Source organism: Pantoea rodasii, from assembly GCF_002095465.1.
GTDB lineage: Bacteria > Pseudomonadota > Gammaproteobacteria > Enterobacterales > Enterobacteriaceae > Pantoea > Pantoea rodasii.
Genome location: NZ_MLFP01000086.1, coordinates 690706 through 806048 on the forward strand (window position 1 = coordinate 690706; position 115343 = coordinate 806048).

96 protein-coding genes and 15 pseudogenes (2 of these 111 only partly in view) are annotated in these 115343 nt (G+C 53.9%); 62 read left to right on the forward strand and 49 right to left on the reverse strand.

The window, feature by feature from the left end; all coding sequences use genetic code 11:
• From HA45_RS26595 to ynfM, 3 genes and pseudogenes are all read right to left on the reverse strand, one after another.
• Positions 1-750 (reverse strand): annotated as a pseudogene (locus HA45_RS26595) (sugar transporter) (it extends 434 nt beyond the left edge of the window).
• 340 nt (positions 751-1090) lie between these two features.
• Positions 1091-1347, reverse strand: a pseudogene (locus tag HA45_RS26600) (hypothetical protein).
• Positions 1348-1513: 166 nt separating this feature from the next.
• Positions 1514-2770 (reverse strand): multidrug efflux MFS transporter YnfM/SxtP(Kp), encoded by a 1257-nt coding sequence (ynfM, locus tag HA45_RS26605; protein WP_100700540.1) that lies wholly within the window; start codon positions 2768-2770, stop codon positions 1514-1516.
• 94 nt (positions 2771-2864) lie between these two features.
• Here ynfM and HA45_RS26610 point away from each other — a divergent pair, with 94 nt between their 5' ends.
• The 4 genes and pseudogenes from HA45_RS26610 to HA45_RS26625 all read left to right on the forward strand — a co-directional run bounded on the left by HA45_RS26610 (position 2865) and on the right by HA45_RS26625 (position 7470).
• The gene (locus HA45_RS26610; RefSeq protein ID WP_100700539.1) at positions 2865-3761 is read left to right on the forward strand and encodes a LysR family transcriptional regulator; all 897 of its coding nucleotides are present in this window, start codon (positions 2865-2867) and stop codon (positions 3759-3761) included.
• Positions 3762-3896: 135 nt separating this feature from the next.
• Positions 3897-5113: pseudogene (mlc, locus tag HA45_RS26615) on the forward strand (sugar metabolism global transcriptional regulator Mlc).
• A gap of 105 nt (positions 5114-5218) precedes the next feature.
• Positions 5219-5920: a dethiobiotin synthase gene (gene bioD / locus HA45_RS26620; protein WP_100700537.1), complete on the forward strand. Its 702-nt coding sequence runs from the start codon at positions 5219-5221 to the stop codon at positions 5918-5920.
• 179 nt (positions 5921-6099) lie between these two features.
• Complete coding sequence (locus HA45_RS26625; protein ID WP_100700536.1) at positions 6100-7470, forward strand: nucleobase:cation symporter-2 family protein; 1371 nt, start codon at positions 6100-6102, stop codon at positions 7468-7470.
• A 523-nt stretch (positions 7471-7993) separates the two neighbouring features.
• Here HA45_RS26625 and osmV read toward each other — a convergent pair.
• The 4 genes and pseudogenes from osmV to osmY form a co-directional block, all read right to left on the reverse strand.
• Positions 7994-9129 (reverse strand): annotated as a pseudogene (gene osmV / locus HA45_RS26630) (osmoprotectant ABC transporter ATP-binding protein OsmV).
• The gene (gene osmW / locus HA45_RS26635) at positions 9129-9776 is read right to left on the reverse strand and encodes an osmoprotectant ABC transporter permease OsmW (RefSeq protein ID WP_100700534.1); all 648 of its coding nucleotides are present in this window, start codon (positions 9774-9776) and stop codon (positions 9129-9131) included. The pseudogene osmV and the gene osmW overlap by 1 nt, the downstream one beginning before the upstream one ends.
• Positions 9777-9785: 9 nt before the next feature.
• Positions 9786-10712, reverse strand: a complete 927-nt coding sequence (locus HA45_RS26640) for a glycine betaine ABC transporter substrate-binding protein (protein ID WP_100700533.1) — start codon at positions 10710-10712, stop codon at positions 9786-9788.
• 16 nt (positions 10713-10728) lie between these two features.
• Positions 10729-11403: an osmoprotectant ABC transporter permease OsmY gene (osmY, locus tag HA45_RS26645; RefSeq protein WP_420849047.1), complete on the reverse strand. Its 675-nt coding sequence runs from the start codon at positions 11401-11403 to the stop codon at positions 10729-10731.
• A 425-nt stretch (positions 11404-11828) separates the two neighbouring features.
• Between osmY and HA45_RS26650 the strand changes: the two genes are divergently transcribed.
• Positions 11829-13289 (forward strand): MDR family MFS transporter, encoded by a 1461-nt coding sequence (locus tag HA45_RS26650; RefSeq protein ID WP_100700531.1) that lies wholly within the window; start codon positions 11829-11831, stop codon positions 13287-13289.
• A 33-nt stretch (positions 13290-13322) separates the two neighbouring features.
• Here the strand turns inward: HA45_RS26650 and HA45_RS26655 are convergent, their stop codons facing one another.
• Both HA45_RS26655 and HA45_RS26660 read right to left on the reverse strand, forming a co-directional pair.
• Positions 13323-13619: a DUF1161 domain-containing protein gene (locus HA45_RS26655; protein WP_100700530.1), complete on the reverse strand. Its 297-nt coding sequence runs from the start codon at positions 13617-13619 to the stop codon at positions 13323-13325.
• A gap of 52 nt (positions 13620-13671) precedes the next feature.
• Positions 13672-14007: a DUF1283 family protein gene (locus HA45_RS26660; RefSeq protein ID WP_100700529.1), complete on the reverse strand. Its 336-nt coding sequence runs from the start codon at positions 14005-14007 to the stop codon at positions 13672-13674.
• A 130-nt stretch (positions 14008-14137) separates the two neighbouring features.
• Between HA45_RS26660 and HA45_RS26665 the strand changes: the two are divergent.
• A pseudogene (locus tag HA45_RS26665) lies at positions 14138-14466 on the forward strand (YnfA family protein).
• A 35-nt stretch (positions 14467-14501) separates the two neighbouring features.
• On the opposite strand, the gene ydfG reads toward HA45_RS26665, so the two are convergent.
• Positions 14502-15248, reverse strand: a complete 747-nt coding sequence (gene ydfG / locus HA45_RS26670; RefSeq protein WP_100700528.1) for a bifunctional NADP-dependent 3-hydroxy acid dehydrogenase/3-hydroxypropionate dehydrogenase YdfG — start codon at positions 15246-15248, stop codon at positions 14502-14504.
• 424 nt (positions 15249-15672) lie between these two features.
• Here ydfG and HA45_RS26675 point away from each other — a divergent pair, with 424 nt between their 5' ends.
• The 3 genes from HA45_RS26675 to HA45_RS26685 all read left to right on the forward strand — a co-directional run bounded on the left by HA45_RS26675 (position 15673) and on the right by HA45_RS26685 (position 16840).
• A complete protein-coding gene (locus HA45_RS26675) occupies positions 15673-15954 on the forward strand; it encodes a hypothetical protein (protein ID WP_100700527.1) in 282 nt (93 codons plus the stop codon).
• 197 nt (positions 15955-16151) lie between these two features.
• Positions 16152-16397 carry a regulatory protein YcgZ gene (gene ycgZ, locus HA45_RS26680; RefSeq protein WP_100700526.1) on the forward strand — a complete coding sequence of 82 codons (246 nt, stop codon included), beginning with the start codon at positions 16152-16154 and terminating at the stop codon, positions 16395-16397.
• Positions 16398-16546: 149 nt separating this feature from the next.
• Complete coding sequence (locus HA45_RS26685; RefSeq protein WP_100700525.1) at positions 16547-16840, forward strand: hypothetical protein; 294 nt, start codon at positions 16547-16549, stop codon at positions 16838-16840.
• Between the two features lie 880 nt (positions 16841-17720).
• On the opposite strand, the gene HA45_RS26690 is transcribed toward HA45_RS26685, so the two are convergent.
• On the reverse strand, positions 17721-19340 hold the full coding sequence (locus tag HA45_RS26690) for a methyl-accepting chemotaxis protein (RefSeq protein ID WP_100700523.1): 1620 nt from the start codon (positions 19338-19340) through the stop codon (positions 17721-17723).
• A gap of 114 nt (positions 19341-19454) precedes the next feature.
• A complete protein-coding gene (locus HA45_RS26695) occupies positions 19455-20519 on the reverse strand; it encodes an alpha/beta fold hydrolase (protein ID WP_100700522.1) in 1065 nt (354 codons plus the stop codon).
• An 817-nt stretch (positions 20520-21336) separates the two neighbouring features.
• Between HA45_RS26695 and guaD the strand changes: the two are divergent.
• The 5 genes and pseudogenes from guaD to dcp all read left to right on the forward strand — a co-directional run bounded on the left by guaD (position 21337) and on the right by dcp (position 29095).
• Positions 21337-22406, forward strand: a pseudogene (gene guaD / locus HA45_RS26700) (guanine deaminase).
• Complete coding sequence (xdhA, locus tag HA45_RS26705) at positions 22403-23845, forward strand: xanthine dehydrogenase small subunit (RefSeq protein WP_100700520.1); 1443 nt, start codon at positions 22403-22405, stop codon at positions 23843-23845. Before guaD ends, xdhA begins: the two are co-directional and overlap by 4 nt.
• On the forward strand, positions 23835-26201 hold the full coding sequence (gene xdhB, locus HA45_RS26710; RefSeq protein ID WP_100700519.1) for a xanthine dehydrogenase molybdopterin binding subunit: 2367 nt from the start codon (positions 23835-23837) through the stop codon (positions 26199-26201). The genes xdhA and xdhB overlap by 11 nt, the downstream gene beginning before the upstream one ends.
• The gene (gene xdhC, locus HA45_RS26715; protein WP_100700518.1) at positions 26188-26970 is read left to right on the forward strand and encodes a xanthine dehydrogenase accessory protein XdhC; all 783 of its coding nucleotides are present in this window, start codon (positions 26188-26190) and stop codon (positions 26968-26970) included. Before xdhB ends, xdhC begins: the two co-directional genes overlap by 14 nt.
• Before the next feature lie 73 nt (positions 26971-27043).
• A complete protein-coding gene (gene dcp / locus HA45_RS26720; protein WP_100700517.1) occupies positions 27044-29095 on the forward strand; it encodes a peptidyl-dipeptidase Dcp in 2052 nt (683 codons plus the stop codon).
• A 76-nt stretch (positions 29096-29171) separates the two neighbouring features.
• Here dcp and hpxO read toward each other — a convergent pair whose 3' ends face one another.
• A complete protein-coding gene (gene hpxO / locus HA45_RS26725) occupies positions 29172-30329 on the reverse strand; it encodes an FAD-dependent urate hydroxylase HpxO (RefSeq protein ID WP_100700516.1) in 1158 nt (385 codons plus the stop codon).
• Between the two features lie 251 nt (positions 30330-30580).
• On the opposite strand from hpxO, the gene HA45_RS26730 reads away from it, so the two are divergent.
• A complete protein-coding gene (locus tag HA45_RS26730) occupies positions 30581-30820 on the forward strand; it encodes a hypothetical protein (RefSeq protein WP_100700515.1) in 240 nt (79 codons plus the stop codon).
• A gap of 75 nt (positions 30821-30895) precedes the next feature.
• Entirely contained in the window at positions 30896-32146 is a 1251-nt protein-coding gene (locus HA45_RS26735) for an acid phosphatase (protein WP_100700514.1), read from the forward strand.
• A gap of 48 nt (positions 32147-32194) precedes the next feature.
• Here HA45_RS26735 and HA45_RS26740 read toward each other — a convergent pair whose 3' ends face one another.
• The 10 genes from HA45_RS26740 to HA45_RS26775 all read right to left on the reverse strand — a co-directional run bounded on the left by HA45_RS26740 (position 32195) and on the right by HA45_RS26775 (position 41242).
• Positions 32195-32524 carry a DHCW motif cupin fold protein gene (locus tag HA45_RS26740; protein WP_100700513.1) on the reverse strand — a complete coding sequence of 110 codons (330 nt, stop codon included), beginning with the start codon at positions 32522-32524 and terminating at the stop codon, positions 32195-32197.
• Between the two features lie 66 nt (positions 32525-32590).
• On the reverse strand, positions 32591-34078 hold the full coding sequence (locus tag HA45_RS26745) for an FGGY-family carbohydrate kinase (protein ID WP_100700512.1): 1488 nt from the start codon (positions 34076-34078) through the stop codon (positions 32591-32593).
• A gap of 59 nt (positions 34079-34137) precedes the next feature.
• Positions 34138-34977: a class I fructose-bisphosphate aldolase gene (locus HA45_RS26750; protein ID WP_100700511.1), complete on the reverse strand. Its 840-nt coding sequence runs from the start codon at positions 34975-34977 to the stop codon at positions 34138-34140.
• The gene (locus tag HA45_RS28555) at positions 34964-35431 is read right to left on the reverse strand and encodes a glycerol-3-phosphate dehydrogenase C-terminal domain-containing protein (RefSeq protein WP_244563556.1); all 468 of its coding nucleotides are present in this window, start codon (positions 35429-35431) and stop codon (positions 34964-34966) included. Before HA45_RS28555 ends, HA45_RS26750 begins: the two co-directional genes overlap by 14 nt.
• Entirely contained in the window at positions 35323-36714 is a 1392-nt protein-coding gene (locus tag HA45_RS26755) for a glycerol-3-phosphate dehydrogenase/oxidase (protein WP_244563543.1), read from the reverse strand. The genes HA45_RS28555 and HA45_RS26755 overlap by 109 nt, the downstream gene beginning before the upstream one ends.
• Positions 36704-37696 (reverse strand): sugar-binding transcriptional regulator, encoded by a 993-nt coding sequence (locus tag HA45_RS26760; protein WP_100700509.1) that lies wholly within the window; start codon positions 37694-37696, stop codon positions 36704-36706. Before HA45_RS26760 ends, HA45_RS26755 begins: the two co-directional genes overlap by 11 nt.
• A 13-nt stretch (positions 37697-37709) precedes the next feature.
• Positions 37710-38705: an ABC transporter permease gene (locus tag HA45_RS26765; RefSeq protein ID WP_100700508.1), complete on the reverse strand. Its 996-nt coding sequence runs from the start codon at positions 38703-38705 to the stop codon at positions 37710-37712.
• Positions 38702-39043, reverse strand: coding sequence for an ATP-binding cassette domain-containing protein (locus tag HA45_RS28815; RefSeq protein WP_280174534.1), 342 nt, complete (start codon positions 39041-39043; stop codon positions 38702-38704). Before HA45_RS28815 ends, HA45_RS26765 begins: the two co-directional genes overlap by 4 nt.
• Positions 39044-39114: 71 nt before the next feature.
• Entirely contained in the window at positions 39115-40221 is a 1107-nt protein-coding gene (locus tag HA45_RS26770; protein WP_211280928.1) for a sugar ABC transporter ATP-binding protein, read from the reverse strand.
• The gene (locus tag HA45_RS26775; RefSeq protein ID WP_100700506.1) at positions 40214-41242 is read right to left on the reverse strand and encodes a substrate-binding domain-containing protein; all 1029 of its coding nucleotides are present in this window, start codon (positions 41240-41242) and stop codon (positions 40214-40216) included. Before HA45_RS26775 ends, HA45_RS26770 begins: the two co-directional genes overlap by 8 nt.
• Positions 41243-41528: 286 nt before the next feature.
• Here HA45_RS26775 and ampC point away from each other — a divergent pair, with 286 nt between their 5' ends.
• Entirely contained in the window at positions 41529-42647 is a 1119-nt protein-coding gene (gene ampC / locus HA45_RS26780; protein ID WP_100700505.1) for a class C beta-lactamase, read from the forward strand.
• 43 nt (positions 42648-42690) lie between these two features.
• Here the strand turns inward: ampC and HA45_RS26785 are convergent, their stop codons facing one another.
• Positions 42691-43323, reverse strand: a complete 633-nt coding sequence (locus HA45_RS26785; RefSeq protein ID WP_100700504.1) for a LysE family translocator — start codon at positions 43321-43323, stop codon at positions 42691-42693.
• A 134-nt stretch (positions 43324-43457) separates the two neighbouring features.
• Between HA45_RS26785 and HA45_RS26790 the strand changes: the two genes are divergently transcribed.
• Together HA45_RS26790 and HA45_RS26795 are read left to right on the forward strand one after the other, a co-directional pair.
• Complete coding sequence (locus HA45_RS26790) at positions 43458-43757, forward strand: putative quinol monooxygenase (protein ID WP_100700503.1); 300 nt, start codon at positions 43458-43460, stop codon at positions 43755-43757.
• Positions 43758-43838: 81 nt separating this feature from the next.
• A complete protein-coding gene (locus HA45_RS26795) occupies positions 43839-44234 on the forward strand; it encodes a VOC family protein (RefSeq protein WP_100700502.1) in 396 nt (131 codons plus the stop codon).
• A 21-nt stretch (positions 44235-44255) separates the two neighbouring features.
• Here the strand turns inward: HA45_RS26795 and HA45_RS26800 are convergent, their stop codons facing one another.
• Both HA45_RS26800 and HA45_RS26805 read right to left on the reverse strand, forming a co-directional pair.
• Complete coding sequence (locus HA45_RS26800; RefSeq protein ID WP_100700501.1) at positions 44256-44735, reverse strand: hypothetical protein; 480 nt, start codon at positions 44733-44735, stop codon at positions 44256-44258.
• On the reverse strand, positions 44732-45469 hold the full coding sequence (locus HA45_RS26805; RefSeq protein ID WP_366557371.1) for a transcriptional regulator: 738 nt from the start codon (positions 45467-45469) through the stop codon (positions 44732-44734). The genes HA45_RS26800 and HA45_RS26805 overlap by 4 nt, the downstream gene beginning before the upstream one ends.
• Positions 45470-45812: 343 nt before the next feature.
• Here HA45_RS26805 and HA45_RS26810 point away from each other — a divergent pair, with 343 nt between their 5' ends.
• The 4 genes and pseudogenes from HA45_RS26810 to HA45_RS26825 all read left to right on the forward strand — a co-directional run bounded on the left by HA45_RS26810 (position 45813) and on the right by HA45_RS26825 (position 49340).
• Entirely contained in the window at positions 45813-46490 is a 678-nt protein-coding gene (locus tag HA45_RS26810) for a LuxR C-terminal-related transcriptional regulator (protein WP_100700499.1), read from the forward strand.
• 214 nt (positions 46491-46704) lie between these two features.
• A complete protein-coding gene (locus HA45_RS26815; protein ID WP_100700498.1) occupies positions 46705-47967 on the forward strand; it encodes a DUF1479 domain-containing protein in 1263 nt (420 codons plus the stop codon).
• A gap of 42 nt (positions 47968-48009) precedes the next feature.
• Positions 48010-48749 (forward strand): annotated as a pseudogene (locus tag HA45_RS26820) (DeoR family transcriptional regulator).
• A 51-nt stretch (positions 48750-48800) separates the two neighbouring features.
• Positions 48801-49340, forward strand: coding sequence for a GNAT family N-acetyltransferase (locus HA45_RS26825; RefSeq protein WP_100700496.1), 540 nt, complete (start codon positions 48801-48803; stop codon positions 49338-49340).
• Here HA45_RS26825 and HA45_RS26830 read toward each other — a convergent pair.
• Genes HA45_RS26830 through HA45_RS26845 form a run of 4 tightly spaced genes read right to left on the reverse strand, consistent with a single transcriptional unit; the run spans position 49337 to position 54345 of the window.
• The gene (locus tag HA45_RS26830) at positions 49337-50293 is read right to left on the reverse strand and encodes a sugar-binding transcriptional regulator (protein WP_100700495.1); all 957 of its coding nucleotides are present in this window, start codon (positions 50291-50293) and stop codon (positions 49337-49339) included. The two genes, HA45_RS26825 and HA45_RS26830, sit on opposite strands and share 4 nt — an antisense overlap.
• Positions 50294-50316: 23 nt before the next feature.
• A complete protein-coding gene (locus HA45_RS26835) occupies positions 50317-51255 on the reverse strand; it encodes a sugar phosphate isomerase/epimerase family protein (protein ID WP_100700494.1) in 939 nt (312 codons plus the stop codon).
• A 2-nt stretch (positions 51256-51257) separates the two neighbouring features.
• Positions 51258-52784 (reverse strand): glycerol-3-phosphate dehydrogenase, encoded by a 1527-nt coding sequence (locus HA45_RS26840; protein WP_100700493.1) that lies wholly within the window; start codon positions 52782-52784, stop codon positions 51258-51260.
• Positions 52785-52794: 10 nt separating this feature from the next.
• Positions 52795-54345 (reverse strand): FGGY-family carbohydrate kinase, encoded by a 1551-nt coding sequence (locus HA45_RS26845; protein WP_100700492.1) that lies wholly within the window; start codon positions 54343-54345, stop codon positions 52795-52797.
• A 412-nt stretch (positions 54346-54757) separates the two neighbouring features.
• Between HA45_RS26845 and HA45_RS26850 the strand changes: the two genes are divergently transcribed.
• The 8 genes and pseudogenes from HA45_RS26850 (at position 54758) to HA45_RS26890 (ending at position 62531) form a co-directional block, all read left to right on the forward strand.
• The gene (locus HA45_RS26850) at positions 54758-55411 is read left to right on the forward strand and encodes a DUF2291 family protein (protein WP_100700491.1); all 654 of its coding nucleotides are present in this window, start codon (positions 54758-54760) and stop codon (positions 55409-55411) included.
• Positions 55408-56945, forward strand: a pseudogene (locus HA45_RS26855) (sugar ABC transporter ATP-binding protein). The gene HA45_RS26850 and the pseudogene HA45_RS26855 overlap by 4 nt, the downstream one beginning before the upstream one ends.
• Positions 56946-56967: 22 nt before the next feature.
• Positions 56968-58023, forward strand: a complete 1056-nt coding sequence (locus HA45_RS26860; protein WP_205960925.1) for an ABC transporter permease — start codon at positions 56968-56970, stop codon at positions 58021-58023.
• A 69-nt stretch (positions 58024-58092) separates the two neighbouring features.
• Positions 58093-59039: pseudogene (locus HA45_RS28565) on the forward strand (D-ribose ABC transporter substrate-binding protein).
• A gap of 155 nt (positions 59040-59194) precedes the next feature.
• A complete protein-coding gene (locus HA45_RS26870; protein ID WP_100701343.1) occupies positions 59195-60061 on the forward strand; it encodes a DeoR/GlpR family DNA-binding transcription regulator in 867 nt (288 codons plus the stop codon).
• Positions 60062-60266: 205 nt separating this feature from the next.
• Positions 60267-61311 (forward strand): annotated as a pseudogene (locus tag HA45_RS26880) (catalase family peroxidase).
• Positions 61311-61862, forward strand: coding sequence for a cytochrome b (locus HA45_RS26885; protein ID WP_100700486.1), 552 nt, complete (start codon positions 61311-61313; stop codon positions 61860-61862). The pseudogene HA45_RS26880 and the gene HA45_RS26885 overlap by 1 nt, the downstream one beginning before the upstream one ends.
• A gap of 78 nt (positions 61863-61940) precedes the next feature.
• Positions 61941-62531: a TetR/AcrR family transcriptional regulator gene (locus tag HA45_RS26890; protein WP_100700485.1), complete on the forward strand. Its 591-nt coding sequence runs from the start codon at positions 61941-61943 to the stop codon at positions 62529-62531.
• A 15-nt stretch (positions 62532-62546) separates the two neighbouring features.
• On the opposite strand, the gene HA45_RS26895 is transcribed toward HA45_RS26890, so the two are convergent.
• Positions 62547-62747 (reverse strand): hypothetical protein, encoded by a 201-nt coding sequence (locus HA45_RS26895; RefSeq protein ID WP_100700484.1) that lies wholly within the window; start codon positions 62745-62747, stop codon positions 62547-62549.
• Between the two features lie 318 nt (positions 62748-63065).
• On the opposite strand from HA45_RS26895, the gene HA45_RS26900 reads away from it, so the two are divergent.
• Positions 63066-63275: a YMGG-like glycine zipper-containing protein gene (locus tag HA45_RS26900; RefSeq protein ID WP_100700483.1), complete on the forward strand. Its 210-nt coding sequence runs from the start codon at positions 63066-63068 to the stop codon at positions 63273-63275.
• A gap of 80 nt (positions 63276-63355) precedes the next feature.
• Here the strand turns inward: HA45_RS26900 and HA45_RS26905 are convergent, their stop codons facing one another.
• From HA45_RS26905 to HA45_RS26920, 4 genes and pseudogenes are all read right to left on the reverse strand, one after another.
• The gene (locus HA45_RS26905; RefSeq protein WP_100700482.1) at positions 63356-64726 is read right to left on the reverse strand and encodes an amidohydrolase; all 1371 of its coding nucleotides are present in this window, start codon (positions 64724-64726) and stop codon (positions 63356-63358) included.
• Between the two features lie 137 nt (positions 64727-64863).
• On the reverse strand, positions 64864-65844 hold the full coding sequence (locus HA45_RS26910) for a VOC family protein (RefSeq protein WP_100700481.1): 981 nt from the start codon (positions 65842-65844) through the stop codon (positions 64864-64866).
• 10 nt (positions 65845-65854) lie between these two features.
• Positions 65855-67230, reverse strand: a pseudogene (locus tag HA45_RS26915) (MFS transporter).
• 236 nt (positions 67231-67466) lie between these two features.
• On the reverse strand, positions 67467-68696 hold the full coding sequence (locus HA45_RS26920) for a LysR family transcriptional regulator (RefSeq protein WP_100700479.1): 1230 nt from the start codon (positions 68694-68696) through the stop codon (positions 67467-67469).
• A gap of 129 nt (positions 68697-68825) precedes the next feature.
• On the opposite strand from HA45_RS26920, the gene HA45_RS26925 reads away from it, so the two are divergent.
• The 12 genes from HA45_RS26925 (at position 68826) to HA45_RS26970 (ending at position 82099) form a co-directional block, all read left to right on the forward strand.
• Positions 68826-69563: a PIG-L deacetylase family protein gene (locus tag HA45_RS26925; protein WP_100700478.1), complete on the forward strand. Its 738-nt coding sequence runs from the start codon at positions 68826-68828 to the stop codon at positions 69561-69563.
• The gene (locus HA45_RS26930) at positions 69560-70282 is read left to right on the forward strand and encodes a 4-carboxy-4-hydroxy-2-oxoadipate aldolase/oxaloacetate decarboxylase (RefSeq protein ID WP_100700477.1); all 723 of its coding nucleotides are present in this window, start codon (positions 69560-69562) and stop codon (positions 70280-70282) included. Before HA45_RS26925 ends, HA45_RS26930 begins: the two co-directional genes overlap by 4 nt.
• Positions 70279-71349, forward strand: coding sequence for a 4-oxalomesaconate tautomerase (locus HA45_RS26935; RefSeq protein ID WP_100700476.1), 1071 nt, complete (start codon positions 70279-70281; stop codon positions 71347-71349). Before HA45_RS26930 ends, HA45_RS26935 begins: the two co-directional genes overlap by 4 nt.
• Positions 71350-72322: 973 nt before the next feature.
• A complete protein-coding gene (locus HA45_RS26940) occupies positions 72323-73666 on the forward strand; it encodes a cytochrome ubiquinol oxidase subunit I (protein WP_244563546.1) in 1344 nt (447 codons plus the stop codon).
• A gap of 113 nt (positions 73667-73779) precedes the next feature.
• Positions 73780-74829 (forward strand): cytochrome d ubiquinol oxidase subunit II, encoded by a 1050-nt coding sequence (locus HA45_RS26945; protein WP_100700474.1) that lies wholly within the window; start codon positions 73780-73782, stop codon positions 74827-74829.
• Between the two features lie 33 nt (positions 74830-74862).
• Complete coding sequence (locus tag HA45_RS28820; RefSeq protein WP_280174535.1) at positions 74863-75354, forward strand: ABC transporter transmembrane domain-containing protein; 492 nt, start codon at positions 74863-74865, stop codon at positions 75352-75354.
• A 2-nt stretch (positions 75355-75356) separates the two neighbouring features.
• Positions 75357-75749 carry an ABC transporter transmembrane domain-containing protein gene (locus HA45_RS28825; RefSeq protein WP_280174536.1) on the forward strand — a complete coding sequence of 131 codons (393 nt, stop codon included), beginning with the start codon at positions 75357-75359 and terminating at the stop codon, positions 75747-75749.
• Positions 75638-76594, forward strand: a complete 957-nt coding sequence (locus HA45_RS28575) for an ATP-binding cassette domain-containing protein (protein ID WP_244563547.1) — start codon at positions 75638-75640, stop codon at positions 76592-76594. Before HA45_RS28825 ends, HA45_RS28575 begins: the two co-directional genes overlap by 112 nt.
• Positions 76591-78237 (forward strand): thiol reductant ABC exporter subunit CydC, encoded by a 1647-nt coding sequence (cydC, locus tag HA45_RS26955; protein WP_100700472.1) that lies wholly within the window; start codon positions 76591-76593, stop codon positions 78235-78237. The genes HA45_RS28575 and cydC overlap by 4 nt, the downstream gene beginning before the upstream one ends.
• A 72-nt stretch (positions 78238-78309) precedes the next feature.
• Positions 78310-78480 carry a YlcI/YnfO family protein gene (locus HA45_RS26960; RefSeq protein ID WP_100700471.1) on the forward strand — a complete coding sequence of 57 codons (171 nt, stop codon included), beginning with the start codon at positions 78310-78312 and terminating at the stop codon, positions 78478-78480.
• Between the two features lie 635 nt (positions 78481-79115).
• Positions 79116-81323, forward strand: coding sequence for a ferric-rhodotorulic acid/ferric-coprogen receptor FhuE (gene fhuE / locus HA45_RS26965; RefSeq protein ID WP_100700470.1), 2208 nt, complete (start codon positions 79116-79118; stop codon positions 81321-81323).
• A gap of 188 nt (positions 81324-81511) precedes the next feature.
• Complete coding sequence (locus HA45_RS26970; RefSeq protein WP_100700469.1) at positions 81512-82099, forward strand: PNPOx family protein; 588 nt, start codon at positions 81512-81514, stop codon at positions 82097-82099.
• Positions 82100-82137: 38 nt separating this feature from the next.
• Here HA45_RS26970 and HA45_RS28830 read toward each other — a convergent pair whose 3' ends face one another.
• The 3 genes from HA45_RS28830 to HA45_RS26980 form a co-directional block, all read right to left on the reverse strand.
• Positions 82138-82308 carry a DUF2256 domain-containing protein gene (locus HA45_RS28830; protein ID WP_100700468.1) on the reverse strand — a complete coding sequence of 57 codons (171 nt, stop codon included), beginning with the start codon at positions 82306-82308 and terminating at the stop codon, positions 82138-82140.
• A 221-nt stretch (positions 82309-82529) separates the two neighbouring features.
• On the reverse strand, positions 82530-82913 hold the full coding sequence (locus HA45_RS28585; RefSeq protein ID WP_366557369.1) for an ATP-binding cassette domain-containing protein: 384 nt from the start codon (positions 82911-82913) through the stop codon (positions 82530-82532).
• The gene (locus HA45_RS26980; protein WP_244563549.1) at positions 82823-84151 is read right to left on the reverse strand and encodes an ATP-binding cassette domain-containing protein; all 1329 of its coding nucleotides are present in this window, start codon (positions 84149-84151) and stop codon (positions 82823-82825) included. The genes HA45_RS28585 and HA45_RS26980 overlap by 91 nt, the downstream gene beginning before the upstream one ends.
• A 218-nt stretch (positions 84152-84369) precedes the next feature.
• On the opposite strand from HA45_RS26980, the gene HA45_RS26985 reads away from it, so the two are divergent.
• From HA45_RS26985 to HA45_RS27040, 12 genes and pseudogenes are all read left to right on the forward strand, one after another.
• Positions 84370-84876 (forward strand): MarR family winged helix-turn-helix transcriptional regulator, encoded by a 507-nt coding sequence (locus HA45_RS26985; protein WP_100700466.1) that lies wholly within the window; start codon positions 84370-84372, stop codon positions 84874-84876.
• A 99-nt stretch (positions 84877-84975) separates the two neighbouring features.
• Complete coding sequence (locus HA45_RS26990) at positions 84976-86304, forward strand: NAD(P)/FAD-dependent oxidoreductase (protein ID WP_100700465.1); 1329 nt, start codon at positions 84976-84978, stop codon at positions 86302-86304.
• 31 nt (positions 86305-86335) lie between these two features.
• Entirely contained in the window at positions 86336-88012 is a 1677-nt protein-coding gene (locus HA45_RS26995) for a peptide ABC transporter substrate-binding protein (RefSeq protein WP_100700464.1), read from the forward strand.
• Positions 88013-88030: 18 nt separating this feature from the next.
• Positions 88031-88981, forward strand: coding sequence for an ABC transporter permease (locus tag HA45_RS27000; protein WP_100700463.1), 951 nt, complete (start codon positions 88031-88033; stop codon positions 88979-88981).
• 10 nt (positions 88982-88991) lie between these two features.
• Positions 88992-89876 (forward strand): ABC transporter permease, encoded by an 885-nt coding sequence (locus HA45_RS27005; protein WP_162288457.1) that lies wholly within the window; start codon positions 88992-88994, stop codon positions 89874-89876.
• 15 nt (positions 89877-89891) lie between these two features.
• Positions 89892-91084, forward strand: a pseudogene (locus HA45_RS27010) (NAD(P)/FAD-dependent oxidoreductase).
• Between the two features lie 145 nt (positions 91085-91229).
• Positions 91230-91934: an SDR family NAD(P)-dependent oxidoreductase gene (locus tag HA45_RS27015; RefSeq protein ID WP_100700460.1), complete on the forward strand. Its 705-nt coding sequence runs from the start codon at positions 91230-91232 to the stop codon at positions 91932-91934.
• 12 nt (positions 91935-91946) lie between these two features.
• On the forward strand, positions 91947-93275 hold the full coding sequence (locus HA45_RS27020; protein WP_100700459.1) for an NAD(P)/FAD-dependent oxidoreductase: 1329 nt from the start codon (positions 91947-91949) through the stop codon (positions 93273-93275).
• 149 nt (positions 93276-93424) lie between these two features.
• Positions 93425-94516, forward strand: a complete 1092-nt coding sequence (locus HA45_RS27025) for an NADH:flavin oxidoreductase/NADH oxidase (protein ID WP_100700458.1) — start codon at positions 93425-93427, stop codon at positions 94514-94516.
• Positions 94517-94755: 239 nt separating this feature from the next.
• Positions 94756-95430 (forward strand): hypothetical protein, encoded by a 675-nt coding sequence (locus HA45_RS27030; protein ID WP_240629183.1) that lies wholly within the window; start codon positions 94756-94758, stop codon positions 95428-95430.
• An 11-nt stretch (positions 95431-95441) separates the two neighbouring features.
• Complete coding sequence (locus HA45_RS27035) at positions 95442-95867, forward strand: WapI family immunity protein (protein ID WP_100700457.1); 426 nt, start codon at positions 95442-95444, stop codon at positions 95865-95867.
• A gap of 730 nt (positions 95868-96597) precedes the next feature.
• Positions 96598-97919, forward strand: a pseudogene (locus tag HA45_RS27040) (aldehyde dehydrogenase family protein).
• 129 nt (positions 97920-98048) lie between these two features.
• Here the strand turns inward: HA45_RS27040 and HA45_RS27045 are convergent.
• Complete coding sequence (locus HA45_RS27045; protein ID WP_128599123.1) at positions 98049-98543, reverse strand: hypothetical protein; 495 nt, start codon at positions 98541-98543, stop codon at positions 98049-98051.
• A gap of 163 nt (positions 98544-98706) precedes the next feature.
• On the opposite strand from HA45_RS27045, the gene HA45_RS27050 reads away from it, so the two are divergent.
• Positions 98707-99084 (forward strand): hypothetical protein, encoded by a 378-nt coding sequence (locus HA45_RS27050; protein WP_100700454.1) that lies wholly within the window; start codon positions 98707-98709, stop codon positions 99082-99084.
• A gap of 527 nt (positions 99085-99611) precedes the next feature.
• Here HA45_RS27050 and HA45_RS27410 read toward each other — a convergent pair.
• Positions 99612-99749 carry a hypothetical protein gene (locus HA45_RS27410; RefSeq protein ID WP_157811620.1) on the reverse strand — a complete coding sequence of 46 codons (138 nt, stop codon included), beginning with the start codon at positions 99747-99749 and terminating at the stop codon, positions 99612-99614.
• Positions 99750-100114: 365 nt separating this feature from the next.
• Between HA45_RS27410 and HA45_RS27055 the strand changes: the two genes are divergently transcribed.
• Entirely contained in the window at positions 100115-100774 is a 660-nt protein-coding gene (locus HA45_RS27055) for a DUF1345 domain-containing protein (RefSeq protein ID WP_100700453.1), read from the forward strand.
• A gap of 5 nt (positions 100775-100779) precedes the next feature.
• Here the strand turns inward: HA45_RS27055 and HA45_RS27060 are convergent, their stop codons facing one another.
• The gene (locus tag HA45_RS27060; RefSeq protein ID WP_100700452.1) at positions 100780-101088 is read right to left on the reverse strand and encodes a hypothetical protein; all 309 of its coding nucleotides are present in this window, start codon (positions 101086-101088) and stop codon (positions 100780-100782) included.
• Positions 101089-101197: 109 nt separating this feature from the next.
• On the opposite strand from HA45_RS27060, the gene HA45_RS27065 reads away from it, so the two are divergent.
• Entirely contained in the window at positions 101198-101476 is a 279-nt protein-coding gene (locus tag HA45_RS27065) for a VF530 family protein (RefSeq protein WP_100700451.1), read from the forward strand.
• 207 nt (positions 101477-101683) lie between these two features.
• Positions 101684-103114 carry a purine-cytosine permease family protein gene (locus tag HA45_RS27070; RefSeq protein WP_100700450.1) on the forward strand — a complete coding sequence of 477 codons (1431 nt, stop codon included), beginning with the start codon at positions 101684-101686 and terminating at the stop codon, positions 103112-103114.
• Positions 103115-103151: 37 nt separating this feature from the next.
• Here the strand turns inward: HA45_RS27070 and HA45_RS27075 are convergent, their stop codons facing one another.
• From HA45_RS27075 to HA45_RS27100, 6 genes and pseudogenes are all read right to left on the reverse strand, one after another.
• Complete coding sequence (locus tag HA45_RS27075) at positions 103152-103703, reverse strand: YbhB/YbcL family Raf kinase inhibitor-like protein (RefSeq protein ID WP_100700449.1); 552 nt, start codon at positions 103701-103703, stop codon at positions 103152-103154.
• Positions 103704-103799: 96 nt separating this feature from the next.
• Positions 103800-105898, reverse strand: a pseudogene (locus HA45_RS27080) (FUSC family protein).
• 349 nt (positions 105899-106247) lie between these two features.
• A complete protein-coding gene (locus tag HA45_RS27085; protein ID WP_100700447.1) occupies positions 106248-107363 on the reverse strand; it encodes a lactonase family protein in 1116 nt (371 codons plus the stop codon).
• Positions 107364-108716 (reverse strand): enolase C-terminal domain-like protein, encoded by a 1353-nt coding sequence (locus HA45_RS27090; protein ID WP_100700446.1) that lies wholly within the window; start codon positions 108714-108716, stop codon positions 107364-107366.
• Complete coding sequence (locus HA45_RS27095; RefSeq protein WP_100700445.1) at positions 108694-110049, reverse strand: MFS transporter; 1356 nt, start codon at positions 110047-110049, stop codon at positions 108694-108696. The genes HA45_RS27090 and HA45_RS27095 overlap by 23 nt, the downstream gene beginning before the upstream one ends.
• A gap of 207 nt (positions 110050-110256) precedes the next feature.
• Positions 110257-110508, reverse strand: coding sequence for a helix-turn-helix domain-containing protein (locus tag HA45_RS27100; protein WP_100701341.1), 252 nt, complete (start codon positions 110506-110508; stop codon positions 110257-110259).
• Positions 110509-110649: 141 nt separating this feature from the next.
• On the opposite strand from HA45_RS27100, the gene curA reads away from it, so the two are divergent.
• Positions 110650-111681: an NADPH-dependent curcumin/dihydrocurcumin reductase gene (gene curA / locus HA45_RS27105; RefSeq protein WP_100700444.1), complete on the forward strand. Its 1032-nt coding sequence runs from the start codon at positions 110650-110652 to the stop codon at positions 111679-111681.
• Positions 111682-111787: 106 nt separating this feature from the next.
• Positions 111788-113041 (forward strand): SfnB family sulfur acquisition oxidoreductase, encoded by a 1254-nt coding sequence (locus HA45_RS27110; protein WP_100700443.1) that lies wholly within the window; start codon positions 111788-111790, stop codon positions 113039-113041.
• On the opposite strand, the pseudogene HA45_RS29390 reads toward HA45_RS27110, so the two are convergent.
• Both HA45_RS29390 and HA45_RS27120 read right to left on the reverse strand, forming a co-directional pair.
• Positions 113038-114425: pseudogene (locus tag HA45_RS29390) on the reverse strand (LLM class flavin-dependent oxidoreductase). The gene HA45_RS27110 and the pseudogene HA45_RS29390 overlap by 4 nt on opposite strands.
• Positions 114418-115343, reverse strand: partial view of an ABC transporter permease gene (locus tag HA45_RS27120; RefSeq protein ID WP_100700441.1) — the 3' portion only. Its footprint extends 61 nt past the window's final position; only the last 926 of its 987 coding nucleotides appear in the window; its start codon lies off the right edge, out of view — the gene reads right to left on this strand; it ends in the stop codon at positions 114418-114420. The pseudogene HA45_RS29390 and the gene HA45_RS27120 overlap by 8 nt, the downstream one beginning before the upstream one ends.

Genomic DNA, 115343 nt, shown 5'->3' on the forward strand with positions numbered 1-115343 from the left:
CAGCAGCGTCGTGAAGTTCTCATCGGCGTTTGCCACCACCTGCATAAAGGGTTCGATGTAGCTGTAAGCGGTATAATGCGCAGTGACCACCAGCGTCACCAGAACGTACATGGCGACTAAGGCTGGACGGCGGAACAGCATCGGCACGCTACTGAGTGAACCGGTGTGCTCGCTCGGCAGACGCGGCAATATCCGCACCAGCAGAATGAGCAGTACCAGCGCGGATAAGCCGATCATGCCGAAGGTGGTACGCCAGCCCAGATATTGCCCGACGATACGACCAATCGGTACACCCAGCACCATCGCCAGCGCCGTGCCGGTTGCCAGCATGCTCAACGCCTGCGTTTTCTTGCCGGCTGGGGCCACTCGAATGGCGAGCGATGCGGTAATCGACCAGAACACCGCGTGAGCCAGGGCGATGCCGATACGTGATAACACCAGCGAGTTAAAATCCCATGCCACGGAGGAGAGCACGTGGCTGACGATAAACAGGATAAATAAGACTGACAGCAGCAGACGGCGCTCAATATTGCGCGTCAGCAGCATCAATGGCAGCGACAACAATGCGACCACCCACGCGTAGATGGTCAGCATGATGCCAACATCGGCGGTCTTCATGGCGTAACTTGCGGCGATATCCGACAGCAAGCCAACAGGGACAAATTCAGTGGTATTAAAAACAAAAGCGGCAATAGCCAACAGCACAACGCGTAGCCAGGCTGTTTTACGTGAAACGGTAGTTGATTGCATGGAGTTCAAATCGATCAGACACGAGTGAGGGGGTGAAACGCACCCGGTTAAGTGACCTGTGTCACAAATTGTGGCTATTGTGGAGCATTAGTGAGCGGATGAAAACCATGAGAGCGGTTTTTATTACTGATTATTTTTTATCGCAAAAGGCCCGGTTAATAGCCTGAGGTTATTAACAATTGTGATGGGCTGACAGGAATGAATCGGGTCGCGGGAAAAAGCGGTGCGTAGCGCATTAAGATCCAGTGATGATTAAGCCGGCTGTTTCTATATTAGAACGATGTGACAGCGGTGCTTATCATAACCCCTTAAGCGCTACTCCATGGTCAGGCCAGCATTATCAGAGTCTCACCATGTGTTTTAGCGCCACGCTATGTTGAGTGGTCAGGTTTTTTTTACCGCCACCGGGCAGCAATGCTCACAGCCCAGCGCGCTGGTGTAATATTTGCGCGCTTGCTGGATGGCGGCGGTTGCGGTGTAAAAAGTGCCGAGAAAACGCCGTGCGCCATCGGATGGAAGAAACGGGCAACCCGTTGCATGTACCACATGGTTGTCGTTATAGCCGGCTTGCTTATCGACGTAATAATAGAGTTGCATCTAACGTCCTCATTGCTGTGAAAAAAGAAAATCTAACTATTGTTGGAATAGAATGAATTATAGCGATGAATCACCGTTTTGTTTTAAGTGGAACTGATTGATCGCGCTGGGGAGGGGACGTCAGGTTGAAGCGGGGCTCAATGGCCCCGGATAAAGATGAAAGGTATTACAGTTTTCGGCACTGCAAACGCCAGCCGACGAACAAAGCCAGTAGCAACAGCACACTAATAAACAGGGTCACGCCCATCCAGCCATAGCTGTGCCAGAACACGCCGCCTAACGTCCCCGCCACGCTGGAACCCACGTAATAGCTGAACAGATAGAGCGAGGAGGCCTGCCCTTTGGCGCGGCGTGCGCGTGGACCAATCCAGCCACTGGCGACAGAGTGCGCGGCAAAAAAGCCGGCGGTAAACAACATCATGCCCGGCAGTATCAGCCAGAGCGTGTTGAAGGCTGTCAGCAGCAGCCCAGCCAGCATGATCGCGGTGGCGCCAATCATCACCGGGCCACGGCCAAAACGACTGGTCATCGCGCCTGCTTTAGGAGAACTCCACGATCCGGTCAGATAAACCACCGACAGCAGTCCCACCACCGCCTGGCTTAACGACCAGGGCGCGCTCAATAAACGGTAGCCGATGTAATTAAACAGCGTCACAAACGCGCCCATCAGCAGAAAACCTTCTGCAAACAGGAACGGCAACCCCTTGTCGCGCCAGTGCAGGCGGAAGTTGATGAGCAGACTCCGTGGGCGCAAAGAGGCGGGGCGGAAATGGCGTGACGCGGGTAAAATTTTCCAGAACATCAGGGCGCCAGCCAATGAGAAGCAGCCGATCACGCCGACGGCGACACGCCACGAGAAGAAATCGGTCAGCACACCGGTGAGCAAGCGTCCGCTCATGCCGCCAATCGAGTTCCCACTGATATACAGCCCCATCGAGAAGGCAATAACCCGGGGGTGAATCTCTTCACTTAAATAAGTCATGCCGACTGCTGCCACGCCACTGAGAGACAGGCCGATTAGCGCGCGCATCATCAGAATGCCTTGCCAGCTGGTCATGGTGGCGGAGATCAACGTGCAAATTGCCGCGAGCATCAGGGCGGTGACCATCACCGATTTACGCCCGATGGCATCGGATAGCGGGCCGGTAAACAGCAAGCCCAGTGCCATCAGTCCGGTTGAGAGTGACAATGAAATGCTGCTCTCGGCGGGTGAGACGCCAAACTGTTGTGACAGCACGGGCAGAATCGGCTGCACGCAATACAGCAACGCGAAGGTGGCCAATCCTGCGGAAAATAATGCCAGCGTGACGCGCATAAATTGCGGCGATCCACGCTCAATCCATTCTGAAGAAGCTACGGTTGATGCAGGCTTATCGGACAACGCGTCTTCATGAATTGTCACTGCCTGGGAAGAGCGACTCACGGAATATCCTTGGATGAGAAACGGTCTGATTACTGTAGGAAAGTGGGAATAGGTTGTACAATATATTAATAATCTCAAATAAGACGTTTTAAATATGAATGTCGAACTGCGTCACCTGCGCTATTTTGTCGCCGTCGCCGAAGAGCTGCATTTTGGCCGCGCAGCACAACGATTGAATATTTCCCAACCGCCGCTCAGCCAGCAGATTCAGCAGCTGGAGCAGGAGATCGGCGCGCAGCTGTTCACGCGTACCAATCGCAGTGTGCAAATCACGCCGGCGGGCCAGCTGTTTTTACAGGATGCGCGTGCGATTCTGCTGCAGGTAGAACAGGCCGCCAGTCGGGCCGCCCGTGTGCACAGCGGCCAGGAAGGGGAGTTGCGAATTGGCTTCACTTCCTCGGCACCGTTTACTGGGCTGGTTTCCGATGCGCTGTATCAGTTCCGCCAGCGTTGGCCGGAAGTGCACATTTCGATGCAGGAAAATAACACCCGTCAGCAGTTGTCACCGCTGCATGAAGGTCGGCTGGATTTGGGCGTGATGCGCAACACGCCGCTACCGAGCGATTTGCAGCATCGAGTGCTATTACGTGAGCCGTTGTGCGCGCTGGTGCATTGGGCGCATCCGCTGGCAGATGCAGAATCGATCTCCATCCAGGCACTGGCCAACGAACCCTTCGTGTTTTTTGATCCGCAGGGCGGTACCGCTTTGTATAGTGAAACGCTAGCGCTGCTGCACCGTTATCAAATCAAACCGTTTATTACTCAGGAAGTGGGTGAAGCGATGACGATTCTTGGCCTGGTGGCCACCGGATTGGGCGTTTCCATTTTGCCGGCCTCATTTCGACGGGCTCGACTGGCCGATGTGGTGTGGATCCCCTTACAGGAGCATGATGCCATTTCTGAAGTCTGGCTGGTCTGGTCAGCCACGCGTGAACCCAGTGCGCAGATGCACAATATGATGCAACTGATGTTGATGAATGCCGAGATTTGAACCAGTTGGTGAATAATGGCCCGATCTTTATGTGCGATAAATCACATTTCTAATCAAATATTTGACGCTGCCTGCCAATCTGCATCACCATAGCTGCTGTTTATTTAGAAGCGCGAAAATATCCGGGAGCAGGGCGTGAATCTGGACAGTCAGCCTGGCCACATTGACCAAATAAAACAGACCAACGCAGGTGTGGTTTACCGACTGATTGACCATTACGGCCCGATTTCGCGTATTGAGCTTTCTAAACGTGCCCAGCTGGCGCCCGCCAGCATCACCAAAATCGTGCGTGAAATGCTTGATGCACATTTGGTGCAGGAAACCGAGTTTCAGGATCCCGGCAGTCGCGGACGTCCGGCGATTGGCTTAATCCTTGATACCCTTGCCTGGCACTATCTTGCCATCCGCATCCAACCGGGACAGATCACGCTTACGCTGCGCGATCTCAGCAGCCGGGCGTACAGGAAGATCGCCTGCCACTGCCTGCCAGCGCCGGGCAACCGCTGCTGCAGACGTTGCAGGATCTGGTTAACGACTTCTTTATTCGCCATCAGAGCAAACTCGAGCGTTTGACCGCCATCGCCATCACGTTACCGGGCTTGATCAATGCGGCTTCCGGTGTGGTGCATCGTATGCCGGGCTACGACGTGCAGGAGATGCCGCTGGGTGAAACCCTCTCGACGCTCACGGGATTACCGGTGTTTGTGCAGCACGATATTTCCGCCTGGACGCTGGCCGAAGCGCTGTTTGGTGCCTCGCGTGGTGCGCAGGATGTGATTCAAATTGTGATTGATGAAACGGTGGGCGCGGGCGTGATCAGCGGCGGTCAATTACTGCATAAACGCGGGCGCGCGCTGGTTGAAATTGGCCATACGCAGATCGATCCTTACGGTCAGCAGTGTTACTGCGGCAATCATGGCTGTCTGGAGACCGTGGCCAGCACCGGCAGTTTATTGCAATTAGCGGCGCAGCGCTTAACTTCGCAGCCCGACAGTTTGCTGCATCATCAGCCCCTGACTATTGCCAGTTTATGTACTGCTGCACAGCAGGGCGATCGGCTAGCACGTGATGTGATTGCCGGTGTCGGCCACCATATTGGTCGCATGCTGGCGATGATGGTGAATATCTTTAATCCACAACAAATCCTTATCGGTTCTCCGTTGAATCAAGCGGCTGATGTGCTGTTTCCGGCCGTCAGCAGTACCATTCGTCAACAGGCTTTGCCTGCTTACAGCCATGAAATTCAGCTCACACCCACCAGCTTCAGCGATCCTGGTACTCACGGTGCTGCCGCGTTGATCAAAGACTCGCTGTACAGCGGACATTTATTGGTGAAACTGTTGCAAGGTTAATCACTGCTCGCCTTAAGTTTGCGCTAACGCAATCTGCCGTTATCAACATTTCCTTAAACTGCCTTCTTCGCAGGTTACACATCGCTTTACCGAAGGAGGAATAAGGTGAAAACAATCTTTGTCACCGGTACCGACACCGCGGTGGGTAAAACCGTCGTGTCACGTGGGCTATTACAATGTTTTGCCAAAGCGGGCCTCTGTGCAGCGGGTTTTAAACCTGTTGCCAAAAGTGCACAGCACACACCAGACGGGTTGCGTAATAAAGATGCTTTGCTGTTGCAGCAGGCATCAGGTCTCGAACTCCCTTATCACGCGGTCAATCCCATTACGCTGGAAGAGGATGAAATCAGCACCAGTGCATCCGTGCGGATGGATTATCCCTTACTGAGCCGCAGCCTCGATCAGTTACAAAATCGCGCAGAACGCGTCGTGGTGGAAGGAACGGGCGGCTGGCGCAGTCTGATGAATGACCTGCAGCCGCTTTCGAATTGGGTCCAACAGGAACAACTGCCTGTGGTGCTGGTGGTAGGCATCAAGGAAGGTTGTATTAGTCATGCTTTACTGACTGCTGATGCTATCGCCCGCGATGGTCTGCCTTTGGTGGGATGGGTCGCCAATCGTATTAATCCCGGACTGGCACATTACGCTGAAATCATTGAAGTTCTGCGTGAGAAGCTAGGCGCACCGCTGTTGGGTGAATTGCCCTATCTGCCGCGTGCCGAGCAGCGTGAGTTGAGTGGTTATCTGGATATTTCTCTGCTGGATGAGGCGTTGCTGCACATTGATAGTGCACTGCCTGCGGCATGATGAAACGAAGTGATGCAAATGATCGGTTGGTGAATCTAAGGTTTCGGATTCAGCTTCCGATGTTTGTCTGTTTAAATCAGTTTATTTTCATGCGGTTATAAATTTCTTTTTCGATGTGATTGCCTGTGGCGTGAATCATGCATCAGCCATGCTGATGAATATTCTGCCGGAGCACTCACATGTCGCACTCCCCCAAAGGTTTATTGTACGGGCTTGATACCCGCATTGGACCGGTTCCCGCCTTTTTCGCTGCGCTGCAACACGTGCTTGCCAGCGTGGTGGGGATCATTACCCCGCCGCTGATTATTGGCTCAATCCTCGGATTGCAGGCTTATATTCCCTATCTGATCAGTATGTCGTTACTGGTTTCTGGCCTGGGGACGTTTCTGCAGGCGCGCCGCTTTATGGGCATCGGAGCGGGTATGATTTGCCTGCAAGGCACCAGCTTTGCTTTTCTCGGTGTCATCCTGTCAGGTGGCTTGATGGTGAAAGCTCAGGGCGGTTCACCGGAAGCGATTATGGCGATGATCATGGGTTGCAACTTCGTGGCCGCGTTTATCCCGATGCTGATCAGCCGTTGTGTTGCGCCATTGCGTAAAGTGCTGACACCGGTGGTAACGGGCACGGTGATTACCTTGATCGGTATCAGTTTGATTAAAGTGAGCATTACCGATTGGGCTGGCGGTCATAACGCCGCTGACTTCGGCGCGCCGGGAAATCTGGCGTTGGGCGCGCTGACGTTGCTGGTGATTATCGTGCTTAACCGTTCTGCTAATCGCTGGACGCGACTTGTGGCGGTGGTGGCGGGCATTGCCGTGGGCTGTCTGGCTGCGGCACTGACTGGACATCTGCCTATCAAACCGATGGCCACCAGCTCTTGGCTGGTTTTGCCTTCATTTTTCCGTTTTGGCTTTGATTTTAGCTGGAGCATTTTCGTACCGATTGCGCTGGTGTCGGTGATTTGCGTGATTGAAGCGGTAGGGGATTTGACGGCGAATTGCCTGATTTCGCAGCAACCGATAGAGGGTGAGGGTTTCCAGCGTCGTTTGCAGGGCGGCATTTTGGCAGATGGTATTAGCTGTTTGTTCGCCGCGATGTTTTCGGCATTCCCTAACACTACTTTTGCGCAAAACAATGGCGTGATTCAGATGACCGGCGTGGCCAGCCGTTATGTTGGCATGGTGATTGGCGTGATGCTGTTGCTGTTGGGTGTGTTCCCGGTGATCGGCAATGTGTTGCAGCAGATTCCGCCACCGGTTCTTGGCGGCGCAACCTTGGTGATGTTTGGCAGTGTAGTGGCAGCAGGCATTCGTGTGATGACGCAATCACCGTTGGGCCGCCGTGAGATGTTGATCGTCGCGGTGTCATTTGGCATTGGTTTAGGCGTAGAAGCGGTGCCCGAGGTGTTGAAGCAGTTGCCGCCGCTGGTGAGTAATTTGTTTGGTCATGCGGTGACCACGGGCGGCATTCTGGCGATGCTGTTGAATATTGTGCTGCCATCGGAGCGGGGGGATGAGCGAGTGATTAATGCGGTGAAGGAAAATCACTGATTTTGCGTTGGGAGAGTTGGGGATCTAAACCAATGGCTGTGAGTTTGTGCGTACGTCGGAAGAGGCGGCAGATCGTAAAGACGCCATAAACCATCCCTGGGGCTCGGCCCGCGCCATCCCTGGCGCAGGACGCTTTACTCCTCTGCCGCCTCTTCCGACGTTTCAGCGGCTGTGCGGTTTGTTTGCATTCGGGCTGTCGTGCGAAATGCCCTGAGATTCAGTCAGTGTGAAAATTGTTTTTGAAATTGTGAGTGAGTTGGAAGAGGTGGGGGTTTAAACCGCTGGCTGTGAGTCGGTGCGTACGTCGGAAGAGGCGGCAGATCGTAAAGACGCCGTAAACCGTCCCTGGGGCTCGTCCCGCGCCATCCCTGGCGCAGGACGCTTTAATCCTCTGCCGCCTCTTCCAACGTTTCAGCTATCGTGCGGTTTGCATGAAGTCAGGCTATCGCGCGGCTTATCTGGGTTCAGGCTGTCGTGCGATTTGCTGTAAAATTCAGTCATCGCTGTATTGCCGCGCTATTGGTTAAGGATTCAGTCTGCGGCGCGTACGTCCTGAGCTGAGATAATCTGCGATATAGTCCTGCGAAATCTCACCGCTGTAACGACCTTCCTCATCGACGATCGGCATCCAGACGGTGTTGTGCTCATAGAGTTTTGATAGCACGACGCGCAGATTCTCTTCGGCCTTGCCCGTCACCTTGAAGGTATGCAACATCTCCTCGCAGCGTCCGGGGGCATTTCGTGCCTCGCGGCGTTTAACAAAGCCCAGCGGCTTGCCGTCTTCATCCACCACGGTGACGGATCGCATATCATTGTCATCCATAGTGGCGAACGCCTCCTGCAACGGCGTGCTGCGCTGCACGGTGATGGTTGGCTGCTGATCGGTGACGTCGCCTGCCTGCACCAGCAGCAAGCGTTTCAGTGTACGGTCCTGACCAACAAAGGATCCGACAAAATCATTGGCCGGTTTCGCCAGCAGCTCATCGGGACTGGCGCACTGCACGATTTTGCCTTGTCCAAAACCGCGATGCGGTCGCCCAGTTTCAATGCTTCATCGATATCATGGCTTACCAGCATCACCGTTTTCTTCAGCTGGCGCTGCATCTCAAGAAATTCATTCTGAATCACTTCACGGTTAATCGGGTCAACGGCACCGAAAGGTTCATCCATCAGCAGCACCGGAGGATCAGCCGCCAGCGCGCGAATCACGCCGATACGCTGCTGCTGGCCACCTGACATTTCTCGCGGATAGCGATGCAGGAATTTGCTGGGGTCGAGCGCCACCATGCTCATCAACTCAGTGGCTCGCTCGCGGCAGCGCTTTTTATCCCAGCCCAGCATACGCGGCACTACGGTAATGTTCTCTTCAATGGTCATGTTGGGGAACAGGCCAATTTGCTGGATCACGTAGCCGATATTACGGCGCAGCGTCACGGTGTCCTGACCGCTGGTGTCTTCGCCGTTGATCAAAATCTTACCGCTGCTGGCCGGGATCAGGCGGTTGATCATCTTCAGCGTGGTTGTTTTGCCGCAGCCGGAAGGGCCGAGCAGCACACACATCTCTCCGGCAGGGACTTCCAGGCTGACGTTATCCACGGCGTTGAAGGAGGTGCCGTTTTTTTGCGTAAAGGTTTTCGTCAGGTTTTCCAGCTTTATCATTATCGAATCCCCTTAGGAGTCAGCGCCGACTGCAAACGGTGCAGTAGCCAATCAAGCACAATCGCTAATAAACAAATCATCAGTGCACCTGCAATCAGCATGCGCACATCACTTCCGCTGATACCGTCAAGCAGCTGTAAGCCCAATCCGCCCGCGCCGATCACTGCGGCTATCGCCATCACACCGACGTTCATCACCACGGCAGTACGAATACCGCCGAAGATCACCGGCAGCGCCATCGGAATTTCCACCCAGCGCAGACGCTGCCAGAAGGTCATGCCAATACCACGGCCCGCTTCACGCAATCCTGGCGACAGGTTCTCCAGTGCGGTATGGGTGTTGCGCACAATCGGCAGCAGGGAGTAGAGGAACACCGCGCAAATGGCAGGCAATGCACCAATGCCCTGACCGATCATAGAAAACAGCGGAATCATCAAACCAAACAGCGCGATGGTCGGAATGGTCAGTACGATGGTGGCGATACCGAGCACCGGCGTCGCCAGCCATTTGAAGCGCACAATCAAAATGCCCAATGGCACGCCGACAATGATGGCGAATCCCACCGCCACCAGCACCAACCAAGTATGCTGCCAGGTTAACGCCATCAGGGTGTGCCAGTTGCTCATAATGTAACGCAAAGTCTCCATGACGCCTCCTTACAGCATGTTTTTAGATTGAAGGAAATCACGCGCCACCTGCTGATATGACTGGTGATCGATATCAACACGCTTGTTCATCTCGGTAATCGCTTCGTCAGTGATCAGCGGTGACAGTTGATTGAGTGCTGCGTCAAGTCCCGGATGGCTTTCCAGCACATCCTTGCGCACGACTGGCGTGACGTTGTAACTTGGGAAGAAGTGCTTATCATCTTCCAGCACCTTGAGTTCAAAGCCTTTTACACGGCCATCGGTGGTATAAATCAAGCCCGCATCAACGAAACCATCGCGCACTGCGTTGTACACCAACCCCGGATCCATTTGGCGAATCTGCGGGCGATCCAGCGGCATGTTGTAGGCTTTTTGTAACGGCTTCAGGCCATCGGAACGGCCGGAGAACTCTAAGTCGAGTCCTAGCTTCCAGTTGTGGTCAGGGTCGGTTTTGCGCACCTGTTCCAGTTTGGCAACCAGTTGAGACATGGTGCTGATGCCTTCTTTATCAGCACGGTCACGCTGCATGGCAAACGCATAGGTATTGTTCATTGGCGCGGGGTCGAGCCAGACCAAACCCAATTTGGCATCAAGCTGTTTAACGGTTTTATAAGCCTCTTCTGAAGACATCGGTTTGTTGATGTGATTAAAGATAATGAGCGATGTGCCGGTATACTCCCAGGTCATATCAATTTGTTTATTGATCATCGCGTTACGACCAATGGTGGTGGCGATATTGGTCTTGGGAACCACCTGGAAACCTTTCTTTTGCAGCCAGAGCACGGTCATAGCAGACAAAATATGCTGCTCGGTAAAGCTCTTGGTCGCCATCACAATTGGCGTTGCTGCGGCAGCGGTTTGGCTGATGGCGAGCGTGGCGGCCAGTGCCAGCGCGGTGTGTTTCACCCAGCTTGTTAAATTATGCGTTTTACCCATCACTTAGCTCCTTGTGTTAAGCCGCAGAGTGCGGGCTGAGGAAACGACCCAACGCTGCCAGCAGCATGTCGAGGATCAGTGCAAACAGCGCAGTGGCCACAGCACCGAGAATCAAAGTCGGGAAGTCATTGAGATAGATGCCGGGGAAAATCAGTTCACCATAGCTGCTGGCACCAATCAGGAAGGCCAGCGGTGCAGTACCGACATTGATGGCCGTGGCGATGCGCACACCTGCCAGAATCACTGGCAAGGCGTTGGGAATTTCTACCTGAAGCAGACGCTGAAACTTAGTCATGCCGATACCGTTAGCGGCTTCGATCAGCGACGGCGGCACCGCGCTTAAACCGGCAAAGGTATTACGCACAATGGGTAACAAGGAGGCGAGGAACAGCGCGATGATGGCCGGGCGGTCACCAATGCCGACGATGACCATCGCCAATGCCAGTACTGCCAGCGGTGGCAAGGTGTTGCCGACATTGAAAATCTGCATCACGTACTCTGCCCAGCGGCGGGCGAAGGGGCGGCTCAATAACACACCACTGGGAATGCCGACCAGCAGCGCGAACAACATTGACCAAAACACCAGGAACATATGCTGCTGACCCAGATAAATGAGGTCTTCCTGGCGGTCGCGCAGTGTGTTAAATCCGATGCCCCAAACCAGCAGTGCAATCACCGCGACGATAGCCATCAGTGCCAGCCCGGCCTGACGGACGAGCGATGCATTTTGCATGCGAGAGTCTCCCTGATTCGACAAATTGTTCGATCGTGTGATGTCATTTCACGGTTGAAGGCGTAGCGAACAATAACCGCATACGAAAATCCTTCGACCCATTAAATTGCAGTTAAAATGACTGTTAGATACTGCTTTTCCAGTGAATAACTGGAAAGTGGTGTTAAAAGCTATAGCAATGCTTAGTGTAGAGCGCCAGTTTTTACGGCAAAATCAGACAGATAGAAGGGTGGCAAAATCCGGCTCAAGCCGCATGAAATAGGGGATTGGCTGACAATAAAAAAAATTCATCGAAATGGGTGACGTTGTCACAACGAGGGCGCACGCAGAGGAAACTGGGGTGAAGGAAAATCAGCTAGCCTTGAAACAAAAAAGGGAGACCTATGACTGAAACTGCAGAATTGAACACGGAACATCGCCACTGGATACTCATCGCCTGCATGTTAGCGATGTTTATGGCCGCGATTGAAGTCACCATCGTGGCGACCGCGATGCCCACCATCATTGCCGAACTCGGCGGGTTCTCGCAGTTTGGCTGGGTCTTCTCTATCTATCTGCTGACGCAGGCGGTGAGTGTTCCGATCTATGGTCGGCTGGCGGATATGTGGGGCCGCAAAAGACTGTTCTTCATCGGCGTATCACTGTTCCTGATCGGATCCGTGCTATGCGGTTTTGCGCACAGCATGACGTGGCTAATCCTGTTCCGCGCGTTTCAGGGGCTCGGAGCCGGTGCCATCATGCCGCTCACCAGCACCATCGTGGCCGACATCTATTCTCCGCGCGAGCGTGCCAACGTTCAGGGCTGGCTATCCAGCGTGTGGGGCGTAGCGGCGATTATTGGGCCATTGAGCGGCGCCTGGCTGGTACAGCACTTTAACTGGTCGGTGATTTTCTGGGTCAACGTGCCAATCGGCCTGTTTTCCATGCTGCTGCTCGCGCGGTTTTTACCGGCGCGTGAGCATCACAAAGAGGCAACCCTGAATCTTACCGGCAGCTGCTGGCTGATGATTTGTGTCACCGCGCTGTTGGTTGCGTTGTTGCAGGCGGATGCCCTCGGCTATTGGCTGTTGGCTTTCCTGTTATTAGCACTGCTGGCGGGCTGGCAGTTAAAACAGCACGAACAACGTGCTGAGGCACCGCTGTTTCCTCTGGCTATCTGGCGCAGTCGTTTAATTTTGGCAGGCAACGCGGGCAATCTGATTATCGGTGCCACCATGATGGGCATCAGTGCTTTTCTGCCGACGTGGATTCAGGGCATCACCGGTGGCACGCCGCTGCAGGCGGGCAGCGCGCTGGCGATGATGTCGATTGGCTGGCCGCTCGCCAGTACGCTGAGTGGCCGATTGATGCTGGTCACGTCTTATCGTTTTACCGCGCAGCTCGGGGCATTTTTGCTAGTTGCCGGCAGTGCGCTGTTGCTGCTGTTGCGTACTGACAGTTCAATCATGCAAGCCGGACTCACCGCTTTTGTCATCGGCACCGGCATGGGCATGACCAGCACCACCTTTTTGGTGTCGGTGCAGAACCACGCGCATTACGACATTCGTGGCATCTGCACCGCCTCAATTATGTTTAGCCGCATGCTGGGTTCGGCCATCGGCACTGCGTTGATGGGGGCGGTTCTGAACGTTAACCTTGCGCAGCGTTTGCCGCAGGCCAACGATCCGATGCAGCAAATCATGTCACATGAGAGCCGTCAATCTCTGCCAGAAGCCACGTTGCATCAGTGGACCAGTCAGATCGCCGCCTCGCTGCATTGGGTCTTTGTGGTGTCGTTGGTGATTGCGATGTTGACGTTGTGGATTGCGTGGTTGATGCCGCGCCAGCGTCCAGAGGCAGAATAGAAAAGGGCGGCCATTAGCCGCCCGTTAATCAGACTACTGCGCGGGGGCATCCTGTGAACTGCCTGCGCTTGCCGGGACATCACTTTCGGTGTCGCGGCCATTTTTCTTGTAAACGATTTTCTGGCTGTCATTTTCGCAATGACCGACCACCTGGCCGCCCGCTTGATCCGCCTGATCGTTAGGCACGATATCCAGCGAGAAATCCGATTCGGCCACGCCGTTACTGACGATCTTCTTGCTGATATCCGCTTTGACGCTTTCACAAGAGGCCTGTGCCAGCACCGGTAGCGCCAGCATCGCCATCAACATTACTGCATTACGTTTTTTCATCACTCTCTCCTTGGTTCTGAATTCCCTTGAAAACTATAGCAGCAACAGCGAATTAAGGTGCGACCGGACGACCGCTACGACGATCAAGGCAGCGCAGGGTATTCGGTTCCCAATACGCATTGACGTTATAGCTTTTCTCGCAGCTGTCACGGGTGTCAAAAGCCTTATCGGTTTTATCGAACTCTTTCTCGACGCGCGTATTGACCTTATTGCGCAGATTTTTTGTGTCGTTCCACTGTTCTTTGCTTTGACGCGCGGCTTCGTTGCTGGAAGCACTGTTGCCATTTTCGATAATCAGGCGGTCAGTTTGCGCTGACGCCAGCGGTGCGGCCAGCAGCGCGCTGGCGCTTATAGCCACGGTCAGCATGAGAGAAAACAGATTTTTCATTGTGATTTCCTTTAGTTAACACCAGCACAGCCAGAAACCCGGCTGTCACAACCATGGGAGCTAGTATATCATCGCTGCAACTTTGCTCACCAGCGGTGAGCCTTTTGTTTAGGCGAGAGAGAGATTTTCTATGCTGGTGAAAACCACTTTACTGTTTTTTTAACTGCGATTGCCGAAATTGTTGGCTGTTTCCTGCCGTGGCTGTGGCTGAAGAAGGGGATGACCGCGTGGTTATTGCTGCCTGCCGCGGTGAGTCTGGTCCTGTTTGTCTGGCTGCTGACGCTACATCCGGCGGCGAGCGGTCGCGTGTATGCCGCTTACGGTGGTGTTTATGTGGTGACGGCGCTGATTTGGCTGCGCGTGATAGATGGCGTCAAGCTCAGTACGTGGGATTGGGTGGGCGCATTGGTCGCGTTTAGCGGCATGTTGATTATTGTCGCCGGTTGGGGCCGGGCGTAAGCGAAGGGCGCAGCATATGCGCCCTCTGATATCCATCAGCCTTTATGTATTTTCAAGCCGGCCAGCGTCTGCGACACCGGCATGATCTCCAGCGTATTGATATTGACGTGCTTAGGCAGCGTCGTCACCCAATACACCGCTTCAGTAACATCTTCTGCTGTCAGCGCGGTGGTGCCTTCGTAAACGGCATCTGCACGACCATCATCCCCTTTGAAGCGCACATTGGAAAACTCAGTGCCGCCCACCAGGCCCGGTTCGATATCGGTGACGCGCAGGGCGGTACCGTGCAAATCGGTACGCAGGTTCAAGCTGAACTGGCGTACGAACGCTTTGGTCGCGCCATAAACATTGCCGCCCTGATAAGGCCAGCTGCCAGCGATAGAACCGATGTTAACGATATGTCCGACATTGCGCTCTACCATGGCGGGCAGTACCGCACGCGTCATGTACACCAATCCTTTGTTGTTGGTGTCGATCATGTTTTCCCAGTCTTCAATATTAGCTTTATGAGCGGGTTCCACGCCCAGCGCCAGACCGGCGTTGTTCACCAGGACATCAATATTGCGCCATTCAGCCGGTAACGCGGCAATCACTTCATCGATGGCGGCGCGGTTACGCACATCCAGTTGAACGGTGTACAGATTGTCGCCAAGCTCATCTTTCAACTCTTTCAAACGCTCAGCGCGGCGTCCGCTGGCAATCACTTTATGGCCATTAGCAATAAAGCGACGAGTAATACTTTGACCAAAACCCGCGGTGGCGCCAGTAACAAAAATAATCATCTCACTGTTCCTTAAGCAATTGTACGTCAATGTTAACCAATTGATTTTAAATATAAAACCAACAATGAAACTCTTGTGAATGTCGCAGGGCTGCAATCGCATTCATTGTTTATCATCTGATTTCGCTAGCTTGTTCAGACAGAAATTCAGCTTCCCGTTTTACCGACCCTATCATAAACCATCAGCGCCTGCTCATGACCTATCTGCTTTGCGACAAATATGGGATTAGCACCTCTAGCAGGCGTCTAACGGGAGGCTGGATGATTAAGGAAGTTAATAGATAGCGCTCAAGTCCATCACTCAGGATGGCGGATAACATCATGATATAACGAGTGAAAAATCCATGGCGTTTCGTTTATATTCCACTATGAGCTACAATTTTGCTTGAGGTCGAAGCATAGCCAGATTCTCAGGAGATATAACGGTGGACAACTTAGATAAAATTTTAGGCGAAGCTGCTTACCAGATTCTCGTACGCCGAGAAAAAATCAATGTTGTGCAGTTGAATATTCAACTTCGCACCATGGCCGACGAAGCCGCTTCAATTCTGCAGAAACAGGCGATTTTCTCAGCAATAGATTGGCTGCATGATTACCGCCCATTGTCGTCCGGCGAGCCGAGTCATCATTCCCCTGTCGGTGAACTTATACAGGGTGAACACGGCATATCTCTTATCGGGTCAGATTGCGCGAAAAGTAGCGATTAATCCTGCCTGCGCGCAGATCCATAAGCATTTCAGTGCCCTTGTCGCATGAGGGATTTCGTCATCCTGAATTTTAAATGGGCGATGTAGCACTTTTTGCAAAAAAAGATGGCGCGTGATTTATATATTTTGTACAGCTTTGCGTGAGGCTGTACAACTTTACAGGCAAGCTTGCCTGAGTAACTTGAGAGGGTTAACACATGCGCCAAAATGGATATGCTCAGAACTCAACTGAAGCCATTGCTCTTTATTTTAGTAAAGCTTCCCTGCCATCTCAGCAGGAAACGCTTGGCCAGATTGTTGTTGAAATCCTCAGAGAGGGTAGAAATTTAAACCGAAAATCTCTTTGCACTAAGCTTCTGCGTCGAATGGAAGTCTCCTCTAGTGCCGAAGAAGAGCACCATTACCACCAACTGATTGGTCTTTTGTTTGATCGAGAAGATTAATAGACAATTTTATGGCAAAAATCGACTGCTCCTCCTCTCCGAATTTGCATGCTGTGATATTAACCCGCTGTAACATCTTCAGGCTGCCAGATGCAGTCTGAAGATGTAGTGACGGAAATAGCAAATTTTGAGCCGTGAAAGAGAAGAATATGAACAACATTGAACGTCAGCAATTAATTGATGAGATTCTGGGTGAAGCGACCTTAACGCTGTTACAGAAAGCGGGTCCAATTTCTTTCAGAGCCCTCTTAGAACAGCTTCAATCTATGAAGGATATCTCGAACAATCCTGAACGGCAGGAACTCCTCGCGCTGACAATAGCAGAAGTCAGAAAAAGTGTTATAGAAGGTGATGCTACGAGGCAGCGAACAGATAAAGAAATTAAAAGCACTCAGCGCCTTTATACTGAATCGACGCATTCAGACAGAAACAGTAAGCATTAAGTGTATTGTGCTAAATGCGGATGTCGTATGTTCGGGAAAAATAATATTGGAAAAATCATTCAGAATATGAGCGATATTACCCACGTCTTAACTAAAACTGACTTAGCCGAACGTTTGAGCCGGATTTAATCCCTGATAACTGTGCTGGATAGCCTATTGATCAATGCATCATCTTTGACAACAACCGGATCAGCGTTTCGTACCGTTCAATAACCACGCTGTCTGCTTCATTCTCTTTGAGCCTCTGGAGAGTGATGGAGATGTCGTGAGCCTCAAAGGAAAGACCACTCCGAATAAATTCCGACATTGTTGAGCCTAATAGAGCCAAAATGTCCTTGGTGATATGGGCATCATCGTTTAACACCGCGCCCCCGCACTCTGATTTAAAAAAACAGTCTGACATATCAAAGCCTACTCTCATACCTCTTTATTTCTTTCGCTGAAAAAACGCACACTCACTATTAAGAAGAATTCAATGCAACGTGACTGTTAAGTATGAGTTTTCTAACAGATGCCGCTCCGCTTAATTAATTGTCTTAAGGCGTTAATTTTAAGCTATTGATGTTTTCCCACTTCTTAAATGCTGCAAAAATGGAAAATAAACTTAAGGCGAGCGCACAAGTCAATTTAAGCGAGGCGCTACGTGCTGCGGCTTTCACGCTAGCGGCATTGAACAGGGTAAGAGCAATGATTTCATGCCGTTTTTCAGGATATAGCGTTGCTGCGCGAAAGACATTTAAATAGGGTGCGGTCTCAAGGACCTTGAACCCTGAATTTAAACTGAGTTAAACGACAACGGCGTTTTGATTAGCGGATAATAAAGAAGGGGGATTTTGACCGTCACCCAGTTAGATAGCCGGTGACGGTCAGGTACAGACGCTTAACTAAATGGTGTTAAGGCCATCTGATGTCGATCTGAAGCGTAGTCAGGGGTTAATGGCGCGGCGTCCTCTTCAACCTGGAACTGCGTCACTGACTGCTGCAAATTCACCACTTGCTGTTGCAATGAGCTGGCAGCGGTAGCCACTTCAGCCACCAGCGAGGCATTCTGCTGGGTCACACCATCCATCTGCTGGATAGCGATATTGATCTGCGAGATACCGCGGGTCTGCTCGCCGGAGGCCAGCATCACTTCATCCATGATATCGACCACTTTCTTCACATCGAGCATCACTTCATTCATGGTAATGCCAGCATCTTTGACCAATCCTGAACCCTGCTCAATATTGTTCAGCGAGTCATTGATCATCAGGCCAATCTCCTTCGCGGCGGTGGCGCTGCGCTGTGCCAGCACCCGAACTTCTGAAGCGACCACCGCAAAACCGCGTCCTGCTTCACCGGCGCGTGCGGCTTCAACGGCCGCATTAAGGGCCAGCAGGTTGGTCTGAAACGCAATGCCATCGATCACTCCGACAATGTCGCCAATTTTAGCCGAGCTTTTCTCGATTGAACTCATGGTGGTCACCACTTCCGACACCACCGTTGCGCCACGCGACGCAGAATCGGAGGCCTTCTGCGACAGGGCGTTGGCCTTGCGCGTGTTGTCCTCGTTGTTTTTCACCGTGGCCATAATCTGCTCCATGCTGGAAGCCGTCTCATCCAGAGAAGCCGCCTGCTGTTCGGTGCGGCTGGAAAGATCGATATTACCGGTGGCGATCTCTTCCACACCGGATCCAATCGCATCCGTGCCACTACGGACCATCAGCACCATGTTTACCAGGCCTTCGCGCATACGCTGTACGCCAGCAAACAACTGCGCGATTTCGTTTCTGCCCGAAATGTCGATGCGCGCGCGCAGGTCTCCTTCGGCGATGCGATCAAATACGGTAATCACGTTATTGAGCGGCTTAACGATCAGATTGGTCATCACCGACCAGGCCAGTCCGGCTAGCACTAATGCACAAGCGATGCAGATATACAGTGTTAACGCCATCCGATTGACGCGATCGCTGGAGTCGCTGTAGGCGACATCAATGCTGTTGATTTTAAACGCCACCAGCGCTTTGGAGGCTTTATCAAAAGCGCCATACAGTGAGGTGGATTTCCCCGCCCGCTGGCGATATTCATCCAGTTTTCCTGCTTCAAGTGCAGCAAAGGCCGGATCAATAAACTCCTTCATCAGCGCCTCACGCGTCGTTGCCATTTCAGCAGCAATTGGCTTCTCCGCCGGAGATTGCGGATATTTCAGGTATTCCTGCCATTTAGCACTGGCGTTATCTACCTTTCCTCTGGCGCGTTCCAGCGCGACTTTGGCTTTCTCTGTGTCACCACTGCCGACCAATGATTCATATAAACGCAAATCCAATCGTCCGCGTAATAAGAGTTCTGAACTTTCATTGAGCGCAACCAGTCCCGGCAAAACTTCTGTATCGACGGTGGCAAAAGATTTATTGCCGGACTGCACGGCAAATAACCCTAAAATACCCACGAACAGCAACAGTGCCGTTAATGAAAACACCATGATGCTGAGCGCTGTGCGGATCTTTATTCTACGAAACATAGACTATTCCCTGAGAACGTTTAATTGAAAAAGATGAAGGTAGTGGCGAATATGACTTTTTTATTAAAACAGGAAGCGTATGGCTGACTTCCTGCTGTGAAACGAAATGAGTGCTTAAGGTGTTGGGGCAGTGGCCAGGAAGCTCTTGAGTTTTTGATTATAAAACTTCGCCTGCATCATGGTGCCGTGGCCGCTGGTCTCCGCACTGGCCGGAATAAGCAGTAATTCTGCTTTCTTTATCTTAGGCAATTCACTCTGCAGAATGCCGGTTTCCACCGGGTTACGTTCATCATCTGCTGAATTAATGATCAGCATCGGCGCGCTAATGCGGCTTAATCCAGGCATCGCGTTATAATTTGCCGATGAACCCCAGATATAAATGAAATCGTTGGCATCCGCCGTGACAGGCGCAGCAAGGCGTGCATCCACCAGTTTATCCGCCAGCGCCCGCGTCGGGGCTTTGTGCTGATAAGCCAGCGTGCCGCCGGTGGTGGCAATGCTGAACATGATATTAGCGGTTTTGAGAGTAGGAGGTTGCTGCTGATAGTTGCCTTCTGCCCAGGCAGGATCGCCTTTGATCGACTCAATTAGCATGCGGCGCAGCATCCAGTTGCGACCGGATAACTCATTCGGCTGCGATGCCATAGGAACCAGTGCATCCATCATGCCGGGATATTTTTCACCCCACAGCCACGTTTGCATGCCGCCCATGGAATAGCCCATCACCAGGCGTAAATGCGAAATGCCTAAACCTTCTTTAATCAGCCGATATTGTGCCGTCACCATATCGTCATAATCATAATGCGGGAAGGTCATTTTCAAACCATCAGAAGGCTTGGATGACTTTCCGGATCCGATGCCTTCCGGAATGATAATAAAATACTTGCTGGCATCCAGCGCTTGTCCCGGACCAAATAACTCTCCGGCGAACCCCGGTGCCAGCAATGCGCTTAGAGGTTGATTGGTTCCGTGCAGTAATAATACCGCTGGTTTATTCTTATCACCTAAAGTAATGTAGTGAATGCGCACATCTTTAAGTTTTTCACCGCTATTAAAGCTAAATTCTTTAGCGGTCCAGTCGGCTTCTGTCGGCGTGGTTAATGAGCTGGCGGCGTGCGTTAAGGGTGATAAAGCTAACAGAATGGCACTGGCCACTCCTGATATCATGCGATTAAACATAAATGTCGCTCATAAGTAATGGTGTCCCCTGGAGGGCAGATATTAGTTTTAATAGAGAGAAATCCCAATTAATATCAACGGTATTAAAGGAAAAGCAGACAATAATCTTAATTTTTGAGTTTTAACAACACGAATTTAATTCGGTTGTTCTTAAGCTAATACATCTGGGCGGTAGCACGATTTTCTCTCATATCGAATAGATTCAGCCTTTTCATATTTTAAGCCCTGTGCGAAATTTTCGGCCCCGCATCGTCTTACTTTCAACATTCGCGCACGAAAAGCGTGCAGCACTGCACCTCAATAGCGCAGGCTATTGACCCTCATCTCTCTCATTCAGACCTATTTTCATCTCATCAAACGCGCTCAACGGATTAGCAACCGTTTGCTATTTTTCGCAATCGGTTGCGCATTCGATTGCGATGATAAATTGCCGAACGGAAGGTGGCTGCATAGATAAGGCATTGAAATTTAACAATATAATTCAATTCAATATTTGGCATGCCACTTGCAATAAATTCTTAAGGCCATTACCTGCAATCTTACTTCTCAAGGAATCGTTATGCCTTACGCCTCTGAAACGCTGCTGCGCGCCAGCTTTTTTGATTTCACCGCACTGGCTTCTCAGCCCGATGATATCGCTGCGCATGCGCGCTACCTCGAAGACGGCTTGCTGACGTTGCGCGAGGGTAAGGTGGTGTCGCTTGAAAGCTGGGAGATCGCGGAAGGGCGCGTTGATGCCGCCACGGTGATCGATCTGCGCGGCAAGCTAATTGTGCCGGGCTTTGTGGATACACATATTCATTACCCACAAACGGAGATGATTGGCGCATTTGGCGAACAGCTGCTGGAGTGGCTGAACCAATATACTTTCCCGGTAGAGAGCCAATATCACTGCCCGGATCACGCGGCGCAGATGTCGGCCTTCTTCCTGCAACAACTGTTGTCTAACGGCACCACCACCGCGCTGGTGTTTGGTACGGTGCACAAACAATCGGTCGATGCGTTGTTTCAGGCCGCGCAACAGCTTGATATGCGTCTGATTGCCGGAAAGGTGATGATGGACCGCAACGCACCGGAGTATCTGACTGAAACGCCGGAAGAGAGCTATCAGGACACGCGTGAGCTGATTGAACGCTGGCACCAGCGTGGGCGTCTGAGCTACGCACTGACGCCACGATTCGCGCCAACTTCCTCGCCAGAACTGCTGGAAAAGTCCGTCAACTGCGCAGCGAGTTCCCGGATATCTGGCTGCACACCCACCTGAGCGAAAATCAGCAGGAGATCGCGTGGGTCAAATCGCTGTTCCCGGAGCGGGACGGCTATCTCGATGTTTACCACCATCATCAGCTTACGGGTAAGCGCAGCGTATTTGCGCACTGCCTGCATCTGGAAGAGAACGAATGGCAATGCCTGCACGAGACTGACTCTTCCATCGCATTTTGTCCGACGTCGAACCTGTTTCTTGGCAGTGGCCTGTTCAATATCAAACGCTGCTGGCAGCAGGGCGTGCGCATGGGCATCGGCACCGATGTTGGCGCAGGCACCACCTTTAATATGCTGCAAACGCTGGGCGAAGCGTACAAAGTTGGGCAGCTGCAACAGTACAAACTCAGCGCCTGCGAAGCCTTTTACCACGCGACGCTGGGCGGTGCGCATGCGCTGGATATCGACGATAAGATTGGCAACTTCAATCCCGGCAAAGAAGCGGATTTCGTGGTGATCGACCCGGCGGTTTCGCCGCTGCAAAAGCTGCGTAGCGCCAACAGCAAAGATATCTGGGAGCGCTTATTTGTGATGATGACGCTGGGAGACGATCGCAATATTGCGCAAACCTGGGTCAGTGGCAAACCGGTGTGGCAGCGCGACCGAGAAGAGGCAATCGTATGATCCAGTTTCTGCTGAATAATCGGCTGGTCACCGAAACGGCCTTAGACCCGAATCTGACTGTGCTTAACTACCTGCGCAGCCATCAACAGCGGCGGGGGACCAAAGAGGGTTGCGCATCAGGTGACTGCGGCGCCTGTACGGTGACGCTGGGAAAAGTGGTGGCGGGGCGTATGCAGTATCAGGCCATCAACAGTTGCCTGACGCTGGTTAGCAGCCTGCAAGGCAAACAGCTGATCACCGTGGAAGATTTGAAACAGGGCCGTGAACTGCACAGCGTGCAGCAGGCGATGGTGGATTGCCACGGCTCGCAGTGCGGCTACTGCACGCCAGGCTTTGTCATGTCGCTCTTTACCCTGCAAAAAAATACTCAGGGCTGGGATAAGCAGCAGGCTGAACATGCATTAGCGGGCAATCTGTGTCGCTGTACGGGTTATCGGCCAATTATGGCTGCCGCACAGCAAGCCTGTGAGCAACCCGCAGAAGATAATTTTAGGGCGGATGAGTCGGCACTGGTTCAGCGCTTACAGGCGTTGAATAACCGGGAAGTACAAATTCTCGAAGCCAACGGTAGCCGCTGTTTCGTCCCTAAAACCCTGGCACAATTAGCGGCGTTGTATCAGCAGTATCCTGAAGCGCGACTGTTGGCCGGTGGCACCGACCTCACATTACAAATTACCCAGCAGTATCAACGTTTACCGCTGCTAATCGCGCTGGAACAGGTTGAGGCGTTAAGCGTCTGTACTGAAGATGAACAGGAGATTCATCTTGGCGCTGCTGCGCCGCTTCATCATTGCTATCACTTCCTGGCCACGACAATACCGGCCTTCAGTGCCACGCTGGAGCGTTTTGCATCCTTGCAGATCCGTAATCAAGGCACGCTCGGCGGTAATATCGGCAACGCGTCGCCCATCGGAGATTGTGCGCCGATGCTGCTGGCACTCAATGCGCGACTGGTGTTGCAGCAGGGAGAAAATATACGTGAAGTTCTGCTGGATCAGTTCTTCACCGGCTATCGGCAAACGGTGATGCAGCCAGGCGAATTCATCCGTACCATTGTGATTCCTAAAGTGACGGTGTCACCTAATTTTGTGGCATGGAAAGTCGCTAAACGGCTGGATGACGATATTTCGGCAGTGTTTATCGCCATTAACATTCAGCTCGATAAGGGTGTGGTGCAGCAGGTGCGACTGGCGTTTGGCGGGATGGCGGCAACGCCTAAACGCGCAACCGCAGCCGAGGCCGCCCTCATCGGTCAGCCTCTGAACCAATCATCCATTGAACAAGCCTGTGCGGCGCTTAGCCAGGATTTCCAGCCGCTAAGCGATTTCCGCGCCAGCGCCGACTACCGCTTGCAGGTGGCACGCAATCTGTTGCGTCGCTACTACGCGCAAACCTGTGGCGAACTGACCCTTACCGAGGTGGCGCGCTATGTCTCATAACCGACCCGAACTCAGCGAAACGTTATTAAAAAGCCAGTTTGCCAGCGCAATGAAAACCGGCGTGGGCCGCAGTCAGAAGCATGAAAGCGCCGATAAACACGTCACGGGTGAAGCGATTTATATTGATGACAGGCCGGATCTGCCTGGTTTGCTGCATTTGTGCCCGCGTCTGAGTGAACATGCGCATGCGCGGATCACACATATCGATGTGCAGCCTTGCTATGCCGTGCCTGGCGTGGTGAGCGTGCTAACCTGGCGCGATGTGCCGGGGCTGAATGATGTGGGCCCGTTAGAGCCGGGCGATCCGTTACTGGCAATGGATACCGTGGAGTATCTCGGTCAGATTGTTATTGCGGTGGCCGCGGATTCACCTGAAGCCGCACGCGCCGGTGCCGCCGCCGCCATCATTGAATACCAGCCGTTGCCGGCGATTCTGGATGTGCGTGACGCACTGGAGCAGCATCACTTTGTGCAGCAGCCGCACGTTCATCAGCGTGGTGATGCTGAAGCGGCGCTGGCGCGTGCGCCTCATCGCATTCAGGGTGAATTCCACATTGGCGGGCAGGAGCACTTCTATCTGGAAACGCAGACCGCGTTAGTGATTCCTGGCGAAGATGACAACCTGCAGGTTTTCTCCTCGACGCAAAACCCAACTGAAGTGCAGAAGCTGGTGGCCGAAGTGATGGACATCACCATGAACAAAGTCACCATCGATATGCGTCGGATGGGCGGTGGATTTGGCGGTAAAGAGACGCAGGCTGCGGGCGTGGCCTGCCTGTGTGCGATTGCCGCGCGACAAACGCGGCGTCCGGCAAAAATGCGCCTGGCGCGACGCGATGACATGCGCATCACCGGCAAGCGCCATCCGTTCTTTGTTCGTTACGATGTCGGTTTTGATGATGAGGGCCGCTTCTGCGGCGTCAAAATCGATCTGGCGGGTAACTGCGGCTATTCCCTCGATCTCAGCGGATCGATCGTCGATCGTGCGATGTTCCACGCGGATAATGCCTATTACCTGGGTGATGCGCATATCACCGGCTATCGCTGCCGCACGCACACCGCGTCAAATACCGCCTATCGCGGGTTTGGCGGCCCTCAGGGGATGGTGGCGATTGAGCAGATCATGGATCACATCGCCCGCGAGCGCGGTCTGGACCCACTCGAACTGCGTAAGCGCAACTATTACGGCAAGCAGGAGCGCAACATCACCCATTACCATCAGCAGGTGGAGGATAATTTGCTGGTGGAGATGACGGAGCAGCTGGAAGCCAGCAGCGATTACGCCACGCGCCGGGCGGATATTAGCGCGTTTAACGCCAGCAACCGTTTTATGAAACGTGGTCTGGCTTTAACTCCGGTGAAGTTTGGCATCTCCTTTACCTCCAACTTCCTCAATCAGGCCGGTGCCTTAATTTTGATTTACACCGATGGCACGGTGCAGCTTAATCACGGTGGCACTGAAATGGGTCAGGGATTGAACACCAAAGTGGCGCAGATTGTGGCAGAAGTGCTGCAAATCGATATCAGCCAGATTCAGGTCACGGCAACCGATACTGGTAAAGTGCCGAACACCTCACCGACTGCGGCCTCCAGCGGGGCCGATCTCAACGGCAAAGCGGCGCAGAACGCCGCGCAGATATTGCGCGATCGCATGACGGAGATGCTGTGTCAGCAGCACCACTGCACGGCCGACGCCGTCTCCTTTAGCAACGGCATTGTGCGCGTCGGCGAGCAGCACTTCACCTTTGCGCAGGTGGCGCAGCAGGCGTGGCTGAATCAGGTACCGTTATCCGCCACTGGATTTTACAAAGTGCCCGGCATCCATTACGACCGCAACGCCGGACGCGGCAAACCTTTCTATTACTTCGCATATGGCGCAGCGTGCTGCGAAGTGTTGGTGGATACCCTAACCGGCGAATACCGTTTGCTGCGGGCGGATATCCTGCATGACGTTGGCGCCTCGCTCAATCCGGCGCTGGATATTGGGCAGGTGGAGGGCGGTTTCGTGCAGGGCATGGGCTGGTTAACCTGCGAAGAACTGGTGTGGAACGATCGGGGCAAGCTGCTCACCGACGGCCCGGCGAGTTACAAAATTCCCGCCATCAGCGATGTCCCACATGATTTGCGCGTCACGCTGGTAGAGAACCGTAAAAATCCGCAGGACACGGTGTTCCATTCGAAAGCCGTGGGTGAGCCGCCGTTTATGCTGGGCATTGCGGTGTGGTGTGCATTGCAGGACGCGGTTGCCAGCGTGGATAACTATCGCCGGCATCCGCAATTGGATGCCCCCGCCACGCCGGAGCGCGTTTTCTGGGGCGTGCAGCGCCTCTCAGGAGCGGATGATGATTTATCATGACTGGATCGCTGTGTTGCACAGTCTGCGCGAAAAACGTGAGAGCTGCGTTTTAGTCACCGTACTGAGCCAGCGCGGATCGGTCCCGCGCGATCGTGGCAGTAAAATGGTGGTCAGCGCCAGCGACACCTATCTCACCATTGGCGGCGGCCATCTGGAATATCAGTGTATTGCGCTGGCGCGCGACATGCTGGCACAGCGTTGTGTGGAGCCGCGCAGCGAAGAGTTTGCGCTGGCCGCACGCCTTGGCCAGTGTTGCGGCGGGCATGCCACGCTGCTGTTTGAACCGCTGATGCAGCAGCAACCCGAAATCCAGCTGTACGGCGCAGGCCACGTCGGCCAGGCGCTGGTGAACCTGCTGGCTACGTTACCCTGTCACATCACCTGGATTGATAGCCGCGCCGCCCAGTTTCGCCACGTGCCGCCGGGCGTCACCGTGCGTCAGGTGGAGGACCCGATTGATTGCGTTAAAGAAGCCGCGCCGGACAGCTATTTCATTGTGATGACCCACGACCATCCGCTGGATTTGGCCTTGAGTGAAGCCATTTTACGGCGCGGCGATTTTCGCTACGCCGGTGTTATCGGCTCGGCCACCAAAGCCCAGCGCTTTCGCTATCGGCTGGAAGGCAAAGGCATTGCTGCGGATGCGCTGGCCCGGCTGCGCTGCCCACTTGGACTGCCGGATGTGAAAGGCAAACTGCCGGCGGAAATTGCCGTGGCAGTGGCGGGCGAGATCATCAGTGTGTATCAGCGTCAGCAGAGCGGTTGTTGAGTGGCGTTGAAACTGCCAGGATAGAAGCATCCCGCCGCACCGGTTGCGGCGTTGCTGATTATCAGGAGCGATAATGACTTCACGAGCCAATCCGTTTTTCACCGTCAGTTCATTGCCATATCACACTCCGCCTTTTGACCTGATCGAGGAAGCCGATTTTCTCCCGGCGCTTGAAGCGGGTATCGAAGAGAAGCGTCAGGAAATTGCCGCCATCGCTAACAATCCTGAACCTGCTACTTTTGCCAACACCTATGAAGCCCTGGAACGCAGCGGGCAGTTGCTGAGCCGCGTTAATCTGGTGTTCGGTGCGATGACCTCAGCCAACACCAGTGATGTGTTGCAGGAAGTTGATGAGCTGATCACGCCTAAACTCACGGCGCTAAATGATGAGATCCATCTCAACAGCCAACTGTTTGCCCGCCTCGACAGCGTTTATCAGCATCGCGGTTCAGCCTGTCCGGATGCGGAGGCGATGCGCCTGGTGGAAGTGACCTGGCAGCATTTCCAGTTAGCCGGGGCCAGCCTGAACGATGCGGATAAAGAGCAATTGCGCACCTGCAACCAGGAACTCGCCACGCTGAGCACCCGTTTTGGCAACAAGCTGCTGGCGGCGACCAAAGCGGGCGCGTATACGGTGAGCAGTGTGGCGGCGCTGGCGGGATTGAGTGACGAAGAGCTGGCGCATGCCAAAGCTGCGGCGGAAGCACGTGGATTGCACGGCGAATGGTTGCTGGCGTTGCAAAACACCACGCAGCAGCCCGCGTTGCAGTCGCTGGAAGTGCGCGCCACGCGTGAAGCACTGTTCAATCAGGCACTCACGCGCAGCGAACAGGGCGATGACAATGACACGCGTGCGATTGTATTACGCATGGCACAGCTGCGCGCAGAGCAGGCAAAGCTGCTCGGTTTCAATACTTACGCCGAGTGGAGCATGCAGGATCAGATGGCGAAAACGCCGGATGCTGCCTTTGCATTTATGCGCAACATCGTTCCGGCTGCGCGTGCCCGCGCCGAGCGAGAAGCGGCAGATATCCAGCAACGCATCGAGCAGCAGCACCACACTTTCCCGCTACGCGCCTGGGACTGGAATTTCTACGCTGAACACGTGAGAAAAGCCAAATACGCCCTGGATGAGAGCCAAATCCGCCCGTACTTTGAGCTGAATAATGTGCTGGAAAAGGGCGTGTTCTGGTCCGCCAGCCAGCTGTTTGGCATCCGCTTCCAGCAGCGACACGATCTGCCGGTGTATCATCCTGACGTCAACGTTTATGAAATCTTTGATGCTGACGATACGCCGCTGGCGCTTTTCTATACCGACTTCTACAAGCGTGATAACAAAAGCGGCGGCGCCTGGATGAGCAACTTCGTTGATCAGACCACGCTGCTTGGCACCAAACCGGTGATCTACAACGTCTGCAACTACACCAAACCGCAGGCCGGGCAACCCGCGTTACTCAGCTGGGATGAGGTGATTACGCTGTTCCACGAATTCGGCCATGCGCTGCACGGCCTGTTTGCCACCCAGCGATATCCGAGCCTGTCCGGCACCGCAACGCCGCGCGATTTCGTTGAGTTTCCTTCGCAGATTAATGAGCACTGGGCCAGCGATGAAGCGGTGTTTGCCAACTACGCCCGTCATTACCAAAGTGGTGATGCGATGCCAGTAGAGCTGCGTGAGAAGATGGTGCGCGCGTCTAAGTTCAACAAGGGCTACGACATGACCGAACTGCTGGCGGCGGCATTGCTGGATCTGCAATGGCATTCGCTGACCACGCATGACAACCCGCAGGACGTCAGCCACTTTGAACTGCAGGCGCTGGCGGTGGAAAACATCGCGTTAACCACCGTACCGCCGCGTTATCGCTCCACCTATTTCCGTCATATCTGGGGCGGAGGCTATGCGGCCGGTTATTACGCCTATATCTGGACGCAGATGTTGGCCGATGATGGTTATCAGGCCTTTGTTGAACGTGGTGGGTTGAGCCGTGAGAATGGCCAGCATTTCCGCGATCATATTCTTTCACGCGGTAACAGCAGCGATCTGCAGCATCTGTGGCTGGCGTGGCGCGGCAAAGCACCGGAGATTGGTCCGATGCTGAAGAATCGCGGTTTAGAAGAGGCGTGATAAGCAGGGCGCACGGCGTGTAGTGAACCCCGACGTTCCAACGAGTATGGGGTCATTCCAGCGGTGCGCCATGGCGTTAACCCAGCGGACCACCTTCAATGGTGTCGCACATGCCGGCCAGAACGCGCTCGCCGGTTTCATTTTTCAAATCGGCATACCACGCAGCGGTGATTTCGGCATCTTTGGCATGCGTCACGTCGCAGCGTTTACGCGCTTTCAACACCAAATCCTTAGTGCGTTCCACGCGGCGCGCCTCGTAGCGCAGCAACCCATCTTCGATTCCCAACGAGTGCGAGGCCAGCGTCTGCGCCAGCACCACCGCATCTTCCATTGCCGCGCAACCGCCCTGGCCAATATCCGGCGTGGTGCTGTGTGCCGCATCGCCGAGCAATGCCACGCGACCTTTGACGAAACGGCTAAACGGCTCGATGTCATGAATTTCAACCCGATTGGTGGTGTCAGGATTGATACTGTCGATCAGGCGCTGGACCGGATCGGCCCAGCCGGTGAAGTAATTTTTCAAATCCTGGCGCAGGGTTGAACGATCTTCCGCTAACCCTTTGGGCAAAGGCACGTCAAAGAAGAAGTAAAAGCGGTTGCCGCTGACCGGCATTAAAGACACGCGCTTGCCTTCACCAACAAAGGTCGTCCATTGATCGGCTGGGGCAATGCTTTCATCGATGGTGACTAAGCCGTTCCAGTTAACATAGCCGGCGTAACGTCGTTGAACATTTTCACCCAGCACATAGTGGCGGATCACGGAATGCGTGCCGTCGGCGGCGATCAGAAAATCCCCTTCAGCCTGGCTGCCATCATCAAACCAGGCGGTAACGCCTGTGGCGCTTTGCTCGACTTGGGTCACGCGTTTACCAAACTGGATGCGTGAGCGACCATAGGTATCGATTAGCATCGCCTGCAACTCGGCACGTGCCACCGGATAAGGGTATTCGCCCACCTGCTGCACCAGCGGTGACAGGCTGAAGCGGGTCAGGGTGCTACCACTGTGCGCATCGTTGTAGGCCATAAACGCCATATTGCCGCCCAGTGCCTGCAGTTGCTGTTTCATGCCGAGCGCGTTCAGGCATTTTACGCCGTTGGGCCAGATCGAGATCGCCGCACCGACCGGCTTCATCTCTTTTACCGCTTCAAATACCGCGGTATCGAATCCCGCTTTCTCCAGCGCAATCGCCGTGCTCATGCCGCCAATGCCCGCTCCAATCACAATCGCTTTCATCACTCTCTCCTTTGTCTACCTGTACTTCCTTGCAACTTTCGTACCATCAGGGTTGTTATGACTGATTTTTACGTAAGGTGTTGATTTGTATTTAATATTCTTAATGACCTAAAGCGTATGTTGCACCGTTATTGCGCAATACTTTGCACAACAAGAGGGCAGTGAAAGCAGAGAGTGAATCGAATGTTCCAATATGGCGTTTAGCAGAGGAGAGGCCATACTGTTTAGAACCTTTTCGCGAGGAATTTCCCATGAAGTGGATAATGGTGTTGATGATGCTGTTCAGTGCAGGTGCGATGGCGCAAACCCAGTGGCAACCGGAAAGAAAAGCGCCGGTGGTGCAACTGACGCCGGTGGCGGCCAAATGTGACCTCTCTTCCTGCCAGCAAAACTGTTATGTGCAGCAATCACAGTGCAAAAATGACAGTGGCAGCGCCTGCGGATCGCTCGCACAAATTTGTGTACAAAACTGTTCGAGCCAGTGTCGCTAGATGAAATAAATCTGTCATAACAGGGTGCTAGCGTGTTTCCCCGGCAAGGTAATATTCTGATAACAGGGGAAAATAATGAAAACCCGCTACACACTGATTGCAACGGTTTTACTGCTGGCTCAACAGGCCCATGCGACAACGCTGCCGCAGGCGGCCGCACTGGCTGCGCAAACCTCAACCGGTTCAACGCCGGGCTATACGCAGCTGGAACAGCAGTCGCTGCAGGCTCAGCGCGACTGGCTGCAAGGCGACAGCGCGACACTGAAACGCGAGCAGCTGGAAAAAGCCAAACAGACCAGTACTCAGGCAGACAAAGCCTGGCTGAAGAGCAGCGGTTACGATTTCAACGTTAAACAGAATCAGCAGGCGGGTATCGCGCTGCTGTCTGCCTTTAGCACATTGCCAGACAGCGTGCTGAATGCCAGCCGCGCTACCGTGACTGATATCAACCTCAACGCCACGCAGAATGTTCGCCATCAGGCATTACAGGATGCGGAAGCGATCAGCTCGCTGTATTTCCTGTCTGATGCCATGGGACCGCGCCTCGGCAAAGCGTTCCTGACTGCTTATGACAAAGGCGAACTCAGCAAAGCCGCTGCACTGATCAAAGCCAGTGAAGTGAGCACCAGCGCCGCTAAAAAACATTTCAACTATCCGCGTCCGTTCCTGCATGAAGGCAACACCATTCACCTGGTGCCGGATGATGTGGTGGTGAAAGACAATGTGGGTTACACCGCTGACGGCGGTTCATTTCCGAGCGGTCACACCAACACCGGTTATACCGATGCGCTGCTGATGGCCGAAATGGTGCCGGAACGTTTTGAAGCGTTAGTGACACGCGGCGCGCGTTACGGTTATTCGCGTCTGGTATTAGGCGTGCACTATCCGCTGGACGTGATGGGTTCACGCATGGTGGCAGAGCGCAACGTGGCGACTTACCTCAACGACGCCCGCTATCAGGTGCTGTTTAAAGAGGCGCGTGATCAACTGCGCACCGCGCTGGAGAAAGAGTGCGGCACTTCGCTGGCTGAATGCGCACGCTCAACCGGCAAGGACGATCCTTACCGCGCGCCGGATATGAAGCAGTTCTATCGTTTCACCCTGAGCTACAATCTGCCGAAAGCTGACGTGAAAAACACGCCGGTTCAGGTGCCGCAAGGCGCAGAGATCCTGCTGAAAACCGCGCTGCCTAAACTGTCTGACGCGCAGATTCGTCGTTTGATGGTGAAAACCGCCTTGCCAAACGGTTATCCGCTGTCGGGTAACGCTGAGCAGTCCTTCTGGCAACGCGTCGATCTGACCGCCGCGTACAGCATGGCGAAGTGATAGTGATGCGGGCGCTGCATGACAGCGCCCGCATTTTAAACACTGGCATCAATCGACGATAAACAACTTCGCACCCTGCGTCGTGGAAGAGCGGTGCGCTTCGGCATTATCAGCCACCTGATAGCTCACCCCCGGCGTCAAAGTGAAGGTGCGGCCATCTTCCAGTTCGGTGATCATTTCCCCTTCCAGACACAGCAGGATGTGGCCTTTGCTGCACCAGTGATCGGCGAGATAGCCCGGAGAATACTCCACCATGCGCACGCGGATATCGCCAAAACGCTGAGTACGCCACAGCGCAAAACCGCTGTCACCCGGATGTTTTTCGGTTTCGAGGGTGCTCCAGTCGGTAATGCCAAACGGTAGTTGATTGATCTGCACGACGCTATCCTTATTGAATTCGACGAGATCACAACATACCGACTGACACAAAAATAACCAGCAAATTCAACCCACTTCGCGCCACATTTCGCTCATTGCCCGTTCAAGTCTTTTGAATACCCGATAGCGCGCATCATGAAATGCAAAGCGTTCCGGGCGTGGCTGCAACGCGCCGGGATTAATTTGTACCGCTTGCTCTACCGCCGCGGCCAGATCGGGCCAGACTCCCACACCAACGCCCGCGCAGAGTGCCGCACCTAACGCACCGGTTTCCTTGCACTCCGCTATACGAATCGGCATGCCTAACACATCAGCAAACATTTGCGGCCAGATACAGCTACGCGCCGCGCCGCCGGAGAGAATTGCATGGGTAAAAGGAATCCCTGCCGCCCGCAGGCGATCGATGTGCGCACGGTGGGCAAAGGTCACGCCTTCAAACAACGCAAACAGCATGTCCGCGCGCGTATGCCAGCCGCCCAATCCATAAAATCCCGCTTTGGCGGGTTCAGATTTACGACCGGAATAGAGGTACGGATGATACAGCGGCAGTTGCGCGTTGGGCTCGACATGCGCCACGGTATCGCTGCTGCGCGCGGCGCCATTTCCCGCGCGGCCATCATCGAATTCACGCAGGAACCAGTCGAGATTGGCCGCCGAAGTGGCACTGGCTTCAATCGCCATATAACGGTCATTTTCGATGATCGAGTTCATGAACACCGGGCGCTGATAGTCCGGTTTATCCACCACCACCTGATTGATACTCCAGGTGCCGGCCACAATCGACGCGTCTCCGGTTTTCACCACGCCGGAACCAATGGCGCTGGCCACCACATCAAAAATACCGGCCACCACCGGAATGCCTGCAGGTAATCCGGTGAGCTGCGCGGCGCGCGAGGTGACATGTCCGACAACCGCGCAGGATTCACGCAGCGACGGCAGCAGGGCAAGCGCCTCTTCGATCCCATACAGCGCCATCAACTCGCGGCTGTAATTGCGCTGGCGATAATCAATAAGCCCGGCACCGGCAGCATCAGAAAAGTCGGCGCTGACCGCACCACAGAGGAAATGGGCGATAACGTCTTTGGCACACAGCAAATGGCCAATCTGCGCCCAGCGCTCCGGCTGATGCTGTTTGATCCAGCTGATCAACACTGGCGTGGCCGCGGGCCAGGGTTTTTGCAGCGATAGCTGATAGATCGCTTTATCAACGCCGCTGGCTTCTAGCTGATGCACGGTGTCCATGGCACGATGATCGATAGATTGAATACCGAACAGCGGCTGCTGCTGTTTATCGAGCGCATACAAGCCGTTACCGTGACCCGCCGCGCCAACGGCGATCACTTCGTTTGCCGCGCTACCCGCCTGTTGCAGGCACCGACTCACCGCTTCGCTGACGCCGTGCCAGATATCTTCCACTGGACGCTCGGCATAACCTTCCTGCGGCTGGTGGGTTTCACCCGCGCATTCGGCCACCGACAGCACGCGACCACTCAGATCAAACAGTACTGCCTTGATCATGGTGTTACCGGCATCAATGCCGAGAAGTTGACTCATATCCGACTCCGTTGACTGGCGAAGACGGCGCACCGCTTAAGCGCCGGTGCAGGTAATACTCAACCCTGCTGATAAATGTCTAATGCGTCCGCGCCGCTGGCGCCCTGGTGAATAATCGCCATCAGCGCTTTCACCACGCGTGACGGATTATCGTGTTGATACACGTTCCGGCCGTAGACCATGCCGCTGGCACCTTGCGCCATCAGTGCGGCACTTTTGGCCAGCACCGGTGCCAGTTCGCCTTTGCCACCCCCGCGCACCAGTGTTGGACAGCGCGCCGCTTCCACCACGCGGTGAAAATCTTCCACGTTCTCCGTGGGGTCGGCTTTGATGATGTCTGCGCCGAGTTCACGCGCCAGACGCACCAGCGGCACGATTTTTTCTACATCACCGAGCGAACCGTAAGCCGCACCTTGTCCGGCCGGTGCCATCACCAATGGTTCAATCATCAGCGGCATCGCATAGCGATCGCAGGCTTGGCGCAGACGACCAATATTCTCCACGCACATGCGAAAAATGCCGGGTTCATCGGGGATCAGATAGAGATTGACCACCACCGCAGCCGCATCCATCTGCAACGCCGCGAGGATCGGTTCATCCGGGTTGTGCAACACCGCCCACATTTCGCGATGGCGCGCGGCGTTATAGGCGTTACCGACATCCGTGCGCATCACCAGCGCGGGTTTGCGTCCCGCAACCTGCTGCAACAGATCGGCCTGGCCGTAATTCACCTGAATGGCATCCGGCTGAGCGGCGATCAGGTTCTCCATCACACCTTCGATATTCTCTAATCCAATCAAAAAGTCAGGCTCGTTGGCGATACCGTGATCGATGGCCACATCAAGGCACTTGCCGTGTTGAAACAGACGATTCATGCGGACTTTATTACTGACTAACATGGCGTGTTTCCTCCTGGAAAAGAGTGGGATTGAGACGGGTCAGACCGTGTTGACGTGCCAGACTTGCGCAGCAGCTGTGCAGATGGTGTTGCCGTTGCGTGCTGTTCCAGCCGCGCAGGTCGGCCATCAGTTCAGCAATTTCTGCCACCAGCGAGGGAGTTAATTCGCCGCAAATCGCCAGTGACGTGCGGCGCACCAGCAGGTCCTCAAGTTGCTGGACCTGCTCATGCTCAATTACATAGCGCAGCTCTAAGTCGCTATAACCCGCATGATGTTGCAGCGGCTGTTCGCCCTGTTGCTGGATAATTTGCAGGATTGGCAGGGCGCGGCTGCCATAACGCCGGACTAACTGCGACACGCGGGATAGCGGCAATGAATACTGCTGGGCGAGTTGGGCAAGCCACGCAGTTTGCCCGGACGGTGCAGGGAAGTCGCGTCCGCCGCCGATGGGCAGTTCGCCGCTCGACACACGGCGTTTTCGCCAATCAAACGCAATACCCGATCCGCGGCTTCTTCACCAAACTGACGGAAGGTGGTCCATTTTCCGCCGACCAGGCATAGCAGGCTGTAAGCATGTGCAGCATCGGGTGGCAGCAACACCAGAGAGTGATTGCGCGAGATCTGCCCGTTAACTTTGGCGTCGCTGGCCGGAAGCGGGCGCACACCGCAGAAGGTGTAAACGATCGACGACTCCGGCACCACAATGTTCGGGAAAACAAAGCGCAACGATTCAAGAATGTAGGCTTTTTCCGCCTCTTCACACACCACGCTATCTGGATCGTCCACGCGGATGTCCGTGGAGCCGAGCAGCACCTTGCCAAACCACGGAAACATAATGCAGACGCGGCCTTCCTGATTCTCGAAATAGACCATCTCGCCGTCGAGCAGGTGTAACAGGTCAGGGTGATCGATGATCAAATGCGAACCCTTGGTCCCGCCAATCAGTTTGGAGAATTGGTCAGTGGGCGCCAGACGCTGATTGAGCTGATCTATCCACGCGCCGCCGGCATTCACCAACACATGCGGCTGAAGGGTAAAGCGCTCGCCGCTGAGCGCATCCTGCAAAGTGACGGATTCGCCATCGGCGCTGACCAGTTGCAGATAATTCAGCGCCAGCGCATCCGGGCAGGCACGCTCGGCATCTTCAATCAATTCATAGCCCAGTCGTTCCGGCGCACAGATCCACGCATCGTAGTAGCTGGCGCTGTATTTCACCCAGGGAGCAAAGGCGGGCCAGCGATCGCGCGTGGCCGCCTCGCCGCGCACCTGATGTTTGGGCATTGAGCCGAACTGTCTGGTGTAGACATCGTAAATACTCAGGCCGGTTTTGATCAGTAGTGCGCCGCGCCGCGTGGGTTTGTCGCTCAGACGCAGAAAACGCCGCGTGGCATTGATCAAGCCGCCGCCGAGGTTGTCGATGGGAACGGTGGTGCGTAGCGGGAAAACATAGTGCGCCGCATTTTTTAGCAGCCGGTCGCGTTCAATCACAGACTCTTTTACCAGCGTAAACTCGCCGGTTTCCAGATAGCGCAATCCACCGTGGATCATACGTGACAGCGCACCGCTGGCCGCCTGGCACCAGTCACCTTTTTCCACCAATATCGCCGGGATACCCTGCAATGCCAGTTCGCGAAAGGTGCTGATGCCATTGATGCCGCCGCCGACAATGAGTACCGGCGAGGTAGTGCGCTGTCGCAGTGCGCTGAGTCGCTGCTCGCGTGTTGCATTATTCTCCATGGGTTGCTCCCCGGCTCTTGGCCATTTCGAGTACGCCTGCTGCAGTGGATTCGTCGGTGACCATGCCTTTCAGCCACTGGCCTTGCAGCGCACAGTAGATTGGATCCACCTTGTCGCGTCCGGCCACCACCGCCATAGAAAAGGGAATACGTTGTAGCTCCGATAAGGTCAGTCCAACCAGACGCTGATTGGCGTCAAACGGCGCGGGCTTGCCTTGAGCATCCAAAAGCCAGGCCAACAGTTCACTGCGTGCGCCACTGGTTTCAATGCTGGCGGATGCGTGACGAGCGGCCAGATTCAAATCGTAGTAACTGGAACTGTCGCTGTGAATAGAACCAAGACCGACCACTGCTAGCGTGGCGTTACGCGCTTTATCCAGCACCCTGTCAACGGCACTGATGCCCATCAACATGTCACGTTCAGCAGCGGAGTCAGTGAAGAGCGGGGCGTGAATTTGCCAGGCATGGCCGCCAAGCCGAGCTGCCATTTCAGAGGCAACATGATTCACGTCGGTATAATGCTTCCCTTGCACGCAACCCAATGCAGGCACGACCTGAACATCGTATTTGCGCGAAGGATGAAGTGCCTCCACCAGAGCGCTCACGCCTTTGCCACCGGTAATCGCAATGACATCTCCATCTTTCAGACGTGATAACAAATAGTCCGCTGCCGCCCCGCCTACCATTTGTAAGCTCTGCTCGTCACTGCGCGCAACGTTGGGTGCCACCACCACCTGTTGTAGCTGCCCCCATTGTTGCAAATCGCTTTCAAGTTGGTGAGCCGAAAGCCAGGGCGATTTAATGGTAATCTCCACCATGCCGCTCTCTTTACCCTGACGAATCAGACGATTCACGCTGGCGACCGACAATCCGGTTTCCACCGCAATCTCAGACTGCTTTTTTCCATCGAGGTAATACATCACCAATACCTGATAGATCTGACGTGCGCTATGAAACGCAGGATGTTCACTGTCGAATTCCATCGATGTTGCGTCCTTATGCTGCACGGTATTTATTCAGCAGGTGGTCAATCGACACCGCAGCCAGCAGAATCAAGCCTTTAATCAAGTCCTGCCAGTAGACGGAAACATTAATCAGGATTAATGAGCTGGTCACAATGGAGAGCAGCGCGACGCCTAAAACCGCACCCAGAATCGAGCCGGTGCCGCCTTTCAGGCTCGCGCCACCAATTACGGCTGCCGCAATGACGTTAAGCTCCATACCTACCCCAAAAGTTGGAGTAGCAGAACCAAGCCGAGCCATATAAATGATGCCCGCCACGCCTGCCAGCGTTGAGGTGAGTACCGTGACCCACAGTTTGATGCGGTTGATGTTGATGCCGGAATAGGCCGCCGCACGCTCATTGCTGCCGGTATAAAATACTTTGCGGAACAGCGCGGCTTTGCGCAGCAGGAAATCGAACAGGGCGACAAGTACAAAGAACAACAGGATGACAAACGGAATGCCCCACAGCGCGCCCTGACCGAGGAATTTGAAACTGACGGGAAGTGTAAACAACGACAGCGGCGTGCCCTGAGTGATGATCATGCAAAGCCCGCGCACAATTACCATCGCTGCCAGCGAGGCGATAAAATGACTCAGGCCAATTTTGGTCACCGTTAATCCCATCAGCAAGCCCACCAGTGCGGCGGCAAATATTCCGCCAAGGCTAGCCAGCCAGGGATCGACCCCGCTGAGGAACAGTTGTCCCGCTACGACCATAGAAAGGCAAACCACGGCGCCGACTGAGAGATCGATACCACCGACGATCAGCAATATCGTCATACCGATAACCACAATGCCTTCAATCGAAAACGACAGCAGCATCGCTTTCATATTGGCCCACGTTAGGAAGTAAGGTGAGATAAAACTCATCACGATAAAGATTAACGAGATGATTACGATTAGTCCGATTTCCCGCTGCTTATGCAGGCCGCCAAACAACGACAGCCGGGATTTGCCTGCATTGGGCAAGGTGGTATTCATGGTCATAGGGCCTCCACTTCAGGGATGATGCCTGCCGCCAGTCTCATCAGATTCTCTTCAGTCATCGCATTGCCGGTTACTTCACCGCTGATGTGCCCTTCATGAATCACGATAATGCGGTCACACAAACCGATCAGTTCTTGTAACTCTGACGAAATTACCGCTAATCCGACACCGTTGTGCGCCAACTGGGCGAGAATCTGGTAGATCTCTGCCTTGGCGCTAACATCTACACCACGTGTGGGTTCATCAAGAAAGACTATTTCAGGGTGGACCGACAGCACGCGAGCCAGCGCCACTTTTTGCTGATTACCGCCAGACAGCGACGAGACCGGGTCGCTCAATTTGCCGCGCTTCAGTTTTACCTGCTGCGCCAGCGCTTCCGCCTGTGCACGCTCGCGGCTCGGGCTTAGCGTTAATCCGCCGTGGCTAATGGCGCGGATATCCAGCGCGAGATATTCCAGTCAATCGGCATTGCCAAAAACAACCCGGCATCCTTGCGATCTTCAGATAAATAAACCATGCGCTGCTGAATACTGGCGGCGTAATCCTTCAGTTTTACCGGCTGGCCTTTGATGCGAACCGTGCCGTGAGTCACCGGCTGCAATGCGCACACACCTTGAGCAATTTCACTCCGGCCTGCGCCCATCAAGCCACCGATGCCGAGAATTTCGCCCGGATGCAGATCGAAGTTGATGTCGTAAAAACGCTGACTATCGCTAAGCGCTCGTACTTCCAGCAACGGTGCGGCACTGTGGGGAGGGCGTTTATCAGGATAGAGTTGCGACAGTTCACGACCAACCAAACGGGTAATCACTTCGTCCGGCGTCATACTACTCAGCGGGGCACTGTGTACTGTGCGGCCATCGCGCAGAATGGTGATGTGCTGACAGATCGCGAAAATCTCCGCCATGCGATGACTGATATACACCACCGTGATGCCTTGATCGCGCAGTTGACGCACGATGGTAAACAGCGTCTGCGCCTCTGGTTCAGTCAGAGCGGCGGTGGGTTCATCCAAAATCAACAAACGACAGTCCAGGGTCAGCGCTTTGGCAATTTCCACCAACTGCTGCTGTGATAACGATAGCTCCCTGACCTTTTTACTCACTGGAATCGGAGCAAGGCGATTCATAACCTGCTGCGCTTTATCCCTCAAAGTTGTATGCGGTAACAGAAAACCGCGCTGCTGATGCGCCATCCAGATATTTTCATACACGCTGATATCCGGGCACAGCGCTATCTCCTGATGCACCAGGCCGATCCCCAACCTCTGCGCCTCACGCGGTGAGCGAATGGTTACGGGCTGTCCATCCAAGACTATCTCACCGCTGTCGGGGCGCAAAATGCCATCAATGATATTCATCAGCGTTGATTTACCCGCGCCGTTTTCACCGGCAAGCGCATGAATTTCACCGGCCCTTAGTGTCAGATCAACGTCCTGCAGCGCCCGCACCGCGCCGAAACTTTTAGTGATGCCGCGTAACTCAAGCAGTGCCGTCATCATCGTCCCCTTACTCATTGATGCCTTTGGTTCCACGGCGTTTCAGGTAACGGTCCCAGCGAAAATCATCAGCATTCTCTTTGGTTACCACGGCATATCCGTTATCGAGGATAGGGAAAGAGAAAGGATTTACGCCGTTGCGTTTGGCATCGTTCATTGGGTCGATTAACTCAGGGTGTGCGGCGAGGAACAACGTCATAAAGCCCATGTAGCCTTGAATGCCCTGATTGGGGTTGATGGCGCCAAACACCTCGCCGCTTTTGATCATGTCCAGCACTTTGGCATTGACATCCACAGTCATCACTTTCACTTTGCCACCATTCTCCACCACCGCTTGCGCGGCACCAATGGCGGAACTCGCTTCGGGCATGAAGATGCCTTTCAGATTAGGATTCGCTTGCAACATCGACAACACTGCATTGTAGGCTTTAGACGGGTCCTGATTGGTGGCGGCACGCGCGACAAGCTTGCTGTCAGGAAACGCGGTTTTCATCTCATTGATAAAAGCCGTTACCCGACGGTCATGGTTATCCTGGCCGGGATTCTCCAGCACGGCATACTCCGCGCCTTTGCCCATGGCTTTACCCAATTCATCGGCGGCGGCTTTACCTTCACGGAAGTTGTCTGAAGTGATGTAAGCGACGCGCTTGCTGTTGGGAGAGTCGGCAGCGAACGTGACCACCGGAATGCCCATCTCTGCCGCACGATTAATCGGTTCGATAAACGGATCGGGGTTCATCGGATGGAGGAAAATCCCGGCGGGTTTCTGCGCCAGAATCTGTTCGAAACTGGACAACTGCTGGTTGACGTCGTAGGCCGGCGTGCCACCGTAAACCGTTTTACAGCCCAATTGATGCGCAGCCTGTTTAAACATCTCGTATACCGGGAACCAATATTCAACCCCGGTGACCATGACGTTCATGTAGTAGGTTTCGCCAGGTTTGCAGCGGAACTGTGGTGATTCATCGGCGGCACGTGCGGTGCTGGCGAATGTACTGGCAAATGCAAGGCTAGCCAGAAGGATGGCGATTTTTTTCATGTTTTTCCCCGGAGCAGGCGCTGAATTTTGGGGGCTCAGCCGTGACGACTTAACGCGGAAAAACGAGCCGGGGTTCACTTTGAAAATTATTTCTAATGCATGAAATAATTTTCATAAGCTATAAAAGCTGGCGGAAAAAAGATCAATTAATGGTTAATGAAATGTTTCGCGGTTGTGATCTCCTTCACTTTCCCGCAGATAGCAGAACATTTGGTTAGGTGAAACCGTGGCGGGATTTTATAATCACGCGCTGAAATTGTGGCTAACTGAAAGAAAAGGAATTTTCATGCGTTTATCCCTTACCGCGCTCACGCTTTTGGCGAGCAGCAGCGTCCTCGCACAAACCCCTTCACCTGACGCCATCATCAAACCGTTGATGCAGCAGTACCAAATTCCAGGCATGGCGGTGGCTATCTTGCACGATGGTAAAACCGAGTTTTACAACTACGGTGTGGCATCCAAAGAAACTCAACAGCCGATTACCGCGCAAACCTTGTTTGAAATCGGGTCACTCAGCAAAACTTTTACCGCTACCTTAGCGAGCTATGCGGCTCAGCAGAAAAAACTGCAGTTTAGTGATAAAGCCAGCACATGGTTGCCGGAATTAAAGGGCAGCGCTTTTGATCAGGTGTCATTGCTCAACCTCGCCACCCACACCTCGGGTACGCCGCTGTTTGTGCCGGATGATGTGACCAATCAGCAGCAGCTGATGAACTGGTACAAACACTGGAAGCCACAAGCTGAGCCGGGCACACAGCGTGTTTACTCCAATCTGGGGATTGGCATGCTTGGCATGATTGCCGCCAAAAGTTTGCATCAGCCGTTTATCAGCGCAATGGAGCAGCAACTGTTACCCGCGATGGGCATGCAGCACACTTATGTTCAGGTGCCAAAGTCAGCGATGGGCCAATATGCGCAAGGCTACAACAAGCAAGACAAGCCGGTGCGTGTCACGCCGGGCCCGTTGGACGCGGAATCCTATGGGCTGAAATCGACATCAGCTGACTTGATTCGTTGGCTGGCGATCCAACTGGATGAACAGAAAGTGACGACCGAATGGCAGCAGGCGATTGCCACCACGCATCAGGGCTACTACAAAACCGAAGCGTTCACGCAGGCGATGATGTGGGAATACTATCCGCTGCCTGTCTCGTCTCAGCAGTTGGTGGAAGGCAACAGCGGTCAGCGCATTATGAAAGGGATGGCGGCCACGTTAATAACGCCACCGCAGGCTGCACCTCAACAGGCCTGGTATAACAAAACCGGTTCGACCAATGGCTTCTCGACCTACGCGGTGTTTATTCCGTCACAGAAAATCGCGGTAATTATGCTGGCGAATAAATGGTTCCCGAATGACGATCGCGTTATCGCGGCGGACAAAATTATTCAGGCGTTGGGTCACTAACGGATTAATGGGCGCGCCCCGGTGCGCCCAATTAAACGGCAACTTACTTTCGTGCATCCAATGCGAGTTTGACGGCCATTCCCGCCAGCACTGTGCCCATCAACCAGCGCTGCAAACGTTGCCAACTGGGCCGAGCCAGTAAAAAAGTCGAGACCTGGCCGGCAGTAGTAATGAAAATCGCATTGACCGTCAGGCTAATCACAATTTGCGTGACGCCCAATATCAGTGACTGCATCAGCACGCTACCGTGATGCGGGCTAATGAACTGCGGCAACAGCGACAGAAACATCATGGCGATTTTCGGGTTAGCGAGGTTGGTGAGGAAACCCATGGTGAACAATTTACGTGGATTATCGGCGGGAAGATCGCGCACCGCGAAAGGCGAGCGACCGCCTGGTTTGAGTGCCTGCCACGCAAGATACAGCAAATAGAGTGCACCACCGAAACGCAGCGCATCATAGGCCCATGGCACGGCGAGCAGCCACGCGGTGATACCCAGCGCCGCGCACAGCATATAAAACACAAAACCTAACGCGACGCCGCCGAGGGAAATATATCCCGCCCGCTTTCCCTGGCACAGCGAACGCGAAACCAGGTAGATCATATTGGGGCCGGGAGTGAGCACCAATCCCAACGCCACCAAGGCAAACGCTAACCAACTCGACAGTTCTGGCATGCAACACTCCTTGCGTTATTTTTTGCGATTATGGCGTGAAGCTGGCCTATCAGGCAACGCACGTTTTCAGACTGACAACAGGAATAAGCTGCGTTACTTTGGCTCGGCTTATTTCATTTAAAAGGGAGATAAAAATGACTGTTCCTGTTGTGGCATTACTGACGGCAAAACCGGGCTGCGAAGATAAAGCTGAGCAATTATTTCGTGGTGTTATCGAAGAGACGCTGCGCGAAGAAGGATGTATTACCTATCAGCTAAACATTGATAGCCAGAATCCGCGCCGCTTCGTCTGGACAGAAGAGTGGGCAAGCCAGGAATTGCTGGATAAGCACCTGAAAGCACCCCATATCGTTAAATTGTTCGCGGATCTTGAGCCGCTGTTAGAACAAGCCGAAGTCGTAGCGTTGCGCAAAGTCGCTGGTGGCAATGCGTAACACAGAATAAGCAGACTTCGGTCTGCTTTATTTTTGGTTCTGATATGAAGTGCTTCACTTCAGAATATAAAGGAGACAAGAGTGAGAACACAAAAGCGCTGTATGGGATATATCGCTATCGTGGTGGATGATTATGATAGCGCGATTGAATATTACACGCAAAAGCTGGGTTTCCACCTCATCGAAGACACACCGCAACCGGGTAAGCGCTGGGTCGTGGTCAATCCCAATCCGCAGAGCGATTGTAATTTGCTGCTGGCGCAGGCATCGAATGAGCGCCAGCAAGGATTTATCGGTAATCAATGCGGCGGCCGGGTTTTTCTGTTTTTACAAACGGATAACTTCTGGCGCGATTACCATCAGATGAAAGCCAATGGCGTCACTTTCTGTGAAGAACCTCGTGAAGAAGAGTATGGCACGGTCGTGGTCTTCGAGGATTTATACGGCAACCGCTGGGATCTTTATCAGAACAAATGACTGGCCGGTAAAGAATCGCGTTCAAAATGCGGGCTTCGTACAGCGGTTGAGCGGGCGGTAATGAAAACCGGAGATAATCTGGTTACCCACTTTAAACAGATAGATTCGGGCAGTGAATTTCTCGTCGGCCAATGGATCAATATACTTCCCGATGGCGGGATCCTGCGTATCGGGGCCCGCAATGCGAAAAGATTTGGTGGTGGAAACCGTGACGGAATCGGGGTGATAGTCATAATCAAAGTTCACGGTGCGATCAACATTAATCCTGCTTTCCACACCCTGCGGCGACATAAACGCCAGATAAGCATTTAAATGACCTTCACGACTGCCGCTTAAAATATCCCAATAGCCATGGCTCACCACAGTGCGGTCGGGTTCATCGTAGATGATATAGGTCTCGGCCCGGCAATCGCCGGAGAATGGCCGTAAAAAATAGGGCAGCGAGAACCAGCCAAGGAACATCGCCACCAGGCAACATGCCGCAGAAACAGCGATCTTCATGGATGGTTTCTCCCGATAACTGCAAATGTCTGGCAAGTGGATGTCGCCAGTTCAAGTTCGCCATCGCAGACAAAGAAATTAATCGAGTTGCCATGGTCGGCATTGATATAAATCTTGCTGTGCGGCGTGATAGCTATTTGCATTTTATTCAGCCAGTAATTAACGCGTGCTGCCGATTCGGCATTGCCATTTTCCACGTAATGCGAAAATAAGAAGGTGTGCCCGTTAAGTTGGATGGGTTGGCCATAACTCAGTGGATGAACAAATTGCTGGCCGCGAAACAGGGCGCCCGCTATAAAAAACAGGCAGGAAATACCCAGCGTAATAAGAATTAATCTTATTTTTGATGATTTATTTTTTAGGTCTGATGCCGGTGCTAACGGCACAGATAACTCTGATAATTCTCTTTCTTCTATAGCGGGGCTGTGGGGTTCCGGTAACGTATAGTTCTGCGAGTCTGAAATCAGCGTGATGCAATCGGGTTTTAGCCGATAGCCCATGTATCCCAATGTTTCGAGGATATCTTCTTCAATATCCAGTGATGCGAGCGATTTTCGAATGCGAAAAAGGGTTTGTCGCACGGTATTATCGGAGACCACGGTGCCATGCTTTTTCCAGCAGGCGTCATGTAATGCTTCTTTGGAAACGATATTGCCTTCGTGCTCACACAGGTACATCAGGCATATTTTACTTTGCCTGCTAAGGATAATCTCTTTATCTTCCAGCCTGATCAGACCGGTATCGGTAAAAAAATCATTGTCACTTCGGCTAAATCCCCGCTGCGCATCATCAAGGCGCGTTCTCTATTGAGCTGATTATAACACGGTCTGACAAAAGGTCGTGCTGACGACAATGAACGGGCAGGTAACAACCTTGTCACAGGGTTAACATCATGATTTATAAGATAAAAATAATCATATCGGTGACTTTCAAGTGACATTTCCGTAAGCGTATTGAAAGCGCGCATATAGGCGAATAATATGCGCATCAGATTAATCGCATAGCATTATCTCATATCGTTCAGATGAATCTGTAATGATTGCATATTGACGTGATTACAATTGAGGAGCATCAACAATGCATAGCGCCATTAAAATAACGACAAATAAGATTAAAAATAAAAACATCGCTATCATGACGCCCAGCGCGATCACTTTCTATGGCATTCGCGCCATGTTAACCACATTGAATGGTGTCACGGTTACCCATCATCCCATCCAAACGCATGATGAACAGATCAGTATCGTTGATAAAGATTTAGATCTTATCATTATCGACACTGAGGTAGGAAATGCAGATGTTATCTCGGTGCTAATAAAATCTTATTCGCCTACGGCATCAGTGATGATATTGACCCGTGCTACTGATATGCGGTTGTTGCAAAAATATAAAAAACTGGCAGTGCAGGCAATATTAAACAGAAAAAGCAGTCAGCGCGAGGTTGAAGATGCGGTAACTGCGGTACTTGAGCATCGAGTTTGGGGATTTGAAGCTAAAAACGCTATGCCGCAAAAGGGGGCATCTCCACGACAATTATTCTCATCAAGAATGTATGAAGAAGCGATGCTTTCACTCAGCACCACGGAAAGAACGATCATCCGCTCAATCTATCGCGGTCGAACCGTAACGGATATTGCCGTTGCCAAAGATAAAAGTATTAAAACCGTTAGCAGCCAAAAACAGGCTGCAATGCGCAAATTGAATGTGAAAAATCTGGCTGAACTCCATCAACGCTATCACGCCTGGCTGGAGTAGCGCGCACCCGGTCATTGCCTTCCAGCACACCATTGATCAATCCAACATCTCTTCACACCGGAGGTTCCCTCCGGTGAACTTACGTTTGAAAGCCTCAGCCACGATTTAATGTGATGCATTTCATAAAATAGCGCCTTGCGGTTTGGTGAAATGACGCTCAGTTGTTATGAGTGAAACTCAATTAAGTTTCATTCGAAGCAATTGGAGCGACAAAATGAATACATCTTTTACTTCTGTACAACAACCTGAAGATGCTAAGCATCAGATACGCTTGATGAAGATGGCGCTCAGAGAGCAAATTGGCGATGTTGAGGGACTGTTTGAGCAGGTCAGAAGCAAAATTCTTAGCGAAATTGCTGCAGCGCGTGAGGAAGAAGCGCGCAACGGCACCGCATGGCCGCAGATCCATTGGGAGGATATTGCTGCTGGGCGCATTTCCGATGAGGTGAAGGATCATATTCGTCGTCGCGGTTGCGTAGTGGTCAAACAAACCTTTACGCGTGAACAGGCGCTGAATTGGGATGCCTCGATGCTCGAATACCTTGATAAGAATGATTTTGATGAAGTCTATAAGGGGCCAGGTGACAACTTCTTTGGCAGTCTCGATGCCTCACGCCCTGAAATTTATCCAATCTACTGGAGTGAAGCGCAGATGTCGGCGCGTCAGAGCGACGCCATGGCAAAAACACAGTCATTCCTGAATCGCCTGTGGACCTTCGAATCCCAGGAAACGCGCTGGTTCGATCCCGATGTCAGCATTATCTATCCGGATCGTATTCGCCGTCGTTTACCGGGTACAACATCAAAAGGGCTGGGCGCGCATACCGATTCTGGCGCGCTGGAACGCTGGTTACTGCCGGCTTATCAGCAGGTGTTCAGTAAAATTTTCAATAACCAGTTCGAGCAATACGATCCCTGGTATGCGGCACATCGCACAGAAGTGAATGAATATCAGGCCGGCACCACCACCAAATGTTCCGTGTTCCGCACTTTCCAGGGCTGGACTGCGCTGTCAGATATGCAACTCGGCCAGGGCTTGCTGCATGTGGTGCCGGTTCCGGAAGCGATGGCCTATTTGTTGCTGCGTCCGCTAATGAAAGATGTGCCGGAGGATGAACTCTGCGGCGTTGCGCCGGGCAAAGTACTGCCCATCTCAGAGCAGTGGCATCCGGAACTCATCAAGGGACTGTGTTCCATTCCGGCAATGGAAGCGGGAGATTCTGTCTGGTGGCACTGTGATGTCATCCATTCGGTTGCACCCGTTGAGGATCAGCAAGGTTGGGGCAATGTGATGTACATTCCGGCTGCACCTCTGTGCGAGAAGAATGCTGCCTATGCCACACTGGTTGCTCAGGCATTGGCAACCGGCGCCTCACCGGGTGATTTCCCTAAAGAGGACTATGAAGCCAACTGGCGCGATCGTTTTACCCTCGACGCGTTAAACAGCAACGGTCGTCGCAGTCTCGGCTTAGATTAAGTTTCTGGTAAGCTGAATAAAATTTTAATTGAAGCAGGCATTATGAACGCACGTCATCAGCACATTATCCAACTGGTCAGCGAACGCGGTAGCGTCAGCGTCAATGAACTGGCGCAAACCACCGGCGTTTCTGAAGTGACAGTGCGTCAGGATCTGAATGTACTGGAGAAAGGCGGCTTTCTGCGCCGCGTGCACGGTTCAGCCGTGGCGCCAGAAAGCGACGATGTTGGCGCACGCATGCAAACGCGTTTTGCCGTCAAAAACGTCTGGCGGAGTACGCCGCTTCGCTGGTTAACGCAGGTGAAACGGTGTTTATTGAAGGCGGCAGCACCAATGCTTTGCTGGCGCGCGAGCTAAGCGAACGCGGTGATATCACGATTATTACCGTCAGCCATTACATCGCAGGATTGCTGCGAGAAAAGGGCGGTGACGTGATCATCCTTGGCGGGCTGTTCCAAAAAAGCAGTGAGTCGGTGGTCGGGCCGCTGACGCGTTTGTGCATCCAGCACCTCAACTTCCATAAAGCGTTTATCGGTATTGACGGCTGGGATGCCGTCACCGGTTTTACCGGCCGCGACATGCTGCGCTGCGATGTGGTCAACGCCATCATGGAAAAGCAAACCCACACTGTGGCGCTCACCGATTCATCGAAATTTGGTCAGATACATCCCTTCGCTCTGGCTCCCACGCTGCCGTTTAAGCAGGTTATTACCGATAGCCAACTCTCTCCTGTATATCAGGATATATTGCGCCAGCAGCCAATGGAGTTAACGCTGATTTAGCGGCACCTTTCACCAACGTCCACAATTATCATTGTCATAATTAAGGATTACATGTTCTCCAATATCACCTCCAAAAGACTGCACTATCGCCAGTTAGTTGCCGATGACTGGCGATTCTTTCTCTCGCTGCAACAGGATGAGCGCGTGATGGGCTATGTGGCCGATCTGCAGCCTGAAGAAGAGATTCGACGTGACAGGTTCGAGATAAGATTGCCACGCTGGCAGAAAGGCAGCACCCATTGGTTGTGCCTGGTGATGATGGAGAAGGGGTATTCAGCGCCGTTAGGTGTCACCGGATTTATCGATCGCGGTGAAGGCGTTGCGGAAGTCGGTTTTTTGCTGGCAGCAGAGGCTCAGGGCAAAGGATTTGGCACGGAATCATTAGACGATATTGCACGTTATGCTCTGAGAAAACTGGGCTTCCGTAAGCTGGTTGCCACCGTAACAGCCGGGAATGAGCCCTCACGCAGAACGTTACTTAAAGTAGGATTCCAGCAGGAAGGGACCTTGCGGAAAAGTTATCATCTCGCAGGTGAGTGGCGGGACGATTGGGTGTTTGGATTATTCGCGGACGAACTGGCGCCCATCTAATCCGCGATCAACGCCTGTGCCGTTAACTCATCGGTAATTAATCCGGTCACCAAACCGCTGGCCAGCACCGCGCGGATCGCGTCGACTTTGCTTAATCCCCCCACCAGCGCGACAATTTCGGCGCGGTGGGCCAGGTCCAGTTCCACCGACAGCGTACGCGCCGTCAGGCTGTTGTGAATCATCTGTCCGTTAGCATCAAAGAAGTGACCAAGCAGTTCACCCACGGCGCCTGAAGCCGAGATATCGTTGATCTCAGTCTCATCGATCATGCCCGCCTCTACCAGCTGCGCGGCCGGTTCCACGGTGCCGATCCCCACCAGTTTCACCTCGCTCTGCGCCGCCATAGCAAACACTTCACTGACACCGCGCTGTTTCAGCAGCACATCCCGGTCTTCCTGAGTGTTGGCGAAAAACGGCACCGGCATCATGTAGGCCTGCGCACCGGTTTTTTCGGCAATGCGATGCATAACATCGTGTGGGTTGAGCGCATAGTTGCGCGTCAAACAACCGAGCAGCGAAACGAATCGCATATGCGGGGCGTCAATGCGCGGAAGTTGGTGGATGGCGGCAGAAAGGGTGCGGCCATGTCCCAGCCCCAGCGTAATCGCAGGCTGAGCCGTCAGGAGATTTCGCAGGTAATCCGCGCCGGCCATCCCCAATGCCCGCACTGGCAATCCTTCTTCACCGAGGTCAGGCGCGACCTGGCAAAAACGCAGGCCATACTGTTCGCGCAATCTGTCTTCCAGCGCCACGCATGCCACGATATCGCCATCAATCGACACCTTCACCGCACCTTCCGCGACCATTTTGGCAATCATGCGATGGGTTTTGACGGACGGTAATCCCAGACGCTTGGCAACTTCAGCCTGAGTCAGGCCGCCCACGTAGTGCAGCCAGGCGGCACGCAGGGCCAGAGAGTCATCGCGTTCAGCGGTGGTAGGAGCCGGTTTCATGTTTCATTTCCTGATAAGTAGGCTTAGGAGGCCAGATGCAAATCCTGCACGCCCGTATCAATATGCGATGCCCAAAACGCGACGCTTTCCGCGATATCCGCAACCACCTGGCGGTCGGTGGGTTCACGCTCTTTAAAACTCAGTTCAAGGCAGATTTCGTTATCCTGCGCGCCGCCGCGTGCCAGCGCCTCCAGCAGCGGCTGAGGCTGAATACGGCCGCCCGCATTGTACTGCAATGTGAACGGTCTGTGGCCGCCTTTGTCCATCATGCTTTGTTTTATATGAATAATCGGCGAGTAGCGCGGCACCGCTTCTGCCCACGCGTAAGGGTCGTAATCACGCGGATCCGCTGAAGTCACATCGCCATGATCAATATCCGCCATCATCCACATTGGCAGGGCAAAGGATTCACTGCTCAAACGCTGCTGCAACGCGAGGCAGGCTGGAATGGTTTCACCAAACTCGCGTCCGATGCTCATCGGTTCCCAAAACAGGTACTTCAATCCGGCGGATTGGGCATGTTCAGCCACCTCGGCCCAGCAATCTATCGCGATATCAATTAAGGCTTCCCGCCGCGCCACATCGTTAAAATCCTGCTGGGTAAAAATGGCGAACTGCGATCCGACGGCATCGCCACCCAGTTCAGCAGTGATATCGGCGAAGGTTTTAAACCAGTCAACGTAGTAGCGCCGTACTTCAACGTCTGGATGACCAAAATGGTTGAGCCGACCATAAGGACCGGTCATACCCGACGTCACGCGCACGCCGGTTTCTCGCAGCGCCTGTTGCATCCGGCGTGTCATGCGGTTGATGGTGGCAGCGGGCCAGCCGGGATTAATAAATTCATGGGTCAACTGCAGATCACGGATGCGGATCTGCTGTGCCACGGTGTGAATCAGATCCTGCGGATCGGCAAAGCGATTCACCAGCGGGTTGGTATTCAGCGAAAGCGTTAAAGGCATGATTACGCCTCCTTACGCAGCGGCACGGCCGCAGCAAAGGTCGCGTCGAACCACTGGGTAAAGGCCTGCTGCTGCAATTCCGTCAGATGCAATTTATGCTTGGTGCGACGCCACAACACATCTTCCGCCTGCTGCGCCCACTCATTTTCCACCAGATAACGCACTTCGGCTTCATACAGCTGCGCGCCGAAATGGCGGCCAAGATCGCTCAACTCACGGGCGTGGCCCAGCACTTTCTCTATGCGCGTGCCATACAGGCGCGCATAGTGTTTACGCAGCGGCGCGGGCATCCATGGCCAGCGCGTTTTCACCTGTTCCAGGAAGCTTTCAAAATCGCCATTCGCCATGTCACCGCCCGGCAAAGTAGCTTCGCGCGTCCAGTCTGTGCCCATATTCGGGAAGTAGGGTGCGAGCTTCTGGATGGCGTGCTCTGCCAGTTTACGGAAAGTGGTGATTTTGCCACCGAACACGTGCAGCAGCGGGGCGTTGTGCTGATCGTCGAGATCGAACACGTAGTCACGCGTCACGGCAGAAGGGTTGCCTTTGCCATCGTCAAACAGCGGACGCACGCCCGAGAATCGCGTAATCACATCGCTGGCGCGCAGTTTCACTTTGAAGTAGCGATTAACCACATCGATCAGATACTGCTGCTCGCTGTCATCGGCGGTGACGGCTTCCGCTTTACCCTGCCACGGAATGTCGGTGGTGCCGATCAACGCTTTGTCACCTTCATAAGGGTTGATGAAAATCACCCGCTTGTCAGTGTTTTGCACCAGATAGGCCTGCTGACCTTCCCAGAATTTCGGCACGATAATGTGTGAACCTTTAACCAGCCGCACGCTGCGGTTGCTCTTGGTCTGAGTGACCTGGTTCACGATGTCCAGCACCCAAGGCCCGGCGGCATTCACCAGCACTTTGGCGAACACCGTGCGCTGAGCACCGCTGGCCTCATCCTGAATCGTCACTTCCCACTTGCCGCTGATGCGTTTGGCCGACACACAGCGGGTGCGCGGCAGAATCGTCGCACCGCGTTCCGCAGCATCCACGGCATTGAGCGCGACCAGGCGTGCATCATCGACCCAGCAATCGGAGTACTCGAAGCCTTTGCTGTAGCTATCGAGGATCGGCGCACCTTCAGGATCGCGCATCAGATCGAGCGATCGCGTGCCGGGTAGCTTTTTACGCCCGCCTAAGTTGTCATAGAGGAACAGCCCCAAACGCACCAGCCACGCCGGACGATCGGTCGGGCTATGCGGTAACACAAAGCGCATCGGCCAGATAATGTGCGGCGCGGCATTCAGCAATACTTCACGCTCGATCAGCGCCTCACGCACCAGTCGGAACTCATAATATTCGAGATAGCGCAGCCCGCCGTGCACCAGTTTGCCCGAGCGCGAGGATGTGCCCTGTGCGAGGTCATCTTTTTCACACATCATCACGGACAAGCCGCGACCGGCCGCATCACGTGCGATGCCCGCGCCATTAATGCCACCGCCAATAACAAACAGATCCAGCGTATTTTCACTCATGGTGTACTCCTTAAAACTTATTCAGTGCATGCCAGGCGGCAGGGAGATCGCTGCGGATCTGCTGATAATGGGGGAACAGCTGGTTATAACGCTGCGACAGCTCAGCGGACGGCGGCTCAGGCGCATCCAGCAGCGGGCGTACCCAGGTTTCCACGCACTGCGCCATGGAGGGATAAGCGCCAATCGCCACCGCGGCCATCATCGCAGCGCCCGCTGCACCGGCTTCATCACGCTGGCTGATACGCACCGGCGCGCCAATGCAGGAAGAGAGAATTTGCCGCAGCGGCTGAGAACGTACCGCGCCGCCGGTGAGACGAATTTCACCCGGTAAAGTGCTGCCCATCGCCTGATAACAATCACGCGCGGCCATACCGATGCCTTCAATCACGCCACGCACCAGATCGGCGAAGTTGTGTTGATAGTTGAGTCCGGTGAAGCTGGCGCGCGCATCAGCGTTGACGAACGGCCCGCGCTCACCGGCAATCGAGATATAGGGATGGAACAGCAGCGTGCCGGGTTCGGCCTTGTTGAGCCACTGATCGATGTGCGCCACCAGCCGCGCATGATCGATCTCACAGCCGAAACCGCTCAGCAATTCACTCGCCACGTTCAGCAGCCAGTCGAGATTAAGCGTTGAGGCCATATTGGTTTGCACCTGCGTCACATAGCCTGGCCACGGCAGCGGGATCACATAGCCGGTTTGTGCCGGATTGAGCCACACCTCATCAATGGTCACGCTGCGCAGATGCACACCGGTGGAGCCGACAATCGAGCAGGCGGTATTGGCTTCGCCGGTGTGCACGCCCGCGCCCAGTGCGGTCATCGCCATATCGACATAACCCAGCGAGATCGGTGTGCCGGCACGCAGCCCGGTGAGCGCAGCGGCCTCCGCGGTTAATGGATGGGTGATTTGCGTGCCATCGATAATTTCCGGCAGCAGATAGCGGCGATGTTCCAGCCCCAGCGCCGCGATAACGGTATCGTCATAACGTTGGGTGCGGAAGTTACCAAAGGTGAAACTGGCCTCGGAAGGATCGGTGGCACGCACGCCCGTTAGATTGAGGTAAAGCCAGTCTTTGCAATGCAGCGCCACTTCGCTCTTCGCCAGCAGCTCCGGAAAGTGCTGGTCCATATGCGCCATCTGCGAACCCTGCTGGCAGGTGTTCAGCCCGGTGCCGGTGGCCTTAAAACGCTCGGCCGCCAGAGCCTGTTGGTTTAAGGCATCCACGTTATGCGCCGCACGCGCATCCAGCCAGATCCAGGCATCTCCCACTGGCTGATTGTTGGCGCCGACCAGCCAGGTACCATCCCCTTGTGCGGTGACGGCAACCGCCACCACGCGCGAAGCGAGGTTTTCCACGCGCTCGCCCAGTTTCCTTATCGCGTCCACGGCATCTTGCCAGGTCTGCGACATGGATTGCTGCGCGGCACCGCCTTCGCTGCGGTAATAGCGGTTACGCACGGAGGCGCACGCCAGCTGTGTGCCTTCCAGATCAAACGCCACCGCTTTCACCACTGAGGTGCCGGAATCCAGACCCAGAATGATATCGCTGTTACCCACGTACACCTCCTAAGGGAAGAAAAGTTGACTCATCACGCTGTGTTAATTCCCTGTGATGAATTTGCTAAATAATGTCTTACACCACTTCCCATGGAGATAACACATCTCATGTATTATTTTTCGATAAAACGAATAAATTTCACTTCAGTTAGCGAGTTTGATCACGAAAATGAAGGTTATCACCCACAAAGTGAAATGAGATATCACACGAAGAAGGCTTGTATGGCGGGTGTTTATGGCGCAAATGCGTATGAGGGAGGGAATTAAGCGATCCAGATCGCGCTCCTGAAAAATTCGTGCGCTTGCTGTTGACAATTTAGTCACATCAGCACAATTCTCATCACAAGAGTTATCACACTTATAACATTTAATGCGGCGATTATCGCAGCAGATAACAGTGAGAGGTCACGTCATGTCCGATGTCTCAGTGCTGGCACAGCAGCTCTCCCGGAAGCGCATCCGCCGCTACAGCATTATCGGTGTTGTGGTGGTTGCGGTGATTGCCGCCATGGCCATCGACACCAAAGTGGTGAAAATCGGTTCCGAGCAAGATGTGCAAGAGCAGGGTTTCTCGCCGGATAGCTTTGGAGAGAAAACCTTCCCCGGTATCCAGCAGGATGTGGAAGCGCGGGCGGTGGAGGCGAAAACGCTCGCCGATGCGCTGAAAGCCAATCAACAGGAAGCGGTTCAGAAATACGGTGTGGGTTCGCCGTTACCTGTAATCCCCGTCAAGCTGGAAGGCGTGGTGCAGCCGGGGCAGATGGGCATCTTCCCGCTGAAAGTGGACGGCTTACCGGAGGGAAATGTGATTCGCCTGCAAACCGGCCCGGCGATCACCGGCACAGACTTGCGTGACGCCAGCGGCAAAATCCAGTTCGGCGATTTTACCAACCAGATTGAGTATCAAAATGCCGGATCGGCGATCAATCGCGCCATGAAAGCCAAAGTGCTCGACAAGCTGGATCGCGATGCGCTGCCAGGAAAAACCGTGCAGGTGGTGGGCGTGTTCCGCCTGCTGACACCGAATAACTGGATGGTGACGCCAGTCAGTCTGGAGGTGAAATGAAACCGTTCAACGTGAATCCGGCGCTGCTGAAAGGCGAAGTGATCCTTGAAGCGCGCAACATCAGCAAGATCTACGGATCGACCCATGCACTGAAGGGCGTGAATTTTGAGATCCGTCGCGGTGAAGTCACCACGCTGTTTGGTGAGAACGGCGCAGGTAAATCCACGCTAATGAAAATTTTGTCTGGCGTGATTACGCCAACATCCGGGGAAATTCTCTACAACGGCGAAGAGAAAGTGTTTCGCTCCGCCACCGAAGCGCGCGACTGCGGCATCTCAATCATCCATCAGGAGCTGAATCTCGCTCCCAACATGAACGTGCGCGACAACATCTTTATGGGGCGCGAAATCATGAAGCCGGGTGGGGTGGATTACGCGGAAGAAGCGCGCATTACCGCCCATCTGATGGCGGCGTTAGAGGAGGAGATTGATCCGCTGACGCCGGTGGAAACCTGCGTTTAGGCCAACAACAGATCGTCGAAATTGCCCGCGCACTGTCGGTGAACTCACAGATTCTGATTATGGATGAACCGACATCAGCGCTCAGTGCCACGGAAGTGGCGGTGCTGTTCCAGGTGATCCGCGATCTCACCAGTCAGGGCGTGGCGATTGTGTATATCTCCCACCATCTGGAAGAGGCGCTGGAGATCACCGATCGCGCGGTGGTGCTGCGTGACGGCGTGATGACCGCCTACGCCAAACGCGATGAGATCGATCTCGAATGGATCGTGCGCAATATGGTGGGCGATCACTTTGACCTCGGTTCGCCACCGCAAGGGTATGACTTTGGCGATCAGGCGCTGACCGTGCAAGACCTGACGGTGAAAAGCAAAACCGGCATTCGGCTGGTGGACAACCTCTCGCTGGCGGTAAAAGCCGGGGAAATTGTCTGCATCTACGGCCTGATGGGCGCGGGACGCACTGAACTGCTGGAGTGCATCGCCGGGCGTATTCATCAAAGCCAGGGACATATTCTGCTGCAGGACACCGAAGTCAGCGGCTTAACCATTCAGCAGCGTATTCAAATCGGCCTCGCGCTGGTGCCGGAAGATCGGCAGCGCGACGGTCTGGTACAAACCATGTCGGTGGGCGAAAACCTGTCGCTCGCCAGTATCAGCGAATTTGTGCGCGGGCTGGTGCTGTCACCGCGACGTGAAAAGCAGCTGGTGGCGGACAGCATCCGCAACGTGACGGTCAAAACCGCTGGCGGCGAGGCGGCTATCGGTTCGCTCTCCGGCGGCAATCAGCAAAAGGTGGTGATCGGCAAAATGCTGGCCACCCGTCCCAAAGTGATCCTGCTGGATGAACCCAGCCGTGGCATTGATATCGGTGCCAAAGCAGAGGTGTTTCGTCTGCTGGCGGAGAACGCCAAAAAGGGGCTGGCGGTGGTGTACACCACCTCGGAAGTGGGCGAATGCCTGAGTATTGCCCATCGCATTGTGGTGATGAGCAAAGGGCGCATTAACGCCATCTTCGATTCCAGCGTGAGTAAAGAACGCATTATGGCCGCTTCAGGCGAGTCTCTGGTGGCATGACATGAAAAACGGAGCAAACGGTATGACAGACAGAACACACACGCTGGATTCGCCGCCCGTCGCGAGCAAAAAGAAGGCCGATAAAAGCCTTAATCTGGCGCGGCTGCTGCTGGAAGGGCGCGCCTTTATTGCGCTGCTGGTGATTATTGCCACTTTTTCCCTGCTCTCGACTAACTACTTTACCGGCGCCAACTTCCTGACCATGGCATCGCACGTGGCGATTTTTGGTTTACCGGCGATTGGTATGCTGCTGGTGATCCTCAATGGCGGGATAGATTTGTCCGTCGGTTCGACGCTGGGTCTGGCCGGGGTAATGGCCGGTTTTATGATGCAGGGCATCAATCTTGAAGCGCTGGGCGTGGTGCTGTATCTGCCGGTGTGGGCGGTGGCGATTTTAACGCTGGTGATTGGCGCGCTGGTGGGATTGGTGAATGGTGTGCTGATCGCCTGGTTCCGCGTTCCGGCTTTTGTCGCCACGCTTGGCACCATGTATGTGGCACGTGGCATCGCACTGCTGATCACTAACGGACTGACCTACAACAAACTCTCTGGCACTGAAGCGCTGGGCAACACTGGCTTTGACTGGCTGGGCTTCAATCGCATCTTCAATATCCCGGTGGGCGTGCTGGTGTTGGGTGTGGTCGCGCTGGCCTGTGGTTTTCTGCTGAGCCGTTCAGCGTTTGGCCGCTGGCTATATGCCTCTGGCGGTAACGAGCGTGCCGCCGATCTCTCCGGCGTGCCGGTGAAACGCATCAAAATCAGCGTTTACGTGTTGTCGGGTATCTGTGCCGCAATGGCGGGACTGGTGCTCTCATCTCAGCTCACCTCAGCTGGCCCCACGGCGGGCACCACTTATGAACTGACCGCCATTGCCGCGGTGGTGATTGGCGGTGCGGCCTTAACCGGCGGACGCGGTAACGTGCGCGGCACGCTGCTGGGCGCTTTTGTAATCGGTTTTCTTTCTGATGGCTTAGTGATTATCGGCGTCTCTGCCTACTGGCAGACGGTGTTCACTGGCGCCGTGATTGTGCTGGCGGTATTGCTCAACACCCTGCAATACGGCAAGCGCAGTCGCTGACTCACGCGCGCTGTCTGACAACGCGCGGTTATCCGTAAAACCTGTACCCTAAATAATAACGGAGCACCTATGTTCACAAAACGTCTGTTTATTGCTGCCGCCGCCATGGCGATCACCACTTTCGCTGCACCCACCTGGGCGGATAACGGTTTGATGACCATCATCGTCAACGATCCTTCTAACCCATACTGGCTGACGGAAGGTCAGGTGGCGCAGAAAGCGGCTGAAAAACTCGGCTACAGCGCGAAAGTCAGCGCGCACAAAGGCGATACCAATACCGAAAGCCAACTGATTGATACGGCGATCACCAACAAATCCAAGGCGATCATTCTCGATCCCGCCAATGCCGACGGTTCAGTGGGATCGGTGAAAAAGCCATCGCGGCCAACATCCCGGTGTTTATCATCAACGCCGAGCTGAATCAGAGCGGATTGGCCAAAGCGCAGCTGGTTTCTAACAATGCGCAGGGCGCGGCGGTGGGCGCCATGGAGTGGGTGAAACAGGTGGGCGATACCGCTAACTACGTTGAACTGGTTGGCCCGCCGTCGGATAACAACGCCGCCACCCGCGCCAACGGTTTTGATACCGTGCTGTCACAGTACCCCACGCTGAAGAAAGTGGGTCAGGAAGTGGCCAACTGGGATCGTACTCAGGGCTTTAACAAGATGCAGTCACTGCTGCAGGCGAACCCGAACATTAAGGGCGTGATCAGCGGTAACGATGAAATGGCGCTGGGAGCGATTGCCGCACTGAAAGAAGCGGGCAAACTGAATCAGATCAAAGTCGGTGGGTTTGATGGTTCCCCGGATGCGGTTGATGCCGTGAAAGCCGGTACGCTGGCGTATACCGTGATGCAGCCAGTGGCGCAGTTCGCGCAGAAAGCGGTCGAGCAGGCCGATAGCTTCCTGAAAACCGGCAAAACCGGCGCAGCATCGGAAAAACAGCTGTTTGACTGCATTTTGATCACCAAAGAAAACGCAGGTAATTTCGCGTCACCGTTTGTTCTGAAACAGTAATGCGTGAAGTGCGGCTCTCGGGCCGCACACGGCGCAGCGAGCGCACTTTGGTGCGCCGCTGCAACCGTCCTAACTTCACATCATTTGCAAAAGGCGCGTTTCCGCGTTGTAATCACCTCGAACCCGCATTTCTGCATCACTTTCCTGGACGAAATATGGCGCACAACCCGCAGGACTCTTCTCTAAACGTCTTCATGGCCGAACCGTTGCCCAGCGACAGCCGTCAGGCACGACAGCTGGCGCGACGTCAGTTGATCGCGGAAGCCGTGATGGCAGAAGGCGCCATTCGCATTGAAGATATCACCGACCGATTCGGCATCAGCCTGATGACCGCACACCGTGATATTGATGAGATGGTTGAACGCGGATTGCTGCACAAATCTCGCGGGGTGGTTTCCGCCACGCCAACCAGCCTGGTGGAGTCCAGCGATATCTATCGCGCGACGCGTCAACTGGAAGAGAAGCAAGCCATTGCCGAGGTAGCGGCCACTTATCTGGAGCCGGGGCAGGCGATCTTCCTCGATGATTCCACCACCGTATTGCAGATGGCGCGTTTGCTAGCGGCGCGCGCCCCGTTAACGGTGATCACCAACTCACTGACGCTGATGAATGAGCTGCGCAACGGCCGCGATATCACGCTGATGGGGCTGGGCGGTCAGTTTTATCACTGGTGTAATGCCTTTATGGGGCGCATGACCCGTGAAGAAATCGCCAGCCTGCGCGCCGATGTGTTCTTCGTCAGCATGTCAGCCATCATCGATGACGCGGTATTTCATCAGTCAGCCGAAACCGTCGAAACCAAACGAGCGATGTTTGATGCCGCGCAGAAACGCATTCTGATGATGGATAACACCAAATTCGAACGCCGGGCACTGCACCGTTTTGCCCATCTCAGCGAGTTCGATGTGGTGATTGTCAATCAGGGCACGCCGGTGCCGGTGCTGCGTCGTCTGCAGGATCTGGGAGTGAACGTCGTGGTTGCGCCCATGAAGACCCACGCTGGATCGCGCGAAGAAGTCTGATTCCCCTTCAGATTCATTCCTTCAGATGACCTGAGGCGCGGTCGGTTGACCGCCTGCTTGCAAATGGGTTTGACAATGCAGTCTACCTACTAGTAGATTGACAATTCTGCAGCCGTGAATGATGGCGGTGCAATTGATTGCCACGCGCTAACCATTCAGCTCGGGTAACTGCCTTGTCTTAATTTATGCAATGTTGAGCGAACCTATGAACAAGCCTTCTCTTACGACCGGCCAGACACTCACCCGTCTGGCCGCTATTGCAGTGGTCCCATTGATAGTTATCGCGTTATTTCTCTGGGCGGGAGGCTGGTTAACGCCGGATAAGTTGACCTCCGATAAACTCATCACCGTGCTACAAAAATCAGGCGGAGAGCATCCCGGTTATCGACGCAATCATGCCAAAGGCGTGTGCTTCAACGGCAGCTTTGCCGCTAACGGCAATGCCAAGCGCGCTGTCGCGTGCCGGGTTGTTTGCGCCGGGTGAAACTCCGGTCATCGGGCGCTTTGCCATTGCCGGTGGTAATCCGAACGCCCCGGATTATGCAGTGCCGGTGCGCAGCATGGCGTTAGCGTTTTATCAAAAAGATGGTCAGCAATGGCGCACCGGGATGAATGCCATGCCGATGTTCCCAGTGAATAGCGTGGAAGGGTTTTACGACCTGCAAATTGCCACGCTGCCCGATGCCAAGACAGGGAAGCCCGATCCTGCAAAGATTCAGGCCTTTGTCCAAAAGCATCCCGAAATCAAGCCATTCTTCGGCTGGGCGCAGCAGTATGTTCCTTCCTCTAGCTGGGCGAGCGATCGCTTCAATAGCCTTAACGCTTTCAACTTTGTTGATTCGGACGGCAAGAGCCATGTGGTTCGCTGGAGTATGGTGCCGCACACCGATTATCAGCCGATCAATGCCGCCGATAAAAATGACAGCCACTTCCTGCAAAGCGATCTGCAACAGCGTCTTGCCAAAGGGCCGCTGCAGTGGGATCTGATCATCACTGTCGCAGACGCCCAAGATAAAAGCAGCGATGCTTCGATTGCCTGGCCAGCGGACCGCCAGACCATCAATGCGGGCACCCTGACCATCAACCAAACCACGCCGCAGCAGCAGGGCGCCTGTAACGACATCAATTACGATCCGCTGATTCTGCCCGAGGGCATCACCGCCTCGGATGACCCGATCCTCAATGCTCGTTCATCGGCGTATGCCAAATCCTACAACGCCCGCACTCATGAACAGGCTGGAGCACACTGATGAAACACACAGAGACTTTCCATCCCGCGTTGCGCGCCATTCACTGGCTGATGGCCGCTGCTATTATGGCCATGCTGTTTATCGGCGTGGCCATGGTCGCCACCGTCTCGTCACTGCACAGCTTGCTGGTGGCGATTCATAAACCGTTGGGCGTAATGATTTTGCTGCTGGTGGTGGTGCGATTGTGGCTGCGTTTTACCACCGCCAAACCCGCGCTACCATCCACGCTGTCAAACGGGCAAAAAGCGCTGGCCCATCTTTCACATTGGGCGCTGTACGCCATGATGCTGGCGCAGCCACTGATAGGCTGGGCGATGCTGTCGGCGGCAGGCTATCCGGTGAGCCTGGGCGGCAGTATCGTGCTACCGGCCATCACGCCGATCAGTAATGATCTGTATGCCTGGTTGCGTCCGCTGCATACCTGGGTTGCCTTAGTGTTGTTCGTCACCGTGATACTGCATCTTGCCGCCGCACTATTCCATGCGTTGATTCTGCGTGATAACGTATTCAGAAGTATGACCGGTCGCCGTAAGCGTCCTGAAGCGCCTTGACATCCCGGCTGCAGGTCAGTAGGTTCAGTGCCAATTTACTGATTTGCAGCCATTTCATCCTTGCTGCCGGAGCCCCGCATGACCGTTGAACGTTCGCCCAAAGCCACGGAAATCATCAACCACACCCGAACGCTGCTCACCTCCGGCGGATATAAAAGTTTCAGCTATGCCGATTTGGCAGAACGCGTGCAAATTCGTAAAGCCAGCATTCATCATCACTTTCCGGGCAAGGCCGATCTGGTGCTGGCGGTAGTCAAAGATTACCGTCTGGAGGCGCAGGCCGGCATGGCCGCCACCAGTCAACATTTCAGCGATGATCCGCTGGCTGAGTTGAACGGTTATGTAAACTTTTGGGCGACCTGCATTAAGGAAAATAGCTCGCCGTTCTGTATTTGCGTGATGCTGGCGGTGGAATTGCCGACCTTACCGGAAGAGGTTGCTGCTGAAGTCACCGGCCATTTCAGCGACCTTGCCGAGTGGCTGACAGCGGTACTCAATAAAGGTGAAAAGCGTGGCGTCTTTATTCTGCGGGAAGGAGCGGAGAGGGAAGCCAAATCTTTGATGGCGACGGTGCATGGTGCAATGATAGCCGCGCGAGCGTTTAATCATCCCGAGCTGTTCTTACCAATGATACAACCTGTGCTTAACAAGCTGGTTATTGCGCGCTGATTGCCTCGCAGCCATTTAACTTCGCGACTCTTTCATCAGTAACAGAATCACTTTATCGACCAGATAAGGTGCCTGCTTATTTAATTCCGGATCGTTGCGTAACTGCCCAGCAATATCCAATGCAAAATCACGAATCTTCTGTTTATCCGCTTGCGTTGATTCAGAACCGGAAGGACGGCAGGCAGGATGTTGATTGGGAAAACGAATGACACTCACGATGCCCCCTAAAAAATGTCGCTAAAGTCAGCTGAATAAATATTAATCTACTAGTTGGTAGGCTGCCAGTCAAGCGGTGGATCCTCAGTAAAGCACTTCAGGTTTAAACGCCCGCCAACCGCCGGATTGCGCCGGACAGCGCTGTTTCTCACCGCTTCTCCAGTACCGCCTGAAAATAGGAATTTTTACCTTCCGCCGTTACGTAAATCCTCATAAATTAGCGCCGACGAGCAGTGCAAGTCGCCAACGATTTGGTGCTTAAACAATAATCAAATTAAAACAATTGCATTCCATTATTTAATGGTAATGAGGATTTCGATGCTTTTAAAACGCAGCTGCAGTATCGCTATTGTCGCATTAATCTGTTTATCCGTGACCGCTTGTGGCATGTCGCATCGTGGTCGTAACACCGCGATTGGTGCGGGTGTCGGTGCAGTGGGTGGCGCGGTATTAACCGGCGGAAGTACCTTTGGTACGCTGGGCGGTGCGGCCATCGGTGGTTTGATTGGTCATGAAGTGAGCCGTTAATTCTTTTATCTGATCTATTTCGTCGCGTAGTCGATACGCGACGAAATAATTCCAGCCTTCTGCTATTTCTATTCCCGCAATTACACTTTCGTCAGCTGGCCAAATACCTGTTTGCCGTTATGGAAGGTCGCTATTACGGGTGCTACATGCGCTACCGCTTCGGCAGAACAACTCGCTGCCACTAACATCATCGTCGCGCTATCCTGCGCCTTCGGCCACAGCTGTTCTCCCTGACTGTTCAGCGGCAGCACCTCATTGGTGGCGATACCCAGCGCACGACTCAATGAGTACTCATCCGGGCCACGATACAACTGCGCATAGACATTGGCTTTTTCCAGCATGCTACCGCTGCCAAAGGGTTGCCAGTGGTCGGCAATGGTATCGGTGCCGGACCATACCGGGACGCCCGCTGCACGCAACTGAGGCAAGGGCATGATCACGCGCCCAATCGGCACGGTGGTGGCGATGCTGAACTGCTGTTCTTTGAGTTCCTCGATCATCGCATCAAGGTCTTTACCCGATAACGTGCCCAGCGCAAACGCATGGCTAATGGTGACTTTTCCTTTAAGCTGCGGATTCTCGCGTACCGTTTTCAGCATGTAGCGTATCGCGGCCACACCGTGCGGCTCGGTTTCGTGCAGGTGGATATCCACGGGCGCAGCAAAATCGAGCGCGATGCTGAACAGGGTATCCAGTGACTTCTCCATCGCGCCATCGACGTTGGTCGGATCGAGGCCGCCAACAAAGTTTGCGCCCATTTTCATCGCTTCACGCATCATGCCTTCGACCCTGGACCGCAACAGTCCATGCTGCGGGAAGGCGACTATCTTCGCTGAAAAGTCCTGACGGTGGTTGGCAATCGCCTGTTGCAAGTGCGCCAGTCCATCCAGTTTGCTGATCGGGTCGATATTGCAGTGGCTGCGCGCTTCGGTGCTGCCTTTCGATTGCAGCAGGCCAATCAGCTTTTCGGCTCGTATTTCGGAGGTCGGCACGATCTCAGGAAGAATTTGCTCCTCCTGATGGATCATATCGATCACGCTCTTACGCGGCAGCGGGGCGCGCCAGCCATCACCATAGAAGGTTTTATCGAGATGGATGTGCATATCGCGCGTTGCAGGCAGCAAAATATGACCCGCCGCATCCCAGGCGGGAAGGGTGCTGCTGAAACCCGCCGCGTGGATACCCGCGATATTCGCGCCGTTGACTTCGATGTCGAACAAACCGGTGCGCGTTGCGGTGATAACGCCCTGATGGCGTACAAAAGCTTCTTCCAGACGTACATTGCGCAACAGATAGTGGCTAACGTCGATATGCGTCAGGTTTTCAGGGGTACAGGCCGCCGCGACAGCAGTACGGCTACTTAATCCAGCACCGAGCAGCGTACCTGCCGCCGTCAGTTTGATGCCAGCGGAAAGAAAGTCCCGGCGGTTGCCGGAAGTCATAAGGCTCATGGTTTATTTTCTCCTTGTAGGGGAGATTCACCCTAGAGGAGCGATAAGCGCTGTGCTGTGATTTTTTCCACTGATAACTATGGAGAAATGTAATGACGCATCGGACAGCATCGCTATCCGATGTTCGGTTGGAGGAGTTAATGATTTTGCGGTTTGGGCATCGGCGGTGTGCCATGCGTATGGAACGTCTCAATGGTTTTCAGGCCCCACGCCTGGCCTTTCTTACGCTCGCTCTCCGTCCAGACCACGGTCTGCCAGTCTGGTGCAAGTATCAGTCTGGCCCCGGAATTGGCCAGCTCGACACGATTCCCAGCCGGTTCCCAGACATACAGGAAAAACGTGCCCTGGATGGCATGCTTATGTGGGCCAGTTTCAATGTGCACGCCGTTTTCCAGGAAGATGTCGGCCGCGCGCAGAATGTCTTCACGCGTGTCGGTCGCGTAGGTCACATGGTGCAAACGTCCATTGCCGCCACCGTGCTCTTCGGTACAGGCCAAATCATAGGTTTTATTATTGATGGTGAACCAGCAGCCACCAATTCGCCCATTATCCAGCTGAATCATCTCTGTTACGCGCGAGCCTAAGCAGGTTTCCATAAAGCGCTTGAATTCACTGACATCGGCTGCCAATAGATTGAGGTGATCCAGACGGCGCGGACAGGCGCCACGCGCATGGTAACGCTGGGACAGGTTTTTCAGCGACGGGCGTTGATCGTCGGGTGCCTGATAGCGGACCGTGTCGTAATAGATCTCAAAAATATGGCCAAAGGGATCGGTAAAGCGAAATGCCTGCCCGTGGCCCTGATCGTCGTTGACCCAACCGAGTACTTCATAGGGGCTGGCTTCAATCGCCGCCACTCGCCGCTCCAGCGCGGCCTGGGAAGCGGCGCGATAGGCAATGTGCCCCACGCCGGTGGTGTGATGACGCGTAAGCTTCAGGCTGTGAAACTCATAATCATCCCAGGCGCGCAGCCAGGCGTGATCGTCGTCCTGCGCGGTGATCGTTAAGCCATAGACATTCACAAAGAAGTTGAGGCTCTCTTCAAACTTGTCGGTGTAAAGCTCCACGTGAGCAAGATGCGCAATATCGAAGCAGGGTTCAGAAGGTTGAGATGTCATGATGCCATTCCTATTTATTGAGGGTTTGTGACAGCGCCGGAAGGTCATCCAGCGCTGCGCCCTTTATTTTCAAAGACAGAGAAACATTGCGATGAAGCACAATACTGATCGCGGCCAGTAAAGCGGGTAGAGCGAGAATATAGAAAATCGCCGACTGCGCCGGGAACGCGCCCATCAGCAATCCGCCAATCGAAGAGCTGAGGATCGCACCGGTGCGGCCTATGCCGTGCATCCAGCTCACGCCGGTGGCGCGCATTTCGGTAGGGTAGTAAGCAGGGGAATAAACCTGCAGACCATTCTGTGCGCCATTAATACACATGCCGATAATGAAAATGAATACGCCCAATGCCACCCCGGAAAACGCGAAGATGCCCTGCGCTAACAAGCAGAGACAACCCAGCAGATAGACCACGCCAATCACCACTCTGGCGTTGCATTTATCCATCAATGCACCAACCAGAATACCGCCAAGCGGTCCGCCTAACTGGAACAAGCCCGCCAGAATCGCCGCTTGTTCAAGGGAAATGCCGCCCGAGCGCATGATGGTAGGCAGCCAGCCGTTAAGCAGATAAATCACAAACAGCCCCATAAAGTACGTCACCCACAAAATGATCGTGCCGCGAGCAAAACCGTGGTGGAAGAGCTGGGAAATGGTGCTGTTGCGATGGATCCGGGGGGAGTTGAGCACGAACGCCGTATCCTGCTGAAACTGGCCGCCCATGCGATTCAGCAGCGTGGCAATCTGCGCGCGGGGTGCCCGGCGTACCACCAAATTTAACGCGGATTCGGGCAGCAGATAACTTAAGAAGGGCAGCAGCAGCAGCGGCAGTGCACCGCCAAAAATCAGCACGGCATTCCAGTGATAGTGTGCCAGCAATCCTGCGGCGATAAAGCCACCCAGCCCGGAACCGATATTAAAACCGCTGAACATCAGGGTAATCATCACGCCTTTACGGCGCTCAGGCATATATTCTGCCAGCAGCGTGACGCAGTTGGGCATTACTGCGCCCAGCCCAAGCCCGGCAATGAATCGCATCATCGCCATTTGCAGTGGCGTGGCAGCGAAGGCGCAAATCAGACTAAAGGCTGAGAAAATCAGGACTGCCAGCAGAATGATTTTTTTCGGCCAAAGCGATCGGATAAGGGACCGGCGATCAATGCGCCAATCGCCACGCCAAACATCGCTGCCCCCAGAATCGGCCCCATCGCGGCGCGTGAGATATGCCACTGCTCAATCAGCGCAGGCGCAATAAATCCCATCACGGCGGCATCGTAACCGTCGAACATAATGATGATCAGGCAGAGGAATAACACGCGCCACTGAAAGGCGGAAATGGGTCGTGAATCAATCCAGGCTTTGATGTCGACCAGCTTATTTGTATTCATACGTTCGCTCTCTCTACGGGCACGCAAAGTCTATTGAATGACGAGTCATGATTAACTCATCCAGATCCACGGTAAGCACCGTGTCGCAGGCTGTCTGTCAAAAAAGGCTTTTAGCGGTATGAGTTACGTTTATATTGTGAGCGAGTTGTCATAATCCACGGCGTAAATGCGGGTTTGTGGCGCCCGGTGGGAAAGCCCTATGCCTAAACGGCGTACAATCTTTGTATGAATTTCGTTTAGGTCGCTGATGGATGCGCTTCGGCGCTGATGCACTCAATCAGCGCCAATGTGGCCGGGGAATGCAGCGCACCCGCGCGCAACGTGATGCCGATATCACGACGCGTATCGGGCAGGGTGAAGGATAAAGGCTGGAGCGCACCTGATTTCAATTCGTACTCCAGTTGGTGCCATGACACCGCCGCCACCATATCGGAGTCCATTAATAAGCCGCGCACGATGGCGAGGTCACCGCTCTCCACCACCGGTTTGGGGGCCGGGATGTCCAGCGTCGCAAAGGCGTGTTCTAACAGATGGCGGGCCGGACTGTTTTCACGCGGCAAAATCCACTGTGTATCGGCGAGATCGGCAGCGCTCAACGTTCGTCCCGCTAACGGATGTTGTGGCCTGGCGAGCAGAACCAGTTCTTCACTGAACAACGGCCGATTATCGATATCGGTGACGTTGCTGTCATGACGCAAAGCCCCGACAATCAGGTCAAGATCGCCTGCACGGAGTTCGGTAATCAGCGTGCTAAACGCACTTTCGTTGGTCACGACTTTGATCGCCGGATGTGCCGTCACCAGTCGGGTAATCGCGCGTGGCAATAACACACTGCGACACAATGGCAGCGCGCCGATATGAACGGTGCCCTGCAAAACACCTTGCTGTGCGGCAAGATCTTCCGGGATATGGCGAATTTCATTCAGGGCACGGCTGATATGTGGCGCCATTTCACGTGCGGCGGCCGTCGGCTGCATGCCTCGCGGGGAGCGCTGGAACAGCACGACATTTGCCCCTTTTTCCAGCACCTTCAGCGCGGCACTGACGGCGGGCTGGCTGATACTGAGCGAACTGGCCACGCTTTGCGTATGCTGCAAATGAAACAGCCTTAAGAATATCTGCAGGCGTCTGACGTTGAACAACCAAATCGGTTCGGCATCATCTCGCATCGACTCGCGCAGTTTAAATCGAGCGAGAAGTGCAGGTATCTGTTTGAGTTCCTGGAGGGCACGCTGTGCGCGGGGCAGTACACATTTGCCATTCTCGGTGAGCAGCATCCCGCTGGCATGACGTTCAAACAAAGGCGTGGCGAGAGTGTGTTCCAGATCACGTATCGATCGCGTCACCGCCGATTGCGTGCGAAATAAATCTTCCGCAGCATCCGAGACGGTTCCCCGTTCTGCAATCATACAAAGTGACCTTAGCTGCATGATTTTGATGTGGTTAGCGTCTTCTTGTGCCTGCATTCCCTCTGCCCCTGTACCTCTGATAATGATCACAACATAAATAAAAATCATAGCTCGCACAATGAAAGGCATTATTCGGCCAGGGTGCTGCGTGTCAGGATGAAAAAAACGCAATAGCAGGGGAACATAATGGAAAACACAGTGAAAAAGAGTGCCTTGGTGGTCAGTGCCCATTCCGCTGACTTTGTCTGGCGCGCAGGCGGTGCCATCGCGTTGCACAGTGCGAACGGCTATGACGTGCACGTTGTCTGCCTCTCTTACGGGGAGCGCGGCGAGTCGGCAAAACTGTGGCGCAAAGGCAACATGACCGAGCAGACCGTCAAGCAGCATCGACAGGCTGAGGCCGAACGGGCAGCGGATGTGTTAGGTGCGAGCATTGAGTTCTTCGATCTCGGTGATTATCCCCTACGCGCGGATAAGGAAACGCTGTTCCGCCTGGCCGATGTGTTTCGCCGCGTGCAGCCACACTTTGTACTGACGCACTCGATTGCCGATCCTTACAACTACGATCACCCGCTAGCGGCGAATCTCACCCAGGAAGCGCGCATCATTGCGCAGGCAGAAGGCTATCGTCCGGGAGAACCGATTATCGGCGCACCGCCGGTTTACTGCTTTGAACCGCATCAGCCTGAACAATGTCTGTGGAAACCGGATGTGCTGCTGGATATCACCCCGGTTTGGGAGAAGAAATATCAGGCGATTCAATGCATGGCCGGGCAGGAACACCTGTGGGAATACTACACACGCGTGGCGCTGCAGCGCGGCGTACAGGCCAAACGTAATACGGGGATCGCTTCGACGCGCGTCATCACTCACGGCGAAGGTTATCAGAGTCTATTCCCACGGGTGACGGAGGATCTTTCATGAGTGGGATCAACCATAAAGGCATCGTTGTCACGCAGATTGAGCGGGCCGATTCCGCTCTGATTGCACAATTTGCTCGTGCCGGAGTGGCGACCGTCCACGAAGCGCAACAGCGGCAAGGTCTGCTTGATGTGCGGATAAGACCCATTCAGCAAAGTGTCTCGGTAGCCGGTAGCGCGGTCACGGTGCTGGTTTCTCCCGGTGATAACTGGATGTTTCATGTTGCAGTCGAACAGTGTCAGCCTGGCGATGTGCTGTTGGTGTCGCCGACCTCGGATTGCCATGACGGCTTCTTCGGTGATCTGTTGGCCACTTCATTAAAGGCGCGTGGCGTAGTGGCGCTGGTGGGCGATATCGGTATCCGTGACAGCCAGACCCTGCGTGAGATGGGCTTCCCGGTCTGGTCGCGAGCGGTATTCGCGCAGGGAACGGTAAAAGCCACGCTGGGATCGGTGAACGTGCCGATTATCTGTGCCGGCCAGATGGTCTATCCCGGCGATATAGTGGTTGCCGATGATGACGGCGTGGTGATTGTGCCGCGAGCGGATGCGAAAACTGTTGCCGAGACAACCCAACAGCGTGTCGCCAATGAGGAGAGTAAACGAATAAGACTGGCTTCCGGGGAGCTTGGGCTGGATATTTATCAAATGCGTGGCACGTTAGCGGAGAAAGGACTGCGCTATGTGGATTCTCTGGATGCCCTGCAAAAGAGCTCACTATGAAACAGACGCTGATACCCTGTGTGTTAATGCGAGGCGGCACCTCTAAAGCTGCCTGTTTCCTTGCCAGCGATCTGCCAGAAGCGGGACCGCAACGAGATCGCGTGTTACTGGCGGTTATGGGTTCACCCGATCCCCGTCAAATTGATGGCATTGGTGGAGCCGATCCGCTCACCAGCAAAGTCGCGATTATCTCACCTTCGACGCGGCCTGATGCCGATGTCGATTACCTGTTTGCCCAAGTTAACGTGGATCAAGCAGTCGTCGATTATGGACAGAACTGCGGCAATATCCTCGCCGCCGTGGGGCCTTTTGCCATTGAGAAAGGCCTGATAAGTGCGCAGGGCGACATCACGCGCGTGCGCATCTTTATGATCAACACCGGGCAAATCGCGGTCGCGCAACTCGCAACGTCCGATGGTACGGTGGAATATCAGGGCGATACGCAGATAGACGGCGTGCCCGGTTTTGGCGCAGAGCAAATTCTGCAATTCGAGGATATTGCAGGGTCAAGCTGCGGATCGTTATTACCGACCGGTGAGGCCCTTAATCGTTTTGACGGGATTGAGGTGACATGCATCGATAACGGTATGCCCGTGGTGATCCTGCGTGCTGAGGATGTGGGATGTACTGGGCAGGAAACCCGCGAACAGCTTGAAAGCAACGTTGAGTTAAAAGCTCGTCTGGAATCCATCCGCTTACAAGCCGGTCCGCTGATGAACCTCGGGGATGTGACGAAACGAACTGTGCCGAAAATGACCCTGATTGCGCCCTCCGCCAATGGCGGTGCGCTATCCACGCGGACATTTATTCCCCATCGCTGTCACGCCTCCATTGGCGTGCTGGGCGCGGTGAGTGTCGCCACAGCCTGCCTGATCCCCGGTTCCGTGACGCAGGGGATAGCGCAGATTTCCGATGCCAGACAGCAGCGTCTGGCAGTAGAACATCCCAGCGGCGAGTTTAGCGTGATGCTGACCTGTGATGAAGCAGGGAAGGTGACGCAAAGCGGCCTGATACGTACGGCACGTCTGTTATTCGACGGGCGGGTGGCGATTCCAGCCTCACGCTAAAACACCAAATACCCTAAACGCTGACGCTCTCCTATGCTGACAACCTCATGAGTTGTCGGCATTCTCCATCCGCTGTCAAAAATCTTCGTTTCCACGCGTGACTCCGTGCTCTCACTCACACTGCCTGACCAGACCCCTTATTTGCCTTAAATGAATATCGGCTGATTCATTATTAATGTGACAATTGTGCGCACGGTGTGTCTTTAATGTTACAATACGGTATATTTAATAGAGAGGTTTTTAAAAATTTAACGGCGCAGGAATTACGTATTCTGAAAGTGATAATTGTTTTTGGTTTGTTAAATTAAATCATTCTGGCTGTTATTAAAATACAATAACTCAATGCTTGTTAAAATTCCGTATTATTGATGTTGACCGTATGTCTACGGTAATTGTAACCCTGCTAAATAATAAGATAATCGCATCATTACGGGTTGCACGCCGATTCTTTCACTCTTCAATGCATCATAATTAACGCTCAAAACCACGCTAATACCTTGAATTAAGTTGATTAAAATCAAAGATTCCTCATAAATTAACTGTCTTTTTACATTTAATTCACATGAAAATCATTCATTTATACAGCGAATTTTTTCTTTTTGTTACAAGTTGCCCCTTTAATTAGGATGCCTTTGTGTAAACGAAAATATAGAATAATTTACAGAAAAATTCTTATTACGAGCCGTGTCGATACCTACGCCTGCAAGTGTTATCGACAGACATTTCGTTAACAATCATGATTTATTTTCCCCGTTCTTTCTCCGGAACGAACGCCGAAGTGAATAACCTATTTTCCAGTCGTCACCTGTCTGGAAAATATACTGTGGTTGTTGCTCGTGGTTAAGAGAAAGACGACAGTGCGGTACCGATTTCAACTTGTTATGCACGAGCTTGCTTCATCTCACTCCATAACATGTGAAACGGCGCTGGATTGCCGTTAACTAACTCGGTCACTCAAAAAAAGAAGATAGTCATGTTAAGTAACGATCTTACATCGCTGATCACGCGTATTGACTTCGCGCTAATTTCATCTATTCACATCATTTTTCCCCCGCTAACCATTGGACTGGCTGCACTGTTGTTCATCTCTGAACTGATGTGGGTCAGGAAGCAAGATGAGAAGTGGTATCGACTGTGTCGCTTCTTTGAAAAGCTGTTTATCGTTAACTTCGGTGCTGGTGTGGCCACCGGCGTCACCATGGAAATGGCTTTTGGTATTCTCTATGGCCGCTTCTCACAGGCTGCCGGACCGTTCTTTGGTCAGGTGCTCGGCTATGAAACCATTACCGCGTTTATGTATGAAGCCGGCTTTATCGGACTGATGATTTTTGGCTGGGGCAAGATCAGCAAAGGGATGCACCTGTTTGCGACCTTTAACGTGGCGCTCTCATCTACACTTTCTGCGATGTGGATCCTGGTCGCCAACTCCTGGATGCAGACACCAACCGGTGTTGAACTGCACAACGGTATCTTTATTGTGACCGACTGGCTGGCCGCGATACTTAACCCGAATGCACTCAGCGCCTTCCCGCACATGCTGCTGGCGAGCTTCGAGCTGTCGCTGTGCTTCGTGGTGGCAACCTGTGCCTGGTATGTCCTCAAGCAACGTCATGTTGATCTGTTCCTGAAACCGCTGAAGTACTCGCTGATGGCGCTGGCCGTGGTCGCCGCCGTTCAGATCTACATGGGTGACGTGCTGGGTGAAGCCACGCTGGAACATAAACCGGCTGCACTGGCTGCGATGGAAGGGCACTACGATACCTACGATTCTGCCGGTAACGTCAACAGCGCCTGGCATATCCTCGGCTGGCCGAACAAAGAAGGTACCGGTCTGGCATGGTCAATCGATATTCCGCATGCGTTGAGCCTGATTGAGACCAAAACCTGGAACGGTACGGTGACGGGCCTGAACAGCTTCCCGAAAGATCAGCAACCGCCTGTGGTGTTGCCGTTCTATGCCTTCCGCGCCATGTCAGGTGCTGCGGGTGCGATGCTGCTGGTTAGCCTGTGGGGCGTCTGGCTGATTGCACGCCGTCGTATGTCCAGTGATTTGGCGCCACGCAATAAACTGTTCCTCGCGCTGGCCGTTGCCATGGTGGTTCTGCCTTATATCGCGATCATCGCCGGTTGGTGGACGCGTGAAATTGGCCGTCAGCCATGGATCGTATATGGCCTGATGCGCACCGAAGACGGTATGAGTCCGATGACCATGGGTCTGGCTATCTTCTGGCTGGTGGCTTCGCCATCTTTGAAACCGCTGTGGTGGCGGGCACCATCTGGTTCCTCGCCAAAGTGGTGCGTATGGGTCCTGATTTGACCAGCAAAATACCGGGCGAAGGGCATGAGCATTTAGGTCACCTTGATATGCCTGCCAGTGGTCATGCTGACCATCCTGAATATATCCGTCCGGTTTGATGGGAGAAGAAATCCATGGACATGCTTAACACGACTCAGCACTTCCTGATCATCGCCTGGTGGTTAGCGTTTGGTATCAGCGTTCTTTTATATATCGCACTGGATGGTGCCGATTTGGGGGCGGGGATCTTCTCGCTCTTCGTCCGCGACCATGACGAGCGCGGTGCCATTATGTCGGCGATGGCCGGCACCTGGGATGCTAACGAAACCTGGCTGATCGTCGCCGGCGGTATTATGTTCGGCACCTTCCCGTTTGTGTACGGTTCGGCCTTTAGCTACCTGATGGTGCCGATGTCGCTGGTGTTGTGGGGCATTATGTCCCGCGCCGTGGCACTGGAGTTCCGCCATCTGGCCTCGCCATTCTGGCAGAAGTTTTCTGACGGCATCTTTGGTGTTGCCAGCCTCGCCGTCACCTTCTTTGGTGGAATGTGCGTGGGCGCACTGCTGCAAGGTTTCCAGATGGATTCACCTGCACAAGGTGTTCCCAACTATGTGGGCGGTGCATTTAACTTCATCTCGGCTTTCTCTATCTGGACCGGTGTGGCTTCCTGTATCGCCATGACGCTGGCAGGCGTATTGTTTGTTCGTGCTCGCTTCGAGAAAAACGAACCGATTCGCCAGGATGCTGCTCGCTGGACCGCCGTGATCTTCTGGTTAGCGATTGCTGCCGTGGTGATTACCTGGGTGTGGAGCGCGGTGATTTTTGACTGGGCACGTGCTAAATGGTTCGGTCCACACTTCTGGGTCTGGGGCTTGTTTGGCCTGATTGCGCTGGTGTGTATCGATCAGGTTCGTCGTGACACCCTGAAGGACAAAGATTTCGCCGCCGTGTTGTGGTTCAATGCCGCCGCGTTCATTTTGGGCTTCGGCATGCTGCTGACCATGTTCCCATGGATTGTTCCAGGCACCTGGACCATCTGGGCGGGCGCCAGCCCACAGGTTTCGCTGATTACCTTCACCATGACCATGGGCGGTTTTGTTCCGGTGATGCTGATGTACAACTGGTATCAGATCTGGGTATTCCGCGGCCGTATCTCTAAGCTGGTTGGTCACGGGGGTCACTAAGACATCATGTCTGCTAGTTCTCCTCCTGGTAGAATGGCTGCCCGCCTGGCAGAACGTTGGCTTTCGAGCCTGCGTCGCCAGGCGGGCGGGTTATTTTCGCTGTCGATCAGTATGGCCGCGCTCAATGCCATCCTGATGATTGCACAGTGCTGGCTGTTAGCCTGGCTGATCAGTAATGCCGTTATTGGCGGTAAAAACCTGACCGCACTGATGCCTTTCCTGTTGTTACTGCCGGTAGTGATGCTGCTGCGCGCGGGCATTGATGTGCTGCGCCAGGGCTTTGCCTTTGAAGCCTCCGCACGTATCCGCCAGGGTCTGCGTGGTATGTTGCTGGATCGCATTGCGGCGCTGGGCCCTGCCTGGAGTCAGAATCAGCGCACGGGCAGTATCGCCAGCTCGCTGGGTGAAGGCGTTGAAGCCATCGAAGCCTATTTCTCCGGCTTTCTTCCGCAAAAATCATTATCGGTATCGTGCCGCTCGCCATTCTGGTTACGCTTTTCCCCTTTGACTGGGTTTCCGGTCTGATCATGCTGATCACCGCACCGCTGGTGCCGTTGTTCATGATCGTGGTAGGAAAGGGCGCGGAGAAAATGAGCCTCAAGCAGTGGCACAAACTCAGCCTGATGAGTGCGCACTTCTTTGATGTGATTGCTGGCCTGACAACGTTGCGTCAGACCAATGCGGCGCGCCGACAAGCGAATATTATCGCGGCGATCTCGGACAGCTATCGTCAGACCACCATGAAGGTTCTGCGGCTGGCATTCCTCTCTTCTCTGGTGTTGGAGTTTTTGCCACCATCAGCACCGCGATGGTCGCGGTATACGTCGGGTTCCGTCTGTTCTACGGAGAGATGGGCTTCCTGCCAGGGCTGTTTGCCTTATTGCTGGCACCGGAATTTTTCCGCCCGCTGCGCGATTTAGGTGCGCACTACCATGCGCGTATGGATGCGATTGGCGCGACCGAAGGTTTGCTGGCGATCCTCAATGCTGAACCTCCGGCAGCGTCACAGGGGCAAACATTGCTCTCGACGGCACCGCGTGAAATTCGCCTCGAAGGTGTGAGCTATCAGTATGAAGAGGGCGGCGGTGTCACGGATGTCTCCTTCACGTTACTCAGTGGCGAGACTGTCGCGCTGGTCGGCACCAGCGGGGCCGGTAAAACCACCTTGTCGCGTCTGATGCTGGGCTTCATCACGCCCACAGCGGGCCGCATCGTGATCGATGGCAACGATCTTACTTCCCTTGATCTGCCTGCCTGGCAGCAGCAGATTGGTTGGCTCCCACAGCGTCCGACTCTGTTTGCCGGTTCGATTGCTGAGAATATTGTGTTGTCACGTCCTGACATGAGCCCGGCAGCGATCAAAGCAGCCGCACAGCTTGCCCAGGCCGACGATTTTATCCAGACGCTCCCGGCGCAATATGATTACAGCCTGGGTGACGGTGGCAAAGGGCTGTCCGGCGGGCAGGTACAGCGTATTGCCATGGCGCGAGCGGTGTTAAGCGCGCCGCCGGTGGTGATCCTCGATGAACCAACGGTCGCGCTGGATCGTCAGACGGCGCAGCGGATGATCGCCGCGCTGAGCGACAGATTGCCAGACAGCGCGCGTTTGATTATTACCCACGACACCGAAATCGCCGCCACGGCTGACAGGGTTATCGTGCTGGAAAGAGGTCATGTGATTGAATCGGGTACGCCGCAGGCGCTGCGCGACAAAGCAGGCGTGTTCGCTGAACTGGAGCGACTGCAAAAAGGGGACCTCTCATGAATGATCTCTGGCATCTTTTGCGCCTCGCCCGCCCGTGGCGTTTCCGCATGGCGCTGGGCGTATTGCTCTCGGTTATCGTGATTATCTCTAACGTGGCGCTGCTGGCATTATCAGGCTGGTTTATTACCTCCATGGCATTAGCGGGCATCGGCTCACTGGCGCTGGAGTTTTTCACGCCCGCCGCGGCAATCCGTGGTCTCGCGGTATTGCGTACATTCGCGCGTTATCTGGAAAGGCTGGTCACGCACGATGCAACGTTGCGTTTGCTCTCGGTGTTACGCGTCTGGTTCTATCAGCAGCTCGCCCAGCTGGCACCCGCGCGATTGCAGGACTTCCGTGATGGTGATGTGCTGGCGCGTTTCCGGGCGGATATCGATAGCCTGGATAATTTCTATCTGCGCATCTTAACGCCGGCCATTGCGGGGTTGATCTCGTCGATGATCATCCTGGCCGGGATCTGCTGGTTCTCGCCTTCAGTGGCAATGATTGATGCGGTGGTGTTGATTCTCGCTGGGGTGATTGTGCCTTGTGTGGTGGCATCGATGACCAAAGCCAGCGGCCATAAGATTGTCCGCGTTCGCTCGTCAGTGCAGGCAGCATCCACCGACTTGATGCGTGGTTTGCCAGAGTTGCAGATGGTAGGCGCGGTCAGTCATCAAACCGAACATCTGCGTCAATTCTCGCAGCAGTTGATTGGCGCGCAGCGCAAACAAGCGTGGACAAGTGCCAGCGGCGGCGCGATCTGTGCGCTGCTGGGGCAGCTCGGGGTATTTGTTGCCTTCCTGTTGTTGTTCAGTCCTCAGCACGCAAGCGGTATCACCGCCAGTGAAATTGTTATGTTGTTGTTTACCGTGCTCGCCAGTACTGAAGCTGTGGCCGGTTTGCCTGCCGCTTTTGCTGCCCTGGGCACAACACGTGAAGCGGCGCGCCGTTTATTCTCAATGACTGAACTGACTCCGCCGATTGTGCTGCCTGAAAGCAGTCCAGTACCGGACAACAGCGCGTTAACTTTCGCATCGGTCACTCTGCGTTATGCGCCGGAATCACCCAAGGTATTGGATCAGCTGAGCTTCACGGTGCCGGAAGGTCATTGCCTGGCGATTCTCGGCCCCAGCGGCGCAGGCAAAACCACCATCCTCAATCTGGTGCAAGGGTTCTGGGATACCACCGAAGGGGACGTGTTAATTGGCGGGCGCTCGGTCAGAACGCTTTCTGAAGATACGTTGCGTCAGATGATCTCGGTGGTCGGTCAGAAAACCTATCTGTTTAACGCATCGATTCGTGACAACCTGCGTTTGGTCTCACCTGATGCGAACGATGATGCATTATGGGATGCACTGGCACGAGCCGCCTTAGACGAGGAAGTCCGTGGCTTCGCGCAGGGTCTTGATACGTTGGTCGGTGAGTTAGGCGGACGCCTTTCCGGCGGCCAGGCACGCAGGATTGGCATTGCACGCGCTTATCTTTCTCAAGCGCCGATCGTACTGTTAGACGAACCGACCGAAGGGCTGGACGCGCAAAATACAGAGTTGGTGCTTAATTGCCTGAAAGACCTCATTAAGGGTAAAACCACGTTGCTGGTTACCCATCAAATCCAGCCACTGTCGCTCGCCGATAGTCGGTTACTGCTCGATATAACATAACAAGAGCAGGGATCTGGGATTTTTAGATTTAACCAAAAATAAAATTTGTGAGACAACTGACCAGGGATCACCATGGATAAAATGACAAACTCCAAAACCCGACGAAAACATATTCGTTTTCCTCACCTGCTGATTGATCAGATTGAAGAGCACATGAAGATTGAAAACAGCCAAAACTTCTCAGCCTGGGTGGTAGAAGCTTGCCGCCTGAAAGCGCGGGAAGCCGGAACCGGAAAGAAGTAATCCCGCATTTTCCCATCAGCAGTCCACTGCTATCGCTGGCGTGTTGCTGATGGGAATTTCAGTCTAAATTCCCCGCAGTTCTCTGACACCCTGGTTGCGCGCGTCATCTCCTCGTTAGGGCAATAATCTTCAGCTGATTCTTAGCTAATACCCACCCCGGTTTTATTTATTTACACATACCATCTTTTAAATTACGAATTTATATCGTTTGGGTGCAATTTAATGACTATTTCTTGATGATTTTGGTAGTCCACTCGAATCATTAAAGGGATATGGGTTAATTAAATGCCCAGGAGTCAGAGCGGCTTCTACGTTTTCAGTATTTCCTGTCATGGTTTTATTTTTATTATTTCATTCTGTAATTGTCACCTGATGGTGCAAATACCCTCCTTATAAGGTTTATTTTGGGTAATTAAAGTAAAGCCTTGCTCAGTGAATTGTAATAATTATAATTCTCATTCGCCTTCCAGGCGGGTAGGGATCCTTTTTGCTGTGTACGTTATTAACGCGAAAGCCGCTCCCTTCAAAAGTTAGACCAGAAGATATGTTTTACAGGGAATGCTGTCTTAAATCCTGACGGGGAGGGCGTTTACGCCACCAGTCATCTCATTAAATAACAATTTCAAAGGATGATAATGTCTCGTTCTTCACATCAAGCCAGTTTAAACGCGGGTAATCATGCGGGTGCTATTCAAGCCTTGCCGGTTATTTCATTGCTGGCACTGATTATCGCGACGGCTTTACACAGCCCGAAAGTTTACGCGGCTGAAACGACTAGCCAGGATCAAACACTGGAAGTCACGGCGGCAGCCGGTAGCAGCGAGAGCAATCAAGACACTGATTACAACGTGCCTGTTACGCGCGCAGCCACTAAATTAGCGCTGACCGCGCGTGATACACCGCAGTCTATTTCGGTCATCAGTAAACAGCGTATGCAGGACCAAAAGCTGCAGACGTTAAATGACGTTTTAACCAATACCACCGGCATCAGTGAATTCAATTCTGGCGCGAACCGCAGCAATTTCTACTCGCGCGGATTCATGATCGACAACTATCAGATCGATGGCGTGCCAGCATTGATTGATAGCGCCTGGAATCTTGGCGACACCTTGTCGGATACCGCAGTTTATGACCGGGTAGAAGTGGTGCGCGGTGCAACCGGTTTGATGACCGGTGCGGGCAGCCCGGCTGCGTCTGTGAATATGGTGCATAAGCAGGCTGACAGCAAAACGTTTCAGGGAAATCTCTCAGCCAGCTATGGCAGCTGGGATACTCAACGTTACGTTGCCGATCTTTCGGGTCCGTTGACCGAGTCCGGAAATGTGCGTGGTCGCGTGGTGGCCGGCTATCAGGATGGCGACAGCTGGTTGGATCACTATCATACGAAAAAGAAATTCCTGTATGGCACTGTTGCTGCCGATCTTACCGACTCAACCACTCTGTCTGTCGGTTACGATTATCAGGAAACCAACATTTCAGGCGCGACATGGGGCGGTTTACCGACTTTCTATGTCGACGGCAGCAAAACAAATTACTCACGCAGCACCAACCTCGCACCAGATTGGGCTTATAACAACAGCGAGTCCAAAAAGGTCTTTGCTAATCTGAAGCAGACCTTTAATAACGGTTGGGAACTCAACCTTAGCGGCTCGCATACCGAAGCCACCATGGACAGCAAGCTGCTGTATATCGACGGTTACTTTGATAAATCAACCGGCATCGGTATCGGCCCTTATGCGGGCTATGATTTGTTAGGGGGTACCGGCTATAACACCGCGAAGCGCAAAGAAGACACCGCAGATGCTTATGTGACTGGTCCGTATGAACTCTTTGGCCGTCAGCATGAATTAATGGCCGGCGTTACTTATATCCGTCAACACGATCGCTATGTTAGCGCCTCCACCAGTTTCACTTCCGCAGACGTAGGCGATTTCAATGACTGGGGCAATTATCCAGAACCGGATTGGGACGACCAGGCGCTGTCGCAGGATAATACTATTCGTCAGAAGTCTGCGTATATTGCCACCCGCGTTTCACTGGCCGATCCGCTGCATTTGATCCTCGGGGCGCGTTATACCCAATATAATGCCAACACGCTGACGCAGAATATGGAGAAGAACAATGTCACGCCGTATGCTGGCCTGATCTATGACATCAACGACACCTATTCCGCCTACGCAAGCTACACCTCGATTTTCAAACCACAGACTTATCGTAATGCGCAGGGAGCTTATTTGTCGCCCGTCACCGGTAAAAGCTATGAGACCGGGATTAAAGGTGACTGGATGAACAGCCGCGTGACGGCATCGCTGGCGGTATTCCGCATCGAGCAGGATCATCTTGGCGCAACCGATTATGCCCTGGTCTCTGGCAGCACCGATTATGCCTATTACGAGCAAAATGGCACAGTCAGTAAAGGTGTCGAGTTCGAAATCAACGGCGCGGTTACCGACAATCTGCAAATGACATTTGGTGCGACGCGTTATGTGGCCAAAGATGGTGACGATGCCGCGCTTAACCCAACGCAGCCACGCACTTCACTGAAACTGTTCACCCGCTATCGTTTGCCAATGCTGCAGGATCTGACGGTGGGCGGTGGTGTTAACTGGCAGACGCACACCTGGGATAACGTAGCGGGACCGGGCGGGACCTCAACGTTGTATGCAGAGCAGGGCAGTTATGCGCTGGTGGATCTGTTTAGCCGCTATCAGGTCACTAAACAGCTCTCTGTTCAGGCTAACCTGAACAACCTGTTCGACAAAACCTACAATATCGATGTCGGCAGAAATACCGTGTACGGCGAACCGCGTAACGTGACAATCTCGGCGAATTACCAGTTCTAAGCCGGTTAAATTCTCTATACAGAAAGGCCCTGCCTTAATCTGACCTCTGGAACCTTCGTGCTTAATCTGCGGAGGTTCCAGCCTTCATCAGCGTTTCCCCGTTCAAGCAAAGATGACCCTGCTACATCCCAATGAATGATGACAAGTCTCTATACTTGAGGTCATGCGTAGAAATCGAGGGGTGACTTTTGACAGCAGAATCTGAAAATATTGATGCGATAGCCTGGCGAGAACTGGATACCGCAGCGCAGGATCCCCATGCTGGGTTTCGTTATGTGAACGTCTGCACCCTCGATGCTGAATTGAAACCACAGGCTCGCATGATGGTGTTGAGACGCACGGACAGCGTAAAGCGACGGCTGGAGTTTCACACCGATATCCGTAGTGCAAAATGGCAGGAATTAGCCCTCAACCCCGCCGCAACGGTATTAGGTTTCTGCTCGCAATCGCGCCTGCAATTACGCTTGCAGGGATATTTCAAACGATATGAACCGGAAAGTGCTCTCGCGAATCAGGTGTGGGAAGGATTGCCCATTTGGACGCGCAGGAGTTATTCAGGCGGGCCGCCGGGAGACGAATCACTGTTTTCGCCCGATCAAACTCGCGATGTTGAAAGTGAGGAGAACAGGGGAGACGGTAAGCACAATTTTGGGGTGTTGGTTTTTCAGGCCGAGTCGCTCGACTGGTTTCAACTTCAGCGGAATGACAACCGCAGAGCACGACTGATCTATTCAGATACCGGCTGTCTTTCATCATTTCATTGGATCAATCCATAAAATGAGCAGATCCCGACAAGACGGTGACATCCGCTGTGCTATAAACCTTCGCTGTCCGCGTGACTTTTTGCTGCGCGTCGGCAACGCTCTGAACAGTACTGCACCTCTTCCCAGCATTTCTCCCACTTTTTACGCCAGGTCATGGGCTTATGGCACTGCTTGCAGTAGCGGACGGGCAGGGATTTTTTGTTTCCTTTAAAATCATTCATATTGTGTTGCCTGCGACGAAGTGTGCCAGCATTCATTAGTTGAATGGGGTTTTACCAAGTTTTACTCAATATTGATTTTAGAACATCACCAATTTCGCGATTAACTGGCATGCAAAATCACCATTGAATTCCTTTATTTCACAATCATTACCCGTCGCCTCGCTGACTGTATATTTCCCAAACGAAAGCCAGCCCATCATTCAGGAACTCATTTAATAACCCTACAACCCTGCGACATCCTTGCCCGGGATCGCCGCGACTAAGGATTTCGTGTAGCTGTGCTGTGGCGCGCTGAAGACCTGCTGCGGAGTGCCCGTTTCAACCACATCACCTTTGTACAGCACGATAATGTCGTCGCAGATCTGGCTAGCGACGCGCAGGTCGTGGGTGATAAAAAGAATCGATACCTGGGTTTTCTGCTGCACCTCTTCCAGCAGCGCTAATACCTGCGCCTGCACGGAAACATCCAGCGCCGACACAGATTCGTCGGCAACCAGTAACAGCGGGTCAAACATCAAAGCGCGGGCAATGCCAATGCGCTGGCGCTGACCACCGGAAAACTCATGCGGGTAGCGCTCATAGGCGCTGGGTTCCAGTCCGACCAAAGACAGCAGGCATAGCGCTTTTTCCGCACCTCTGTCGCCGTCATGCCGCCATGCGTGAGCGGGCCGACGGAGAGAATAGTCCCGATGGTGTGGCGCGGATTGAGAGAGGCGAAAGGATCCTGAAAAATCATCTGAATGAGCGGACGCAGTGGGCGGAACTCCACTTCGGGGATCGGCACAATATCGCGGCCGTCAAAACGGATTTGACCTGAGTCAGCGGCAAGCAGCTTTACTAACAAGCGTCCGAGCGATGACTTGCCGGATCCGGACTCGCCCACCACGCCCAGCGTCTGCCCTTTGCGCAGTATAAAGCTGACGTTATTCAGGGCGCGCACCTCTCGGCCCCGGGTGAAAAATCCGGAAGATTTACGATAGGTCTTACACAGGTCAACCGCCTCCAGCACGATGGGCTGGTGGTCTTTGCGCACGCGCTCGTCCTGACGCAGATGTGGCACGGCGGCAATCAGCTGTCGAGTGTAACAATGAGCGGGGGAGCTAAGCACCTTTTCAGCCGGACCCTCTTCCACAATCTGTCCGCTGCGCATCACAATCACCCGGTCGGCGATTTCCTGCACCACGCCAAAATCGTGGGTGATAAACATCACGCTCATCTGCTTACGCGTTTGCAGGGTGCGGATCAGCTGTAAAATCTGCGCCTGGGTGGTGACGTCGAGCGCGGTGGTCGGCTCATCAGCAATCAGCACATCCGGATCCAGCGCCAGCGCCATGGCGATCATCACGCGTTGGCGCTGACCGCCTGACAGGTTAAAGGGATACTGATGCTGCACGGTCTCGGGCTCCGGCAGCCCGACCTCGGCCAGCAGCGACAGCACCTTCTTCTGGCGCAACGGTGGCGTGCCTTCATTATGCGCTTCCATCACCTCGGCAATCTGCTTGCCGATGGTCATAATTGGATTCAGTGCCGACAGCGGGTCCTGGAAGATAATGGCGATGGATTTGCCCTGCAGGCTGCGTAGCAGTGCGGGCGAAGCGGTCAGCAAATCAACGTCGTTAAGGCGCATCTCGCCCTGGGTGACAGCCAGCGCGGGCGGTAGCAGTCCCATCGCCGCATGTGCCGTCACCGACTTGCCCGATCCGGACTCGCCGATAATACACAGCATCTCCCCGGGCATCAGGTCAAAAGAAATATCCTCTACCGCGCAGGCGCGATCCATCCCTTTGGGTAATGAAACCGTTAAATGACGAACCGATAATAAAGCCGACTGAGGCTGGGCCATATATACTCTCGCACTGAAAAGTGGTCGGTAAGATAAATTAGCATCGGTATTAAGTAGCCGGAAAGATCGTTTTATTATGGTGCGGTGTAAATTAACTGTTCAGGAAGTAATCACAAAATCCTATGGAAAAATTAGTTGTGACTGTCCACTAAATCCATTAATACTGAATTCGCAGTCACGAATTATCCGGTTAGCCCTGAAGCCCGCGAGGTGGAACGATGACGGAAGTTGCCCGTGAAACTGAATCTGAAACCGCCGCTTTTCATGACCTGGGCGGCCTCGAAAGCCTGTTAAGTTTTTATATCCGCAGCATCAATATTGCCGTCTCCCGCGATCTCGATAACAAACTTTCCGGCCTGGATGTGGCTAAGGGAACTGGGAAAATCAGTACCTTATTGATTGTCTCCCGCCATCCAGGCATTCGTCCCTCTGCCATTGCCGACCTGATCATGCGTGACCGTTCTTCAATGGGACGTCTGGTCGATAAAATGGTGCAGCAGGGGCTGGTGATGCGCCAGAGCGACCCGGAAGACCAGCGTTCACAGGCCCTGTATCTGACTGGCAAGGGTCACAAACTGGCGCAGAACGTGGTGGCGTTAACTCAGCAGCAAGACCGTGAATTCTTTCATATGGTCAGCGAGGATGAAAAAACGCTGATGCTCAATCTGTTTAATAAAATAATGTGCTGGCATCGTCAGCTACGCAGCGACATTCGATTTTTTTAGCTGAGTTATTTATTTCATCTCTCATTTGATCAGAGTGCTAAATACTCTGTGAAGGCTCTCGGCTTTTATCAATGAAATATTAAACTGGGAAATAAGATAATGCCTGGTCCGCGAGTAGTGCCGGTACACGGCGATGAAGTGTTACCGAAACGTGTTGATGTGGTCGTGATTGGCGGCGGGATTATTGGCACCACAACGGCACTGGAGTTGGCCGAGCAGGGGCTGCGCGTGGCGTTGTGTGAAAAGGGGCAGATTGGGCATGAACAGTCGAGCCGGAACTGGGGCTGGGTGCGTATCTCGCGCCGTGACCCGCGTGAAATTCCTTTGATGGCACAAGCACTTTCAATCTGGCAGTCGCTCGACCAGCGCATTGAAGCCGACACGGGTTATACCCGCGCGGGCATCGTGTTTGCCTGCCATAACCAGGAACAGATTGATCAGAACCAGCAGTGGTTGCAGCAGGTGCAGGGCTATCCGGTCACCTCGAAAATGCTTGATGCCGGGCAGTTTAATCAAAAATTTCCCGATAACCGCATTGGGGCCGTAGGCGCGCTGTATACCCCGGAAGATGGTCGCGCCGAGCCGCAGAAAGTGGCTCCGGCGATAGCCGAAGCGGCAAGACGCAACGGCGCATTTATTCTCACCGAATGTGCGGTACGGGGTGTTGAAACTTCTGCCGGGCATGTCTCCTCAGTCATCACCGAACGCGGCGAAATCGCCTGCCAAAGCGTGGTGCTGGCGGGCGGGGCGTGGTCTTCACTTTTTACCTCACGCCATGATTTGCGTCTGCCGCAGCTCAAGGTGATCAACAGCGTGATCCGTACAGCGCCGTTAGAGGGCCCGACCGAGGCGCTGTGGTGCCATGGATTCGCCATTCGCAAGCGCCAGGACGGGGGATATACCGTGGCGTCTGGTCACGAAAACCTCTCGGATTTAGTGCCGGACGCGTTCCGCTACGCACGCGATTTTCTCCCCGCGTTAAAAAGCGAATGGCGCTCGTTGCGCTTTCGCCTGGGTAGCCGCTTTCTCGATGAAGCGCGTCTGGATCGCCGCTGGAAGATGGATCGCGCCTCGCCGTTTGAATACTGCCGCGTTCTGGATCCTATCCCCTCTTATGCGATGGCCGATCGCGCCCTGGCGCACCTTCAGCAGCATTTGCCAGCGTTTCAACCGGCAAAGGTCGCGCAGTATTGGGCGGGCTGCATCGACGTGGTGCCAGATGCCGTGCCGGTGATTTCCGCCGTCGATAGCAAACCCGGTTTCTTTATCGCCACCGGATTTTCCGGTCATGGTTTTGGCATTGGCCCCGCTGCCGGGCGCTTGATGGCCGACCTGGTGCTGGGGCGTTCGCCGATCGTTGATCCGCATGCGTTTCGTTATTCGCGTTTTTCAGATGGCTCAAAAATAGAAATTCTCAGCGGCGTTTGACGCCCGCATTAACCTGACCAGAGGAATCCAGATGACTAAAAAGTTTGATGACATGCTGCCGCATCTCTCCCGACGTAAAGCGCTGACTTACCTTGTGGTTGGGGCGGCTTCGGCGGCGCTGCCGCCGATGTTCAGTTTCGGTGAGGCCTTTGCCGCGGCAGTCGCGACACCCACCATGCGCAAAGGCCAGATGGTGATCGGCTTCTCACAGGAACCAACGGTATTCAACCCGCATCTGCCACACATCGAAGTCGATGAGGGCATTCACTTCAGCATTTTCGACCCGCTTTTTGCCATCAACGACAAAGGCGATTTTACGCCGTCTCTGGCGAAGGAAGTACCAACGGTGGCGAACGGCGGTATCTCAGCCGATGGTTTACAGTTCCATATCAAGCTGCGCGAAGGGGTGAAGTGGCACGACGGCAAGCCGTTCACTGCCGAGGACGTGAAGTTCACGCTGGAGTTACTTGTCGACCCGGATTTTCGCAGCTGGCGCAAAACCGGGCACGAGCTGGTACGCGACATCAAAGTCATCTCGCCGACTGAAATCAGCTGGCGCATGGATAAGCCGTTTGCGCCTTATCCGGCTATCCTCGCTTCCACCTTTATTGTGCCGCAGCACATTCTCGGTCCGGTAAAAGACAAAAACAGCGCGCCATTTAACAACGCGCCGATCGGAACCGGGCCGTTTAAGTGGCAGCAGCGCGTGCCCGGTGACCACATTGAACTGGTCGCGAATACCGACTACTTCACTGGTGGGCCAGGGCTGGAGCGAGTGGTGTACAAATACATTCCGGACCTCAATGTGATGTATACCCAGTTTGCCTCTGGCGATATCGATGTGGTCGGGCTGCAATGGATTTCGGCTGATCATTATGACGATGCAAAAAAACTGCCGGGCAAAATAGTGGACGTTTCCTCCAGCTCAACTATCGAGAACTTCGCCTTTAACCTGGGGCGCCCGCAATTCCAGGAGCTGGAAGTGCGCCAGGCGATCTATTACGCCATCGACAAGCAGACGATTATCGATTCGCTCTACTACGGCCTGCCAAAACCAACTGAAACCTATATGCCGCCCGGATCCGCTTACTTCAATCCGAATCTGGCGAAACACGAGTACAGCCCTGACAAGGCCAAAGCGCTGCTTGATAAAGCGGGCTGGAAACCTGGTTCCGATGGCATCCGCCAGAAAAATGGCGTGCGCCTGGCGTTCACCAATTCCACGACCGCGGGCAATCATTTGCGCGAGCAGATGCAACAGTTCTTGCAGCAGTCATTCCAGGATATTGGCATCGAGATGAAGATCGCCAATCTGCCACCGGCGGTGATGTGGGGCGAATACTGGATGATGTCGAAATTCGATACGGTGATCGTCGGTATGAGCTTCCTCACTGGGGCCGATCCGGATACCTCCGACTATCTGCGGTCGACCTCGGTCCCGGCGAAAGGCGGCGCGGGACAGAACACCTTCCAGTATCAGAGCAAAGCGGTTGACGATCTGCTCACCAAAGGCAGCACGCTGTTTGTACCGGAGGAGCGCAAGGCGGTCTACAACCAGATCCAGGAGATCGTGCGCCACGATATGCCGTTCCTGCCGCTGTTCCCGTTTGCCAACGTGCGTGGCCACAAGCAGGGTGCAACCAATGTCATCCCTAACGTTAACGTGCGCATCGACAGCTGGAATGTCGCTACCTGGTACTGGGCGTAACGCCATAAGAGAGGTTCTATGCTGGGCTTTCTGCTTCGGCGAATGGGCCAGAGCGTGATACTGCTGTTTCTGGTGTCGCTGATTGGTTTTGCCGCGCTGACGCTGGCTCCTGGCGGGCCGCTGTCACAGTACGCGCTGACGCCGGGCATGAGCCAGCAGGCGTTAGATCGTCTGGCCGAGCAGATGGGCCTTAATCGCCCGCTGCCGGTGCAGTACTGGGACTGGCTGACGCACCTGCTGCGCGGCGACTGGGGGCGATCCTATCGTGATGGGCAGCCGGTGCTTACGGTAATCTTTTCTCACGTACCCGCTACGCTGCTCCTGATGGTCACTTCGACCATTTTGGCGGTCAGTATTGGCGCCTGGGTCGGGGTGAAAAGCGCAGTGAAACGCTACAGCCTGTTTGATGATGTGGCAACCATGGCCTCGATGATCGCCCTTTCGATCCCGACATTCTGGTTCGGACTGGTGGCGATCTACATTTTCGCGCTCAAGCTGCAGTGGTTCCCGGCCGGCAATATGTACACCGTCGGCGATGGCTCCTTTACCGATGTGTTGCACCACCTGGTGCTGCCGGTGATGGTGCTGACCTTCGTCGACGTCGCCGTCTGGAGCCGCTATATGCGCAGCGCCACGCTGGAAACCATCAACCAAGACTTTGTGAAAACGGCACGCGCCAAAGGGCTGTCACCACGGCGCGTATTGTTGCGCCACGTGGTGGGTAACGCGCTGTTGCCGATGATTGCGCTGGCCGGGATGCAGCTGCCGATGATTCTCGGCGGCGCGCTGGTGGCAGAAACCGTGTTCACCTGGCCGGGCATGGGGCGCCTGTTCCTGGACAGCCTCGGTTACAGCGATTATCCGGTGGTCATGGGGCTGCTGATGTTCTCAGCGATGATGGTGCTGCTCGGCAATCTGGCGGCGGATGTTATCACCGCCATGGTCGATCCTCGCATCCGTCCGGCTTAAGGAGCAAATGATGTCTGCAACTTCTGTTATGAACCCCGATGCGGGCGCTTCACGCTGGTGGCACAACCGCACGTTGAAACGCTTTATGCGCCACAAGCTGGCCTGCACCGGTCTGATTTTAATCGTACTGATGGTGCTGGCCTGCGCATTTGGCCCACTGCTGCTGCCGTTTGACGATCTGCATATCGACCTGCGCAATCGCTTTGCGCCGCCATTCACCGGCTGGCACCTCCTGGGCACCGACCCACTTGGGCGTGACACCCTTGCGCGCGTGCTGATGGCAGGGCGCATCTCGCTGCTGGTCGGCTTCTTCGCCATGCTGCTCAGTATCGCCTTCGGTGCCACCATCGGCATCGTCGCGGGTTATTACGGCGGTCGCACGGGCAACGTGCTGATGCGCATTGTTGATGCTTTTCTCTCTTTCCCCAGCGTGTTTCTGCTGCTGGCGCTGGCGGCATTTCTCAAACCCAGCCCAATGATGATCACTGTAATCATCGCCATTACCAGCTGGATGGAAGTGGCGCGCATTGTTGAAACCGAAGTGCGATCCCTGCGCGAGCGCGAGTTTATTCTGGCGGCGAAAATGCTCGGCCTCTCCGGGCGCTGGATCATGTTTCGTGAACTGCTGCCCAATGTGGTCGGGCCGATTATCGTCGCCGCCACGCTGACCGTGGCGCGTGCCATTTTGCTGGAAGCCTACATTAGCTTCCTTGGCTACGGCATCCAGCCACCGCTGCCAAGCTGGGGCAATATGCTGAACGGGGCGCAACAATATCTGGTACGTGCGCCCTGGCTTGCTCTGGCTCCAGGTCTGGCGATCACCCTCGCGGTGACCTGTTTTAACTGTATTGGTGACGGCCTGCGTGATGCGCTAGATAGCCGCAGCCAGCATTAATCGGAGATCGTGAGCATGGCGCGTTTTTCCCCGTTTGAGCAGTCGTTGTGGTTTGCCACGGCCGCACCCGCCCCGGATAGCCATGTGCTGGCGGGTGAGGTGCAGGCCGATGTCTGCGTGGTCGGCGGTGGCTACACCGGATTGACCACCGCGCTGGAACTGGCGCAGCAGGGCGTGACAGTGGTAGTGCTGGAGGCACAGGAAGCAGGTTTTGGCGGTTCCGGGCGTAACGCCGGGCACTGCACGCCGACCTTTACCCACTTCAGCCTGCCTCAGTTACACAAACTGCTCGGCGCGCCCTGGGCAGAGCGGCTCATTGCCCGCCAGACGCAGGCCAATCAACGTGTGACAGCGATGATCGACCGCTATCAGATTGAGTGTGAATGGCAGCAGAACGGCTATATTCAGGCGGCAGCGTATCCTGGCGCACTGAAAACCATTGCTGAGAAGGTGCGTGACTATAACGCCGCTGGAGCGAACACCCGATTGTTGACGGCGAAGGAGGCCGAAGCGATGAGCGGCAGCCCGCGCTTTTACGGCGGCTGGTATCACCCTGAAGGTGGGCACCTTAATCCGCTCGGCTATGCACGCGGACTGGCGCGCGCGGTGCAACAGGAGGGGGGCGCGTGTATACCGGTTCGGCAGTCAGCGAGGTAGTGAAACACGGTCAGCGTTGGCGGGTAAAAGCCGCGCAAGGCAGCGTGCTGGCGGAGAAGGTGATTTTCGCTACCGGGGCTTACACCGTGGCGGGTTGGCCGCAGCTGGAGCATAGTTTTAAGATCATGAAAGTATTTGTCGCCGCCACCCAACCGCTAAGCGCCGCCACTCGCCACAGCGTATTGCCAGACAACACCACTCTCCATGACGGGCGCGGTGATATCTATGTCTACAAGTACAACGCCGAAGGGCGCATCGTCGCTTCCATGTTTCCGATGGGACAACGCGGGCGCGATATGACGCTGACGCACCAGATTATGAGCGAGCGCCTGAAGTGGTTGCATCCGCAGATAACAGAACAGCTGCGCTGGGATTATCTGTGGTTTGGCGAGTTGGATATGCAACAGCGAACCATTCCACGCCTGTACCAGTTGGCGCCGGGTGTTGTCGCGGTAACCGGGCTTTCCGGGCGTGGTGTGCCGACCGGTAGCATGCTCGGTTCGATCCTCAGCGAGTGGGCACTCGACATACCAGAAACCAGCTGGCGCTAAAAATCGAACCGCTGCACCGCGCACCCTTCTGGATGGGTTTCGGTCCGCAACTCACGCTGCGTTGGTATCGCAGCCGCGACTGGTTGCGCAGCAAGTTACAAGGAGCGGCGTTGCCGCCTTATTCATGATAAACGGGGGATCAAAGATGGTAGCGACAACACAGCGCGTGGCTATGATCAGCGGAGCCAGCCGGGGGATCGGTGCGGCGATTGCCACCGAATTACTTGATGCGGGATGGGCGGTGAGTCTGGGCTGCAGAGCACCGCAGGAGGTCAGCAATCCTCAACCAGACAGTCAGATAAACTGCCGCTATGACGCATTAGACCCCACCAGCGACGAAGACTGGATCACCCAGACGCTGGCGAAATTTGGCCGTATTGATGCGTTGATCCATAACGCCGGAGTGATGATCCCACGTTCTGTGCTGGAGGCCAGCGACGAAGAATTCGATACCCAATTCTCAGTCAACGTCAAAGCGCCGATGCGTCTCACCCGCAAAGCCTGGCAGTATCTGGCGCTCAGCGGGCAGGGGCGGGTGGTGATGCTGGTGTCGCTTTCCGGAAAGCGGGTAAAGTCGGCGCAGTCCGGGCTTTACGCGATGAGCAAGTTTGCCGCACTGGCACTGGCTCACGCCCTGCGCAGGGTCGGTGATCAGGATGGCATTCGCGCCACCGCTATCTGTCCCGGATTTGTCGCCACCGATATGGGCACTGCACTGACCGAGATTCCGGCGGAAAAAATGACGCAGCCAGAAGATATTGCCGTGCTGGTACGCACTTTGTTGATGCTACCGAACAGCGCCAGTATCGCAGAAATTCCGGTTAACTGGACGGTTGAAGACCAGTACTAGAGGCAAAAATATATGGGACCGAATGTAGAGTTAGTCAGCTCGTCGCCGGACTTCCCGACGCAGACAGAAGTGGTGGTGATTGGCGGTGGGATTATCGGTGTAGCCACCGCGTTGTCGCTGGTATCACGCGGTATCCCGACGGTTTTGCTGGAGAAAGGGCGCGTGGCGGCCGAACAGTCGAGCCGCAACTGGGGCTGGTGCCGCCGTACCGGGCGTGACCTGCGTGAGCTGCCGCTGATTAACCTCAGCATGCAACTGTGGGGCGAAATGAACCAGCGCGTGCAGCATGATACCGGCTTTGCCATCACCGGGATTGCCTATGCCGCGCGCTCCGAAGCACAGTGGCAGCGCTACCAGCAGTGGTGCCGTGAGGCGCAGCAGCAGGATATTCACAGCGAACTGCTCGATGGGGCAAAGCTGAAGTCGCGTTTCTCTGGCCTACAGGGGGATTTTAACGGCGCTTTGTTTACCGCGCTGGATGGTCGTGCCGAACCGCAGAAGGCTGCTCCGGCGATGGTGAAAGCGGCTCAAGCGCAGGGGCTTAATCTGCAGCAGCACTGCGCGGTCCGCAGTATCGAACGCGCGGGGGGAAAAGTGAGTGAGGTTGTGACGGAGCGCGGCATTATTCGCTGTCAATCCGTGGTGGTCGCCGGCGGTGCGTGGTCGCGGCTCCTGATGCAGGGCTGTGGCCTGACGCTCCCGCAGCTCAAGGTGCTGAGCACCGTGTTGCGCACCGGGCCGACCGATTACGACCCTGGCATCTGCGTAAGCTTTGGCAAGGTCGCGCTGCGTAAACGGCAGGACGGCGGGCTGACGGTCGCCACTTCTGCGACCAGCATCAGCGATATCACGCCAGACAGCCTGCGCTTTGCACGCCAGTATATGCCCGCCTTTCGCGCCGAGCGGCAGAATATTAATCTGCGTCTCGGCAGCCGTTTCTGGCAGGAGTTGACGCGCTGGCAGCCGGGCACGCCGGATAAAATCTCACTCTATGAACGTATCCGCGTGCTGGCTCCACAGCCGGAAGCGACGGTGGTGAACACCATCGCCAGTAACCTGGTGCAGACGTTGCCGCAGTTGGGGACATTACCTATCGAACAGAGCTGGGGCGGCTATATCGATACCCTGCCAGATGCCATTCCGGTGATTTCTGCTATCGGCAACCAGCCTGGCCTGTTCCTCGCCACCGGATTCTCTGGCCATGGTTTTGGCATCGGTCCGGGGGCCGGGCAACTCATGGCCGACCTGGTGACCAGTAGCACGCCGTCGGTGAATCCGCACGCATTCCGTTTTAGTCGTTTCACCGATGGCGAAGTGGTTCGGGCCCAGCACTGGCTGTGATAATGGGCTGAACGGTAGCCTGCCACGTCATTCAGATGGGTTGCATATAATGGGCTTTTAATAAAGTTGGCGACAACACCCTTACTTGAATGGTGTTAACTTAGGTGAAACCAGCGCAGCGCTGCTGCTACCAACGTTAAGGGATAAAGATGAGTCAACTGTTTAGTGCCGTAAAGATTGGAGAGCTTGAGCTGGAGAACCGCATCGTGATCGCCCCGATGTGCCAATACTCCGCCGACGCGGGATGCGCCAGCAGCTGGCATCGCATCCATTTAGGTTCATTGGCGCTGTCTGGCGCAGGATTGCTGATTCTGGAAGCCACCGCCGTTGAAGCGCCAGGTCGTATCTCGCCGGGAGATCTCGGGCTGTGGGATGACAAGACAGAAGCCGCGTTAAACAGCGTGCTTTCTGACATTCGCGCCTGGTCACCAATCCGTCTGGGGATCCAGCTGGGCCACGCCGGGCGTAAAGCATCATGCCGTGCGCCATGGCAGGGAGGGCATCAACTGCCGGAGAGTGAAGGTGGCTGGCAAACTGTTGCTCCTTCAGCGCTTGGTTTTGCGGAGCAGGATCATGCACCGACCGCACTGGATGAAGCGGGGCTGGTGCGCATCAAACAGGCATTTGTGGATAGCGCGCAACGTGCGGTGCGTTTAGGTATTGAGCTGATTGAGATCCATGCAGCTCACGGTTATCTGCTGCACCAGTTCCTGTCGCCGCTAAGTAACCAACGACAGGACCAATACGGTGGTTCGCTGGAGAATCGTTTACGTTTCCCACTTGAGGTGTTTGCGGCGGTACGTGCTGCTGTGCCAGCTTCGATTCCGGTTGGCGTGCGTCTCTCTGCCACCGACTGGGTTGACGGTGGCTGGGATGTTGAGCAATCCATTGTGTTTAGCCAGCAACTGGAAGCGCAGGGCTGTGATTATGTGCATGTGTCCAGCGGTGGGCTATCGCCACGGCAAACCATCACTGTGGGGCCGGGATATCAGCTGCCGTTCGCACGCGATATTCGCCAGCAGGTGAAGATTCCAGTCATCGGCGTGGGCTTGATTACCGATCCGCAGCAGGCAGAATCGGTGGTGGAGCAGGGTGACGCCGATCTGGTCGCGTTGGGTCGTGCCGTGCTCTACAACCCGCACTGGCCATGGCAGGCTGCTGCCGCGCTGAATGCGCAGGTCAAGGTTCCGTCACAATATTTGCGTTCTGAACCGCATGGCGTGAAGGGCACGCTGGTTTAATTTTAATTAGCCTGGTGGCTCTGCATTCGGAGCCGCCAATCGTTCTTAAGATTGTAAACCTTCCGGACATCATACCTTTCTGCAACAGCTAAAACTTCCCTGGGCAACGCTCCTGCAGGATCAAACATATGCTGATGCGAAGCAGGCACGTGAAATTAAGATTTATCGCATAGGCTATATGTTTGCATCTCTAAGGCCTGTATGAGAGGGTTATCCATTGTTTCAAAAGGAATAATTTCATGACGTCGGGACTTGAAACTGCTGATGAGATTGGTCGTTATTATGCCTTTGACTCACGCTTGCCGCCGGGTGAGTTTTTTGAAATTCGTCCGCGATCTCTACCCCATAATGCCAAACCGATTACTGATGACCAACTCGGCATGTGTATTGGCTACTCTGTTGCACAGGCTCCTGGCTTATGGCGTATTTATGACACTGAGGGCAAGTTTGTTCGCTTGGAAGAGGCTGCTTTAGAAGAACCCCTTATTGATCCGATTGATATTGCGTTACTAGCCGCGGGTGTTTTTCGTATTTTCTTTGCGGGTAGGGCGTTGTTGCAAAGTGAGGTCAGAGCTGCTTTAACCGTCAAACTAAGCCAAAGTACCGTCAACTTTTTACGTGGTAGATTGAAGATTGGACTATCCGCACGAAATCTAAAAATGACGGAAACTGCAGCAAAGCACATGTACAACCCGGGACGCTATGTGCCCTTACAGATTCAGGAGAAGGCTATACGCTATGGTAGCCGCACCGCAGACCCCCGCAAATCTCCGGGGCTGTTTCGTTACGAAACCACAATGTACCGATTGTTAGAAGACAAGTCGCGTAAGGGGTATTATTCCCACAAACGCTATACGCTAGAAGTTATTGTGCGTGAAAAAGATTGGACGATAACGCATTTCCTATATAAGTGATGGGATTTTAAATGATTGAAATTGTCAGCGGTGCCAGAATTTTGAGGCTTTCACCTTTCGAAAGGGAAAATACGCCTGATACGCCAGAGTATGACTGGATCAATACCTATATTGAGTACCAACTCCCTGAGTTAAAAACGCAATTTCAAGCATCGTTTACAGCTGGGGAACTGGCGGATTTAAAAAGTGATCTCAGCGCCATGTATCAATGCTTACTCGACGAAACTGACCATCAAGATATTGTGTTCGAGAGCATGGAAAACCAACTGAATATTCATTTTATTAATATTCTCCATGGTTCTGTCGCTATAGAACTAACTTTGCGACCTGAGAACTCAGCTGAAAGTGTGATAGTTAAAGATTCGTTTGGAATTGACCAAAGTTATTTTCCCGCACTGTTATCCGGTCTGGATGAAATGATTCATTGGGGAAAATAAGGTTGATTTGCAAATTGAGTACATATATATCGGTAGTGTGCATGCGCATTGGCGCTGTTAGATTTACGTGCTGCATTATTGTTCACTGAAGCCATCTTCAATCCCTTCGAAACACCCCCATTCTTACTATCAGTTGTCGTCATTTACCTGTTATGGGAGCCGAGATGAAAACCTCATCGCGGATGCAGTAAGGGTTTAGACAGCAAAGTCACTAGCTGATCATAAAATTTGGGAAAGGCGACTTGCTGGTTAAAATCCATTCAACTTAATTCACTGGAAAAACGGATTGATCGGTATCATTGAGTCACAGTTTAACAATAATGCTAATAATTATCATTTCTATTAATTTTAAATTACTTGTCGATGAACTCTGCTCATACTTCTCAACATCGGGGCGCGGCCCTAGCCTTCTCCGCTCAACAGGCTTCTTCTGTATTTACCTCATTTCCAGCTCGCTGGCAGCGCCTTTAAAGGTGCCACGCCGCGCTACAGCCAGCATGATTTCCAGTTCAGTAATACCCGTTCGGCTCATTGATTATTCCGTTTAACGTAATACCCCTTGCAGGGTTTAGCGGATTATTCCCGCGCACAGGACATGATAATTTTCCTGCCAATTCATCTTAGGAGCAGAGTCATGCACGTTATCGAACATATCTACATTAATGGCACTTTTGTTACCCCTGCCGGCGACGAATGGCTGGATATTATCAAGCCTGCCGATGGCAGCGTTATGGGTAAAGCGCGTCTGGCAAATGAGCAGGATGCCGAACGCGCCATAGATGCTGCACATGCAGCGTTTCCCGCATTTTCGCGCACTTCGGTGACGGAGCGTATCACGCTGCTGGAGCAAATGTATGACGCGGTAAAAAGCTGTGAGACGGATCTGCATGCCGCCATTCTTGAAGAGTATGGCGCACCCTCATCGCGATCGCAGTGGATGGCAAGCTATCCAGCGGACGTCATTCTCCAGGTTATCGAAGAACTGAAGCAGTATCCATTTATACAGCAAGCCGGCGCGCCCGTGTCCAGATGCTACCGCTCGGCGTAGCCGGACTCATTACCCCATGGAACAGCAACGCCGGCTTTATTTGCCATAAGCTGGCGACTGCGCTGGCAGCGGGTTGCACGACAGTGATTAAGCCCAGTGAATATAGCCTGCTCCAGACCGAGGTAATCACCAAGGCGTTGCACCGCGCCGGGCTGCCTGATGGCCTATTCAACATCGTCACCGGTCGCGGCGATCAGGTCGGTAATGCCATCAGCCGCAGTGCGCAGGTAGCAAAAATTTCCTTCACCGGGTCAACCGCCACCGGCAAAGCCATTTTGCGCACGGCCGCCGAGACCTTCAAACGCGTCACGCTCGAGTTGGGCGGTAAATCACCGACGCTGATCCTGCCGGATGCCGATGCTCCTACCGCTGCAAGACTTGCCGTTCAGGCCGGATTTATCAATAGCGGACAAGCCTGTATTGCTGGCACGCGCATTCTGGTGCCTGAAGCCCGCAAAGCCGAGTTCGAACGTGCACTGACGGCAGAAGTTGAGGCACAGCATTCTGGCGATCCCGCCGATGACAGCACCACCATCGGCCCAATGATCAATGAAAAGCAGTGGCAACGGGTTCAGAACTATATTGGACTCGGCGAGCAGGAAGGGGCGCGCCTGTTAAGCGGAGGGCCAGGACGACCGGATGGGTTAACCCACGGTTGGTATATCAAGCCCACGCTGTTCACTGACGTGAACTCGCAGATGCGCATTGCACGCGAAGAGATCTTTGGGCCGGTGCTCAGCATCATCAGCTATTGTGATGAAGCTGAAGCAATTGCGATCGCTAACGATACGGAATATGGCCTGTCTGCGCTGGTGATCGGCGCAGATGAGCAGCATGCGCGTGACGTGGGTGAGCAGATTCTGGCGGGTAGGGTGATGATCAATACGCTGACGCACGAACCCCGCGCTCCTTTTGGTGGCTTTGGACATTCCGGAATGGGGCGGGAAATGGGGCAGTGGGGTATCAGTGCCTTTCTGGAACCGCGCGCGGTGACGGTTGCATAAACCGATAAGGTGCGCAGAAATGCGCATCCTGCAATCATGGCGGCGGTGCAAGTAAGGCCGCCATCAAAAGCGACCTCCATTTACATGTTTCAAATGATGCACAGGGCGCGGAGACGCTGATAACATCGGTCAAAAAATGGAGCATTTTGGGTTCACAGGCGGCAGCACGTTCCTTGTGTCGCCATCAGCACAACTCGAATGCCAGCTCTCGCCCACATCATCTAAACCTTCGGTGATATCCATTAACCAGACACCCAAACGTTTTAGCTTGCCGATAGTCTTCTCCAGAACAACAGCATAACGTGGGCGCGTAACCGGTTCGGTGCACTGCACATCTTTCTCATTCAACACTTGCCAGGCTGCCAACCTCACTTTATAGACCACATCATGATTCAGCAGGTATTGCAGTGCCTTGATGCTGTGATCGCTTTCCTGCGCTTTCAAGACGGCGATTAACTTCAGTCGTTTATTAAAATCTGTTTTATCCTTCATGAGGATGTCGATTTCTTCTGGTTGCACTCCATCCCCTAAATTGAATAGCCAATGTTCACAAACGTAAGCGGCGGGGCGTTTTACACACATCTCCGACCGCCTGGTCGATGCCACCACGCTGGCAATTAGCAAACATTACCACTCCTTCGTTAACCCATATGAATCTTCTTGGCGTTCATTCGGGTCAGCGTTTAGTGGTTCATAAAAGTGGTTTGCTTGCACAGCATTGCACGTTAAGTTAACAATAATTATTTCAAGTCATAATGTTTTACAAACTCACAAGGATTTCGTGAACATGAAGAAGTTGCTTTACCCCATATCCATGATCTTAATCGGTGTTGTTGTCACACTGGTATCACTTTTCATACTCCTGGCATTCAACAAAGCTATTCCGGCAAGTAAAGAGTATCAACAAGAATGTACAAAGCTGACTGTCTCACAAATCAAAACCAGTTTCATCAAGTCATGGTTCAGAACGGCCGCTGAGGGTGAAGAAATGGATTCGATTGGATTGTCCAGCATTCGGTTTGAGACAAAACCAACGTTTTCCGACAACAGTTGGTCAGGTGAATTGAAGGTGCTTGGGGAAAAAGGGCACTACTCTGCGCATGTTTATTTGGATTGTTATAACGGATATTTTGATTATAGCGGTTCATTCGAAAATGAACCCTGACCTAAAAAGCAGTCATTACGCATTTCAGGTCAGGGAATATGTTTTTGCTGCCTTCCAGCAGTTCTGCTGCGCGGTGAGTGGTAAGGCGGCGCTCGATGACATCCTGAATGACTTTGACGCGATTAATCTCTTTCAACGTAAATACCCCTGAGCTATCTGCGATCACGGCAAGCCTCCCGGTAGTTTTACTGACTGAAAACGACGCTGTGAGAGGTACCATAACGCGGTCATGTTTATTGAGCCACAGGCGGACATTACTATTGGGGTGCTACAACCAAAGTGCGCATAATCATGATTATGTTAAATTAAGTGTTGATAACTCTATCCAAGCTGAGCTGCCATCATCAACCACTCTCCTCTGACTTATCAGTTCGCTGAGCATTGCTTGATAACCACATACAATCAAATTTCACATTTTAAATGGCTGCTCTGGGGTTTTGCCGTTCAATTCACTCTGAAGCCCGACTAATAACGACTTTAATCTATCTCCTGCATAACTTAGAAATTCAGCACGCCCTAGAGTTTTGTCAAAAAATGGCTGAGGTAAAAAACGCTTCATTTTGTTGTAAAAAACGACCGTAACCTACCACACTTCGCATGCCTGCAAGTTCTGCAGATTCCAAAGCTTTACCAACTAGTTCGGCAAAGTTAACCTTTTTATTCATCCTGAAGCTCCGTTTTATCGACTAAATGAGTGGCTTCGTCAAGTACACATGAAAACCACTTTTATGGGGTATTCATGTGTACTTAATCAGCTCACCACAGCCAGCCCATCAGCCAATTCTCCCCATAACGATCAAGAAAAAACGCGCAAAACACCATCAAAACGCGACGGCGCCACGTCGATTTTCTACGGTTAGTCCTCACATAAAATCTCAGAATTCACGTAGCGACGCCTAATAAACTGATTATTGCCATGCATAACGTTATCAACATTGCCCAGAGGTCTAGAATTCCGCACCGCCGTCCAGCGTTTTTTCGCCATCAACTACAGTTAACTTATTCAATCCTTGGCAGAAAATTCAGCATCATGCCCTTTTCTCTGACTTCGCATTTGTTTGCACGGTTACGCTTGTTGATCTCGATGGCGGCCGGAGTGACCTGCTATTTTTTACTGCCCACGCAATTGGGGATTTTGCAACGCGTGTTGATTGGCTGGAATGTGCTGGCGTGGCTCTATCTGTGGTTTATCTGGTTTCGCATGTTGCGCACCGATGCTGGAGAAATTAAACGCATCGCCCAGATGCAAGATCAGAGCGCTGCCCTGGTGCTGGGAATGGTTATTGTGGCTTGTATGATCAGTATCGTGGCGATCATGAGCGAGCTGCCGGCGTTGAAACATCTCAGTGGCACGCCGCGCGCGCTTCATCTTTTGCTGACCGCCATGACGCTGATTGTCTCATGGGCACTGCTGCCTAGTTCGTTTGCGATGCACTATGCCCATCAGCACTATTTACATCGTAGCAAAAACGTCACACCGATGATCTTCCCTGAAAAACCCGACGAACCCGCGTATTGGGATTTTCTCTACTTCTCTTTCACTATCGCTGTGGCCTCGCAGACCGCAGATGTGGCAACGGGCACCACCGAAATGCGCAAGCTTGCGCTGCTGCAATCGGTGATCTCGTTTATCTTCAATCTGGCCATTCTCGGACTGTCGGTGAATGTCGGGGCCGGACTGCTGAGTTAAAAAAACTAACGACGACCTTTAATGACCGATGCAGACCAGTTGAAATCACTGACTTCACTTGCCGATTGCGCTTCAGGTTTCTTACGACGCGGCGGTGCTTTTTTTGCTTTATCGGCTTTGGCTTTTTCTTTCGCCAACTTAACTGTCATCACTTGCTGGCGCGCGTCGGCGGTGTATTCCTTTTCTTTTTTCGCATCAGGCTCTTTACCACTGCGCTGCCGATGTTTCTCCATCAAACTTTTGAAGATTTCATCCACCTCAAGACGCTCGGCTTCATTGAACTGGTCGATTGAAATCATTTTCTTATCGCTCATGGCATTTCTTCCCTCAGTAAATGGCTAAGCTCAGTCTACACCATTGCTGCCGGCGCGGCTTTCTTGTAATCTTGCCCGCCAATCATCCGCCTGCAAATAAGGATTCAACATGACCACTCACCCATCAAAAGATCCGCTGCATGGCGTCACGCTGGAAATGGTGGTGAATGCATTAGTCGCCCGTTACGGCTGGGTTGAACTGGCTAAGCTGATTAACATTAACTGTTTCAAAAGCGATCCTAGCGTTAAATCGAGTCTTAAGTTTTTGCGTCGGACGCCCTGGGCCCGCGCCGAGGTTGAAGCGCTGTATCTGGATTCCCTGGAAGAGCCAGCTCCGCAAGACGACAGCGATCCGTCGTTTAATCCATGGACGCAGGGCCGCGATTAACCCGAGTGCTTCAACACTTCCTCACCCTTTCCTTTTGATGACAACCTTGCCAGCGTCATCACATTTTCCAATGACCGGCTGCCTTGTATCTTCTTTTCTCGCGTGACAATATCGATACATGTATATACATGTATCGCCACCTGCAATCACAACTAATAAACAAAAATAACCATAACGCACTGCGTTCACTGTTTCAGCGAGGAAACTATGTCAGCCGAATCACCTGCAGCAGATTACTTAGGCACGGAGAAAAAGCGCCTGTCTGAAACACGATCCATCGATTACATTCCATTAAGCGAACGCCATGGGCATCCCTTCAGTCAATTTACGCTGTGGTTTGGTGGCAATCTGCAGATCACCGCCATTGTGACCGGTGCGCTGGCCGTAGTACTCGGCGGTGATGTGGTTTGGTCGCTGATCGGTTTACTGGTCGGGCAAGTTGTTGGCGCGGCCATCATGTCACTGCACGCGATTCAAGGACCGCGTCTCGGCCTGCCGCAAATGATCACCAGTCGCATGCAGTTTGGTGTTTTCGGCGCGGTAATCCCGTTGGTGCTGGTCTGCATTATGTATATCGGCTTCTCTGCCAGCGGCACGGTGCTGGCAGGCCAGGCGTTGGCGAAGCTGATCGGTGTGAGTAACGCCGCCGGGATGATCCTGTTTAGCGCCATTATTGTGGTCATTGCGGTGCTGGGTTACCGCGTTATCCATAAACTCGGCAAAGTGGCGAGCGTGATCGGCGTACTGGCCTTTGCTTATCTGTTCATCACTCTGCTGTCCACCCACGATTTAGCGACCGTGTGGCAGAATCAGCACTTCACCCTTGCTAACTTCCTGCTGGCCGTCTCCCTTTCCTCATCGTGGCAAATCGCCTTTTGCCCCTATGTATCTGACTACTCGCGCTATTTACCTGCCGATGTTTCAGCGAAGAAGTTGTTCAGTTCAGTATTTTTCGGCACCGTCTTAGGTACTCAAGCTTCGATGACGCTGGGCGTGATTGTGGCCGCGATTGCTGGCAAGGCGTTCTCCGGGAATGAGGTCGGTTACATCGTAGGATTAGGCAGCAGCGCGACAATGGCGATGGTGATTTATTTCGCCATCTGCTTCGGCAAAATCACCTTCACTACCTTGAATGCCTACGGCAGCTTTATGTCGCTGACCACCATCGTTTCTGGTTTCCGTCAGCAAACCTCGCTCAGCCGTGGCGGACGCATTCTGTTTGTGGTGCTGATGGTCACGATTGCTTGCATCATTGCGCTGATCAGTGAACCCGCTTTTCTGAAGTCGTTCACACACTTCCTGTTGTTTTTACTGGCCTTCTTTGTTCCCTGGAGCGCAATCAGCCTGACGGATTTTTATCTGATTACCAAAGGCAAAGTAGATGTCCCCGCGCTCTCCCAGCCGTATGGCCGTTATGGACGCTGGAACTGGGTTGGCATCGTGGTTTATTTTCTCGGCGTGCTGGTACAGCTGCCGTTTATTGATAATCCGCTGCACCACGGATCGTTAACCTGGATCTTTGCCGGGAATGATGTGTCGTGGATCATCGGCTGGTTTGTCACGGCGTTGCTGTGGCTGGCGGCGCGTCGACTGGACCGTCGCGGCACATTAGTGCAGTCTATCTACCCCAATCAGTGACGTTGTCACGGCCGCCGCATTAGGCGGCCATTGTCGGTTACTTATCGTTGGTAAAACGTCCCACGATAGTGGCCGCGCCTAGCGCGTGGCCTTTCAGTTTAGCAATCAACTCATCATGGGTTAATCCTGCAGGTAATTGATTTACCGGCAGATCGGTCGCAACCATGACAAAATTGTAGTGGTGCATCCCGCTTCCTACTGGCGGACAAGGGCCATAATACGCGGTGGTGCCTGGCGAATTTTTACCTCCGGTATACCCCTCGCCTTTACTTAATTCTCCCTGCGCAAACTGAGTACGATCGGCAGCGATGTTGTAGGCCACCATATGCGTGACCCCTAGCCCTTTACCGCCAACAGGATCGGTTAGCATCAATGCGAAACTGCGCGTCCCGCTCGGCACATTTGACCAGCTCAATGCAGGCGACACGTTGTCGCCGGTACACGACGGGTTACTTTTGTTATTGCCGGCGAAGGTTTTATCCAGCATCGCACTGTCGTTAAAATCCGACGATTGCAGGGTAAATACCGGCGCCGCCATGACCGTTCCCGGAAGCAGTGCCAGTAGCAATGCACGTTTAAACATAACCATCATTCTCTCCTGTTGATGAAAAAATCGGGCAAAGGATCAAGTATATAGCCTGATGCCATAGTTGCTGCCGAATGTGCTTAAACAGAGAAAAGAGAGTTAGTAAGAACGTTGACGGTAGTCCTGCAGTTGCATCATTTCAATCTGACGTGGTGTGGCTACCGGCCACGACTGCTGCGGGAACAGGTATAAGCGAACGCTGAATAAATGGAATAGCGGCGTCATTAAGCTGTCATCGTGCCGGGCCAAACGTTCCAGCATCAGCAGCAGCAAATCCAGTTCATCCAGTAAGTCTTGATGCGGCGGCGTTTGCAGCGATTTCAGGCGACGTTTAAGGAACAATGCCAGTTCGTGAAACATCTGCCCGCTGTCCAGATGGTGTTTTGCCAGCAGATCTTTATGGCGAGCGTAGTAATCAAAACTGTTCACGCCAAGCCACACTTCGGTCAGCAACATGCCGGCCGTCGACATATCTGGCTGCGGGTCGAGCCGTAAGCGCGGCAGCACCACATTCACTTTATCCAGCATCAGACTGATAAAACGTTGCCTGCCCAGCAGAGAGGAACCGGTACGTTCCAGTTCTTTAATGAAGCGTAACAGCTCACGTAATCCCTGGCGTACCGCGCGACGGGCTGTCCATGAAGGCCGCTTGTTGCGCATCAAGACCGTGACAATAACGGCGAAAAGCACCCCGGCCAGCGAGGAGATGGCGTTATTGATCAACAACACCAGATCGGGTTTTAAGTGATGCCCCAGGCCAATAAAACCGGGGATTTGAATCGCAACGCTGATACCAATCATATTAGTGGAGGGCCGTGCAATCATCAGGCCCAGCAACAGCAGGCCCGGTGCGAGACAGATCATCAACGCTTCAAACGACGTCGCCTGCGGTAACAGCAGCGCCACATAAATCACGCTGATAAAAATGGCGACAATCACGCCGCGTACAAATAACTTCATCGAGGTCAGTGGCGTATCCATGCTGGCAAACAGCGAGCTGAGGATAGCAGCCATCACCGGCGCAGAGGCGCCATCGTGCCAGCCCGTGCCTATCCATAGCAGGCAAGAACCAAAGATGGCGCAAAAAGCGGTGAGCGCAGATAACCGGATCAAGCCTTTGTCGTAAAAACGGTGCGTGCGTTTGCCGCGTGCCGGAGTGGTATCACCCGATAAATCACTGACCAGCCCGCCAACGCTTTGATAGGCACCCGCAATGCGCACGAAATCTGCCATTCGCTCCAGTAAACCGGTGAATAACAGGCAATGCTCAATCGGTAATTCACCCTTGCGCCACGCGTTATTGATATCGCTCTGACAACGGGTTAACTCCAGCTGAATACCGCTGGTTTCACCGACGGCTTCACCATCATTGAGCCAATGTAAAAACAGACGGAACGCGACCGCAACATTATCGGGGAAGGCAATGCTCTGAGCAGATAGACGATGCAAACGCATCTCTATCGCCGTCAGCGTCGGAATCAAATACGAAAGATGCTGATACTGCACGCTGACAAGACGAATTAGACGTCGTGCCGCATCGCCTTCGTAGACGCAGTGCGTGATCAGCATTTCCACCTGCTGGGGATTGGTGGCCATCCGCGTTAGGATCTCATCTCGCTCGGGAGAGTTATCGCCAGGAATACCGGACAGCAGATCGTGGCACAGCTTACGCGCGTTGAGGTACCACTGACTTACGCTCTGTTCCAGTAAACTGCGCATGGATACCGGAAACAGTAATGCGTGCACCAGGCTGCTGCACGCCGTGCCGACCGCGATCTCTTCAATACGCGATAGCACGGTGCTGGTGATCGACAGTGGCGTCATCACTTCGGGAAACCCCATGATCGCCGCACTGTAGCCCGCCAGCATAAATACGTAACTTTTTGGCGTACGATCGTGCAAGGAAAGATACAGACACACGCTCACCCACAGCGAGATGCACAGGCTTAACAGCAGCGGATGCTCAACGGTGAGAGGGAAAATAAAGAAGATAAATACGCCGCCCAACAACGTCCCGAGCATGCGAAAGAGTGACTTTGAAATGGTGGATGCAGAGTAAAGCTGTGAAGCGATAAACACCGTGGTAATGGCCCAAGCGGGTTTATCCAGATTGAGTTCCAGAGAGAAATACAATGCCAGAAAGGCGGCCAGACAGGTTTTTACAGCAAAAAAACGGCGTTTTTTGAAAACCACTGCATGACAGTATTGAGACCAGACGGCGCTAAGTGCGGCGTATCGTGCCAGAATAATGAATCTACTCACTGCGATAAATATGTCTAATTGTTACAGCATTAAAAATGGTGATTTTGAGCGGCAATCAATATCAGGGTAATTATTAAGGGTTACTAATGATCCAGCCAATTAATTCGCGCTAATATTTTTAACACCTCTGATTTATAAGCCAATTTTGCTAAGTGCTGTTTCAGCTGTCTAAATGTGTTCTGGATCACATTTTTAAAAATAACCTCAATGATAACAACAGCTCCATAAAAACTTTTCGCGCTATCTGGCGCCGTTACCTGCGCCAGATCATCGCATGTTCGATATTCAGTAGCTAACGACCGTGACCCAGTTGGCATCTTTGCCCGCGGGAGCTTCGCTGACTCGCTTAAGCGCCCCACTTTCGGCATCGATGGCGTAACTGCCGGTCACCGCGCTTTTCTCACCGCTGGCGATTAACCAATGGCCGTCAGGCGTGATGGCAATGCTGCGCGGCTGTTTTTCCACTGGCCAGCTGCCGATCAACGTGAGTTTGCCACTGCCCTGATCGACCCGATAACCGGTGACCGTGCTGCTGGTTCGCTCGGTGACGTAAAGGAAGCGACCGTTTGGCGTCAGGTGGATATCGGCCGACCAGATGCGCGGTGTGGTGTCACTGTATCCTGCAGGCCGCTCCTTGCCGTGCTGCAGAGCAAACTCGACGGCCACTGCGTTGGGCGTTTCACCTACCTTCACCAGTTCACCGCTCGGCTCACGGCGGAATTGCGTAATGATGCCGCCCATCTCGCCGACGTTATAAAGATAGTGTTGATCCGGCGATAATACCGAATGGCGCGGACCATTTTCAGCGCTGGTTTTGACGTAACCGTTGCCCAGCGCGCTGAGTTCGCCCTCTTCATTCAGCTTCAACTGCAACACGCGGTCCGTGCCAAGATTGCCGACGTAGGCGGTTTGACCCACATCATCAACGATCACCGAATGAGCCGCGTGCCCGGTTTTATAGCTACCAACCGGCGGCGTTATCACCTTGCCCTCTTTGTCCAGTCGATACACGTGCACCACATCGCCATCGTAAGAGGCGCCGAGCAGGAAGCGGCCCTGTTTGTCGGTGCTGATATAGGGATAACTGGCGGTAGCGGGCGCTTCCGCCATTTTGCTCAGATCGCCGGTAGTGCGATCGATGCGCCAACTCAGCAACTGCAAGGGTTTGCTGCGAATTGCCGCATACAAATGCTGGTGGTCGGCACTCAGCGCCAGTGGCATCACTTTTCCGCCGGTCTGGGTGCGGCCAAGGAGTTGTAAGGCACCGGTTTCATCGTTAAGCGCATAACGCGCGATAGTGCCGTCATCGGCTTCTGAAACATAGACAAAGGTTTTTGCCAGCAGCGGCGCACTGAGTGCCATCGCCGCCAATAATGTGGCCATCTGAAACGTCTTCTTCATTCAAGCTCCTTCCCTTACCAAAGCCGGTCGTTTGGCATCAAAACGCCAGTTATCAATCAAAAACTGCATGCCAAGCGCATCGTTGCGGTTCTTATCAGGCAAAGCGTTGTAGAGTGCATGCGCCTGCTCGACACGTTGCATATTCAGCTCGATACCTAAGCCTGGGCCCGGCGGCAGCTCCAGATAGCCATCGCGAATTTGCGGTGGCTGATGACTAAGTTGCTGGCCATCCTGCCATATCCAATGGGTATCGAAGGCCGTCTGGCGATCGCCGGGCGCGGCGGCGCCAAGATGGGCAACCATCGCTAATGACACATCAAAATGGTTATTGGAATGGCAACCGGTGGTGAGGCCCCATTCGTTACACAGCTGTGCCACAACATTGGCATTACGCATCGTCCAGAAATGGGGATCGGCGAGTGGAATGTCGATAGCGTTGAGCTGCAAGGCATGCTGCAACTGGCGCCAGTCATTGGCGATCATATTGGTGGCAACCGGCACACCGGTGGCGCGACGAAATTCGGCCAGGGTTTCACGCCCGGAATAGCCCTGTTCAGCACCACAAGGGTCTTCCAGATATGGCACTTTGCCGGCCAACTGTTTGCCAAAGTGAATCGCTTCCTTCAGCGACCAACTGGCATTGGGGTCAACGGTGACGCGCGAATCGGGAAAACGTGATAGCAAGGCTTCAACGGTTTCCACCTCGTCTTCACCCCGCTGTACACCGCCTTTGAGCTTGAAGTCGCGAAAGCCGTATTGCTCTACCGCTGCCTCGGCGAGTCGCACCACCGCTGCACTGTCCATCGCCGGTTGATGACGTAAGTTGTACCAACCCTCTGGCTCGTTATCACCCGAGCGATACTGCATATTGGTACGCTTGCGGTCAGCGATATAAAACAGATAGCCCAGCACCGGAATGCGGTCTCGTTGCTTACCGCTGGCGAGCAGATCCGCTACCGGTAAATTGAGGAATTTGCCCTGCAGATCAAGTAACGCCGCTTCGATTGCCGCTGCCGCGTTATAAAACTTCTCTGGATTCATCTGCGGAATATGAATGTCGTTGGTGTGCGATGTGTGTTGCTGTCGCGCATCGCTGGCAAACAGTTGGCTCAGCGTGGCGTTGGCGCGCATCAGCGAGCTGCCTATGATCAACGGACGAAACTGCTCCAGCAGGTGTAGGGTTGATGCATGGCACGGAGTTTCCCCCACGCCGCTGTTGCCGGATGTATCGGTGAGGATCACCAAAATGCGGGTGAAGTAACAATTATGCGCCCCGCCGATGTTCAGCAGCATGCTGTCGTATCCGGCGACCGGAATGATGCGCATAGCATTAATGACTGGTGTGTCGGACATGGTTTTCCTCCGTGTGAGCGAATGCAGGAGTAATAGGTTTACGGCGCAGCAGCAGCCATACGCCGGTGATCACTGACACGCTGGTTAGCGCATACAGTCCGCCGGTGGTGCTGCCGGTATGAAGTTCGAGATAGCCAAACACGGTGGGCGCAAAGAAACCGCCAAGGTTACCGATCGAGTTGATCAAGGCGATGCCAGGAGCGGCAATGGAGGCGGGTAATTCGCTTTGCGGCATCGGCCAGAAAAAGGCCGCACTGACTTTTGAGCCAATACAGGCCACGATCATCGCCGCAAATCCGAACCAGGGTGAACCCATGGTAGCCATAAAGGTACCGCAGGCGGCGATCAGCATGGCAATACCCAGGCCTTTTTCAAGCTGGTGGCGATAGCGATCGGTGGTTTTTCCCAGCAGGAACAAGGCAACAATGGCACACAGCCATGGGACGGCGGTCAGCAAACCAATTTCAAAGCTGTTATAGCCTTGAATGCGCTGGATAATTTGCGGCAGCCAGAATACCAGGGTGTAACCGGTCATGGTCATGGTGAAAAAAATCAGGCAATAGAACAGCAAGCTGCGATCGCGCAATAAACCCCAGCGGCCATATTCTTTGGCATGCACGTCACGCGCGGCATCTTCCAACGCCAGCTGCTGTTGCAACGCGCGCTTTTCGTTGTCATTTAGCCATTTGGCATCCCGGGGTTTGGAGACCAGAACCAGTGCGGCCAGCAAACCGATCACGATCGAACCGCCCCCCTCAAGGAACATCACCCATTTCCAACCGGCAAGGCCATTCACTTCATGCAGCATCAGAATCGCGCCGGTCAGCGGGCCGGAAAACAGGAAAGCGCTGGCGGTGGCACTTAACACCATTGCTGTAGCCCGGCCGCGCCATGCGTTCGGCACCCATTGGCGGAAATAGAACAACACGCCAGGAAAGAATCCTGCTTCTGCCACGCCCAACAAGAAGCGCAGGACGTAGAAGTGCAGCGGCGTGCTAACAAAACCGGTTAACACCACCACCATGCCCCAGGTGATCATGATGCGCGTCAACCACACGCGCGCGCCCAGTTTTTTCAGCATCATATTGCTGGGGACTTCAAACAGCGCATAACCAATAAAGAACAACCCTGCGCCTAAACCAAAGGCGGCCGCACTGATGCCGGCATCGGTTTGTAATTCAGCTTTGACGAAACCGATATTGGCCCGATCGATCTGGTTAACAATCAGCATTAGCGCCAGCATCGGAATGATGCGACGGAAAAACTTAGCGATTGCGGAGGCGATATGCGTGTCGTGATCTGCTGCTAAATCATAAGATTGTTGAACCGTCATGCGTCACCTATTGGGTTATAAGCACCGTTATAGGTATACGCAGCCGATTAAAGAGCGGTTATGTGAGAATGCCCGAGACCGTTTGTGCAGATGTTGAAGGGGCTTTTAAGTTCAAGGTGTTAGCGGTTTTCCCAGCGTAAAGTTTTGTGTGGGTTTGTGCGCTGGCTCACTGGGAATAAGCGTAGTGATTTAGTCAGGGGAGTGACATCAATCGTCGCTAAACAGCGCCTCCAAATCGTCTAATTGAGGTATGCCTGCTGACTGCACAGACAGTTTTAATCCCAACGCATTGAGATACAACGTCAGTGCTTTAAGAGATCCTGAATAGTGGCCGTTCTCGATCTGTGAGATCACTGTGCGGTGGACACCTGAATGCGAGGCTGCTGTAGCTTGCGTCCACTTTTTTGCTTTACGTTTTTCCTGGCACTTTATGCCGATATCCTGCATGCCTGGCAGCATACGCCTCCAAATGTTGTTATATAGCAACATAAACAAGAAAAAGACCTGATTGTTATCATATAGCAACATTGAAAGATTGCGAAAAACTATTAAACAGGTTTCTACTACACTTGCCTGATCAAAATAGGCAAAGAGGTTTACATGACGCAATTATCTGACAGCAATCAAGCGTGGCTACTGGCATCGCGCCCCGACGGCGAGCCGGCCAAAGAAAATTTCCGGCTCGTTGAACAACCTATTCCCTCCATCAAAAAGGGTGAAATGCTGCTCCGCACCGCGTACCTGTCGCTGGACCCTTATATGCGTGGGCGCATGGATGACACTAAATCCTATGCTCCGCCAGCACAGCTCGATCAACCGATGGTGGGCGGCACGGTATCGCAGGTAGTTGAATCGCAGCACCCCGATTTCAAAAACGGTGATTGGGTGCTGGCAGGCAGCGGATGGCAACGTTATGCAGTATCGGATGGCACCGGGGTGGCGAAAATCGGCGATCTGCCCCATCCATCCTGGGCGCTGGGAATCTTAGGTATGCCCGGCTTCACTGCTTACATGGGCCTGATGGACATTGGACAGCCAAAAGCGGGGGAAACCCTGGTGGTCGCCGCCGCGACGGGCCCGGTGGGTGCCACCGCCGGGCAGCTCGGCAAGCTCAAGGGCTGCCATGTCGTTGGCGTGGCGGGTGGTGAAGAGAAATGCCGCTACGCGATTGAAAAACTGGGTTTCTCTGCCTGTATCGATCACCATCGCGAGGATTTTGCTGAACAGTTGGCGAATGCCTGCCCGGACGGGATTGATATCTATTTCGAGAACGTTGGTGGCAAAGTGTTTGATGCCGTGTTCCCGCTGTTGAACACCGCCGCGCGCGTGCCGGTGTGTGGGCTGGTTTCAACCTATAACAGTGGCAAAACCCTACCCGCTGGCCCGGACCGCACGCCGCAAATCCTGAGCGGGATCTTGAAACGCCGCATTCGTCTGCAGGGGTTTATTATTTTCCAGGATTACGGTGATCGATATCCGGAATTTTTACAGGCAATGACGCCATTAGTTGAACAGCAAAAAATTCATTATCGCGAGCACATGATTGATGGATTGGAAAACGCGCCACAGGCGTTCTTCGATATGCTGAAGGGCAAGAACTTTGGTAAAACCGTAGTCAAAGTCAGCGAGTAACAGTTTGTCTTATCGACGGTTTCTTACTTTGCATAGCCTGAATTGAGATATGGGGTGCAACGAGCACATGAGAAGATAGTTCCCTCAATGACTGTCAGGAGTTCTCATGTCGCTCACACCATCGCCTGTTTTGAAAGTCAATTCGCAGCTGGCTGAAGCCGCTGTGCCACTTCCTGAAAATCCTGCGCATATTATCCGCGACGATGCTGAAGCGATTGCCATTGCTCAACGTCTGGCGCATGAGTTTGCGCGCGATGCGGCATTACGCGACAGAGAAGGCATTTTGCCCCTTAAAGAACTGGATGCTTTCTCGCAAAGCGGTTTGTGGGCCATGGCCATTCCCCGACAATATGGCGGTGCCGGCGTCTCATGGACCACGGTTGCGAGGGTGATCGCCATCATTGCTGCAGCAGATTCTGCGCTTGGACAACTGCCGCAGAACCACCTCGCAGGTGTGGCACATTTGGTCGAGGACGGTAGCGAAGCGCAAAAACAACTGCTGCTCGGTGAGGTATTAGCCGGCTTGCGCTGGGGCAATGCCTTCTCGGAGAAAAACTCACCCACCGTTGCCGACTTCCAGACCCGTTTTCGTCGCGAAGGTGACGAGGTGGTCATCAACGGCGAGAAGTTCTACGCCACGGGCGCTTTGCTGGCCCATCGCATCCATGCCGTGGCACTTGACGATCAGGATCGTGCGCACCTCATCGTGTTGGATCGGAACACGCCAGGACTCACAGTGATAAATAACTGGTCCAGCTTTGGCCAGCGAACCACCGCATCCGGCACGGTGCTGTTGGAAAATGTCCGTGCCCCGGTTTCGCGGGTGATACCGGCCTATCAGGCCTTTGAGCGCCCTACCGCTGCCGGCCCAATTTCACAGATTATTCAAGCCGCAGTGGATGTCGGGATCGCGCGCGGCACCATTGAGGATACGCTGCTGTTCGTGCGTGAACGTTCCCGTCCATGGATTGATAGTGGCCAGCAGCGGGCTTCAGACGATCACTTCACGCTCGCGGCAGTTGGCGATTTGAAGATTCGCTTACACGCAGCAGAGGCGTTGCTGTGGCGTGCCGGGGAAGCCATTGATCGCGCACTGCAACAACCCGATGAGGTTCAGGTGGCAGAGGCCACCGTCGCCACGGCCGAAGCTAAAGTGCTGACCACCGAAATCGCAATACTGGCGGGCAACAAGCTGTTCGAACTGGCGGGCACGCGCTCAACGCTGCAGGAATATAATCTTGATCGCCATTGGCGAAATGCGCGCACGCACACCCTGCACGATCCGGTGCGTTGGAAGTATTACCATGTGGGGAATTATTACCTCAACGGCACGCCACCGCCGCGTCATGCGTGGAGTTAACCGCGACGGAAACGTGATGCCGGATGGTCAGCGCCTAAACGAGGCTGACCAAACAGGCGTTCGCGCAGGGTAAATGGCTGTTCAGGCTGAGCACGTACGCGCCCGCGCTGGCGCAGGATCGGCATCACATGTTCGATAAAATCACTAAAACTCCCCGGACTGATGGCTAAGGTGAGGTTGAAGCCATCAACACCAGATTCTGCGGCGAAGGTATCCAGCTGATCGGCAATGCTCTCCGGCCCGCCCACTAACAGCGGATGCAAACCGCCAATACCGATGTAGCGCGCAGCATCACGCAGCGTCCAGCGTTTCTGGTCATCGATACGCGTCAGACTGGCTAATGCCGAACGACATGCATCGGTTTCGCGAAACGCCAGCGGTGTGTCCAGATCCTCCTGCGACCAATCAATCCCCGTCCAGGCAGAAAACAGCGCGAGTGCCGCTTCTTCACTGATGTATTGCTGATAATCCAACAGTTTGGCGTGGGCGGCCTCATCTGACTCCGCCGTGATCACTGTGATCGCCGTGACAAAACGCAGCGTGCCTGGCTCACGACCTTCTGTCGCCGCCAGCGCGCGGATGCGATGGATATCTTCGGCGATAGCCTGTGCCGTGACGCCACCTAAAAAATCACTTCTGCATTGCGCGCGGCAAACTGCGCCCCACGGCTGGATGTCCCCGCCTGGAATAATACCGGCGTACGCTGTGGGCTGGGCTCGCTGAGGTGGGCATCCGGCACCTGATACCAGCGGCCCTGATGTTGGATGGCGTGCACTTTGCTGGGTTCGCTGTAAACGCTGTTGTGTTTATCACGCCGTACCGCATCCTCTTCCCAGGAGCCCTCCCACAATTTTCCCGTGACATCGAGAAACTCTTGCGCGCGATCGTAACGTTCATCATGGGGAATTTGTTGTGAAAGCCCCAGGTTTCGCGCAGCGGAGTTCAGCATTGAGGTCACCACATTCCACGCGATCCGCCCTTGCGTCAGATGATCCAGCGTGGTGAATTTTCTGGCGAGCAGATAAGGATGCTCATAAGTGGTCGAAACCGTGATGCCAAACCCAAGATGCCGGGTCACCGCCGCCATCGCCGAGACCAGTAACAGCGGATCGTTCACCGGCATCTGGGCCGCCAAACGCAATGCGGCATCCGGTTTGTTTTGCCAGACATCAAGCTGACCGAGCGCATCTGCGATAAACAAGGCATCAAACCCGGCCTGGTCTAACTGCTGAGCCATATCCGTCCAATAGCGCAATTCGGTGTAACGATAGGCTTCATCTTGCGGATGTCGCCACAATCCCGCAGAAAGATGCCCAGGTACGTTCATCATAAAACCAAACAACAACCATGGCTGACGGCGCATGCTTCGTTCCTTATCAGGCATGACGGCGATTGCGCAAAGCGCCCACCGCCAACACGATAAAAATAAATACGCCGGTGGCGACCTGCTGCCAGTAGAAGTTCCACCCGATTAACAGCAAACCGTTAGCAATGAAACTCAAGAACACCACACCAAGCAGCGTGCCGATGACATTCGGGCGCCGTGAAGGGGCAAAGGCGGCCCCAATGAAGCTGGCGCCAATGGCGTTGAGCAGATAGGCGTTGCCCGATAACGGCACCCACGCTTTGACGTTGGCCGCCAGAATCAACCCCACTACACCGGCAATCAAAGCACTCAATACAAACGCCCATGCTGTCAGGCGTTTAACCGCGATCCCCGAGTGCAACGCGACGCTGTATTGCTCGCCCATTACGCTTAAAGCGCGACCGGTGGCGCTGCGATGCAGCAGCTGGTACAGCGCCAGCGCAACGAGTAACAGCATCCACAGAGGCAATGGAATACCCAACAGCGCTCCGTGTCCTATGGCCGAGAAGCCATCGGGCAAGGTCTGACTGAGCAGATATATCGGTTGCCCGCCATTGGAGGAGAGCTGTTGAACACTTTGCCCAATAAAAAGCGTGCCCAGGGTGGCCAAAAATGGCTCGACGCCTAATTGGGTGACCAAAATGGCGTTAAATACCCCGACCAACAGCGCTGCGAGCAGCGCCAACATCAGCGCCAGCGGCAGGCTGTATTGATGCAAGATCAGCGTGACAAAAACCAGGCAGGCAACATCAATCGCGGTGCCCACGGAGAGATCGATGGCGCCAATACGTGTCACCAGCGTCATCGCCAATGCCACAATCGCCAGTGGCGCAACATTGTTCAGCATCACGCTGCGAATGTTAGACAGCGTGGCGAAACCGGGCGCGCCGAGGATAAAGATAAGGAGCAGTGCAATAAACGTGAAAACAATCAGCC

Coding starts and splice junctions, on each gene's coding strand:
- HA45_RS26800 (WP_100700501.1), bottom strand. CDS start 44,735: ATGAAGATCGCTGTTTCTGCGGCATGTTGCCTGGTGGCGATGTTCCTT.
- HA45_RS26995 (WP_100700464.1), top strand. CDS start 86,336: ATGACTAAAAAGTTTGATGACATGCTGCCGCATCTCTCCCGACGTAAA.
- HA45_RS28820 (WP_280174535.1), top strand. CDS start 74,863: ATGGCTGCCCGCCTGGCAGAACGTTGGCTTTCGAGCCTGCGTCGCCAG.
- HA45_RS26730 (WP_100700515.1), top strand. CDS start 30,581: ATGAAGTGGATAATGGTGTTGATGATGCTGTTCAGTGCAGGTGCGATG.
- HA45_RS26770 (WP_211280928.1), bottom strand. CDS start 40,221: ATGAGTAAGGGGACGATGATGACGGCACTGCTTGAGTTACGCGGCATC.
- HA45_RS26925 (WP_100700478.1), top strand. CDS start 68,826: ATGGAAAACACAGTGAAAAAGAGTGCCTTGGTGGTCAGTGCCCATTCC.
- osmW (WP_100700534.1), bottom strand. CDS start 9,776: ATGGAGACTTTGCGTTACATTATGAGCAACTGGCACACCCTGATGGCG.
- HA45_RS26765 (WP_100700508.1), bottom strand. CDS start 38,705: ATGACCATGAATACCACCTTGCCCAATGCAGGCAAATCCCGGCTGTCG.
- HA45_RS26900 (WP_100700483.1), top strand. CDS start 63,066: ATGCTTTTAAAACGCAGCTGCAGTATCGCTATTGTCGCATTAATCTGT.
- HA45_RS26890 (WP_100700485.1), top strand. CDS start 61,941: ATGACCGTTGAACGTTCGCCCAAAGCCACGGAAATCATCAACCACACC.
- HA45_RS27025 (WP_100700458.1), top strand. CDS start 93,425: ATGAGTCAACTGTTTAGTGCCGTAAAGATTGGAGAGCTTGAGCTGGAG.
- HA45_RS26825 (WP_100700496.1), top strand. CDS start 48,801: ATGTTCTCCAATATCACCTCCAAAAGACTGCACTATCGCCAGTTAGTT.
- HA45_RS27020 (WP_100700459.1), top strand. CDS start 91,947: ATGGGACCGAATGTAGAGTTAGTCAGCTCGTCGCCGGACTTCCCGACG.
- HA45_RS26980 (WP_244563549.1), bottom strand. CDS start 84,151: ATGGCCCAGCCTCAGTCGGCTTTATTATCGGTTCGTCATTTAACGGTT.
- HA45_RS26760 (WP_100700509.1), bottom strand. CDS start 37,696: ATGGAATTCGACAGTGAACATCCTGCGTTTCATAGCGCACGTCAGATC.
- HA45_RS27030 (WP_240629183.1), top strand. CDS start 94,756: ATGACGTCGGGACTTGAAACTGCTGATGAGATTGGTCGTTATTATGCC.
- ycgZ (WP_100700526.1), top strand. CDS start 16,152: ATGCGCCAAAATGGATATGCTCAGAACTCAACTGAAGCCATTGCTCTT.
- HA45_RS26655 (WP_100700530.1), bottom strand. CDS start 13,619: ATGAAAAAACGTAATGCAGTAATGTTGATGGCGATGCTGGCGCTACCG.
- HA45_RS26690 (WP_100700523.1), bottom strand. CDS start 19,340: ATGTTTCGTAGAATAAAGATCCGCACAGCGCTCAGCATCATGGTGTTT.
- HA45_RS26810 (WP_100700499.1), top strand. CDS start 45,813: ATGCATAGCGCCATTAAAATAACGACAAATAAGATTAAAAATAAAAAC.
- HA45_RS26685 (WP_100700525.1), top strand. CDS start 16,547: ATGAACAACATTGAACGTCAGCAATTAATTGATGAGATTCTGGGTGAA.
- fhuE (WP_100700470.1), top strand. CDS start 79,116: ATGTCTCGTTCTTCACATCAAGCCAGTTTAAACGCGGGTAATCATGCG.
- HA45_RS27055 (WP_100700453.1), top strand. CDS start 100,115: ATGCCCTTTTCTCTGACTTCGCATTTGTTTGCACGGTTACGCTTGTTG.
- HA45_RS26930 (WP_100700477.1), top strand. CDS start 69,560: ATGAGTGGGATCAACCATAAAGGCATCGTTGTCACGCAGATTGAGCGG.
- HA45_RS26940 (WP_244563546.1), top strand. CDS start 72,323: ATGTTAAGTAACGATCTTACATCGCTGATCACGCGTATTGACTTCGCG.
- osmY (WP_420849047.1), bottom strand. CDS start 11,403: ATGGCTATCGTCGCGGTGATTGCACTGCTGGTTTGGGGCATCGGATTT.
- HA45_RS26695 (WP_100700522.1), bottom strand. CDS start 20,519: ATGTTTAATCGCATGATATCAGGAGTGGCCAGTGCCATTCTGTTAGCT.
- HA45_RS26790 (WP_100700503.1), top strand. CDS start 43,458: ATGACTGTTCCTGTTGTGGCATTACTGACGGCAAAACCGGGCTGCGAA.
- HA45_RS26935 (WP_100700476.1), top strand. CDS start 70,279: ATGAAACAGACGCTGATACCCTGTGTGTTAATGCGAGGCGGCACCTCT.
- HA45_RS26745 (WP_100700512.1), bottom strand. CDS start 34,078: ATGAGTCAACTTCTCGGCATTGATGCCGGTAACACCATGATCAAGGCA.
- HA45_RS26905 (WP_100700482.1), bottom strand. CDS start 64,726: ATGAGCCTTATGACTTCCGGCAACCGCCGGGACTTTCTTTCCGCTGGC.
- HA45_RS26650 (WP_100700531.1), top strand. CDS start 11,829: ATGACTGAAACTGCAGAATTGAACACGGAACATCGCCACTGGATACTC.
- HA45_RS27070 (WP_100700450.1), top strand. CDS start 101,684: ATGTCAGCCGAATCACCTGCAGCAGATTACTTAGGCACGGAGAAAAAG.
- HA45_RS26625 (WP_100700536.1), top strand. CDS start 6,100: ATGTCGCACTCCCCCAAAGGTTTATTGTACGGGCTTGATACCCGCATT.
- HA45_RS27095 (WP_100700445.1), bottom strand. CDS start 110,049: ATGACGGTTCAACAATCTTATGATTTAGCAGCAGATCACGACACGCAT.
- HA45_RS26840 (WP_100700493.1), bottom strand. CDS start 52,784: ATGAGTGAAAATACGCTGGATCTGTTTGTTATTGGCGGTGGCATTAAT.
- cydC (WP_100700472.1), top strand. CDS start 76,591: ATGAATGATCTCTGGCATCTTTTGCGCCTCGCCCGCCCGTGGCGTTTC.
- HA45_RS26735 (WP_100700514.1), top strand. CDS start 30,896: ATGAAAACCCGCTACACACTGATTGCAACGGTTTTACTGCTGGCTCAA.
- HA45_RS26750 (WP_100700511.1), bottom strand. CDS start 34,977: ATGTTAGTCAGTAATAAAGTCCGCATGAATCGTCTGTTTCAACACGGC.
- HA45_RS26910 (WP_100700481.1), bottom strand. CDS start 65,844: ATGACATCTCAACCTTCTGAACCCTGCTTCGATATTGCGCATCTTGCT.
- HA45_RS28825 (WP_280174536.1), top strand. CDS start 75,357: ATGCTGATCACCGCACCGCTGGTGCCGTTGTTCATGATCGTGGTAGGA.
- HA45_RS26815 (WP_100700498.1), top strand. CDS start 46,705: ATGAATACATCTTTTACTTCTGTACAACAACCTGAAGATGCTAAGCAT.
- HA45_RS27100 (WP_100701341.1), bottom strand. CDS start 110,508: ATGCTGCCAGGCATGCAGGATATCGGCATAAAGTGCCAGGAAAAACGT.
- HA45_RS26850 (WP_100700491.1), top strand. CDS start 54,758: ATGTCCGATGTCTCAGTGCTGGCACAGCAGCTCTCCCGGAAGCGCATC.
- HA45_RS27060 (WP_100700452.1), bottom strand. CDS start 101,088: ATGAGCGATAAGAAAATGATTTCAATCGACCAGTTCAATGAAGCCGAG.
- xdhC (WP_100700518.1), top strand. CDS start 26,188: ATGATTTATCATGACTGGATCGCTGTGTTGCACAGTCTGCGCGAAAAA.
- dcp (WP_100700517.1), top strand. CDS start 27,044: ATGACTTCACGAGCCAATCCGTTTTTCACCGTCAGTTCATTGCCATAT.
- HA45_RS26920 (WP_100700479.1), bottom strand. CDS start 68,696: ATGCAGGCACAAGAAGACGCTAACCACATCAAAATCATGCAGCTAAGG.
- HA45_RS28830 (WP_100700468.1), bottom strand. CDS start 82,308: ATGAATGATTTTAAAGGAAACAAAAAATCCCTGCCCGTCCGCTACTGC.
- HA45_RS27065 (WP_100700451.1), top strand. CDS start 101,198: ATGACCACTCACCCATCAAAAGATCCGCTGCATGGCGTCACGCTGGAA.
- HA45_RS26885 (WP_100700486.1), top strand. CDS start 61,311: ATGAAACACACAGAGACTTTCCATCCCGCGTTGCGCGCCATTCACTGG.
- curA (WP_100700444.1), top strand. CDS start 110,650: ATGACGCAATTATCTGACAGCAATCAAGCGTGGCTACTGGCATCGCGC.
- HA45_RS26755 (WP_244563543.1), bottom strand. CDS start 36,714: ATGGAGAATAATGCAACACGCGAGCAGCGACTCAGCGCACTGCGACAG.
- HA45_RS27085 (WP_100700447.1), bottom strand. CDS start 107,363: ATGAAGAAGACGTTTCAGATGGCCACATTATTGGCGGCGATGGCACTC.
- HA45_RS26785 (WP_100700504.1), bottom strand. CDS start 43,323: ATGCCAGAACTGTCGAGTTGGTTAGCGTTTGCCTTGGTGGCGTTGGGA.
- xdhA (WP_100700520.1), top strand. CDS start 22,403: ATGATCCAGTTTCTGCTGAATAATCGGCTGGTCACCGAAACGGCCTTA.
- HA45_RS26660 (WP_100700529.1), bottom strand. CDS start 14,007: ATGAAAAATCTGTTTTCTCTCATGCTGACCGTGGCTATAAGCGCCAGC.
- hpxO (WP_100700516.1), bottom strand. CDS start 30,329: ATGAAAGCGATTGTGATTGGAGCGGGCATTGGCGGCATGAGCACGGCG.
- HA45_RS28575 (WP_244563547.1), top strand. CDS start 75,638: ATGGTCGCGGTATACGTCGGGTTCCGTCTGTTCTACGGAGAGATGGGC.
- HA45_RS27005 (WP_162288457.1), top strand. CDS start 88,992: ATGTCTGCAACTTCTGTTATGAACCCCGATGCGGGCGCTTCACGCTGG.
- HA45_RS26830 (WP_100700495.1), bottom strand. CDS start 50,293: ATGAAACCGGCTCCTACCACCGCTGAACGCGATGACTCTCTGGCCCTG.
- HA45_RS27050 (WP_100700454.1), top strand. CDS start 98,707: ATGAAGAAGTTGCTTTACCCCATATCCATGATCTTAATCGGTGTTGTT.
- HA45_RS26640 (WP_100700533.1), bottom strand. CDS start 10,712: ATGGGTAAAACGCATAATTTAACAAGCTGGGTGAAACACACCGCGCTG.
- HA45_RS27090 (WP_100700446.1), bottom strand. CDS start 108,716: ATGTCCGACACACCAGTCATTAATGCTATGCGCATCATTCCGGTCGCC.
- HA45_RS27110 (WP_100700443.1), top strand. CDS start 111,788: ATGTCGCTCACACCATCGCCTGTTTTGAAAGTCAATTCGCAGCTGGCT.
- HA45_RS27000 (WP_100700463.1), top strand. CDS start 88,031: ATGCTGGGCTTTCTGCTTCGGCGAATGGGCCAGAGCGTGATACTGCTG.
- HA45_RS26870 (WP_100701343.1), top strand. CDS start 59,195: ATGGCGCACAACCCGCAGGACTCTTCTCTAAACGTCTTCATGGCCGAA.
- HA45_RS27075 (WP_100700449.1), bottom strand. CDS start 103,703: ATGGTTATGTTTAAACGTGCATTGCTACTGGCACTGCTTCCGGGAACG.
- HA45_RS26860 (WP_205960925.1), top strand. CDS start 56,968: ATGACAGACAGAACACACACGCTGGATTCGCCGCCCGTCGCGAGCAAA.
- xdhB (WP_100700519.1), top strand. CDS start 23,835: ATGTCTCATAACCGACCCGAACTCAGCGAAACGTTATTAAAAAGCCAG.
- HA45_RS26835 (WP_100700494.1), bottom strand. CDS start 51,255: ATGCCTTTAACGCTTTCGCTGAATACCAACCCGCTGGTGAATCGCTTT.
- HA45_RS27410 (WP_157811620.1), bottom strand. CDS start 99,749: ATGAATAAAAAGGTTAACTTTGCCGAACTAGTTGGTAAAGCTTTGGAA.
- HA45_RS26610 (WP_100700539.1), top strand. CDS start 2,865: ATGAATGTCGAACTGCGTCACCTGCGCTATTTTGTCGCCGTCGCCGAA.
- HA45_RS26990 (WP_100700465.1), top strand. CDS start 84,976: ATGCCTGGTCCGCGAGTAGTGCCGGTACACGGCGATGAAGTGTTACCG.
- HA45_RS27035 (WP_100700457.1), top strand. CDS start 95,442: ATGATTGAAATTGTCAGCGGTGCCAGAATTTTGAGGCTTTCACCTTTC.
- HA45_RS26945 (WP_100700474.1), top strand. CDS start 73,780: ATGGACATGCTTAACACGACTCAGCACTTCCTGATCATCGCCTGGTGG.
- HA45_RS27015 (WP_100700460.1), top strand. CDS start 91,230: ATGGTAGCGACAACACAGCGCGTGGCTATGATCAGCGGAGCCAGCCGG.
- HA45_RS26960 (WP_100700471.1), top strand. CDS start 78,310: ATGGATAAAATGACAAACTCCAAAACCCGACGAAAACATATTCGTTTT.
- ydfG (WP_100700528.1), bottom strand. CDS start 15,248: ATGATTATTTTTGTTACTGGCGCCACCGCGGGTTTTGGTCAAAGTATT.
- HA45_RS26985 (WP_100700466.1), top strand. CDS start 84,370: ATGACGGAAGTTGCCCGTGAAACTGAATCTGAAACCGCCGCTTTTCAT.
- HA45_RS26775 (WP_100700506.1), bottom strand. CDS start 41,242: ATGAAAAAAATCGCCATCCTTCTGGCTAGCCTTGCATTTGCCAGTACA.
- ampC (WP_100700505.1), top strand. CDS start 41,529: ATGCGTTTATCCCTTACCGCGCTCACGCTTTTGGCGAGCAGCAGCGTC.